The sequence below is a fragment of the Escherichia sp. MOD1-EC6098 genome, assembly GCF_002965865.1.
Lineage (GTDB): Bacteria > Pseudomonadota > Gammaproteobacteria > Enterobacterales > Enterobacteriaceae > Escherichia > Escherichia marmotae.
Map to the genome: position 1 here is coordinate 57672 of NZ_PTSN01000011.1, position 111888 is coordinate 169559.

98 protein-coding genes, 4 tRNA genes and 1 pseudogene (1 of these 103 cut by a window edge) are annotated in these 111888 nt (G+C 50.7%); 46 read left to right on the forward strand and 57 right to left on the reverse strand.

The window, feature by feature from the left end:
* Both C0K55_RS12810 and C0K55_RS12815 read left to right on the forward strand, forming a co-directional pair.
* Positions 1-43: the 3' portion of a secondary thiamine-phosphate synthase enzyme YjbQ gene (locus C0K55_RS12810; protein ID WP_000270380.1), read on the forward strand. The gene continues 374 nt to the left of window position 1, outside the view; the window shows 43 of its 417 coding nt (coding positions 375-417); its start codon lies beyond the left edge, outside the window; its stop codon occupies positions 41-43.
* Between the two features lie 3 nt (positions 44-46).
* On the forward strand, positions 47-403 hold the full coding sequence (locus tag C0K55_RS12815) for an MmcQ/YjbR family DNA-binding protein (protein ID WP_000155671.1): 357 nt from the start codon (positions 47-49) through the stop codon (positions 401-403).
* Positions 404-610: 207 nt separating this feature from the next.
* Here C0K55_RS12815 and uvrA read toward each other — a convergent pair whose 3' ends face one another.
* A complete protein-coding gene (uvrA, locus tag C0K55_RS12820) occupies positions 611-3433 on the reverse strand; it encodes an excinuclease ABC subunit UvrA (RefSeq protein WP_000357769.1) in 2823 nt (940 codons plus the stop codon).
* Positions 3434-3683: 250 nt separating this feature from the next.
* On the opposite strand from uvrA, the gene ssb1 reads away from it, so the two are divergent.
* Entirely contained in the window at positions 3684-4220 is a 537-nt protein-coding gene (gene ssb1 / locus C0K55_RS12825; protein ID WP_000168305.1) for a single-stranded DNA-binding protein SSB1, read from the forward strand.
* 97 nt (positions 4221-4317) lie between these two features.
* Here the strand turns inward: ssb1 and C0K55_RS12830 are convergent, their stop codons facing one another.
* Positions 4318-4599, reverse strand: coding sequence for a YjcB family protein (locus C0K55_RS12830; protein WP_000224316.1), 282 nt, complete (start codon positions 4597-4599; stop codon positions 4318-4320).
* A gap of 447 nt (positions 4600-5046) precedes the next feature.
* Here C0K55_RS12830 and C0K55_RS12840 point away from each other — a divergent pair, with 447 nt between their 5' ends.
* Positions 5047-6633 carry an EAL domain-containing protein gene (locus C0K55_RS12840; protein WP_016262777.1) on the forward strand — a complete coding sequence of 529 codons (1587 nt, stop codon included), beginning with the start codon at positions 5047-5049 and terminating at the stop codon, positions 6631-6633.
* A 3-nt stretch (positions 6634-6636) separates the two neighbouring features.
* On the opposite strand, the gene soxS is transcribed toward C0K55_RS12840, so the two are convergent.
* On the reverse strand, positions 6637-6960 hold the full coding sequence (gene soxS / locus C0K55_RS12845) for a superoxide response transcriptional regulator SoxS (protein ID WP_000019357.1): 324 nt from the start codon (positions 6958-6960) through the stop codon (positions 6637-6639).
* Positions 6961-7045: 85 nt separating this feature from the next.
* Between soxS and soxR the strand changes: the two genes are divergently transcribed.
* The 3 genes from soxR (at position 7046) to C0K55_RS12865 (ending at position 11204) form a co-directional block, all read left to right on the forward strand.
* Positions 7046-7510, forward strand: coding sequence for a redox-sensitive transcriptional activator SoxR (soxR, locus tag C0K55_RS12850; RefSeq protein WP_000412428.1), 465 nt, complete (start codon positions 7046-7048; stop codon positions 7508-7510).
* 544 nt (positions 7511-8054) lie between these two features.
* Entirely contained in the window at positions 8055-9404 is a 1350-nt protein-coding gene (gene ghxP / locus C0K55_RS12860) for a guanine/hypoxanthine transporter GhxP (protein WP_000106896.1), read from the forward strand.
* Between the two features lie 150 nt (positions 9405-9554).
* Positions 9555-11204, forward strand: a complete 1650-nt coding sequence (locus tag C0K55_RS12865; protein WP_000402197.1) for a Na+/H+ antiporter — start codon at positions 9555-9557, stop codon at positions 11202-11204.
* Positions 11205-11301: 97 nt separating this feature from the next.
* Here the strand turns inward: C0K55_RS12865 and actP are convergent, their stop codons facing one another.
* The 3 genes from actP to acs form a co-directional block, all read right to left on the reverse strand.
* Positions 11302-12951: a cation/acetate symporter ActP gene (actP, locus tag C0K55_RS12870; protein WP_000832601.1), complete on the reverse strand. Its 1650-nt coding sequence runs from the start codon at positions 12949-12951 to the stop codon at positions 11302-11304.
* On the reverse strand, positions 12948-13262 hold the full coding sequence (locus C0K55_RS12875; protein WP_001517575.1) for a DUF485 domain-containing protein: 315 nt from the start codon (positions 13260-13262) through the stop codon (positions 12948-12950). Before C0K55_RS12875 ends, actP begins: the two co-directional genes overlap by 4 nt.
* Before the next feature lie 424 nt (positions 13263-13686).
* Entirely contained in the window at positions 13687-15645 is a 1959-nt protein-coding gene (acs, locus tag C0K55_RS12880) for an acetate--CoA ligase (RefSeq protein WP_000078190.1), read from the reverse strand.
* 392 nt (positions 15646-16037) lie between these two features.
* Between acs and nrfA the strand changes: the two genes are divergently transcribed.
* From nrfA to gltP, 8 genes are all read left to right on the forward strand, one after another.
* The gene (gene nrfA, locus C0K55_RS12890; RefSeq protein ID WP_000196871.1) at positions 16038-17474 is read left to right on the forward strand and encodes an ammonia-forming nitrite reductase cytochrome c552 subunit; all 1437 of its coding nucleotides are present in this window, start codon (positions 16038-16040) and stop codon (positions 17472-17474) included.
* 44 nt (positions 17475-17518) lie between these two features.
* Positions 17519-18085 carry a cytochrome c nitrite reductase pentaheme subunit gene (gene nrfB, locus C0K55_RS12895; RefSeq protein WP_010377524.1) on the forward strand — a complete coding sequence of 189 codons (567 nt, stop codon included), beginning with the start codon at positions 17519-17521 and terminating at the stop codon, positions 18083-18085.
* Positions 18082-18753, forward strand: a complete 672-nt coding sequence (nrfC, locus tag C0K55_RS12900; RefSeq protein WP_000220276.1) for a cytochrome c nitrite reductase Fe-S protein — start codon at positions 18082-18084, stop codon at positions 18751-18753. Before nrfB ends, nrfC begins: the two co-directional genes overlap by 4 nt.
* Entirely contained in the window at positions 18750-19706 is a 957-nt protein-coding gene (nrfD, locus tag C0K55_RS12905) for a cytochrome c nitrite reductase subunit NrfD (RefSeq protein WP_061090602.1), read from the forward strand. Before nrfC ends, nrfD begins: the two co-directional genes overlap by 4 nt.
* 19 nt (positions 19707-19725) lie before the next feature.
* Positions 19726-21444: a heme lyase CcmF/NrfE family subunit gene (locus C0K55_RS12910; protein WP_172955686.1), complete on the forward strand. Its 1719-nt coding sequence runs from the start codon at positions 19726-19728 to the stop codon at positions 21442-21444.
* Positions 21437-21820: a heme lyase NrfEFG subunit NrfF gene (nrfF, locus tag C0K55_RS12915; protein ID WP_001037812.1), complete on the forward strand. Its 384-nt coding sequence runs from the start codon at positions 21437-21439 to the stop codon at positions 21818-21820. Before C0K55_RS12910 ends, nrfF begins: the two co-directional genes overlap by 8 nt.
* Positions 21817-22413: a heme lyase NrfEFG subunit NrfG gene (gene nrfG, locus C0K55_RS12920; protein ID WP_000812997.1), complete on the forward strand. Its 597-nt coding sequence runs from the start codon at positions 21817-21819 to the stop codon at positions 22411-22413. Before nrfF ends, nrfG begins: the two co-directional genes overlap by 4 nt.
* 342 nt (positions 22414-22755) lie before the next feature.
* The gene (gene gltP, locus C0K55_RS12930) at positions 22756-24069 is read left to right on the forward strand and encodes a glutamate/aspartate:proton symporter GltP (RefSeq protein ID WP_000789606.1); all 1314 of its coding nucleotides are present in this window, start codon (positions 22756-22758) and stop codon (positions 24067-24069) included.
* A 161-nt stretch (positions 24070-24230) separates the two neighbouring features.
* On the opposite strand, the gene yjcO is transcribed toward gltP, so the two are convergent.
* The 12 genes from yjcO to yjcS all read right to left on the reverse strand — a co-directional run bounded on the left by yjcO (position 24231) and on the right by yjcS (position 39855).
* Positions 24231-24920, reverse strand: coding sequence for a Sel1 family TPR-like repeat protein YjcO (gene yjcO, locus C0K55_RS12935; protein WP_085449492.1), 690 nt, complete (start codon positions 24918-24920; stop codon positions 24231-24233).
* Between the two features lie 110 nt (positions 24921-25030).
* On the reverse strand, positions 25031-25735 hold the full coding sequence (locus C0K55_RS12940; protein WP_038354730.1) for an ABC transporter ATP-binding protein: 705 nt from the start codon (positions 25733-25735) through the stop codon (positions 25031-25033).
* On the reverse strand, positions 25722-26558 hold the full coding sequence (locus tag C0K55_RS12945) for an ABC transporter ATP-binding protein (RefSeq protein ID WP_105266228.1): 837 nt from the start codon (positions 26556-26558) through the stop codon (positions 25722-25724). The genes C0K55_RS12940 and C0K55_RS12945 overlap by 14 nt, the downstream gene beginning before the upstream one ends.
* Entirely contained in the window at positions 26551-27384 is an 834-nt protein-coding gene (locus C0K55_RS12950; protein WP_001131973.1) for an ABC transporter permease, read from the reverse strand. The genes C0K55_RS12945 and C0K55_RS12950 overlap by 8 nt, the downstream gene beginning before the upstream one ends.
* A complete protein-coding gene (locus C0K55_RS12955) occupies positions 27384-28433 on the reverse strand; it encodes an ABC transporter permease (RefSeq protein WP_105266229.1) in 1050 nt (349 codons plus the stop codon). The genes C0K55_RS12950 and C0K55_RS12955 overlap by 1 nt, the downstream gene beginning before the upstream one ends.
* A gap of 100 nt (positions 28434-28533) precedes the next feature.
* The gene (locus tag C0K55_RS12960; RefSeq protein ID WP_000592332.1) at positions 28534-30102 is read right to left on the reverse strand and encodes an ABC transporter substrate-binding protein; all 1569 of its coding nucleotides are present in this window, start codon (positions 30100-30102) and stop codon (positions 28534-28536) included.
* A 373-nt stretch (positions 30103-30475) separates the two neighbouring features.
* Positions 30476-32623 carry a formate dehydrogenase subunit alpha gene (gene fdhF / locus C0K55_RS12965; RefSeq protein ID WP_077627668.1) on the reverse strand — a complete coding sequence of 716 codons (2148 nt, stop codon included), beginning with the start codon at positions 32621-32623 and terminating at the stop codon, positions 30476-30478.
* Positions 32624-32820: 197 nt separating this feature from the next.
* Positions 32821-34287, reverse strand: coding sequence for a multidrug efflux transporter outer membrane subunit MdtP (mdtP, locus tag C0K55_RS12970; protein ID WP_000610541.1), 1467 nt, complete (start codon positions 34285-34287; stop codon positions 32821-32823).
* Positions 34284-36335: a multidrug efflux transporter permease subunit MdtO gene (gene mdtO, locus C0K55_RS12975; protein ID WP_105266230.1), complete on the reverse strand. Its 2052-nt coding sequence runs from the start codon at positions 36333-36335 to the stop codon at positions 34284-34286. The genes mdtP and mdtO overlap by 4 nt, the downstream gene beginning before the upstream one ends.
* The gene (gene mdtN / locus C0K55_RS12980) at positions 36335-37366 is read right to left on the reverse strand and encodes a multidrug efflux transporter periplasmic adaptor subunit MdtN (protein WP_105266231.1); all 1032 of its coding nucleotides are present in this window, start codon (positions 37364-37366) and stop codon (positions 36335-36337) included. Before mdtN ends, mdtO begins: the two co-directional genes overlap by 1 nt.
* A 19-nt stretch (positions 37367-37385) precedes the next feature.
* Positions 37386-37661 carry a YtcA family lipoprotein gene (locus C0K55_RS12985; protein ID WP_001517588.1) on the reverse strand — a complete coding sequence of 92 codons (276 nt, stop codon included), beginning with the start codon at positions 37659-37661 and terminating at the stop codon, positions 37386-37388.
* A 208-nt stretch (positions 37662-37869) separates the two neighbouring features.
* Positions 37870-39855, reverse strand: a complete 1986-nt coding sequence (gene yjcS, locus C0K55_RS12995; RefSeq protein WP_105266232.1) for an alkyl sulfatase YjcS — start codon at positions 39853-39855, stop codon at positions 37870-37872.
* A 244-nt stretch (positions 39856-40099) separates the two neighbouring features.
* Here yjcS and rpiB point away from each other — a divergent pair.
* Positions 40100-40366 (forward strand): annotated as a pseudogene (gene rpiB, locus C0K55_RS13000) (bifunctional allose-6-phosphate isomerase/ribose-5-phosphate isomerase RpiB); the annotation flags it as partial.
* A gap of 68 nt (positions 40367-40434) precedes the next feature.
* On the forward strand, positions 40435-40764 hold the full coding sequence (yjdP, locus tag C0K55_RS13005) for a DDRRRQL repeat protein YjdP (RefSeq protein ID WP_105266233.1): 330 nt from the start codon (positions 40435-40437) through the stop codon (positions 40762-40764).
* Between the two features lie 160 nt (positions 40765-40924).
* Here the strand turns inward: yjdP and yjdN are convergent, their stop codons facing one another.
* From yjdN to C0K55_RS13015, 3 genes are all read right to left on the reverse strand, one after another.
* Positions 40925-41368: a VOC family metalloprotein YjdN gene (gene yjdN / locus C0K55_RS13010; RefSeq protein WP_001131293.1), complete on the reverse strand. Its 444-nt coding sequence runs from the start codon at positions 41366-41368 to the stop codon at positions 40925-40927.
* A gap of 92 nt (positions 41369-41460) precedes the next feature.
* Positions 41461-41655: a hypothetical protein gene (locus C0K55_RS27145; RefSeq protein WP_157942645.1), complete on the reverse strand. Its 195-nt coding sequence runs from the start codon at positions 41653-41655 to the stop codon at positions 41461-41463.
* Between the two features lie 6 nt (positions 41656-41661).
* Complete coding sequence (locus tag C0K55_RS13015; RefSeq protein ID WP_000056775.1) at positions 41662-41997, reverse strand: zinc ribbon domain-containing protein YjdM; 336 nt, start codon at positions 41995-41997, stop codon at positions 41662-41664.
* Between the two features lie 401 nt (positions 41998-42398).
* Between C0K55_RS13015 and crfC the strand changes: the two genes are divergently transcribed.
* The 4 genes from crfC (at position 42399) to pmrR (ending at position 47486) form a co-directional block, all read left to right on the forward strand.
* Entirely contained in the window at positions 42399-44627 is a 2229-nt protein-coding gene (gene crfC, locus C0K55_RS13025) for a clamp-binding protein CrfC (protein WP_105266915.1), read from the forward strand.
* A complete protein-coding gene (locus C0K55_RS13030; RefSeq protein WP_105266914.1) occupies positions 44624-45496 on the forward strand; it encodes a diguanylate cyclase regulator RdcB family protein in 873 nt (290 codons plus the stop codon). The genes crfC and C0K55_RS13030 overlap by 4 nt, the downstream gene beginning before the upstream one ends.
* Positions 45497-45765: 269 nt before the next feature.
* Positions 45766-47268: a glycine betaine/L-proline transporter ProP gene (gene proP, locus C0K55_RS13035; protein ID WP_001517596.1), complete on the forward strand. Its 1503-nt coding sequence runs from the start codon at positions 45766-45768 to the stop codon at positions 47266-47268.
* Between the two features lie 128 nt (positions 47269-47396).
* Positions 47397-47486, forward strand: coding sequence for an LpxT activity modulator PmrR (pmrR, locus tag C0K55_RS13040; protein WP_001517597.1), 90 nt, complete (start codon positions 47397-47399; stop codon positions 47484-47486).
* Here the strand turns inward: pmrR and pmrB are convergent.
* The 7 genes from pmrB to melR all read right to left on the reverse strand — a co-directional run bounded on the left by pmrB (position 47462) and on the right by melR (position 56916).
* Positions 47462-48562: a two-component system sensor histidine kinase PmrB gene (gene pmrB / locus C0K55_RS13045; RefSeq protein WP_001052120.1), complete on the reverse strand. Its 1101-nt coding sequence runs from the start codon at positions 48560-48562 to the stop codon at positions 47462-47464. The genes pmrR and pmrB overlap by 25 nt on opposite strands.
* Positions 48563-49231 (reverse strand): two-component system response regulator BasR, encoded by a 669-nt coding sequence (gene basR / locus C0K55_RS13050; RefSeq protein ID WP_000697920.1) that lies wholly within the window; start codon positions 49229-49231, stop codon positions 48563-48565.
* The gene (eptA, locus tag C0K55_RS13055) at positions 49228-50871 is read right to left on the reverse strand and encodes a phosphoethanolamine transferase EptA (RefSeq protein WP_001517598.1); all 1644 of its coding nucleotides are present in this window, start codon (positions 50869-50871) and stop codon (positions 49228-49230) included. Before eptA ends, basR begins: the two co-directional genes overlap by 4 nt.
* Positions 50872-50974: 103 nt before the next feature.
* Positions 50975-52312, reverse strand: coding sequence for an arginine/agmatine antiporter (adiC, locus tag C0K55_RS13060; RefSeq protein WP_000093135.1), 1338 nt, complete (start codon positions 52310-52312; stop codon positions 50975-50977).
* 136 nt (positions 52313-52448) lie between these two features.
* Positions 52449-53210, reverse strand: coding sequence for an AraC family transcriptional regulator (locus tag C0K55_RS13065; RefSeq protein ID WP_001217088.1), 762 nt, complete (start codon positions 53208-53210; stop codon positions 52449-52451).
* A 332-nt stretch (positions 53211-53542) separates the two neighbouring features.
* Complete coding sequence (gene adiA / locus C0K55_RS13070) at positions 53543-55810, reverse strand: arginine decarboxylase (protein WP_077633379.1); 2268 nt, start codon at positions 55808-55810, stop codon at positions 53543-53545.
* Positions 55811-56007: 197 nt separating this feature from the next.
* Complete coding sequence (melR, locus tag C0K55_RS13075; protein ID WP_105266544.1) at positions 56008-56916, reverse strand: transcriptional regulator MelR; 909 nt, start codon at positions 56914-56916, stop codon at positions 56008-56010.
* A 270-nt stretch (positions 56917-57186) separates the two neighbouring features.
* Between melR and melA the strand changes: the two genes are divergently transcribed.
* Both melA and melB read left to right on the forward strand, forming a co-directional pair.
* Positions 57187-58542 (forward strand): alpha-galactosidase, encoded by a 1356-nt coding sequence (gene melA / locus C0K55_RS13080; protein WP_105266545.1) that lies wholly within the window; start codon positions 57187-57189, stop codon positions 58540-58542.
* A 92-nt stretch (positions 58543-58634) separates the two neighbouring features.
* Positions 58635-60080, forward strand: a complete 1446-nt coding sequence (melB, locus tag C0K55_RS13085) for a melibiose:sodium transporter MelB (protein WP_105266546.1) — start codon at positions 58635-58637, stop codon at positions 60078-60080.
* 131 nt (positions 60081-60211) lie between these two features.
* On the opposite strand, the gene C0K55_RS13090 is transcribed toward melB, so the two are convergent.
* From C0K55_RS13090 to C0K55_RS13115, 5 genes are all read right to left on the reverse strand, one after another.
* Positions 60212-60841, reverse strand: a complete 630-nt coding sequence (locus C0K55_RS13090; protein ID WP_000621498.1) for a DUF2238 domain-containing protein — start codon at positions 60839-60841, stop codon at positions 60212-60214.
* Positions 60842-60963: 122 nt separating this feature from the next.
* Positions 60964-62610 (reverse strand): class I fumarate hydratase, encoded by a 1647-nt coding sequence (gene fumB, locus C0K55_RS13095; RefSeq protein ID WP_105266547.1) that lies wholly within the window; start codon positions 62608-62610, stop codon positions 60964-60966.
* 77 nt (positions 62611-62687) lie between these two features.
* Positions 62688-64028: an anaerobic C4-dicarboxylate transporter DcuB gene (dcuB, locus tag C0K55_RS13100; RefSeq protein ID WP_000899515.1), complete on the reverse strand. Its 1341-nt coding sequence runs from the start codon at positions 64026-64028 to the stop codon at positions 62688-62690.
* Between the two features lie 569 nt (positions 64029-64597).
* Positions 64598-65317, reverse strand: coding sequence for a two-component system response regulator DcuR (gene dcuR, locus C0K55_RS13110; RefSeq protein WP_000611294.1), 720 nt, complete (start codon positions 65315-65317; stop codon positions 64598-64600).
* Positions 65314-66945, reverse strand: a complete 1632-nt coding sequence (locus C0K55_RS13115) for a sensor histidine kinase (protein WP_105266548.1) — start codon at positions 66943-66945, stop codon at positions 65314-65316. The genes dcuR and C0K55_RS13115 overlap by 4 nt, the downstream gene beginning before the upstream one ends.
* A gap of 178 nt (positions 66946-67123) precedes the next feature.
* On the opposite strand from C0K55_RS13115, the gene yjdI reads away from it, so the two are divergent.
* From yjdI to ghoT, 4 genes are all read left to right on the forward strand, one after another.
* The gene (gene yjdI, locus C0K55_RS13120) at positions 67124-67354 is read left to right on the forward strand and encodes a 4Fe-4S mono-cluster protein YjdI (RefSeq protein ID WP_000371696.1); all 231 of its coding nucleotides are present in this window, start codon (positions 67124-67126) and stop codon (positions 67352-67354) included.
* Between the two features lie 11 nt (positions 67355-67365).
* Entirely contained in the window at positions 67366-67638 is a 273-nt protein-coding gene (locus C0K55_RS13125) for a GNAT family N-acetyltransferase (protein WP_000405652.1), read from the forward strand.
* A gap of 227 nt (positions 67639-67865) precedes the next feature.
* Positions 67866-68162 carry a type V toxin-antitoxin system endoribonuclease antitoxin GhoS gene (gene ghoS, locus C0K55_RS13130; protein WP_001517605.1) on the forward strand — a complete coding sequence of 99 codons (297 nt, stop codon included), beginning with the start codon at positions 67866-67868 and terminating at the stop codon, positions 68160-68162.
* 26 nt (positions 68163-68188) lie between these two features.
* Positions 68189-68362 (forward strand): type V toxin-antitoxin system toxin GhoT, encoded by a 174-nt coding sequence (gene ghoT / locus C0K55_RS13135; RefSeq protein WP_001173345.1) that lies wholly within the window; start codon positions 68189-68191, stop codon positions 68360-68362.
* 118 nt (positions 68363-68480) lie between these two features.
* On the opposite strand, the gene lysS is transcribed toward ghoT, so the two are convergent.
* From lysS to aspA, 11 genes are all read right to left on the reverse strand, one after another.
* The gene (gene lysS / locus C0K55_RS13140) at positions 68481-69998 is read right to left on the reverse strand and encodes a lysine--tRNA ligase (RefSeq protein ID WP_001295074.1); all 1518 of its coding nucleotides are present in this window, start codon (positions 69996-69998) and stop codon (positions 68481-68483) included.
* 236 nt (positions 69999-70234) lie between these two features.
* On the reverse strand, positions 70235-71692 hold the full coding sequence (dtpC, locus tag C0K55_RS13145; protein ID WP_001517606.1) for a dipeptide/tripeptide permease DtpC: 1458 nt from the start codon (positions 71690-71692) through the stop codon (positions 70235-70237).
* Positions 71693-71750: 58 nt separating this feature from the next.
* Positions 71751-73898, reverse strand: a complete 2148-nt coding sequence (cadA, locus tag C0K55_RS13150) for a lysine decarboxylase CadA (protein WP_001517607.1) — start codon at positions 73896-73898, stop codon at positions 71751-71753.
* 79 nt (positions 73899-73977) lie between these two features.
* Complete coding sequence (cadB, locus tag C0K55_RS13155) at positions 73978-75312, reverse strand: cadaverine/lysine antiporter (protein WP_000092898.1); 1335 nt, start codon at positions 75310-75312, stop codon at positions 73978-73980.
* 362 nt (positions 75313-75674) lie between these two features.
* Positions 75675-77213 (reverse strand): lysine decarboxylation/transport transcriptional activator CadC, encoded by a 1539-nt coding sequence (gene cadC, locus C0K55_RS13160; RefSeq protein WP_061090610.1) that lies wholly within the window; start codon positions 77211-77213, stop codon positions 75675-75677.
* Positions 77214-77815: 602 nt separating this feature from the next.
* Positions 77816-77891, reverse strand: a tRNA-Phe gene (locus tag C0K55_RS13165).
* A 106-nt stretch (positions 77892-77997) separates the two neighbouring features.
* Positions 77998-78573 (reverse strand): transcriptional regulator, encoded by a 576-nt coding sequence (locus C0K55_RS13170; protein WP_001188522.1) that lies wholly within the window; start codon positions 78571-78573, stop codon positions 77998-78000.
* Positions 78574-78608: 35 nt separating this feature from the next.
* Positions 78609-80306, reverse strand: coding sequence for a protein-disulfide reductase DsbD (dsbD, locus tag C0K55_RS13175; RefSeq protein ID WP_105266549.1), 1698 nt, complete (start codon positions 80304-80306; stop codon positions 78609-78611).
* Positions 80282-80620: a divalent cation tolerance protein CutA gene (gene cutA / locus C0K55_RS13180; protein WP_105266550.1), complete on the reverse strand. Its 339-nt coding sequence runs from the start codon at positions 80618-80620 to the stop codon at positions 80282-80284. The genes dsbD and cutA overlap by 25 nt, the downstream gene beginning before the upstream one ends.
* A 115-nt stretch (positions 80621-80735) precedes the next feature.
* Positions 80736-82037, reverse strand: a complete 1302-nt coding sequence (gene dcuA / locus C0K55_RS13185; RefSeq protein WP_000961962.1) for an anaerobic C4-dicarboxylate transporter DcuA — start codon at positions 82035-82037, stop codon at positions 80736-80738.
* Positions 82038-82154: 117 nt separating this feature from the next.
* On the reverse strand, positions 82155-83591 hold the full coding sequence (aspA, locus tag C0K55_RS13190; protein WP_001517611.1) for an aspartate ammonia-lyase: 1437 nt from the start codon (positions 83589-83591) through the stop codon (positions 82155-82157).
* Positions 83592-83927: 336 nt separating this feature from the next.
* Here aspA and C0K55_RS13195 point away from each other — a divergent pair, with 336 nt between their 5' ends.
* Positions 83928-84404, forward strand: coding sequence for an FxsA family protein (locus C0K55_RS13195; protein ID WP_105266551.1), 477 nt, complete (start codon positions 83928-83930; stop codon positions 84402-84404).
* A gap of 15 nt (positions 84405-84419) precedes the next feature.
* Here C0K55_RS13195 and yjeH read toward each other — a convergent pair whose 3' ends face one another.
* Entirely contained in the window at positions 84420-85676 is a 1257-nt protein-coding gene (gene yjeH, locus C0K55_RS13200) for an L-methionine/branched-chain amino acid transporter (RefSeq protein ID WP_105266552.1), read from the reverse strand.
* Between the two features lie 275 nt (positions 85677-85951).
* Between yjeH and C0K55_RS13205 the strand changes: the two genes are divergently transcribed.
* The 3 genes from C0K55_RS13205 to C0K55_RS13215 all read left to right on the forward strand — a co-directional run bounded on the left by C0K55_RS13205 (position 85952) and on the right by C0K55_RS13215 (position 88426).
* Positions 85952-86245 carry a co-chaperone GroES gene (locus tag C0K55_RS13205; protein WP_001026276.1) on the forward strand — a complete coding sequence of 98 codons (294 nt, stop codon included), beginning with the start codon at positions 85952-85954 and terminating at the stop codon, positions 86243-86245.
* A 43-nt stretch (positions 86246-86288) separates the two neighbouring features.
* Positions 86289-87935, forward strand: coding sequence for a chaperonin GroEL (groL, locus tag C0K55_RS13210; protein ID WP_000729132.1), 1647 nt, complete (start codon positions 86289-86291; stop codon positions 87933-87935).
* Between the two features lie 137 nt (positions 87936-88072).
* On the forward strand, positions 88073-88426 hold the full coding sequence (locus C0K55_RS13215; protein WP_000558209.1) for a DUF4156 domain-containing protein: 354 nt from the start codon (positions 88073-88075) through the stop codon (positions 88424-88426).
* A 202-nt stretch (positions 88427-88628) separates the two neighbouring features.
* Here C0K55_RS13215 and C0K55_RS13220 read toward each other — a convergent pair whose 3' ends face one another.
* Together C0K55_RS13220 and epmB are read right to left on the reverse strand one after the other, a co-directional pair.
* A complete protein-coding gene (locus C0K55_RS13220) occupies positions 88629-89498 on the reverse strand; it encodes a YjeJ family protein (RefSeq protein WP_105266553.1) in 870 nt (289 codons plus the stop codon).
* Positions 89499-89902: 404 nt separating this feature from the next.
* Complete coding sequence (epmB, locus tag C0K55_RS13225) at positions 89903-90931, reverse strand: EF-P beta-lysylation protein EpmB (RefSeq protein ID WP_016262795.1); 1029 nt, start codon at positions 90929-90931, stop codon at positions 89903-89905.
* A gap of 41 nt (positions 90932-90972) precedes the next feature.
* On the opposite strand from epmB, the gene efp reads away from it, so the two are divergent.
* The 4 genes from efp (at position 90973) to sugE (ending at position 92467) form a co-directional block, all read left to right on the forward strand.
* Entirely contained in the window at positions 90973-91539 is a 567-nt protein-coding gene (gene efp / locus C0K55_RS13230; protein ID WP_000257278.1) for an elongation factor P, read from the forward strand.
* A gap of 50 nt (positions 91540-91589) precedes the next feature.
* Complete coding sequence (ecnA, locus tag C0K55_RS13235) at positions 91590-91715, forward strand: lipoprotein antitoxin entericidin A (protein ID WP_000977753.1); 126 nt, start codon at positions 91590-91592, stop codon at positions 91713-91715.
* A gap of 111 nt (positions 91716-91826) precedes the next feature.
* Positions 91827-91973 carry a lipoprotein toxin entericidin B gene (ecnB, locus tag C0K55_RS13240; protein ID WP_000239596.1) on the forward strand — a complete coding sequence of 49 codons (147 nt, stop codon included), beginning with the start codon at positions 91827-91829 and terminating at the stop codon, positions 91971-91973.
* 176 nt (positions 91974-92149) lie between these two features.
* Positions 92150-92467, forward strand: coding sequence for a quaternary ammonium compound efflux SMR transporter SugE (sugE, locus tag C0K55_RS13245; RefSeq protein ID WP_000118465.1), 318 nt, complete (start codon positions 92150-92152; stop codon positions 92465-92467).
* On the opposite strand, the gene blc is transcribed toward sugE, so the two are convergent.
* From blc to frdA, 6 genes are all read right to left on the reverse strand, one after another.
* Entirely contained in the window at positions 92464-92997 is a 534-nt protein-coding gene (blc, locus tag C0K55_RS13250) for a lipocalin Blc (RefSeq protein ID WP_105266554.1), read from the reverse strand. The genes sugE and blc overlap by 4 nt on opposite strands.
* Positions 92998-93085: 88 nt before the next feature.
* The gene (locus C0K55_RS13255) at positions 93086-94219 is read right to left on the reverse strand and encodes a BlaEC family class C beta-lactamase (RefSeq protein WP_001517615.1); all 1134 of its coding nucleotides are present in this window, start codon (positions 94217-94219) and stop codon (positions 93086-93088) included.
* 62 nt (positions 94220-94281) lie between these two features.
* Positions 94282-94641 (reverse strand): fumarate reductase subunit FrdD, encoded by a 360-nt coding sequence (gene frdD, locus C0K55_RS13260; RefSeq protein WP_000609664.1) that lies wholly within the window; start codon positions 94639-94641, stop codon positions 94282-94284.
* A gap of 10 nt (positions 94642-94651) precedes the next feature.
* On the reverse strand, positions 94652-95047 hold the full coding sequence (frdC, locus tag C0K55_RS13265; protein ID WP_000208757.1) for a fumarate reductase subunit FrdC: 396 nt from the start codon (positions 95045-95047) through the stop codon (positions 94652-94654).
* 10 nt (positions 95048-95057) lie between these two features.
* Positions 95058-95792, reverse strand: a complete 735-nt coding sequence (gene frdB, locus C0K55_RS13270; protein ID WP_000829498.1) for a fumarate reductase iron-sulfur protein — start codon at positions 95790-95792, stop codon at positions 95058-95060.
* Positions 95785-97593: a fumarate reductase (quinol) flavoprotein subunit gene (gene frdA, locus C0K55_RS13275; protein WP_001517616.1), complete on the reverse strand. Its 1809-nt coding sequence runs from the start codon at positions 97591-97593 to the stop codon at positions 95785-95787. Before frdA ends, frdB begins: the two co-directional genes overlap by 8 nt.
* A gap of 324 nt (positions 97594-97917) precedes the next feature.
* Between frdA and epmA the strand changes: the two genes are divergently transcribed.
* The 4 genes from epmA to C0K55_RS13295 all read left to right on the forward strand — a co-directional run bounded on the left by epmA (position 97918) and on the right by C0K55_RS13295 (position 101304).
* On the forward strand, positions 97918-98895 hold the full coding sequence (gene epmA / locus C0K55_RS13280) for an elongation factor P--(R)-beta-lysine ligase (RefSeq protein WP_000004769.1): 978 nt from the start codon (positions 97918-97920) through the stop codon (positions 98893-98895).
* A gap of 217 nt (positions 98896-99112) precedes the next feature.
* The gene (gene yjeM, locus C0K55_RS13285) at positions 99113-100615 is read left to right on the forward strand and encodes a glutamate/gamma-aminobutyrate family transporter YjeM (RefSeq protein WP_105266555.1); all 1503 of its coding nucleotides are present in this window, start codon (positions 99113-99115) and stop codon (positions 100613-100615) included.
* A gap of 60 nt (positions 100616-100675) precedes the next feature.
* Positions 100676-100993, forward strand: a complete 318-nt coding sequence (gene yjeN / locus C0K55_RS13290) for a protein YjeN (RefSeq protein WP_105266556.1) — start codon at positions 100676-100678, stop codon at positions 100991-100993.
* Complete coding sequence (locus tag C0K55_RS13295) at positions 100990-101304, forward strand: YjeO family protein (protein WP_001272717.1); 315 nt, start codon at positions 100990-100992, stop codon at positions 101302-101304. Before yjeN ends, C0K55_RS13295 begins: the two co-directional genes overlap by 4 nt.
* A gap of 37 nt (positions 101305-101341) precedes the next feature.
* On the opposite strand, the gene mscM is transcribed toward C0K55_RS13295, so the two are convergent.
* From mscM to rsgA, 3 genes are all read right to left on the reverse strand, one after another.
* Positions 101342-104665, reverse strand: a complete 3324-nt coding sequence (gene mscM, locus C0K55_RS13300) for a miniconductance mechanosensitive channel MscM (protein WP_105266557.1) — start codon at positions 104663-104665, stop codon at positions 101342-101344.
* 21 nt (positions 104666-104686) lie between these two features.
* Entirely contained in the window at positions 104687-105655 is a 969-nt protein-coding gene (gene asd, locus C0K55_RS13305) for an archaetidylserine decarboxylase (protein ID WP_105266558.1), read from the reverse strand.
* Between the two features lie 96 nt (positions 105656-105751).
* Positions 105752-106804 (reverse strand): small ribosomal subunit biogenesis GTPase RsgA, encoded by a 1053-nt coding sequence (gene rsgA, locus C0K55_RS13310; RefSeq protein WP_000041983.1) that lies wholly within the window; start codon positions 106802-106804, stop codon positions 105752-105754.
* Positions 106805-106898: 94 nt separating this feature from the next.
* Here rsgA and orn point away from each other — a divergent pair, with 94 nt between their 5' ends.
* The 4 genes from orn (at position 106899) to C0K55_RS13330 (ending at position 108074) form a co-directional block, all read left to right on the forward strand.
* Positions 106899-107444 (forward strand): oligoribonuclease, encoded by a 546-nt coding sequence (gene orn, locus C0K55_RS13315; RefSeq protein WP_001517620.1) that lies wholly within the window; start codon positions 106899-106901, stop codon positions 107442-107444.
* Between the two features lie 210 nt (positions 107445-107654).
* Positions 107655-107730, forward strand: a tRNA-Gly gene (locus C0K55_RS13320).
* A 157-nt stretch (positions 107731-107887) separates the two neighbouring features.
* A tRNA-Gly gene (locus C0K55_RS13325) sits at positions 107888-107963 on the forward strand.
* A gap of 35 nt (positions 107964-107998) precedes the next feature.
* Positions 107999-108074, forward strand: a tRNA-Gly gene (locus C0K55_RS13330).
* A 269-nt stretch (positions 108075-108343) separates the two neighbouring features.
* Here C0K55_RS13330 and queG read toward each other — a convergent pair.
* On the reverse strand, positions 108344-109483 hold the full coding sequence (gene queG / locus C0K55_RS13335; RefSeq protein WP_001294210.1) for a tRNA epoxyqueuosine(34) reductase QueG: 1140 nt from the start codon (positions 109481-109483) through the stop codon (positions 108344-108346).
* Between queG and nnr the strand changes: the two genes are divergently transcribed.
* The 3 genes from nnr to C0K55_RS13350 form a co-directional block, all read left to right on the forward strand.
* Complete coding sequence (gene nnr / locus C0K55_RS13340) at positions 109482-111029, forward strand: bifunctional ADP-dependent NAD(P)H-hydrate dehydratase/NAD(P)H-hydrate epimerase (protein ID WP_072274891.1); 1548 nt, start codon at positions 109482-109484, stop codon at positions 111027-111029. The two genes, queG and nnr, sit on opposite strands and share 2 nt — an antisense overlap.
* A complete protein-coding gene (gene tsaE, locus C0K55_RS13345; protein WP_000981973.1) occupies positions 111001-111462 on the forward strand; it encodes a tRNA (adenosine(37)-N6)-threonylcarbamoyltransferase complex ATPase subunit type 1 TsaE in 462 nt (153 codons plus the stop codon). Before nnr ends, tsaE begins: the two co-directional genes overlap by 29 nt.
* Before the next feature lie 18 nt (positions 111463-111480).
* Positions 111481-111888 (forward strand): AMIN domain-containing protein (locus tag C0K55_RS13350; protein ID WP_336603109.1); only part of this gene is annotated, 408 nt, incomplete at its 3' end.

The following is a 111888-nucleotide window of genomic DNA, read 5'->3' on the forward strand; positions in this document are numbered from 1 at the left end:
CGGCGGATCGCGTCGCATCATCGCGACACTACAAGGGGAGTAAAAAATGACTATTTCGGAGTTGCTACAATATTGCATGGCAAAACCAGGCGCAGAACAGAGTGTGCATAGTGACTGGAAAGCAACGCAAATCAAAGTTGAAGATGTGCTGTTTGCGATGGTGAAAGAGGTGGAAAATCGCCCAGCGGTTTCGCTGAAAACCAGCCCGGAATTGGCGGATCTTCTGCGTCAGCAGCACAGTGATGTTCGCCCCAGCCGACATCTGAACAAAGCGCACTGGAGCACTGTTTATCTCGATGGCTCGCTGCCGGATTCGCAAATCTATTATCTGGTCGATGCGTCGTATCAGCAGGCGGTGAATTTGCTGCCGGAAGAAAAACGTAAATTGCTGGTGCAACTCTGAAAGGAAAAGACCGTTCAGCAAGCGGCCTGAGAATGATGACAAACACAAAATTGCCTGATGCGCTACGCTTATCAGGCCTACGTAATCCCTGCAATATATTGAAATTGCATGTTTTTGTAGGCCGGATAAGGCGTTCACGCCGCATCCGGCAAGAACAAAGCGCACTTTGTCAATAATCTGAGGCCGCTCAGAAAGCGGCCTTAACGATTACAGCATTGGCTTGAGGAAGCGCGCTGTATGCGATGCTTCACACTCTGCGACGGTTTCTGGCGTGCCGGAGACGAGGATCTCACCGCCGCCGCTGCCACCTTCTGGCCCCAGATCAACAATCCAGTCAGCTGTTTTGATCACGTCGAGATTGTGCTCAATCACCACAATGGTATTGCCCTGATCGCGCAGTTTATGCAGAACGTCGAGCAGTTGCTGAATATCGGCAAAGTGCAGACCGGTGGTCGGTTCATCGAGAATATACAGCGTCTGCCCGGTGCCGCGTTTTGACAATTCACGCGCCAGCTTCACACGCTGGGCCTCACCACCGGAAAGCGTGGTTGCTGACTGCCCGAGACGGATGTACGTCAGACCAACATCCATCAGCGTTTGCAGTTTACGCGCCAGTGCGGGCACAGCATCAAAGAACTCACGCGCTTCTTCGATGGTCATATCCAGCACTTCGTGGATGGTTTTACCTTTGTACTTAATCTCCAGCGTTTCGCGGTTATAACGTTTACCTTTGCACTGGTCGCACGGCACGTAAATATCCGGCAGGAAGTGCATTTCCACTTTGATTACACCATCGCCCTGACAGGCTTCGCAGCGCCCACCACGGACGTTAAAGCTGAACCGTCCAGGCGTATAACCGCGCGCACGGGATTCCGGTACGCCCGCAAACAATTCGCGTACAGGCGTAAACACGCCGGTATAGGTCGCCGGGTTGGAACGCGGAGTACGACCAATTGGGCTTTGGTCGATATCGATGACTTTGTCGAAATGCTCCAACCCCTGAATATCGCGATAGGGTGCAGGTTCAGCAATTGTTGCGCCATTCAACTGGCGTTGGGCAATCGGGAACAGCGTGTCGTTAATCAGCGTCGATTTACCAGAACCTGAAACCCCGGTGATGCAGGTAAACAGACCTACCGGCAGCGTCAGTGTCACATCTTTCAGGTTGTTGCCGCGCGCGCCTGTCAGTTTCAGCACTTTTTCCGGATCTGCGGGTACGCGTTTCTTCGGCACTTCAATTTTGCGTTTACCGCTCATGTACTGGCCGGTTAACGACTCCGGAACTGCCATAATCGCTTCCAGCGGACCTTCCGCGACCACTTCACCACCGTGTACACCTGCGCCCGGGCCAATGTCGATGACATGGTCAGCCGCGCGAATAGCGTCTTCGTCGTGCTCCACCACAATCACGGTATTACCGAGATCGCGCAGGTGGATAAGCGTACCCAGCAGGCGTTCGTTATCGCGCTGATGCAGGCCGATAGACGGTTCATCCAGCACGTACATCACGCCAACCAGCCCTGCGCCAATCTGGCTTGCCAGACGGATACGCTGGGCTTCACCGCCGGAAAGGGTTTCTGCCGAGCGGGAAAGTGTCAGGTAGTTCAGCCCGACGTTAACGAGGAATTTCAGGCGGTCGCCAATCTCTTTAAGGATTTTTTCCGCAATCTTCGCGCGTTGCCCGGCGAGTTTGAGATTGTTGAAGAACTCCATCGCATGGCCGATGCTCATGTCAGAGATGGCAGGCAGCGGTGTATTCTCAACATAAACGTGGCGTGCTTCACGGCGCAGACGCGTCCCTTCACAACTGGCGCACGGACGATTGCTGATAAACTTGGCTAACTCTTCGCGTACCGCGCTGGATTCCGTTTCTTTATAACGGCGCTCCATATTGTGCAGCACGCCTTCGAACGGATGGCGGCGGATAGACGTATCGCCACGATCGTTCATGTATTTGAATTCGATATTTTCCTTGCCAGAACCGTAAAGCACCACTTTATGCACATTCGCACTCAGGCTGCCCCACGGCGCTTCGACGTCGAACTTATAGTGGTCTGCCAGTGATTTCAGCATCTGGAAGTAATAAAAATTACGGCGATCCCAGCCGCGGATCGCGCCGCCCGCCAGCGATAGTTCCGGATTTTGGATCACTCGGTCAGGATCGAAATATTGTTGAACGCCGAGGCCGTCACAGGTCGGGCAGGCGCCCGCCGGGTTGTTGAACGAAAACAGACGCGGTTCCAGTTCGCGCATACTGTAGCCGCAAATCGGACAGGCGAAGTTGGCGGAAAAGAGCAGCTCTTCCGCTTTCGGATTGTCCATATCGGCAACCACCGCCGTACCGCCGGAAAGCTCCAGCGCCGTTTCGAATGACTCCGCCAGGCGTTGGGTAAGATCGTCACGCACTTTGAAACGATCAACTACCACTTCAATCGTGTGTTTCTTTTGCAGTTCCAGTTTCGGCGGATCGGAAAGATCGCAGACTTCGCCATCAATACGTGCGCGGATGTAACCCTGACTCGCCAGATTCTCCAGCGTTTTAGTGTGTTCGCCTTTGCGCTCTTTAATGATTGGCGCGAGTAGCATCAGACGTTTGCCTTCCGGCTGCGACAGGACGTTGTCTACCATCTGGCTGACGGTTTGCGCCGCCAGCGGGACATCGTGATCCGGGCAGCGCGGCTCACCGACGCGAGCGTACAGCAGACGCAAATAGTCGTGGATTTCGGTGATTGTCCCCACCGTGGAGCGCGGGTTGTGGGACGTCGATTTCTGTTCAATCGAGATGGCGGGTGAAAGCCCCTCGATATGGTCGACATCCGGCTTTTCCATCAGTGACAGAAACTGCCGCGCGTAGGCGGAAAGGGATTCAACGTAACGACGCTGCCCTTCGGCATATAAGGTGTCGAAAGCGAGCGAGGATTTGCCAGAACCCGAAAGCCCGGTAACGACAATCAGTTTGTCGCGGGGGATAACGAGGTTGATATTTTTGAGATTATGGGTGCGGGCGCCCCGAACTTCGATCTTATCCATTCACCTTTCCCGGATTAAACACTTTTTGCCCGGCGGCATGGCGCTACCGGCGATCACAAACGGTTAATTATGACACAAATCGACCTGAATGAATATACAGTATTGGAATGCAGAATCCGGAGTGCTGTGTAACAATGTCGGACCATGTTTGTTTCCCGGAACCGAGGTCACATCGTGGTAAAACCGCTATTGGTAATGCTACAATCGCGCGTTTACACTTATTAGACCGTTTTTTTCAGGAGACACGAACATGGCCAGCAGAGGCGTAAATAAGGTTATTCTCGTTGGTAATCTGGGCCAGGACCCGGAAGTACGCTACATGCCAAATGGTGGCGCAGTTGCCAACATTACGCTGGCTACTTCCGAATCCTGGCGTGATAAAGCGACCGGCGAGATGAAAGAGCAGACTGAATGGCACCGCGTTGTGCTGTTCGGCAAACTGGCGGAAGTGGCCAGTGAATATCTGCGTAAAGGTTCCCAGGTTTATATCGAAGGTCAGTTGCGTACCCGCAAATGGACCGACCAATCCGGTCAGGATCGCTACACCACAGAAGTCGTGGTGAACGTTGGCGGCACCATGCAGATGCTGGGTGGTCGTCAGGGTGGTGGCGCTCCGGCAGGCGGTAACATCGGGGGCGGTCAGCCGCAGGGCGGTTGGGGTCAACCTCAGCAGCCGCAGGGTGGCAATCAGTTCAGCGGCGGCGCGCAGTCTCGCCCGCAGCAGTCCGCTCCGGCAGCGCCGTCTAACGAGCCGCCGATGGATTTCGATGACGATATCCCATTCTGATTTTGTTTTAAAACAATAGATTATATTGTTTTAAGGTAGGTGATTAACGCATCTGCCAGGGATAAAAAAGAAGCCTCCATATGGAGGCTTCTGCATATCACACCAAAATCATTGGCCATTGTGGCGGTGCCTGATTTGTGGTTTCCACTATTACCGACTCAATATTGTGCCAGATTGCGGCAATATCCATCATTGTGATTCCGAGCAGTCCCATCGCGAACCAGCAGGCGGAAACAACGCCCAGACCACTACTGATCACTGCCAGCCCGATATAATCAGACCGCCGAAAACGGATGTTGAGCGTACTAGCCAGAAACATCAGTATGGCGCTAAGAAGCTGCCAGCGAAGAAGAACCACGCCCGTGGTGAGGGTAGCCATCAAACATTTCCTCAGAAAATTGCCAGACCCTGGACAGCGCGGCATTTCTCACGGGAGGCGTGGTACACTCTGGCTATCGCGGGGCTTTCAGAACACAAAAATGAAACACTTTTGCTGTTTCATAAATTTCGTGAACTATATCACAATTGGTTGTTTGTTAGCCAGATTATGCCGCGACTTTATTACTGCACTAATGATGTGGTTTATTCAGTGATGTCGAGGCAATGTACAATAAAGAAATATTGTAATTTCCTGCCTGACCTGCATTTTTCCAACAAAGCTCTTTTGATATCAGCGAGTTATTTTTATGCAAATAACGATTATAAAGGTATCAATTTCAAATCAGGCAAAAGTGCTATTTATACCGTAAGATTTATCTAACGTCGTCGGTAGTCAAGGTTTTCACCTTGCAATGACCAGGTATAACCAGGCAGGGAATTGATAGAAATGAGTCAAAGTGCACGACGCAGGATGCTGGCGTTGCCGGGCATCATCTTTGTGGTACTCCTTCCTGTTATCCTTTCACTATGGATTGCCCTCCTTTGGGCTAAAGCGGAAGTGAATAATCAACTTCGTGCTTTTGCCCGGTTAGCCCTGGAGAAATCCGAGTTGGTCATTCAGCAGGCAGATTTAGCGAGCGACGATGCAGAACGCTATCAGGGACAAATTTGCACTCCCACTCATCAACAACAAATGCTGAATATTATCCGCGGTTATCTTTATATCAACGAATTGATATATGCCCACGATAACCTTTTTTTATGTTCAACATTAATAGTTCCCGTTAACGGCTACAGGATGGCGTCAGCAAACTATAAGCGTGAACCTGATGTCTCAATCTATTATTACCGTGATACGCCTTTTTTCTCAGGTTATAAAATGACCTATATGCAGCGAGGAAACTATGTCGCGGTAATTAACCCTTTATTCTGGAGCGAGGTAATGTCTGACGATCCGACGCTGCAATGGGGGGTTTATGATACGGTGACGAAAACCTTTTTCTCTTTAAGCAAACAGGCCTCCGCAGAAAATTTTTCACCATTGATTCATCAGAGGGAAATAACCGTACAGCAGAATGGTTATTTATATGCGATAGTTCATTCAACAAAACGTCCCATTGCCGCTATCGTAGCAACCTCAAACCAGCGTATTTTTTCGCATTTTTATAATCACCTTGTATTTGCCTTGCCGGCAGGTATTTTGGGCAGCCTGGTGCTGCTTTTACTCTGGTTGCGTATAAACCAGAAGTACCAGTCTCCTGAGCGTAAATTGCAACGTGCTCTCGAAAAACGGCAACTTTGTCTCTATTACCAGCCAATTGTTGATATTAAAACGAATAAATGTATTGGCGCTGAGGCGTTGCTACGTTGGCCGGGGACTCAGGGACAAGTAATGACGCCAGCGGAGTTTATTCCACTGGCGGAACAAAAGGGGCTAATTGAGCAGGTTACCAATTATGTCATTAATAGGGTGTTTGACGATCTCGGTGCTTGGCTGGCGAAACATCCTGAACTCTCTATTTCAGTTAACTTATCCGCCTCTGATTTTCATACTTCAAGGGTGATTGCCCTAACCAATCAAAAAATCGAGCAATTTACCGTGCGTCCGCAGCAAATTAAATTTGAAGTCACTGAACATGCGTTTCTTGATGTCGCCAAAATGACGCCGATTATTCTGGCTTTCCGTCAGGCTGGTTACGAAGTGGCGATCGATGATTTTGGTATTGGCTACTCCAACTTGCATAATCTTAATTCATTGAATATCGATATCTTGAAAATCGATAAATCGTTTGTTGAGACGCTAACCACGCACAAAACCAGCCATTTGATTGCAGAACACATTATCGAACTGGCACACAGTCTGGGTCTAAAAACGATTGCAGAAGGGGTGGAAACTGAGGATCAGGTCAACTGGCTGCGCAAACGCGGCGTGCGCTATTGTCAGGGTTGGTACTTTGCAAAGGCGATGCCGCCGCAGGTTTTTATGGCATGGGCAGAGCCAGTACCCGCGCATGACGTCATGCGCGGGCAGTAAACCCTAGATCCGGTGGCGATAATCGCTGGGAGTGCGATCAAACTGCCGACGGAAAACGCGGGAAAAGGTCTGCTGTGAGACATAGCCCAGATCCATCGCGATATCAAAAATAGGGCGTTCGGTGGTGCGCAACTCAACGGCAGCCAGTAGCAGGCGGCGTTGACGAATGTAATCGCCAAGCGTCTGATGTGTCACCGTACGGAACATCCGCTGTAAATACCACTTTGAATAACCTGATTTTTTCGCCACCACATCAATGTTCAGCGGCTGGTCGATATGCTCGTCAATCCATGCGATAAGATCCTGAATAATTTTCTGATGGGACATAAATCTGCCTCTTTTCAGTGTTCAGTTCGTTAATTCATCTGTTGGGGAGTATAATTCCTCAAGTTAACTTGAGGTAAAGCGATTTATGGAAAAGAAATTACCCCGCATTAAAGCCTTGCTTACTCCGGGCGAAGTGGCGAAACGTAGTGGAGTGGCGGTATCGGCGCTGCATTTCTATGAAAGCAAAGGTTTGATTACCAGTATCCGTAACAGCGGCAATCAGCGGCGGTATAAGCGTGATGTGTTGCGATATGTCGCCATCATCAAGATTGCTCAACGTATTGGTATTCCGCTGGCGACCATTGGTGAAGCGTTTGGTGTGTTGCCCGAAGGGCATACATTAAGTGCGAAAGAGTGGAAGCAACTCTCATCACAATGGCGTGAAGAACTGGACCGGCGAATTCATACCTTAGTTGCGTTGCGTGACGAACTGGACGGCTGTATTGGTTGCGGCTGCCTTTCGCGTAGCGACTGCCCGTTGCGTAACCCAGGCGATCGCTTAGGCGAAGAAGGTACTGGTGCGCGTTTGCTGGAAGATGAACAAAACTAAAGCGCCACAAGGGCGCTTTAGTTTGTTTCCGGCCTTTGTCTTTCACTCTATCCCGCTGGTACACAGGAGGGTTTCCCCCGACGTCAACACACCTCATTCGAGCACGTGGTGGAGGTTCCGGTTGGTGTTGATACTTTAATTGTATGCCACCGCCGTTTCTTCGCCAGTGCAAAGTGATCCTTTTTAGCCGCAATATTTTTGTCATCTTGCGTGATTTTTTACCGCAAACTTTTGCTACAAGTTGCCTACAAATGCCGTAATTTTGCGCATCGACGATAACGTTTGCGCATCAGTTGCCTGGTTTTTCATCGTCAATACAAGAAAAGGGAAAAAAGCAGCAAACTTCGGTTGAAAAAGCCGCTATGATCGCCGGATAATCGTTTGCTTTTTTTTACCACCCGTTTTGTATGCGTGGAGCTAAACGTTTGCTTTTTGCGACGACCCCGATTGTCGCAAACCAGAAGCAGGAAGATAACGTTTCGCTGGCAGGGGATTGTCCGCCACGCATCTTGACGAAAAATAAACTCTCAGGGGATGTTTTCTTATGTCTACGCCATCAGCGCGTACCGGCGGTTCACTCGACGCCTGGTTTAAAATTTCACAACGTGGAAGCACTGTTCGTCAGGAAGTGGTTGCCGGGTTAACAACGTTTCTGGCGATGGTCTATTCGGTTATCGTCGTTCCGGGCATGTTGGGCAAAGCGGGCTTCCCGCCAGCGGCCGTTTTTGTTGCGACTTGTCTGGTTGCCGGGATGGGTTCTATCGCGATGGGGTTGTGGGCCAATCTACCATTGGCTATCGGCTGCGCCATCTCCCTGACTGCATTTACCGCATTCAGCCTGGTGCTGGGGCAACATATCAGTGTTCCGGTGGCGCTGGGTGCTGTGTTCCTGATGGGGGTGCTGTTTACGGTTATTTCCGCAACAGGTATCCGTAGCTGGATTTTGCGCAACTTACCGCACGGCGTGGCGCATGGCACGGGGATTGGTATCGGCCTGTTTTTGCTGCTGATTGCTGCCAACGGCGTCGGTCTGGTGATTAAAAACCCGCTTGATGGTCTGCCGGTTGCGCTGGGTGATTTCGCGACATTCCCGGTGATTATGTCGCTGGTAGGTCTGGCAGTGATCATCGGCCTGGAAAAACTGAAAGTACCGGGTGGCATTCTGCTGACCATTATCGGTATCTCGATTGTGGGCCTGATCTTCGATCCTAATGTCCATTTCTCCGGCGTTTTTGCCATGCCTTCATTGAGTGATGAGAACGGCAATTCGCTAATTGGCAGCCTGGACATTATGGGGGCACTGAACCCACTGGTCTTGCCGAGCGTGTTGGCGCTGGTGATGACGGCGGTCTTTGACGCTACAGGAACCATCCGTGCAGTTGCTGGTCAGGCGAATCTGCTGGATAAAGACGGGCAGATTATTGACGGTGGTAAAGCACTAACTACAGACTCCCTGAGTAGCGTTTTCTCCGGCCTGGTTGGCGCGGCACCGGCTGCGGTATACATCGAGTCTGCGGCGGGTACAGCGGCGGGCGGTAAAACCGGCCTGACGGCTATCACCGTTGGCGTGCTGTTCCTGCTGATTCTGTTCCTCTCTCCGCTCTCTTATCTTGTTCCGGGTTACGCAACGGCTCCGGCGCTGATGTACGTTGGCCTGCTGATGCTGAGCAACGTGGCGAAAATCGACTTTGCTGATTTTGTCGATGCAATGGCGGGTCTGGTAACGGCAGTATTCATCGTGCTGACCTGTAACATCGTAACAGGCATCATGATCGGCTTCGCGACTCTGGTGATTGGTCGTCTGGTCTCTGGCGAATGGCGTAAGCTGAACATTGGTACGGTCGTTATCGCCGTGGCGCTGGTCACCTTCTACGCGGGTGGCTGGGCTATCTAATCTTTAATAAGATTCTGAAAACGGGTAGCAATTGCTGCCCGTTTTTATTTTCTCCGTACATTGTGTGAGCTTTTGCGATATTCTGAAAAACTGAGAATCCGGGTATAAAACCTTTCTCAAATCATAAAAAACATCGCAAACAGGGAACGCATGGAAATCTTCTTCACCATACTGATAATGACCCTCGTGGTCTCGCTGTCCGGGGTGGTCACTCGTGTCATGCCCTTTCAGATCCCGCTTCCGCTTATGCAAATCGCCATTGGTGCGCTACTGGCGTGGCCGACGTTTGGTTTGCATGTGGAATTTGACCCAGAACTCTTTTTAGTCTTATTTATCCCGCCGTTGCTGTTCGCGGATGGCTGGAAAACGCCGACCCGCGAATTTCTTGAGCATGGCCGGGAGATCTTCGGTCTCGCGCTGGCGCTGGTCGTCGTCACCGTGGTCGGCATTGGCTTCCTTATTTACTGGGTGGTGCCAGGTATTCCGCTGATCCCCGCTTTTGCGCTGGCGGCGGTGCTCTCTCCGACCGATGCTGTAGCGCTCTCCGGGATTGTTGGAGAAGGGCGCATACCGAAAAAAATTATGGGCATCTTGCAGGGCGAAGCGTTGATGAATGACGCCTCCGGCCTGGTGTCGCTGAAGTTTGCCGTGGCAGTCGCGATGGGGACGATGATCTTCACCGTTGGCGGCGCGACGGTCGAATTTATGAAAGTGGCAATTGGCGGTATTCTCGCCGGTTTTGCGGTGAGCTGGCTGTATGGTCGCTCGTTGCGTTTCCTGAGTCGCTGGGGCGGTGATGAACCGGCAACGCAGATCGTACTGCTGTTCCTGCTGCCGTTCGCCTCTTATCTTATTGCCGAACATATTGGCGTTTCCGGCATCCTCGCAGCGGTTGCCGCCGGTATGACCATCACCCGCTCCGGTGTGATGCGCCGTGCGCCGCTGGCGATGCGACTGCGTGCCAACAGCACCTGGGCGATGCTGGAATTTGTCTTTAACGGTATGGTGTTCCTGCTGCTGGGCCTGCAATTGCCGGGCATTCTGGAGACGTCGCTGATGGCGGCGGAAATCGACCCCAACGTCGAAGTCTGGATGCTCTTTGTCGATATCGTGCTGATTTATGTCGCCTTAATGCTGGTTCGTTTTGGCTGGTTGTGGACGATGAAAAAGCTCAGTAACCGCTTCCTGAAGAAGAAGCCGATGGAGTTTGGTTCGTGGACCACACGAGAAATCCTGATCGCGTCTTTCGCTGGGGTGCGCGGGGCAATCACTCTGGCCGGTGTGCTCTCCATTCCTCTGCTGTTGCCGGATGGTAACGTCTTCCCGGCGCGTTATGAGCTGGTGTTCCTGGCGGCTGGCGTGATTCTCTTCTCGCTGTTTGTTGGTGTAGTGATGTTGCCTATTTTGCTGCAACACATTGAAGTCGCGGATCATTCCCAGCAGTTGAAAGAGGAACGCATTGCACGCGCGGCAACGGCTGAAGTAGCGATTGTGGCGATCCAGAAAATGGAAGAACGTCTGGCGGCGGACACCGAAGAGAACATCGATAACCAGTTGCTCACAGAGGTGAGTTCTCGTGTGATTGGTAACCTGCGTCGTCGCGCCGATGGGCGTAATGATGTTGAAAGTTCAATCCTGGAAGAAGACCTGGAACGCCGCTTCCGTCTGGCGGCACTGCGTTCTGAACGTGCTGAACTGTACCACCTGCGCGCCACGCGGGAGATCAGCAACGAAACGCTGCAAAAATTATTGCACGATCTTGATTTGCTGGAAGCGTTGTTAATTGAAGAAAATCAGTAACGCTCTGACGGCGTAAGATAGCCTGACGCAATCGGTAAAAAGGTGCAGTACATCGCACCTTTTTACCGTTGGTCAGGCGACCAGGGACAAACGGAGATTAATGCGCGCGGCCCTGCTCAACGCCAAAGCCGGTCTGGGAACGGATAAATTGCGCACGGAACAGTTCACGCTCGCGCGCGCCTTCCGCTGAATTATCGGTTGCCGAGAAGAACCAGATACCGAGGAATGCCACGGAGATGGAGAACAACGCCGGGTATTCATACGGGAAGATGGCTTTTTCGTGACCGAGGATCTGCACCCAAATCGTTGGGCCGAGGATCATCAACACTACCGCTGTAATCAGGCCTAACCAGCCGCCCAGCATCGCACCACGCGTAGTCAGTTTCGACCAGTACATGGAAAGCAGAATGATTGGGAAGTTACAGCTCGCGGCGATAGCAAACGCCAGACCCACCATGAAGGCGATGTTCTGATTCTCAAACAACACGCCGAGGATAATCGCAATCACACCCAAAATCAGCACGGTGATTTTCGATACCCGCAGCTCTTCACGTTCGGTCGCGCCTTTTTTGAAGACGTTGGCGTACAGATCGTGAGAAACCGCCGATGCGCCTGCCAGCGTCAGACCTGCAACCACCGCGAGGATGGTGGCGAAAGCAACCGCTGAAATAAAGCCGAGGAACAGGTTGCCGCCCACCGCATTGGCCAGGTGAACCGCCGCCATGTTGTTACCGCCAATAAGATGGCCCGCCGCATCTTTATATTCCGGATTTGCACCGACCAGCATGATCGCACCAAAGCCGATAATAAAGGTCAGGATATAGAAGTAACCCATAAAGCCGGTGGCGTAGAACACGCTCTTACGCGCTTCGCGAGCATCGCTAACCGTAAAGAAGCGCATCAGAATGTGCGGCAGACCTGCCGTACCAAACATCAGTCCCAGCCCCAGCGAGAGTGCGGAGATTGGATCTTTTACCAGCCCGCCCGGCTTCATGATGTCGACACCTTTCGGGTGTACTGCCATCGCTTCGCTGAACAGATTGTTGAAGCTAAAACCGACGTGCTTCATCACCATAAAGGCCATAAAGCTGGCACCGAACAGCAGCAGAACGGCTTTGATAATCTGTACCCAGGTGGTTGCTAACATGCCGCCAAACAGGACATACATCATCATCAATACGCCAACCAGAACCACGGCGATGTGATAGTTAAGGCCGAACAGCAGCTCGATCAGTTTACCCGCACCAACCATTTGGGCGATGAGATATAGCGCCACCACCACCAGAGACCCACAGGCCGAAAGAATGCGGATTGGCCCTTGTTTCAAACGGTATGAGGCGACATCCGCAAAGGTATAGCGACCCAGGTTACGCAGACGTTCGGCAATCAGAAACAGAATGATTGGCCAGCCTACCAGGAAGCCCAACGAGTAGATCAGGCCGTCATAACCGGAGGTAAACACCAGCGCGGAGATCCCCAAAAATGAGGCGGCAGACATATAGTCACCGGCTATCGCCAGACCGTTCTGGAAGCCGGTGATATTACCGCCTGCGGTGTAGTAGTCGTTACGGGAACGCACGCGTTTTGATGCCCAGTAGGTGATACCAAGCGTAAACACGACGAAAATCAGGAACATAATAATCGCCTGCCAGTTTGTTGGCTGGCGTTCTACGGCCCCGCTAATGGCATCCGCGGCGTTCGCTGCGAAAGGGAGTGTGGCGGCAAGCGCCGTCATAACTCTTTTCATGACGCTTGTACCTCATGCAGGACTTCGTTATTAAGGCGGTCGAATTCGCCGTTCGCCCGCCAGATGTAGATACCAGTGAGAACAAAGGAGATCACAATCACCCCGACGCCAACGGGAATACCGCGTGTGACGCTGGTGTTCGGATTCAGCGGAGTGCCCAGCCAGCCAGGCGCAAAGGCAATCAGTAAAATAAAGCTGATATAAACTGTCAGCATAATAATCGACAGGATGGTGGCAAACCGTTGCCGTTTTTCGACCAACTCCCTGAAATGCGCATTGTCTTCTATCCGCTGATAAATAGTGCCATTCATCACAGATTCTCCAGAGGTAATGTAGGGATTGTTTTAATTCCCGCTCCCTTGTGGGAGAGGGTTAACGCCCAGGTAACCCATAGCCTGATGCGCCTTGTCAGGCCTACAGCCGTTGCCGAATGTAGGCCGGATAAGGCGTTTACGCCGCATCCGGCAATCAACGCCAGATGCGTCGCTGTCGCGTCTTATCAGGCCTACAGCCGTTGCCGAATGTAGGCCGGATAAGGTGTTTACGCCGCATCCGGCAATCAACGCCAGATGCGTCGCTGTCGCGTCTTATCAGGCCTACAGCCGTTGCTGAATGTAGGCCGGATAAGGCGTTTACGCCGCATCCGGCAATCAACGCCAGATGCGCCGCTGTCGCGTCTTATCAGGCCTACAGCCGTTGCCGAATGTAGGCCGGATCGCATCAGGCAATTGTGGGTTACGATGGCATCGCGATAGCCTGCTTCTCTTCAAGCAGCTTCTCGACCACGCCAGGATCGGCAAGCGTCGAGGTATCGCCCAGGTTGCTGGTATCGCCCGCCGCAATTTTGCGCAAAATACGGCGCATAATTTTGCCGGAGCGGGTTTTAGGCAGGGAGTCGGTCCAGTGCAGCACGTCTGGCGTCGCCAGCGGGCCAATCTCTTTACGCACCCAGTTGCGGACTTCTGCGTACAGTTCTGGTGACGGTTCCTCCCCGTGATTAAGCGTGACGTAGGCGTAAATCGCCTGGCCTTTAATATTGTGCGGAATACCGACTACCGCGGCTTCGGCTATCTTCGGATGCGAAACCAGCGCCGATTCAATCTCCGCAGTCCCCAGACGGTGACCAGAAACGTTCAGTACATCGTCCACACGCCCGGTGATCCAGTAATAACCATCTTCATCACGACGCGCGCCGTCGCCGCTGAAATACATATTTTTGAAGGTGGAGAAATAGGTCTGTTCAAAACGTTCATGATCGCCAAACAGCGTACGCGCCTGGCCCGGCCAGGAGTCAGTCATCACCAGGCTGCCTTCGGTCGCGCCCTCCAGCGGATTGCCTTCGTTATCTACCAGTGCCGGTTGCACACCGAAGAACGGACGCGTTGCCGAACCGGCTTTCAGTTCGGTAGCGCCAGGAAGTGGGGTAATCATGAAACCGCCGGTTTCGGTCTGCCACCATGTGTCGACCACCGGGCATTTCTCGTTGCCGATCTTCTTCCAGTACCACTCCCACGCTTCCGGGTTTATTGGCTCGCCTACTGAACCGAGAATGCGCAGCGACGAACGGTCGGTGCCTTCAATCGCTTTATCGCCTTCCGCCATCAGTGCGCGAATGGCTGTTGGCGCGGTATAGAGAATATTGACCTGATGCTTATCCACCACTTGCGCCATACGGGCAGGCGTCGGCCAGTTTGGCACACCTTCAAACATCAGCGTGGTCGCGCCGCAGGCCAGCGGGCCGTACAGCAAATAACTGTGCCCGGTAACCCAGCCCACATCGGCGGTACACCAGTAGATATCACCCGGATGATAATCAAAGACGTATTTAAAGGTGAGCGCCGCGTAAACCAGATAACCGCCGGTAGTGTGCAGCACGCCTTTCGGTTTTCCGGTAGAACCGGAGGTATAAAGAATAAACAGAGGATCTTCGGCGTTGACCTCTTCCGGCTGGTGCTGATCGCTGGCTTGCTCAACCAGGTCGTGCCACCACAGGTCGCGGCCTTCCTGCCAGCCGATTTTTCCGCCAGTACGCTTCAGTACAATGACATGTTCAACGCTGGTGACATTCGGGTTTTTCAGTGCGTCATCAACGTTTTTCTTCAGCGGAATGCTGCGCCCGGCACGCACGCCTTCATCAGAGGTGATCACCAGTCGTGAGTTAGAGTCGATAATGCGCCCGGCCACCGCTTCCGGCGAGAAGCCGCCGAAAATCACCGAATGCACCGCGCCAATACGGGCGCAGGCCAGCATTGCGACCGCAGCTTCCGGCACCATTGGCATATAAATCGCCACAACATCGCCTTTTTTAATGCCCAGCCCGAGCAGGGTATTGGCGAAGCGGCAAACGTCGCGATGCAGCTCTTTATAGCTGATATGTTTGCTCTGGCTGGCGTCGTCGCCTTCCCAGATGATGGCGGTACGATTGCCATTTTCTTGTAAATGGCGATCAAGGCAGTTTGCCGCCAGATTCAGCGTGCCGTCTTCGTACCATTTAATCGAGACGTTACCCGGGGCAAAGGAGGTGTTTTTCACCTTCTGGTACGGTTTGATCCAGTCGAGAATTTTTCCCTGTTCGCCCCAAAAAGTATCTGGTGCGTTAATGGATTGTTGGTACATCGCCTCATACTGCTGAGGGTTTATCAGGCAATGGTCTGCGATGTTGGCAGGAATAGTGTGTTTGTGAATTTGACTCATGCTTTTGTTCTCCTTGTAGGATGTTAATAATATGTGGCATAAGCGTTAAATGTAGGGGTATTGGTAGTTTTGTTTAGTATTTGGGCGGCAGATCACGCAAAAGCAGAATAGTGCAAATAAACGGCAGGGTATTTTTGAAGGTCACTAACAAAAGTTGATTAATTCTTTGAGGAACATGCAGTTATGCATACCGTTGGAAACGGGAAAAATACCGACTAACTCTAAAGTGGTATTTTACATGCACTTACAATTGATTAAAGACAACATTCAGAGTGTGGTTATTTGTTACACATAGGGGCGAGCAATGTCATGACAGTGTATGTGCGGTTACTGTTATGAAAAAACAATAAAAACTGCCATTGCCTCAATGGCAAAATTTGGATGAAGCCCCTATGACAAGGATAAAAATAAACGCACGCCGTTTCTTCAGCTTGTTGGTTCCTTTTTTCTTTCTCACTTCTGTTCACGCTGAACAAACGGCCGCTCCCGCGAAACCTGTAACTGTGGAAGCGAAGAATGAAACCTTTGCCCCGCAGCATCCCGATCAATATCTCTCCTGGAAAGCCACCTCGGAACAGTCAGAGCGTGTTGACGCACTGGCGGAAGATCCACGACTGGTGATCCTGTGGGCGGGGTATCCTTTCTCGCGCGATTACAACAAACCGCGCGGTCATGCCTACGCCGTTACCGATGTGCGCGAAACCCTGCGTACCGGTGCGCCGAAAAATGCCGAAGATGGCACGATGCCAATGGCCTGCTGGAGTTGTAAAAGCCCGGACGTGGCGCGTTTGATCCAGAAAGACGGAGAAGATGGTTACTTCCACGGTAAATGGGCGCGCGGGGGCCCGGAAATCGTCAACAACCTGGGCTGCGCTGACTGCCATAACACCGCTTCGCCAGAGTTCGCCAAAGGCAAACCAGAGTTAACTCTTTCCCGTCCGTATGCGGCACGTGCGATGGAAGCCATTGGTAAGCCTTTTGAGAAAGGTGGTCGTTTTGACCAGCAGTCGATGGTCTGCGGTCAGTGCCACGTGGAGTATTACTTTGACGGTAAAGATAAAGCCGTTAAATTCCCGTGGGATAACGGCATGAAAGTCGAAAATATGGAGCAGTATTACGACAAAATTGCCTTCTCCGACTGGACCAACTCCCTGTCGAAAACGCCGATGCTGAAAGCGCAACACCCGGAATATGAAACCTGGACTGCGGGCATTCATGGCAAAAACAACGTGACCTGCATCGACTGTCACATGCCGAAAGTGCAGAACGCGGAAGGCAAACTCTACACCGACCATAAAATTGGCAATCCGTTTGATAACTTCGCCCAGACTTGTGCGAACTGTCATACCCAGGACAAAGCCACGCTGCAAAAAGTGGTCGCGGAGCGTAAACAGTCGATTAATGACCTGAAAATCAAGGTTGAGGATCAACTGGTTCACGCTCACTTCGAAGCGAAAGCGGCACTGGATGCAGGCGCTACGGAAGCCGAGATGAAGCCGATTCAGGACGACATCCGTCATGCCCAGTGGCGTTGGGATCTGGCGATCGCTTCCCACGGCATTCATATGCATGCACCGGAAGAAGGTCTGCGGATGCTCGGCACGGCGATGGATAAAGCCGCTGATGCGCGTACCAAACTGGCGCGCCTGCTGGCGACCAAAGGTATCACCCATGAAATCCAGATCCCGGATATCTCGACCAAAGAGAAAGCCCAGCAGGCAATTGGCCTGAACATGGAACAAATCAAGGCCGAGAAGCAGGACTTTATCAAAACGGTGATCCCGCAGTGGGAAGAGCAGGCACGTAAAAACGGTCTGTTAAGCCAATAACCCCGTTCCGCCTCGCAAGGGGCGGAAAACACAATGGAGTGAATATGAGCGTATTACGTTCGTTATTAACTGCCGGGGTGCTGGCGTCGGGCCTGTTGTGGAGCCTGAACGGAATTACCGCTACCCCTGCAGCGCAGGTATCTGATGATCGCTACGAAGTTACCCAGCAGCGTAACCCGGACGCCGCCTGTCTGGACTGTCATAAGCCAGACACCGAAGGTATGCATGGCAAACATGCTTCCGTTATCAACCCGAATAACAAACTGCCGGTTACCTGCACCAACTGTCACGGCCAGCCGTCGCCGCAACATCGCGAAGGGGTGAAAGATGTGATGCGCTTTAACGAGCCGATGTACAACGTTGGAGAGCAGAACAGTGTCTGTATGTCCTGTCATCTACCGGAACAGTTGCAAAAAGCATTCTGGCCGCACGATGTTCATGTCACTAAAGTGGCGTGCGCCAGTTGTCATTCCCTGCATCCACAGCAAGATACGATGCAGACGTTAAGTGACAAAGGACGGATTAAGATTTGCGTCGATTGCCACAGCGATCAGCGCACCAATCCGAACTTTAACCCGGCGTCTGTTCCGTTGCTTAAGGAGCAGCCATGACCTGGTCTCGTCGCCAGTTTCTCACCGGCGTCGGCGTGCTGGCAGCCGTCAGCGGCACCGCAGGGCGCGTGGTGGCGAAAACGTTGAATATCAATGGCGTGCGTTACGGCATGGTGCATGACGAGTCGTTATGCATCGGCTGTACCGCCTGTATGGATGCTTGTCGGGAAGTGAACAAGGTGCCGGAAGGTGTTTCGCGCCTGACGATTATTCGCAGCGAGCCGCAGGGCGAATTTCCTGATGTGAAATATCGCTTCTTCCGTAAGTCTTGCCAGCACTGTGACCATGCGCCGTGCGTTGACGTCTGCCCGACCGGTGCATCTTTTCGCGATGCCGCCAGCGGGATTGTCGATGTTAATCCGGATCTCTGCGTCGGTTGTCAGTACTGCATCGCCGCCTGTCCGTACCGCGTGCGCTTTATCCATCCGGTCACGAAGACCGCGGACAAATGCGACTTCTGCCGTAAGACCAATTTGCAGGCCGGTAAGCTGCCCGCGTGCGTTGAGGCTTGCCCGACGAAGGCGCTGACATTTGGCAATCTGGATGATCCCAACAGTGAAATTTCAAAACTGCTGCGCCAGAAAACCACTTACCGCTACAAGCTGGCGCTGGGAACCAAGCCGAAGCTGTACCGCGTGCCGTTTAAATACGGGGAGGTAAGCCAATGACTCAGGCTTCCGCATTTCATTTTGAATCGCTGGTGTGGGACTGGCCGATTGCCATCTATCTGTTTTTAGTGGGAATTTCTGCGGGGTTGGTGACGCTGGCTGTGTTGCTGCGTCGTTTCTATCCACAGGCGGGCGGTGCAGACAGTACGTTGCTGCGTACCACGCTGTTTGTCGGGCCTGGCGCGGTGATCCTCGGTTTGTTGATCCTCGTCTTCCACCTGACGAAGCCGTGGACCTTCTGGAAACTGATGTTCCACTACAGTTTTACCTCGGTGATGTCGATGGGGGTGATGCTGTTTCAGCTCTACATGGTGGTGCTGGTGCTGTGGCTGGCGAAAATCTTTGAACAAGATTTGCTTGCCCTGCAACAACGCTGGTTGCCGAAGCTGGGGATCGTGCAAAAGGTTCTGACCCTGCTGACGCCTGTTCATCGCGGGCTGGAAACGCTGATGCTGGTGCTGGCGGTGTTGCTGGGGGCTTATACCGGTTTTCTGCTGTCGGCGCTGAAATCGTATCCGTTCCTCAATAACCCGATTCTGCCGGTGCTGTTCCTGTTCTCCGGCATCTCGTCCGGTGCGGCAGTGGCGCTGATCGCCATGGCGATACGCCAGCGCAATAACCCGCATTCCACGGAAGCGCACTTTGTTCACCGTATGGAAATACCCGTTGTATGGGGTGAAATCTTCCTGCTGGTGGCGTTTTTCGTCGGTCTGGCGTTGGGCGATGACGGTAAAGTGCGGGCGCTGGTGGCAGCATTGGGCGGCGGTTTCTGGACAGGGTGGTTCTGGCTTGGCGTTGTCGGGCTGGGGCTGATTGTGCCAATGCTGCTCAAACCGTGGGTGAATCGCAGTTCCGGCATTCCCGCCGTGCTGGCGGCGTGTGGAGCCAGCCTGATCGGTGTGTTGATGCTGCGCTTTTTCATTCTCTACGCTGGGCAGTTGACGGTGGCGTAGGCCAGAAAAGAGGTGGTTTCTGGACGTATTCCTTCCTGAAGTCGGTTTTCTGGCGTTGTTGTTAAGTCTCGGGGTCAACGTGTTGACCCCGTTGACGACCTTCGTGGGTGTGCGACTGCGCTGGCCTGCTATGATGCGGCTCACCAGCATCGGCACTCTGGCACAGTTCGCGCTCCTGCTGCTTGCCTTTGGCGTACTGACGTATTGTTTTCTCACCAGCGATTTCTCGGTTATTTATGTCGCTCAACATAGCTACAGTTTGCTGTCGTGGGAACTCAAACTGGCGGCGGTGTGGGGCGGTCATGAAGGTTCGTTGATGCTTTGGGTGCTGTTGCTTTCCGCCTGGAGCGCGCTGTTTGCCTGGCATTATCGGCAGCAAACCGGGTCGCTATTTCCGCTCACGTTAGCCGTTTTATCTCTCATACTCGCCGCGCTGCTGCTGTTTGTGTTGCTGTGGTCTGATCCCTTTGTGCGCATATTCCCACCAGCAATCGAAGGCCGCGATCTCAATCCGATGCTGCAGCATCCAGGTCTTATCTTCCATCCGCCGCTGCTTTATCTCGGCTATGGCGGTTTGATGGTGGCGACGAGTGTGGCGCTGGCGAGTTTACTGCGCGGCGAGTTTGATGCAGCCAGCGCCCGTGTCTGCTGGCGATGGGCGCTGCCGGGGTGGTGTGCATTAACGGCGGGGATCATCCTCGGTTCCTGGTGGGCCTATTGCGAACTGGGTTGGGGCGGCTGGTGGTTCTGGGACCCGGTGGAAAACGCCTCCTTATTACCCTGGCTTTCTGCCACTGCGCTGCTGCACAGTTTGTCTCTGACTCGTCGGCAGGGAATTTTCCGCCACTGGTCGCTGTTGCTGGCGATAGTTACGCTGATGTTGTCGCTGCTGGGTACGTTGATTGTTCGTTCCGGCATTCTGGTTTCGGTTCATGCGTTCGCGCTGGATAACGTTCGCGCCGTGCCGCTGTTCAGCCTGTTTGCACTGATTAGCCTTGCGTCTTTGGCGCTGTATAGCTGGCGGGTGCGGGACGGTGGCTCTGCGGTGCGTTTTTCGGGGGTATCGCGGGAAATGTTAATTCTCGCAACGCTGTTACTGTTTTGCGCGGTGCTGCTGATCGTACTGGTGGGAACGCTGTATCCGATGATTTACGGCCTGCTGGGCTGGGGGCGTCTCTCCGTTGGTGCGCCGTATTTTAATCGCGCGACATTACCGTTTGGTTTGTTGATGCTGGTGGTGATTGTGCTGGCGACGTATGTCTCTGGCAAACGTGCACCGCTTCCGGCGCTGCTGGCACATTCTGGTGTGCTGTTATTTGCCGCCGGGATCGTGGTTTCCAGCATTAGCCGTCAGGAGATCAGCCTGAATTTACAGCCGGGTCAGCAGGTGACGCTGGCGGGTTACACCTTCCGTTTTGAACGCCTCGATCTGCAAGCCAAAGGCAATTACACCAGCGAAAAAGCGGTAGTGGCGCTGTTTGACCATCAGCAACGTATTGGTGAACTGACGCCGGAGCGGCGTTTTTATGAAGCGCGCCGTCAGCAAATGATGGAGCCGTCTATTTGCTGGAACGGCATCCATGACTGGTATGCAGTGATGGGGGAGAAAACCGGGCCAGATCGATATGCTTTTCGTTTGTATGTACAAAGCGGCGTGCGCTGGATCTGGGGGGGAGGGTTGTTGATGATTGCGGGTGCATTGCTAAGCGGATGGCAGGGGAGAAATCGCGATGAATAAATTGCTTCTCACGTTACTGTTGATATTTGCCTGTTTTGCACACGCCCAAGTCGTAGACACCTGGCAATTCGCCAATCTGCAACAACAGGAACAGGCGTTAAATATTGCCAGTCAGTTACGTTGCCCGCAGTGTCAGAATCAGAACTTACTGGAATCCAACGCGCCGGTGGCAGTCAGTATGCGTCATCAGGTTTACAAGATGGTGGCGGAGGGGAAAAGCAAAGCTGAGATTGTCGGCTGGATGACCGAACGCTACGGTGATTTTGTCCGCTATAACCCACCGCTGACCAGCCAGACGCTGCTCCTGTGGGCGCTGCCAGTGGTGTTGTTACTGCTGATGGCGCTGATCCTCTGGCGGGTGAGGGGGAAACGATGAAACAGCCTCAAGTGCCGGTAAAAACGCTGGTGGCGCTGGCGGTTGTGATGGCGCTGCTCTGTATCGGCGGTTATCTGTTAAGTCCGAAATGGCAGGCGGCACGTGCGGAGTATCTGCGCCAGCGCGATCCGTTACATCAGTTTGCCAGCCAGCAAACACCGGAGACACAGCTTCAGGCATTGCAGGATAAAATTCGCGCCAACCCGCAAAATAGCGAACAGTGGGCGCTGCTGGGCGAGTATTACCTGTGGCAAAACGATTACAGTAATTCGCTGCTGGCGTACCGTCAGGCGCTGCGACTGCGCGGTGAGAACGCTGAACTGTACGCGGCGCTGGCGACGGTGCTTTATTACCAGGCCAGCCAGCATATGACCGCCCAGGCTCGTGCGATGATCGACAAAGCCCTGGCGCTGGACGAAAACGAAATCACCGCCCTGATGCTGCTGGCTTCTGATGCGTTTATGCAGGCGAACTACGCGCAATCCATCGAACTATGGCAAAAAGTGATGGATCTCAACTCACCCAGGGTAAACCGGACACAGTTGGTTGAGTCGATTAATATGGCAAAACTGCTGCAGCGGCGATCGGATTAATCATCCGGAGCTGAAGATTATGTTATTGGGCTGCATAAAAATTAACCGAATGAACGCATTCAGAAAATAATCACCAATCAGTATTATTGCAAATTAAACAAATAAAAATCTTTCCATAACAAATGGTTATGCATTAATCTTGCCATAAACTCGCGTTATTATGCATTAATGCAGCGAAAAGCTCTGTTGTTAAAGGGTTGCGCAACATACCGCGCAAATGATACTGATCATAAGCGTTAAAAAAATCTACAAACCAACGCAACACAATTCATGCCCTGGCAGTATGTTACGTTCTCACGTTTTTGAACGGGAGAGCGGCGCTCCATTGAGGAAGTTATTCTGATGAAAAATATAAAATTCAGCCTGGCCTGGCAGATTCTGTTTGCTATGGTGCTGGGCATTCTCCTGGGAAGTTACCTGCACTACCATAGCGACAGCCGCGAATGGCTGGTCGTCAATTTGCTCTCTCCGGCGGGTGATATTTTTATCCACCTGATCAAAATGATTGTTGTGCCGATTGTTATCTCCACGCTGGTTGTTGGGATTGCAGGTGTTGGTGATGCTAAACAACTCGGACGAATTGGCGCGAAAACCATTATCTACTTCGAGGTGATCACCACCGTCGCTATCATTCTGGGGATCACTCTGGCGAACGTCTTCCAGCCCGGTTCCGGGGTGGATATGTCGCAGTTGGCGACTGTCGATATTTCGAAATATCAGAGCACCACGGAAGCGGTACAAAGCAGTTCCCACGGCATAATGGGCACTATTTTGTCGCTGGTGCCGACGAACATTGTGGCGTCGATGGCGAAAGGCGAAATGCTGCCGATCATCTTCTTCTCGGTGTTGTTTGGTCTGGGACTTTCCTCCCTGCCCGCGACGCATCGTGAACCGTTGGTGACCGTGTTCCGCTCCATCTCCGAAACCATGTTTAAAGTGACTCACATGGTGATGCGTTACGCGCCGATTGGTGTGTTTGCGTTGATTGCGGTGACAGTAGCTAACTTTGGTTTTTCTTCTCTGTGGCCGCTGGCGAAACTGGTGCTGCTGGTGCATTTTGCCATTCTGTTCTTTGCGCTGGTGGTGTTGGGAATTGTGGCGCGCCTGTGCGGGTTAAGCGTCTGGATCCTGATTCGTATTCTGAAAGACGAGCTGATTCTGGCGTACTCCACTGCCAGCTCTGAAAGTGTGCTGCCGCGGATTATCGAGAAGATGGAAGCCTACGGCGCACCAGCGTCAATCACCAGTTTCGTGGTGCCAACTGGTTACTCCTTTAACCTTGATGGTTCGACGCTGTATCAAAGTATTGCCGCTATCTTCATCGCCCAGTTGTATGGCATTGACTTGTCCATCTGGCAGGAAATCATTCTGGTACTGACGCTGATGGTGACCTCGAAAGGGATTGCTGGCGTGCCGGGCGTGTCGTTTGTGGTGCTGCTGGCAACGCTGGGTAGCGTGGGGATCCCGCTGGAAGGCCTGGCGTTTATTGCCGGTGTTGACCGTATCCTCGATATGGCGCGTACTGCGCTGAACGTGGTGGGTAATGCGCTGGCGGTGCTGGTAATTGCCAAGTGGGAACACAAATTTGACCGCAAAAAGGCGATGGCCTACGAGCGTGAAGTGCTGGGCAAATTTGATAAGACGGCGGATCAGTAATTGAAGATTGCCGGGAAGTTATATCCACCCGGCAATGTGTGGATGCCTGATGCGACGCTTACCGCGTCTTATCAGGCCTACGCCAGACTGCACAATAGCCTGATTTAGCGTAATTTTTGTAGGTTGGATAAGGCGTTTACGCCGCATCCGACACCCCAATTTTAGCCATTAGTTAACTTTTCAAATTCTTCACATCCGGTATCAAACCCTTCCATACAGCTCAGGTTCAACCAGTGCAGCGCCTTTTGTTTGTTCTTCTCGATAAAACCTTCTTCACCGTTTAAGAACATCATTCCCGCCCAGTACTCGGAATACCCGGTACGGGAAATGGTAGAGCTACGCTTGAAATACCAGGTTGCTTTGTCATCGTCGGCCTTGATGCCCACGCCGTTGGCGTAAATTAAGCCAAGCAGCATTTGGGCATCAGCGGCGGAGTCGTTCTCCAAATCTTCCGAGGCGTTTTCTAACAGTGAAATCGCTTTCGGATAATCCGGTTTACCTGCCTGGGTATTAACCAGAATATGTGCCAGCGTCACTTCACCTTCTTTACTGCCCGCTTGCGCCGCTTTTTCGGCAAGCACTTTTGCTTGTGGATAGTCCAGACTGACCGGATTAGTGATTTTGATCTGCGCTAACAGCGCGCAGGCATCGGCATCACCGCTGTCAGCGGCTTTCTGTGCCCAATATTCGGCTTTGCTCAAGTCGCCGGAGCTAAACCAGCTATCGGCAAGAAAATATTGTGCGCGTTTATCTCCGGCCTCTGCTGCCTTTACATACTGGCTGCCTGGCTCGGAGTCGTCCGCGTGGGCAAAGAATGTCAAAAATAACATCAAAGTGATAATTTTTTTCATTTTGATAATGAGGTTTGGTAGGGTATAGACAGTATAAAGTGTTCGGATGGACAAAAAAACAACTGTAAAAAGACCTGCAGGCAGAATGATTTAATGCGATGTAAGGATTTTTAATCCATCCGATGCTCACCTTTTTCCAGAGCGTTGCGATCGAAAAATCGCTGAATTTTCCCCCCATCCATCATTGCCGCCCGGTCAGACATGTGCGCGATGACATCTGCATCGTGGCTGACCAGCAGATAGGTCATTTGGTGCTTCCGCTTCAGTTGATTCAACAAATTAAGAATTTCCGCTTGTACCGACATATCCAGTGCTGAGGTGGGTTCATCCAGCAGAAGAAGTTGTGGCCGTAATAATAGGGCGCGAGCAATAACCACACGTTGTCGCTGACCACCGGAAAGTTGATGCGGGTAGCGGCGAGCGGCGTCGGCAGGTAAACCAACTTGTTCCAGTGCGGTATGGACGTGTTTTTCTATTTCACGTTCACCACGGATTTTGAGCGGTTCAGCCAGCGTTCGCCACAACGTATGATTGGGATGCAATGAGGCATAGGGATCCTGAAACACCATTTGCACATTGCGGCGGAGATCGCCCTGAAAACGCATGCCTGGTTTGATGGTGTGCCCAAACAGCGATACCTGGCCGCGCCAGTCGCGCTGTAATCCGGCAATTACGCGCAAAATTGTGGATTTTCCACAGCCTGATTCGCCAATTAAGCTAAATGTTTCTCCGGCATTAACCGAAAAACTGGCGGCTGAAACTGCGGTTTTCTCAGCAAAAGTAACCTGCAAGTGATTAATTTCAACAATCGTCATGGTATTTCTCCGGCGTCATCGCCGTCCTGTCCAGCGTCGGCAGCATCTGTCCGTAAGTTTGCGCACTCGGGCGGCAAGTCCACAGTGTGCGCGTGTAAGGGTGTGTTGCTGTGGGTAGCGCATCGGCGCGCATTTCATCCACCTTACTTCCCTGATACATCACCAGCACCCGATGGCAAAATTGGGCAACTAATGGCAGGTCGTGACTGATCAGCAGCATCGCCATCTGTCGTTGTTCACACAGGGTCACCAGCAGTTCCAGAATCTGATTGCGCAGGCGAACATCCAGTGCCGATGTTGGCTCATCGGCAATCAATACCCGGGGATTGTTGATGAGCGCAATTGCAATCATCACTCGCTGCCCCATCCCGCCAGAAAGTTCTCGTGGATAGCTTTGCAACACTCGCGTATTAAGGCCGACAGCCTGAATTGCGGTATTTATTTTCTCTTCTTTTTCGCGGCGACTCAGGCGTTGGTGAAGCGTAAGTGCCTCTTCCAGTTGCGCTTTCACAGTTTTCACAGGATTAAGTGCATAACGCGGATCTTGCAATACCATTGCGATATCGTTACCGCGCAGTTGTTGCCATCCACGCGCGTTAAGGGTGAGCGCATCACGACCCAGGATGTTAAGTGTGTCTGCGGTTACCATTCCGGGTTTGCGTACCAGCCCCATCAGGGCGCGGGCGGTCATGGACTTACCCGAACCTGACTCACCGACCAGCGCCAGACGCTCATTGCCTAATGTAAAACTGATATTGTTAACGACCCGGGAACCCGGATAGTCGACACAGAGATTGTTGATACTAAGGCGCGGATCAGTCATGTTGTGGCTCCAGAACATCGCGCAAGCCATCGCCCAGTAGATTAAAGGCCAGGCTGGCAATTAAGATAATTGCGCCGGGCGCGGCGGCAATCCACCATTGATCGAAAATGACCTGCATACCATCAGCGATCATGGCTCCCCATTCCGCCATTGGCGGACGAGCACCAAGACCAAGAAAACCCAGGCCAGCAGCCGCCAGAATGATGCCTGCTAAATCCAGCGCCAGGCGGACAATGGCCGATGGCAGGCACAATGGCAAAATATGACCAATAAGCAGACGCCAGCCGCGGATGCCCATCATCTCTGCAGCAGCAAGATAATCACTGTGTCGTAGACGTTGGATCTCACTGCGCGCCTGACGCGCATAAGCGGGCCAGGTGGTTAACGCCAGCGCCAGCGCGCCGTTAACCAGCCCCGGCCCCAGCATGGCAACGAAAGCAAAGGCCAGAATCAAACGCGGCATTGACATCACCACGTCAGTAAAACGCATCAGCACGCGTTCCAGCCAGCCGCCATAGTATCCGGATAAAATGCCAATCAGCAGACCGACCGGGAGTGTAATGATGGTCACCAGTGCCACCAGACCCAGCGCTGGTCGGCTGCCGTAGATTAAACGTGAAAGCAGATCTCGCCCGTAACTATCTGTTCCGAGCCAGTGCTGGCTACCCGGCGCTTGTAACCGTGCAGCCGCATCCTGCCAGTTAGGATCGTGAGGAGCCAGCCACGGCGCGAAGAGCGCAATTAGCATCAATAACAGGATAATTATCAAACCGCAGAACGCGGCGGGTGAATGACGCAAACGGCGTAAAAAGAGAAACATCGGCATCAGCGCAACCTCGGATCGGTCAGCCGGACCAGCAGGTCGGTGAGGTTATTTATCAACACAAAGCAGACGCCAATCAGCAATGTTCCCCCCATGATTGCTGTAGTGTCGCCCGCGAACAGCGCCGTGGTGAGATAGCGCCCAATGCCCGGCCATGAAAAGACAGTTTCTGTCAGTACCGCGCCTTCCAGCATCGATGTATAGGCGAGAGCGATAACGGTGAGCAAGGTGCCGTGAATGTTGGGCAAAACATGACGTAGCAAAATTGTCATCTCGCTGGCCCCTTTGGCGCGCGCCAGCAGAATATATTCTTTATTCATTTCGCCAAGACAAGCGGAACGTGTCAGGCGCGTAATACTGGCGAGTGAGAAGTACGCCAGTAATAAAACCGGCAGTATCAAATGGTTGATGGCATTGGTAAACGCCTCGCGATCGCCAGAAAGCCACGTATCAATCAGCGCAAATCCGCTGCGGGGTTCAATGGTGAATTGATAAATATCATCCAGCCGGCCCGGTCCGGCACTCCATTGCAGTCTGGCGTAAAACAGTGCCAGCATCAGCAGACCAAGCCAAAAAATGGGGACGGAATTTCCCAGCAGAGTCAGTGTCCGCACGGCGAAATCCAGCGGTGAACCGACATAACGGGCGCAAAGTACACCCGCAATAACGCCGACAACGGAGCCGACAATAAGCGCCAACGTCGCCAGTTCCAGGGTCGCCGGAAACGCCGATAGCAAGTCCTGGAGAACCGGTTGCCCGGTAGCGCTGGCAATGCCGAGATCGCCGTGAGCCAGATTCACCAGGTAATGCCAGAACTGGACGGCTAACGGTTGATCTAACCCTAACTGGTGGCGCACCTGATCATAGGTGGACTGGCTGGCGTGATCGCCAACGATTTGCAGTACCTGATCGACCGGTGAGAGGGCCGAAAGCGCAAAGGTAATCAGCAGCAGGCCGAGCAACGTCAGAGAGACGGTAAACAGTCCCTGCAAGAGCGCGAGCAGAGGGCGTTTGCCTCGCCATCTCGCGTGAGTGGAAAAAGCGGCAGACATGATCTTTCCATACAGTGAAAAATCAGCGACTGGTCTGCAGTGCGGACCAGCCCTGGTAACCGCGCCCGATAACGTTGTCGGGCGCGAGTGGCGTACAGGATTATTTGGTTACCTGATCAAACCAGACCATATCGGCATTCAATCCTTGTTGATAACCCTGCACATTATCACGCATGACAATTTGCGTTTTGCCTTGATCAATAAAGACATACGGGGAACTACGTTGCAGTTCTTGTTGCATTTTTTTATATAAATCAAGACGTTTAGCATTATCGGGTTCAGCGACTGCCGCCAGCGTTTCTTTGTTCAGTTCCGGGATTTTCCAGCTATTTAACCCGGCAACGGTGCTGGATTTGCCATCGTTATAGGCGAAAGAGCTGGCGTTGGAATGTGCGTCAAAATAATCAGGCAACCACATACGAATGGCCCCCTGATGCTGATGGGCGCGAACCCGTGAGTAAACCTGGCTCCCCGCGGCTGGCAGCAAATCCACTTTTACACCACCCTGAGCAAAGCTGGCCTGAATTGACTGCGCGATGGTAATAAATGGCGGTTTATTTTCGACATCAAGCGTGAAGTGCGGGTCTTTGATTCCAGCTTTAGCGAGGATCTCTTTTGCTTTGGCAGGATTAAAGGTGAACGGTGTCTCTTCCAGTGCTCCGGGGAAACCTACTGGCAGGAAACTTTGATGGGTAAAGTATTGTCCTTTCAGCAGATTTTGGGTGATGCCGTCGTAATCGACCAACCAGCGAGCAGCTTCCCAGAACGCAGGATTACTCATCAGCGGGTTATCCTTGTTGCCGGTATTAAAGGCCAGATAGTTCTGCTCAGCGGAGGCAATACTCATCACTTTGACGCCAGGTTTACCCTGTAATGCATCAATTTGGTCTGCCCCCAGATCGCGAGCCATATCAGCATCGCCTTGTTGGATCAGCAGGCGACGCGTTGCAGGATCGGGAACATTTTTGATGATGACGCTTTTCAGCTTCGGTGCGCCGGTCGGTGAACTGGCGTTGGCTTCCATCACGATGGCCTGATGCGGTTGGTAGGTACGCATTTTAAACGCGCCGCTGCCAGCGGAATGCATCTTCAGCCATTCATTACCAAAGTCGTTATTTTTGGCGTTTGGCGCAACCAACTTCTCGTCAACAATTGAGGCAATTGGCGTAGAGAGAATATTCAGCGCCAGCGCCGGACTGACGTCAGCACTCCACTGTACCTGGACAGTATGGTCGTCGATTTTCTTCAACTGGCTGGCGATATTTTCCGGTTGCCAGCCCAGTACATTGAGAATAAACGCACCGGACTTATTCAGCGTGACGGCACGGACATAAGAGTAAATCACATCTTCCGGGCGCACCGGATTACCGGAGGCAAATTTCGCATCGCTTTTGAGTTTTATGGTCAGCGTTTTTGCTACAGGATCAGCCTGCCAGCTTTCGGCCAGAATCGGAGTGATTTTCGCGGGATCGTTACGATCCGGCTGCACAACGCGTTGATACAGGCTTGGTACAGTCTGAATACTGGAGAGTTCATTAGCTTCTGCCGGATCCAGACTCACAATATCATCCAGTCCCTGGGCAACAACCAACGTATTCGGCGGTGTCGCGGCAAAGGCGGTGGCGGAAATTGCGCTTAATACCAGTAAAGATAATAGTTTTTTAATCATATGCTTCCCAATCCCTGAAGTTACTTTGAGGTTATCAATACGCTATCTGACGGGGCATTACTGCATAAATTGCGCCAAAATATCCCTTTAATAGAGCATGTTAGACGGTCGATGATTTCTCACCTTGCCGAAATTTTAATCATCAAATGTAAAGTATTATTACGTTAGGCCGCGATGAGAATTGAGTAAAGATAATTCTCATTTGCACTTGTGATTGGATGAGAATAACAACGGAGAGGATGTCGCTGATAACCAGGATGGACTGGTCTGACTGCGCGGGTATGTATAAAAAATCCGGAAACGGATGAGCGTTCCCGGATTGATACAAAGGCGTTGGGTAATACCGTCGCCTTTAACGTGAGTTAAAGCGGTATTACGCCAGCGCCGCTTCGCGCAGGCGAGTTTTCAACTTGTTGTACTCGTCAATCACGTACTGCTCGGCGGCGCGCTGATCGGAAATCGGCTCGACGCGCACGGCGCAGTATTTGTACTCCGGCGTTTTGGTAATCGGGCTTAAGTTTTCGGTAACCAGCTCGTTACAGGCACCAATCCACCACTGGTAGGTCATGTAAATCGCCCCTTTGTTCGGACGATCGCTGACCTGCGCGCGGGTGATAATTTTGCCTTTACGCGAGTGCACCCAAACTAGTGCCTCATCTTCAATACCCAGACGTTTTGCGTCTTCGGTATTGATTTGTGCGTAGCCAGGTTCATCAGCCAGAGCTGCCAGTGCCGCACAGTTACCGGTCATCGAACGACAGGAGTAGTGCCCAACTTCACGCACCGTTGACAGTACCATTGGATACTCGTCGGTGAGTTTGTCGATTGGCGCTACCCAGTCGCAGGTGAAGAACTGCGCCAGGCCGTTCGGGGTATCAAACTTCTCTTTAAACAGATAAGAAGTCCCCTGATCGGCATCTGAAGTATCGCGGCAAGGCCACTGAATGAAGCCCAGTTCGCCCATTTTCTCATAAGTCGCACCGTAGAAATCCGGGCACAGATGACGCAACTCGTCCCAGATCTCCTGGGTATTGTTGTAGTGCATCGGATAACCCATACGTGTGGCGATTTCACTGATAATCTGCCAGTCCGTTTTCAGATCCCACTTCGGTTCAACCGCCTTGAAGAAACGCTGGAAGCCACGGTCAGCCGCAGTATAGACACCTTCATGCTCGCCCCACGAGGTTGACGGTAAAATGACATCCGCCGCGGACGCGGTTTTGGTCATAAAGATGTCCTGAACGATGACCAGTTCCAGATCTTCAAAGGCTTTACGTACTGCCGACAGTTCCGCATCCGTTTGCAGCGGATCTTCGCCCATAATGTACGCCGCACGCACTTCGCCATGCGCTGCGCGGTGTGGCAGCTCGCTGATGCGATAGCCGGTATGAGCAGGCAGGCTTTCCACGCCCCAGGCTTTGGCGAATTTCTCGCGGTTAGCCGGATCTTTCACGTACTGGTATCCCGGATACGTATCCGGCAGCGCGCCCATATCACAGGCGCCCTGCACGTTGTTCTGACCACGAACCGGGTTAACGCCCGCATGCGGCTTACCGAGGTTACCGGTCAGCATCGCGAGGCTGGTCAGAGAACGCACGGTTTCCACGCCCTGATAGAACTGGGTAACACCCATGCCCCACAGAATGGATGCGCTTTCCGCCTGGGCATACATACGTGCCGCCTGACGAATCTCACTGGCGCTAACGCCGGTGATATCTTCAACCGACTCCGGCGTGTAGCCTTCAACGATTTTACGATACTCTTCAAAGCCTTCCGTACGGGAAGCGACGAACGCTTTGTCGTACAGATTTTCTTCAATAATGACATGGCCCATCGCATTTAACAGCGCGATGTTCGAGCCGTTTTTCAGTGCGATGTGCATGTCAGCAATGCGCGCAGTTTCAATTTTGCGCGGATCGCAGACGATAATTTTCGCCCCGTTACGTTTAGCGTTAATCACGTGATTCGCTACGATCGGGTGGGAATCCGCTGGGTTATACCCAAAGACGAACACTAAATCGGTATTATCAATTTCGTTAATGGCATTGCTCATTGCGCCGTTACCGACCGATTGGTGCAGACCTGCAACCGATGGGCCGTGTCAGACGCGAGCGCAGCAGTCAACGTTATTAGTACCAATAACGGCGCGCGCAAATTTTTGCATTACATAGTTGGTTTCGTTACCCGTACCGCGCGAGGAGCCGGTCGTCTGGATGGCATCCGGACCGTACTTCTCTTTGATGGCGCTCAGGCGCTCGGCAACGTAATTCAGTGCCTCATCCCAGGAAACAGGTTCGAGTTTGCCGCCACGCTGGCGACGGATCATGGGGGTTTTCAGGCGCGGGGTCAGGATCTGGGTATCGTTAATGAAATCCCAGCCATAATAACCCTTCAGACACAGAGTACCCTGGTTGGTTTTCCCCTGCGCTGCCTCCGCCCGGACGATTTTGCCGTTATCGACGACCAGGTTGATTTTGCAACCTGATGCGCAATATGGGCAAACCGTGACGACTTTTTTCATCGGTCTCGCTCCAGTTAATCAAATCACGCATACGCGCTCTCGACTACAGTATGCATCTTTTATGCCACCTTTTATTTGGGGACATTCCCTGATATTACGGGCGCTTTTTGTTCAAAACTCTGACGAAAAACAGGCTGTCGTCAGTTTTGACGTGACGAAACGATATGCCGCGTGACAGCCATCACGCGACGTCTGTTTTATTTCTTCTCAACGATCGGGGCAGTCTGATACCCGCCGCCCAGCGATTTCATCAACTGAATACTTTGAATCACGCGGCGACTATCCAGCATGAGTAAGGACATTTCTTCGGCAAGTACCGGCAACTGGGCTTCGGTTGCCTGTAAGCGGCTGGTTAATCCACGTCTGTAGGCGGCGTCGGCGGCGCGCTGGGTGAAGCGAGTTGCTTCTACGCGTTCTGCCTGCATCTCCCGTTCTTCATTCAGCGTTTGCAAACGCGTGCCATTGACTGCAACGTCGCGCACCGCGTTCAGTACTGACTGGTTGTAACGTTCAATCATTATGTTGCTGGCGGCGCGCGTGCCTTCGAGATTGGCATTCAGGCGTCCACCGTCAAACAGCGGCAATTTCAGACCTGGTATGAAGTTGAACTGGCGGCTGGTTTTTTTGAACAAGGTGTCCAGGTGAATGGAATCCAGTCCGAAAAACGCTTTGATATCAAAGCTCGGGTAGAACAGCGCCCGTGCGGAATCCACCTGATTTAATGACGCCTGAACATACCAGCGCATGGCTTGCAGATCCGGACGTCTGGCGAGCAACTCATAAGAGAGCGTCGCCGGAATGCCAGTCTGTACTTGCGGTAACGCCACCGGTTTGATCTCTGGCATATCGCTGGCTCCCGCGCCAATCAATGCGCGCAGGGATTCTCGCGTTTCGGTGATTTGCCCTTTGACGGCAGCAATTTGTTTATCGACCGCCAGAATCTGTGCCCGCGCGCCGTGGAAAGGCACTTGCGCTTCCAGACCATGCGTCACTTTACTCTGGTGCGCTCTCACCGCGTAATCAATCACACTGCGGGTTTGTTCTAACAGATCGAGCATCTGGTAGCTGGCCTGCATACTGTAATAAAGCTGCGCCACGCCAGTGGTCAGCGATAACTCCACCGCTGCGGTTTCTGCCAGAGCCGCGTTATGCGCGCCAATGGCGGCAGCAAGCGCTGAGCGATGCACACCCCACAAATCGAGATCCAGTCCAGCAAACAAACCTACTGTAGCTTCGGTATAGTACGGCCCGTCCATTCCCAGTGCGGGCGCATCCATCGCATAAGGGCTTAAAAAGCCGTTTGCCGAAACGCGCTGGCGGTTAAGCATCCCTAACGCCGCAACCTGTAATTGTGAACCGGCATCTAACAAATCAGCTTGCGACTGCGTTTTTTCCTCCCGCAATTTCGCTTCAGCGAGGGTGTGCGAACCGCTTAACGTCCGTTGGATCAGCGCATCCAGTTGTGGATCATGAAACTGTTTCCACCACTGTGCTTGTGGCCAACCGGAACTGGCCAGATGGATATCATCGGCAAGTTTGATTTGCTCTGGTTCAAGTTGTTGATGAGGGGCTGAATCCTTACGCACCAACGCACAACCGGAAATCAGCGTCGCGCTGCCGAGAATGCTGCACAACAACAAGCGTGAAAGTTGACGATTGATCATTGAGTGGCTCCTTGTGCCTGTTCCGTGGCGGGCGTTAATGCCGGGGCAGTCCAGTCTGGCAAGTGGGCGATGAGCTGACAGACGTGTTGCTCCTGTTTTAATAAGGTGGGCAGGATGGCCTGCGAGGCAGGTGTCTCTTCAAGCGCTATCACTGGCGAATGGCTGATTGTGGTTGCCAGACCTGTGGAGTATTTCTCCAGCGCCTCAGCAAACTGGCTTGCCCTGTCCGGCTGGAGCGCGTGATCCAGTGCCTGCGCCGAGTTCCAGGTAGCGTCCCAGGCGTGAAGAAGGTCACGGCTCTGGCGAATCACTGTTTGCGAACGTTCAACCAACAAAGCACGCTCTGAGCTATCTAGTTGACGCTCCAGCGCCACACGTTGACACATCTCTTCACAGGCATTAATCGCTGCATGCAGACCAATACGAATTTGTATATAGGTACGCAGCGTTGTAGCTTCCTGCTGGCGAGGAATACGCATCAGTTTGCTTAACATACCCAGCGCGCCAGCCAGTTTTTGCGGTAGTGTGCGCGCTTCGCTTTCAGGCCAGACAAAGGTGTAAATCACTGCCGATACCGCAGTGCCGATAAGAATACCGATGGCGCGATCGCGTATTTCCACCAGGTCATACACCGGACCAAAAACGTTTTCGAGTGTGGCGAGCGCGAAGGTCACCACCATCTGCGTTCCGATATAAGAAGAACGTTCAGAGCTGGTGGCAACCCACGCCCCCAACAGGAAAATCGGTGCCAGCACAAACAGCAATTCGACAATATTGTCCAGCCAGGGGATGACTAAAATGGTCATTAGCAGCGCCAGAATTGCCCCACAAAAAGCCCCGCCAAAACGCAACGCCATCTTCTGGTACGATGAACCAACATTTGGGTTAGCGACGATCACGCAGGTCAACATACAGGTGTGAATGCCTTCCCAGTCCACGCCGCTATAGAAGGTGTAACAGATTAAACAGGCCTGCAGCGTTTTCACTGCATAGCGCATATAGTCCGGATTGGTAAAGGCATCGGGTACAAATGAAGGTGGTTTGGCGGCGGGTGTCGGCGGCGTATGCGGGTCCATCTGACCAAGCTGTAACAGCGTCTGGCAGATATTCTCCAGGTTACATTCCCGCGCCGCCATTGCTTCCTCTTCACTTAACCGCCAGTTGCTTTTCCAGCATTGACCTTGTGCAATAGCATGTTGCAGTTTGTTGATTTCCAGGGCTAGTTTTTGCCGGAACTCAATGATTGCCAGCGAGTCAGCAAACGCGGTGGGATCGTAGCGATTCAGCGTCGAGTAAATGTAGGTTACCGTTGCCACGCAGCTTTGCCACCATGCGCTATGGGTTCGCCAGTCGGCGTCATCCGCGAGGCAAAAGACACTGAGTTTTTGCAGCGCCAGCGCCTCTCTTTCAATCCGCGTTTCAGGTAGTGGCGTGAGGCTTTCTGTCATGTGGCTTACCGCTTCATCAAGTCGGTCATTAAGTGCCTGATGCATTTGCGTGATGGCGCGGCTGGGAAACCACAACACGCCGATTAACGTCATCAATAACGTCGGGTAGAGGCCGACAACAATACACCACAGCGTTAAGCGCACGACGACTTCCGGATAATCGAGCATGGCGGGGAAGGTTTGCCCGTAAATGGCGACGATAGCGACGGCAAAAAAGACCAGCCCCAGCCGATGGGTGCGCATCAAAAACATACAGCCCATCAGGATCGGCCCGGCGATGATCAGTCTGATCAACGGTTCGCTGTAAGACCATTTGTAGATCAAAAACAGGCTGCCGATCTCCAGCACTGTGGCGACCACAAACAGGAACGCCACAAATTTGGTGTAAAACGCGTTCGACTGAATACCGTAAAACAGCACTGCCAGTGATAACGCCACGAAGGGGATCTCGAAGGTCATCGAGATTAGCACTACCAACAGGCAGCCTACCCAGAGCTGCACGGTCTGCGGCACGCGACCTGGCCGTTGCTCGCTTAGCTCTTCATGAAAGAACGCCAGCAGCCTGACCACCGGTAATGGCAGGGAGTTGAGGGCGCTCATTATTGCGGCTCAAGATTAGCGACTGCCGATGCGCCGATACGGAACATTTCCGGGTCAGGTTTATCGACCATGATTTTGACCGGAAAACGCTGGGCAACGCGGACCCAGTTAATAGAACGAGACACTTTCGGCAGACCGCCAAGCACCAGACCACCGTCATCCGGCAACACACCGTAGCCAATGGAATCCACTTTACCTTCGAAGATTTTGCCGCTGTCGCTCATCAGGCGAATTGTCGCAGGCGTACCGGCATGAATGTTTTTCAGATCGGTTTCGCGGAAGTTGGCGATCACGTACCAGTGACGGGTGTCGATTAGCGTGAAAATAGGATGCATCGCGGAGGCAAATTGCCCAACCGAGGTTTTGAGGGAAATCACCCGACCATCGAACGGTGCGCGAACGGTGGCCATTTCCAGATGCAGTTTGGTTAGGGCAATATCCGCTTCGATCGCCGCGCGTTGCGCGACCAGTGCATCGACGCCGCTAACGGCGCTGGCGGCTGACTGTGCCTGCAACAATACAGCATTAAGATCGGCTTCTGCCGCACGCTGTGCGGTTCTCGCGCGGTCTACATCTTCCGCAGAGACAAAACCTTCCTTCAGTAGCGGCTCGGTACGGCGTAATGTATCGTTGGCCTGTTTGGCAGCGGCGCGAGCTTTTTCTACCGTGGCGTTAACCGAGTCAGCACCGAACTGTTGGGCATTAACGCTACGCTGAGTGAGCATAATTTGCTTATCCAGCGCGGCGAGGGAAGCTTCGGCTTTCGCCAGATTAGCTTCGTACGGGCGCGGGTCGATGCGAAACAGTAAATCACCTTGTTTAACTGCCTGGTTGTCGGTGACTGCCAGTTCTACAATGCGACCGCTGACTTCCGGTACTACATCAATGGTATCGGCTGACGCGTAAGCGTCGTTAGTTGATGGCGCACTGTCGACGCGCCAGATAACAAAAACAGCGGCAACCAGTGCCAGCGCAACCACCAGCAGGGCAGGGAATTTACTGCGAGGAGCTTTTTTCGGCGTACTTTCCATGAGCGCATCTCAAAATAGATTAGAAAAATGCCAGCCAGAACAGCATGGCGTAGAGAGCAAAAAGGGCGGTATAAATAATTCCGACAAATGCCAGATTGATATTTGCCCGCTGAATAATTCGCCTTGTGATGAGAGTCACAATAAGGCTGGCAATAACGCAGAAAAACCAGCCGGGATAATAAGCGCCGATTACCGGGATCGCCGGAGATAATGAGCATCCCGAAACCATGAAGACGGGAATTATCCAGGTTGCTTTTTTGAGTTGCATCACCATGCGAGAGAGAACTGTTGGCATAATAAATACATCCTGTCTGCTGCGAACAATATCTGTAGTGAATGTCAATATCCATTGAAGGCGTCAGTATGGCTATTTTCTTGTGGAATAAAAATAGCTTTATTCAGCCACCGCATTCATAACTTATTTATTTTATGTATTAGTTAATGATTTATATTTTTGATATAAATGCTTTCGGGAGCTTAATTGCCCCCGAAAGTGAGTGGAATTAATTTGGGGTAACGATATTCACCCACAAATCAAAATTATCCAGACAGGCAATAATTTCTTCCAGTTTCGCACCATTGCCAATAATTTTGGCTTTCTTCGCTTTTACCAGCTCTGCCATTTTCGCCTGTCCGGTCAGCACCGCGTGCAGATCTTCACGGCTGATGTAGAAAGCGGCGTTGGCTTCAGGCTGCAGCGTTTTACGGTAGTTAAGCACGCTATCGTTCAGCGTCAGGTTGAGGTTATCGCCGTTACTCATATTGAAGTTCAGGCTGATATTTTTGCCAGCGGCTTTTTCGCTATCGAGGCGCACGGACATTAAGTCGAACAGCATTTCGACTGACATCCCGCGAATGGTGTCCGGGGAACCGGTGGTGCCGTGGCTGAACTTATGTACTCCTTCGCGCAGCTCTTTCGCACCAGTCAGGTAGAAACCGCGCCAGGTGGCGGACTCGGCCTGATAACCAAGCTGTTCAAAGTTTTTGGCTTGCAGATTTTTCGCTACCTGGTCACCCGGATTGGCGGCAATCACCTGTTTCAGTAATTCTGCCGACCAGCGGTAATCCCCTTGCTTATTCGCTTCCTGTGCCAGGTTGATCACGCGCGCGGAACCGCCCAGCGCCTGTACATAACGCTTGCCCATCTCCACCTGACCATATGGATGCAGGTTAGCCGGATTGCCATCGTAGTAGCCAAGATAGAAGTTATACACCGCGCGGGCGTTATGGCTAACAGAGCCATAGTAGCCGCGGCTGGCCCAGTTGTTGGCAAGTGCTGGCGGCAACTTAATCATGTCTCCGATTTCATTCATGGTGTAGCCCTGGTTTGCCAGGTGCAGGGTCTGATCGTGAATGTACTTGATGGTATCGCGATATTTACCAATATAATCATTGATATGCTTATTGCCCCAGACTGGCCAGGTGTGTGGCATAAACAGTACTTCCGCTTCGTTACCCCACATATCCAGCGTTTCGTTCAGGTACTCGGTCCACTTGCTGGTGTCGCGGGTTTTCGCGCCGCGCAGGGTGTAGAAGTTGTGCAGGGTGTGAGTGGCGTTCTCGGCGGTGCACAGCGCTTTCAGGGCCGGAATATAGAAATGCATTTCCGCGGGTGCTTCGCTGCCTGGGGTCATCAGGAAGTCAAACTCCAGACCATCGATAATCATCTTCTCGCCAGTTCTGACAATTGTTTTGGTTGGCGCAATAATGCTCGGGTCGCCGGTCGCCAGCGTGACACCGAGGCCATTACCCACGTTGCCCTGTGCGTTGTGCGGCAGTAACAGGCCGTAAGAGTAAAGGGCTCGGCGGCTCATGATGTTACCCGCCAGCACGTTTTCGCTGATAGCTTCGTCCATAAAGCCTGCCGGAGCGATTACCTGAACTTTCCCTGATTTAACATCAGCTTCAGTGATAATGCCTTTCACTCCGCCATAATGGTCGGCGTGGCTGTGGGTGTAGATAACGGCAACAATTGGTTTTTGCGGACGATGCTGGAAGTAAAGGTCAAGTGCGGCTTTCGCGGCTGGCGGCGTCACCAGTGGGTCGATAACAATAATCCCTTTCTCGCCTTCAACGAACGTAATGTTAGAGATGTCCTGACCGCGCACTTGATACATTTTATCGGTGACTTTAAACAGGCCAGAAATGCCGTTGATCTGCGACTGACGCCACAGACTGGGATTTACGGTTTCCGGTGCGGCGGCATTAATATCAAATTTGTAATCATCTGCCCGATAATAAACTTTTCCGTTAGCATCACGCAGAATACCTTCATCCAGTAGCGGGGCGATAAATCCACGCTGGGCATCGTCAAAATCCTGACGATCGCTAAACGGCAATGATTTGGCGTAGTTCTGGTTAATTTGCTGAGTATATTGGCTGGCAGCCTGAGCTTCTTCTTTCGCGTAAGCGGTATTTACCATCATGCCGCTGGCGGCGGTTAATGCAATAACAATCCTGCTCAAACGGAATAACCGTGAGTTATTCATATAAATCTCCATTTATCATTTGTGTTGTAAATATATGACCCATACAAAATACGTCATTTGAAACTGGCGTTATCATAATTGGGAAGCTTCGACTTTAATAAGGGTAAGTGTGAGCAGAACACGCTATTTTATTAGGCATTAGTGCTGAAGAAGGAAGACAGCGATAGTTTTATTTTTTCTATAAATAATACGAAACGGTTTATTCTTTAATTATATATATTAACGGTAATATCGTTAGCATAGCGGGATTTTGATTTGTGGTACAGGTGTCGGCATTTCGATAGCGGCGAACAAGTTTGCCGGAGTTCGTGCGGTCGTCTGTAGCGAACCTTATTCCGCGCAACTCTCGCGGCAACATAACGACACCAACGTGCTGGCTTTTGGTTCACGAGTGGTTGGCCTCGAACTGGCGAAAATGATTGTGGATGCATGGCTGGGGGCGCAGTACGAAGGCGGTCGTCATCAACAGCGTGTGGAGGCGATTATGGCAATAGAGCAGCGGAGGAATTGAGATTCATCCACTGTTTGCATGGATGAGTAATGACTAATGTGGATAGAGTCTCTTTCTGAGGTTAGTTAATGAAACGCTATCCGCTGTTATTTTTATTTACCCTGCTCACGCTGACCGCTGTTCCGGCTCATGCCGATATTATCGATGACACCATTGGCAATATTCAGCAGGCGATTAACGACGCTTATAATCCTGACCGTGGACGCGATTATGAAGATTCGCGTGAGGACGGTTGGCAGCGTGAAGTGAGCGACGATCGTCGCAGACAATATGATGATCGCCACCGCCAGTTTGAAGATCGCCGCAGGCAACTGGATGATCGCCAGCGCCAGCTTGATCAGGAGCGTCGGCAACTGGAAGATGAAGAACGGAGAATGGAAGATGAGTATGGGCGTTAGTCGGATCGTTTTTGCCTGATTGCTGGTTAACCCCGGTTCCAGTTTATCCGCAACGATCGCCTTCAGAAGCGTAACTCACTCCTCGACTCTGTGTATAACAAAGTCACTTGTGACAAGAACGTCTGTTCACATCGCGGGAGGACGAGCCTCCCGGTGGGGCTTATTTTGTGGGCTGTTGTTTAACAACATTAATCATCCACGGCACTCCATATTTATCGGTGACTTTGCCGAAGCCATGCGCCCAGAAGGTTTCCTGCCAGTCCATTTCGATTTTTCCATTGGCGGCAAGGTTGTCAAACCAGCGTTTCCCTTCTTCGACCTGTTGCGAATCGAGCACCAGCGTAAAGCCGGAGTAGCTGGCTTTTCCTGACGGTATGGCATCGCTCATCATGATATCGCTACCGGCAATGCGCACGTTAGCATGGGCGATGGCAGTATCCGGGAATTGCATTCCTGATGGGCAGCCTTCGGCGCTTTCCTGTGCGGGTTTCGGCATTTCTCCGAAGCTGATTTTATACAGCAGTTCCGCGTCCAACGTGCGTTGATAATAGGCTATTGCGTCGGCACAGTTACCGGCAAAAGAGATGTAGGGACTTAACGGCATGATGGTGACCTCAGTGAAGAGAAGTCAGTTAAGTGTAGTTTGAATTTTGTACAGATGAAGAGTAGGCCTGATAAGACGCGGTAAGCGTCGCATCAGGCATTTGGCACCATTGCCGGATGCGGCGTAAACGCCTTATCCGGCCTACGGATAGCATTTGGCACCATTGCCGGATGCGGTGTAAACGCCTTATCCGGCCTACGGATAGCGCGGGAATTCCCCGGCCTGATACGATGTGCAAGCGTCGCATCAGGCATTGGCACCGTTGCCGGATGCTTCGCACCCGGCAATCGAAATCAGTTCTTTTTCACAAACTCAGATTTCAGTTTCATCGGGCCAAAACCATCGATTTTGCAATCGATGTTATGGTCACCTTCAACCAGGCGGATGTTTTTCACTTTGGTGCCGATCTTCAGCATCGAAGAGCTACCTTTTACCTTCAGGTCTTTAATGATGGTAACGCTGTCGCCGTCAGCCAGCAGGTTGCCGTTAGCATCTTTAACGATCAGCTCGTCGCTTTCCTGTGCAGGTTCAGCGTCGTTCCATTCGTAGGCGCATTCCGGGCAGATGTACATGCCGTTATCTTCGTAAGTGTATTCGGAGTTGCATTTCGGGCAGTTTGGTAATGACATGTGGATTTCCTCAAAGTCAGCAGGGCAAAAGCGCCAAAAAACGGCAGATTGCCGAAAAAGGCCGCAATTATACACAAAATCCCTGAGTTTGTCGGGGGTACTGCTGATTTTAGACGACAAACGTTTTCATTTGAAAGACAACGCAAAAAGAAAATAATCTTTTTGCCTCCATTTATTATTTAAGTTAAGGTTAACTCTCTTCTTGTTCTTTTTTTAATTCAATTATTATTTCTATCTTTCTGACATTTTAAATGTATCGGAAGAGGCTTATTCATTCGGATAAAAATACTATATTAATTATAAGAGTTATTTACTGCTGTAATTATAAAATCCGAAAGTAGAACTAAAAAACAATCTGGCTAAATAAAAGTAATAAAATTTGCTTTAAGGAAGAATTTTCCATGTACACACAGACAATATATGAGTTAAGTCAGGAGGCTGAACGCCTGTTACAGCTTTCCCGACAACAGTTGCAGTTACTGGAAAAAATGCCTCTCTCTGTACCCGGAGAAGATACACCACCACTGACTTTGCCCTGGGGGCAGCATAATATCGACGAGCGTCATGCCATGTTGAGTAATGAGCTGCGTAAAATCTCCCGTCTGGAAATGGTGCTGGCGATTGTTGGCACCATGAAAGCAGGGAAATCAACCACCATTAACGCTATTGTTGGCACTGAAGTTCTTCCTAATCGCAACCGTCCTATGACTGCGCTACCGACGCTTATTCGCCATGCTCCGGGGCAAAAAGAACCGGTGTTGCATTTTTCGCATGTCGCGCCAATCGACCGTTTAATCCAACAATTACAACAGCGCTTGCGTGATTTCGATATTAAACATCTGACCGATCTGCTGGAAATAGATAAAGATATGCGCGCACTTATGCAGCGGATCGAAAATGGCATCGCTTTCGAAAAATATTATCTTGGTGCCCAGCCTATTTTTCATTGCCTGAAAAGTTTGAATGATTTGGTGCGTCTGGCGAAGGCGCTGGACGTCGATTTTCCCTTTTCTGCTTATGCCGCCATTGAGCATATTCCAGTGATTGAAGTGGAGTTTGTCCATCTGGCGGGGCTGGAGAGTTATCCCGGGCAGTTAACGTTACTGGATACTCCCGGGCCAAATGAAGCCGGGCAACCGCATCTGCAAGAAATGCTTAACGAGCAACTGGCGCGCGCCTCCGCAGTGCTGGCGGTACTGGATTATACGCAACTGAAGTCAATCTCCGATGAGGAGGTTCGTGAGGCGGTTTTAGCGGTGGGGAAATCAGTACCGCTGTATGTACTGGTCAATAAGTTCGATCAGCAGGATCGGAACAGTGACGATGCCGAACAGGTGAGGGCGCTGATTTCCGGGACGCTGATGAAAGGTTGCGTTACGCCTGGGCAGATATTTCCGGTGTCGTCGATGTGGGGCTATCTGGCGAATCGGGCACGCCATGAGTTAGTCAACAACGGTAAATTACCAGCACCGGAGCAACAACGCTGGGTGGAGGATTTTGCCCATGCGGCGCTGGGCAGGCGCTGGTGTAACGCCGATCTGGCGGATATCGACCATATTCGTCATGCTGCCGATCAACTGTGGGACGATTCGCTATTCGCCCAACCGGTTCAGGCGTTACTCCATGCCGCCTACGCTAACGCGTCGTTATATGCTCTGCGATCTGCATCGCATAAGTTGTTGAATTACGCCCTGCAGGCGCGGGAATATCTGGATTTTCGCGCACACGGGCTGAACGTCGCCTGCGAACAATTGCGGCAAAATATCCGCCAGGTTGAAGAAAATATGCAGCTATTGCAGCTCAATCAGGTGCAGGTGAGTGGCGAGATTAAACATGAAATCAAGGTGGCCCTGACGTCAGCCACCGACTTTCTGTGTCAGCAGCAAAATGAGGTGAATGCCCGGTTAGCTGCGCTGTTTCAACATGATTCGTGGCCGTTAAGTGAGATCCGCACCCGCTGCGAGACGTTGTTACAGACGGCACAAACCAAAATCAGCCGTGACTTCACGCTGCGTTTTACTGAACTGGAATCAACCCTTTGCCGGGTGTTAACCGATATTATTCGTCCCATTGAGCAACGGGTTAAAACGGAATTGAGTGAGTCCGGGTTTCGTCCTGGATTTCATTTTCCTGCTTTTCACAGCGCAGCTCCCCACTTCAATACTCGTCAGTTGTTCAGCAATGCAATATCTCGCCAGGAAAAAACGGATGAGCAGATCACCCGTTTTGGCATTGTGCGTGAGACTTTCTCGCGCTGGCTGAATCAGCCCGACTGGGGGCGGAGTAGTGAGAAATCTCCGCCGGAGGCTATTGATTACAGCGCGCTACAACGAATGTTAACCGCGGAAGTCGACCTTTATTGCCAACAAATGGCTAAAGCTTTGGCGGTTCAGGTCGATGATTCTGTCACGGCAGACATGAGCACTTTTTTTGCTGATTTCGCTTTATGCTTGACGGAATTACAGACGCGTTTACGCGAAAGCCTGGCTCTGCGTCAACAAAATGAATCTGTAGTTAAGATGATGCAGCAGCAATTGCAGCAGACTGTGATGACTCACGGCTGGATTTATACGGACTCTCAGTTGTTACGCGATGATATTCAAACACTTTTCACGGCAGAACGATATTGACTAAGACGTTACTGGACGGCCCCGGTCGCGTGCTGGAGTCGGTTTATCCCCGCTTTTTAGTGGATCTGGCGCAGGGCAATGACGCCCGCTATCCACAAGCCCATCAGCAGCAGTTTCGCGAACGGCTGATGCTGGAGATCCTTGCTCGCACACAGCTTCAGATGTGGGCGAACGCAGGAATGTTAAATGCGCCGCTTAGCCTGCGCCTGACATTGGTGGAAAAACTGGCGGCGATGCTTGATCCCGCTCATCTGGCGCTGACGCAGGTCGCGCAACATCTGGCACTATTGCAAAAAATGGATCACCGCCCACAATCTGCTTTTCCGAAACTTCCGCAGCAAATTGCCGCGTTGTATGAGTGGTTTTCCAGCCGTTGTTGCTGGAAGGAAAAAGCGTTAATGCAACGAGGATTACTGGTGCAGGCGGGCGAGCAGAGCGCGCAAGTTTTTACCCGCTGGCGTGCTGGTGCGTATAACGCCTGGTCGTTGCCTGGGCGTTGTTTCATTGTTCTGGAAGAGTTGCGCTGGGGGGCGTTTGGTGATGCCTGCCGTCTGGGAAGCCCGCAAGCGGCGGTGTTGTTGCTTGACGATTTGCGCGTGAAAGCGACGCAATATCTGGCCGAAAGTATCAACGCAGCACCGACTACTCGTCATTATTACCCTCAGTGGTTTACCTCTCCCACTACCCCGACTGGCGGAGATTATGCTGACTTTTTAAGCTGGCTGGGCAAGTGGTCCGATGCCGATAAACAGCCCGTTTGCTGGTCAGTAACCCAACGCTGGCAAACTGTCGCGCTGGGGATGCCACGGCTCTGCTCAGCACAGCGTCTGGCGGGGGCGATGGTAGAGGAAATCTTCACTGTAAATTAAGTGTAAATAATCGGTTACACCAATGAGTGTTAAACGAAATCCATGTGTGAAGTTGATCACAAATTTAAACGCTGGTAGGGTAAAAAGGTCATTAACTGCCCAATTCAGGCGTCAACAGGTTTGGTTGTACAGTTCTTAATCAGAACGTGTAAATAAACCCGCTACGCTTGTTACAGAGATTGCACCCTGCAATTCCCGCTCCCCTTTTGCGGGCGCCATGTCGATTTGCCTGACGTGTGCGGAAATGGGCTTACTCTGCGAGGAAAGCTATGCTGAAAAGGAAAAAAGTAAAACCGATAACCCTTCGTGATGTCACTATTATTGATGACGGTAAACTGCGAAAAGCCATTACTGCAGCATCGCTGGGTAATGCAATGGAATGGTTTGATTTTGGTGTTTATGGTTTTGTTGCTTACGCATTAGGTAAAGTCTTTTTCCCTGGGGCTGATCCCAGCGTGCAGATGGTTGCTGCACTTGCCACCTTCTCCGTTCCCTTTCTGATTCGACCGCTTGGCGGGCTCTTCTTTGGTATGTTGGGCGATAAATATGGTCGCCAGAAGATCCTCGCTATCACCATTGTGATTATGTCGATCAGTACATTCTGTATTGGATTGATACCGTCCTATGCCTCGATTGGTATTTGGGCACCGGTTCTGCTGTTGATTTGTAAGATGGCGCAAGGTTTCTCGGTCGGCGGCGAATATACCGGAGCATCGATATTTGTTGCGGAATACTCTCCTGACCGCAAACGTGGCTTTATGGGTAGCTGGCTGGATTTCGGTTCTATTGCCGGGTTTGTTCTGGGCGCGGGTGTGGTGGTGTTAATTTCTACCATCGTCGGTGAAGAGAACTTCCTCGACTGGGGCTGGCGTATTCCGTTCTTTATCGCTCTGCCGTTAGGGATTATCGGACTTTATCTACGTCATGCTTTAGAAGAGACACCAGCGTTCCAGCAACATGTTGAGAAACTGGAACAGGGCGACCGCGAAGGTTTGCAGGATGGCCCGAAAATCTCGTTTAAAGAGATTGCCACGAAGCACTGGCGCAGCCTGTTGACGTGTATTGGTCTGGTGATAGCCACTAACGTGACTTACTACATGCTGCTGACCTATATGCCAAGTTATTTGTCGCATAACCTGCATTACTCCGAAGATCACGGGGTGCTGATTATTATCGCCATTATGATCGGGATGTTGTTTGTGCAGCCGGTAATGGGCCTGCTGAGTGACCGTTTTGGCCGTCGCCCGTTTGTGATCCTCGGTAGTGTTGCGCTGTTTGCACTGGCGATCCCGGCGTTTATTCTGATTAACAGTAATATCATCGGTCTGATTTTTGCCGGACTGTTGATGCTGGCAGTGATCCTCAACTGTTTTACGGGCGTTATGGCCTCAACGCTGCCAGCGATGTTCCCGACGCATATCCGTTACAGCGCGCTGGCGGCGGCATTTAATATTTCGGTGCTGATTGCCGGTCTGACGCCAACGCTGGCGGCATGGTTGGTAGAAAGTTCGCAGGATCTGATGATGCCAGCGTATTACCTGATGGTAGTGGCGGTGATTGGTTTGATTACCGGCGTGACCATGAAAGAGACGGCGAATCGTCCGTTGAAAGGCGCGACACCGGCGGCGTCAGATTTGCAGGAAGCGAAGGAAATTCTCGTTGAGCATTACGATAATATCGAGCAAAAAATCGAAGATATTGACCACGAGATTGCCGATTTGCAGGCGAAACGCACTCGCCTGGTACAGCAACATCCGCGAATTGATGAGTAACCTGAAATAGATTACCTGATGCGACGCTGTCGCGTCTTATCAGGCCCCCAATCGGTCTGGCCCGACTCTTAAGGTTCACTTAATCTCTGGCGTGCATACTCTCCTCCAGTTCAATGGAGGAGAGTGCAATGAAAAACCGTATTTATGAAAGTTTAACTACCGTGTTTAGCGTGCTGGTAGTAAGCAGCTTTCTTTATATTTGGTTTGCCACGTATTGATCTTTCTTCAGCCGTATCCAGGCGCGCGTGCCGGAAGTCTCTTCCCGGTTTTGCAGGAAAAACTGCCCGTGATGCAACTGCGTGATGCGGCTGACAATACTTAATCCCAGACCAATTCCGCCATAACGGCTGTCCATCCGTACAAACGCTTTGCTCAACTCTCCGCATTTACTCTCATCAATACCAGGCCCTTCATCTTCAACTGCCATTACCGCACCGCCATCTTCTTGCAGTTTAATCATAATGTTGCTGCCTTCGGGACTATAGCGATGGGCGTTTTCTACCAGGTTACGCAACAACATGCGTAGTAGAGTGGCGTCGCCCTGGACAGTGATGTCGGCGGCGCTTTCTGGCAACAGCAAGGTTTGCTGACGCTGGTCGAGCATGGTGCTGAGTTCGTCATAGGAGGGCAGGATCACATCATCCAGCAACTTTACATGCTGGTAATTACCCGAAGAGAATGACTGTCCGGCGCGCGCCAGTTGTAACAACTGGGAGACGCTGGCCATCATCTGATCGAGCCGCGCGACTAACGGCGCTACGTCAATGTTGTGCGTTTTCGCCATTAACTCCAGATGCAAACGTACCCCTGCCAGCGGCGTTCGTAGTTCGTGAGCGACGTCAGCGGTAAACAGCCGTTCGTTATCCAGCGTGCTGGTCAGGCGACTGACCAGATCGTTCAATGCAGAAACTACCGCTTCGATTTCGAGGGTGGCACTGTGAATAGCAATAGGTGTCAGGTTGTCGGCGGTACGCGCTTCCAGCTCTTTTTGCAGTTCCGCCAGTGGGCGGGTGATGCGAAGTACCGCCTGATAGCAGATAAACAGCGTCAGACTGACCATAAACACGCCAGGAACAATCAGACTGGCGACCGCCTCACGGATTTCACGCATGATGTGGCGATCGTTGTTGCGATTGTCGCGCAGCGCCTGCTCAAATAGCTGAATCTGCTCGGTGCTTTCATGCCATAGCCAGAAAACGCTGATCAGCTCAAATACCAGCAGAATTGCCCCAATGGTCAATATCAGCCGTTGACGCAGCGATATTGGTCGACGTAGAAAACGCATCAGGTTCAATTAGTTTTCCTCATTAGCGACCAGCATATAGCCAAAGCCGCGCACGGTGCGGATACGGGCTTTGCCCACTTTGTCGCGCAAGTTATGGATATGCACTTCCAGGGTATTCGTTGAGGGTTCGTTGTCCCAGTTGTAAATGTCGTTGTAGAGAATTTCCCGATGCACCGGACTACCCGCCTTGAGCATCAGGCGCGACAGCAGGGCATATTCTTTTGGTGTCAGGATCAGCTCTTCACCGCCCATCCATACCTGACGGCGACCCATATTCAGCGTCAGGTTGCCAACCTTCAGCTCGCTTTCGCCCTGATTATTATGGCGTCGCAGCAGGGCGCGGATGCGGGCGTGCAACTCTTCCAGCGCGAAAGGCTTCACCAGATAGTCGTCGGCACCGACATCCAGCCCGGCGATTTTGTCGGTAAGCGTGTCGCGGGCGGTGAGGATCAGTACCGGCAGGGTGTATTTTTTCTGCCGGATACGAGCGAGAAAATGCAGTCCATCTTCGTCGGGTAAACCTAAATCCAGCACCACCAGGCTGTAATGACCGGCTTCCAGGCTTTGTTCCGCCATCCGCGCGGTCGTGACGCCATCACACGCGTAGCCTTCAGTTTGTGCCGCCAGAATCAATCCCTGCAATAACAGTGTATCGTCTTCAACAATTAGAATTTTCATTCAGTCGTTCTCCTGCATGCCTGCAGAATATCATCCGCGGCTTGATAATACTTCGTCTCGACGCCGGTTAATCCCAACAGGGTTGAGAATAAATTGTCCTGTGAATAGTGCTGCGTTTGTGCTTGTTTTTGCAGGCAGCTTTGATCAACCTGATACCGTTTTTGATAATCCTCCGACAACCACAGCAGCATCGGAACCTGCTTTTGGCTATCCGGGGCGATGCTATAAGGCAAGCCGTGTAGATAGATGCCATTTTCACCTAACGATTCACCGTGGTCAGAAAGATAAATCAGGCTGGTGGTAAATTTATCCTGATGTTCTTTCAGCAGATTAATCGCTTTATCAACAATATAGTCGACGTAGAGCAACGTATTGTCGTAAGTATTGACCAGTTGCTCTTTGGAACAGGTCTGGATCTCGTTGGTGTCGCAGGTGGGAGTAAATTTCCTGAACTGCGGTGGATAGCGGTTGTAATAGGTCGGGCCGTGGCTGCCGATGGTGTGTAAGACAATCACCCCATCGCCTTGCAGATTATTGATGTACTCCTCCAGCCCGTGGAACAGCACTTCGTCATAGCATTCGCCGTTGATGCACTGACCGGGTAAGTTCAGGGCAGTGACGTTCTGATGAGGCACGCGGTCACATGCGCCTTTGCAGCCGCCATCGTTGTCATTCCATAGTACGTTGATGCCTGCCCGCTGAATGATATCCAGCACGCCTTCCTGGTGTTGTGCCAGCTCTTCTTTGTAATGCTCGCGCGGCATATCTGAGAACATGCACGGTACGGAGACAGCCGTTGCTGTGCCGCAAGACGCAGTATTAGGAAAATAGATCACGTTATCTTTCGCCAGTCGCGGGTTGGTTTCACGCGGGTAGCCATTGAGTGAGAAATTCTCCGCCCGCGAGGTTTCCCCGACGATCAAAATGGTCAGGTTTTTCCGGTTTCCTTTTTGCATTAACGGGTTGCGGTGTGCGTCCTCACCAATGCGTACCAGTGGCAGATTTGCCAGTCGCTGGTGGGAATACCATGACCAACTGGCAACAATGCTGTTGGAGGGGCTTAAAGATTTCACCAGCTCTTTGTTGTTGCGAAACAGCGAGGCGTAGTCTTTATAAAAAAGCACGGCAACCAGCACAATCAGCAGTACAGATATCAGGATACTGGCTCCACGGAAAAGAACACTGCGCAGGCGCGAGGCAGCAGGTTTGATTTTTATCCAGCAGGCAATCAGCGCAGCAAGTACGCCGCTTAACCCTAGCGTTAGTAACATGCGTGGCGTCATCAACGCATAACTTTCCGCCGGTGTGGTATCAATGATATTGGCAATCATCGAACGGTCGATGACGATGCCATAAGTCATGATGAAATATTGCGCAGATGCGCCAACGAGAATAAACAGACAGGCTAGTGGTCGATTAAGCCATAAGAAAGAGCCTAGTGTCAGAACAATATTAATCACGCTGAACGCGACGACTGGCATCGACAAGAAAACCAGCACGTTATGCAGCGAATCCAGCGGTAACGCCTGTAACACCTGTTTAAAAAAGGCAATGTTCAGGCAGATAGCAATATAAAAAGAGGCCAGCAATAGCCAGGCGAGTAAATTCAAAGAGGGTCTTTTTAAAAGGCGCTTTAACATCACGGTGTTTCCATCGAACAAAGTGCGCATATGCTCGCAAAGCAAAGTTAAGCCAACCTTAAGTTCTTAAGGTTGGCTTTTATGTTTGCTGGATTAAGGAGGCTTAATCTTTGCTAATGGGTGGATCTAAAGGATACGGGTTTTTATGCAGCCGGTTGTAGTTCAGCGTGTACATAGCGGTGATCACCATCAGAGTGACAAATGACCACATGACTTCTTGTGCACCAGAACCAACCACCGCCCAGATGCAATAAAGGAAGGCGATAGTTGTGATGACCAGATACGCCGGACGCGCTTTGCCAAAGTGACCGTGGCCTAAAAGCAGTAAAGCTGCACAGGTATAAAGATAAGGCACCAGGGTAAAGATAACCGATACGGAAGAGACCAGACCGAACTCTTTGGTTGCGTTTGGTGAGATGCTGCTGAACTGGAAGATAGTCATCAGGATACCAACGATAATCAACCCGGCTACCGGTGTGCCTGCTTTGTTGACGCGGGCAAAAATCGGTGGGAACAAACCGTCATCGGCAGCGGCTTTCGCCGTTTGTCCAGCCAGTAACGTCCAGCCGCCGAGCGAACCCAGGCAACCAGCCGCCGCACAGAAGGAGACAATGGCTCCTGCGGTATCACCCAGCGCCATCCGTGCAGCATCACCGAATGGCGAGGCGGAAACGCGCAGTGCGGCATTCGGGATCATCCCCATAATTGCCGTGGTCGAGAGCACATAGCAGACGGCAGCAATCAGTACCCCACCAATGGTGGCAATAGGGACGTTGCGTTTCGGGTTTTTCACTACACCCGCTGCAACAGAAGCACTTTCTACCCCGATAAATGACCACAGCGTTACGTTTAAGGTGCTTTGAATTGCGCCGAAAGTGCCCAGACCGCTAACGTTCCAGGCCGCCATATAGGTTTCTCCGTGGAACCAGAACCAGCCGAATACGGCAATCCCGACGATGGGGATCAGCGCCAGTACAGTGGCGATGGCCTGCACGCGGGTAATCATTTTCGGCCCGACGATATTAAGCAGAACGAAGATCCACAGCACCACAACACAGGTGATAGTTAATACCAACGGATCTTTCAGTACCGGGAAGAAATAGCTCAGGTAGCCGACGCCAATGACCACCATAGCAATATTGCCGATCCAGCAGGCCAGCCAGTAGAGAACGTTAGTTTGATACCCGAGGAAAGGACCAAAACAGCGGCGCGCGTAGGCATATGAACCGCCAGGGCTGGGATCGAGGAACGACATTTTGGCGTAAACCATCGATAAAGCCAAAGCACCGATAATTGTCACCAGCCAACCATATATAGCAATCCCCCCCGTCGAGGCCAGATTTGCAGGTAACAGAAAAACACCTGACCCCATAATATTCCCCGACACCATCAGGGTGACGGGGATTAAGCCCACTTTGTGAGCATCAGCATCCGAAGACATAATAAAACTCCTGCGAAGGCGAGCTTCGTGACAATAAATTACGTCATATCATACGCCTGCATTCGCGTGTTGAATTATCGTCGGCTGGCTTATCGCTGATGCTGTTATTAATATATCTCTTCGTTAAGGTTATAAATCAGGCGATAGAACGTTCTCTATGCTGGCTAACATAATGGAGTGGGGTCATGCCATAGAAATCTTTAAATACAGAAATAAAGTAAGACGTACTGTTGTAGCCACAGGACTGTGACACCTGTGAGATATTTTTACCATCCATCATTAATTCATTTACGGCATAACGCATCCGGCAGGTGGTTATTATTTGGCTATAACTGGTGTTTTCGCTTTTCAGCTTTTTCTTTAACAAACTTGGGCTAAGGCATAAACAACTGGCTACCATACTAAGATTCCAGTCTTTATGGATATCGCTTTCAATGATTTGATAAACGCTGTCGCTAACACAATTACGTAACATATGCATTAGCAGTGAAAGGAATTTTTTACTGTCGAGAAAACGAGATAGTACAGTGAATAATAATGCACGTGTTCGTTCCTTTTCCGACTCTGTTTCAGCGGGCATTATGCTGTGTTGCGCTGCGACGCGAAACACCTCTGGTGTCAGGCATGACAGGGAAATAAAAGGCGTGGCGCTACGCTGCCAGACCGGTATTTTCGAGAGATCTTTATTCAGAAAACGGAGATAATCTTTGATGATGTCGAGGCTAATATACGCAACCAAAGTGTTATTCAGAGAGGAGACGTCGATAATATTGTTTTCACAACTTAATAACGTTATATGGTTAGCTTTCAAACTTATAGGTTCTTTCCCATTCACTCTTAGCCAGACATCTTTTTCAGTTAATAAAACTATACAAGGTTGGTTGCTGCAAATCCTCATACATGTACTCCTGAAATGCAAAGAAAATAGTGGATCTCGCCAACATAGAGATACCGGGGACTGGTTATATAATTGTATGACGAATCAAAACATGCATAAAAATAACGTGTTTTGCTAATATTATAAATTTTTATAGTAATTTCTCATGTACAAAAATTTTTACAGAGTGAAGAAGTGTAAATAACAAACAAAAAAAGCGCGGGGTGGGACCGCGCAAAAAGTATGACATTTTTGTTTGCAGCAATTTTTATGAAAACGTTGCCATACTCAAAAGGCCTCAGGCCAGGCGGCGTAATGTTATTTAAACAATTACGCCTTCAGCGGAATAGTGGTTACGCTTTCACACACATTACGTGGTAAATACCGTCAATAATTTCGGTGCCTTCCGTTTCGTGTTCAAAACCAGGGAAATGATGATCCCAGGATTGCAGTGAGCGTAAATAGCTTACTTGTGGGCTGTTTTTATCGCCAAAGTTTTCACCGGAAAGCAGCATTGGGATCCCGGGCGGATATGGGATGACTGAGTTCGCCGCAATACGTCCCGGCAGGTTTTCAATGGATACCAGTTCAACGTTGTTATCGACAATTGCGTTGTATGCTTCGCGCGGAGTGATTTCTGCCACCGGCAGGCCGGAATAGGCTTCGTTCAATCGTGCGCCAGGATTGTTTTCTTTCAGCCAGGCAAACATTTTGTCGCCCAGATCGTGAATGCCCATGTTCGCATAAGTGTCAGGATATTGTTCAACAAGTTCCGGCATTACCTGAGCCAGCGGGGTGTTAGCGTCGTAGTGGCGTTTGAAGGAACAGAGGGTGTTAGCCAGCGTTCCCCATTTCCCACGGGTTACGCCCATTGAGAACAGGAACATAATCTGGAAGTCGGTGGTACGGGTGGGTACAATGCCGTGGCGACCCAGCCATGCGGTAACCAGTGCTGCCGGAACACCGGTTTCTTCCAGTTCACCGTCTTCACCCATCCCCGGAGCGAGGATGCTGACTTTAATCGGGTCAAGCATACTCCAGTTATCCGGAATATCTTTGAAGCCGTGCCAGCTTTCGCCCGGATGCATTACCCAGCAGTCCTGAACGGTGGTCAGCAGTTTGTGCGGTGCGTCGGCAAAGTCATAGGTTTTGCCGGTTTCCGGATCGGTAACCACTTCTTTATTCCACGGCTTAAAGAACCAACTACCTTCGTCAGCAAACTCTTTATACAACCGTGCCATTGCCTGGCGGAAATCGACCGCTTCGTCGATCACTTCCTGAGTCAGCGACAGGCCGCTGTTGCCGTCCATCATTGATACAGCCACATCGTTTGACGCGCAGATGGCATATAGCGGGGAAGTGGTGGCATGCATCATGTATGCCTGATTAAAGCGGGAGAAGTTAATCGCGCCGCGGCCTTCACGTACATGAATATAAGACGCCTGCGACAGTGCATTCAGCAGTTTATGAGTGGAGTGAGTGGCGAAAACGGTAGGACCGCTGTGATCACCCGGCTCACCGCGCATCGCGTAGTGATCGGCATAGATCGGATTAAAACGTGCGTAACCGTACCAGGCTTCGTCGAAGTGCAGACGATCGGCGGTTTTTTCCAGCAGATCCTGCGCGTCTTTGGCGTTATAGCATACGCCGTCATAGGTGCAGTTGGTTACCACGCAGTAAGAGGGTTTTTGCCCGACTTTGTCTTTGGTCAGCGGGCTTTCGCTGATTTTCTTCTGCAAGGTTTCAGGCTGCATTTCCTGCGGATAGATTGGCCCGATAATGCCGTAGCGGTTGCGGCTTGGCACCATGTATACCGGTTTCGCGCCAGTCAGCATTAAACCTTGTTCGATGGATTTGTGGCAGTTACGGTCAACAACAACCACGTCGTTATCTGTCATGCAGGCTTGCATGATGGTGCGGTTAGACCCTGAAGTGCCGACGACGACGGACCAGGAGTGGTCGGCACCAAATACGCGCGCGGCATATTTTTCGCTTTCGCCAAATGCGCCAGTATGGTCAAGTAAAGAACCGAGGGAAGTTCGTTCGATGCCCATGTCGGTGCGGAACAGGTTTTCACCATAGTAGTCATGGTAGAAACGTCCGGCGGGGGTTTTAGTGAAGCCAACACCGCCCTGGTGACCTGGCGCGGCCCAGGAGTACTCATGGATGTCGCTATATTTCATCAGCGCGCTGAACAGTGGCGGCAATAGCTGTTGGCGGTAGCGGGACATCGCTGCGATGGCGCGTCCGGCGATAAAGTCAGCGGTATCTTCCAGAATCCAGGCGAATTCATCGACAAGCTCCAGCAGATCGCGATCCAGCGCGGCGATTGATTTTTCCCGGTCGCCTAACAGGAATACCGGCACATTTTGCTGACGCTCATGAAGCTTACCGATCAATTCTCTGACATTTTGGTGTTCGTCCGGATGCTCCATTTGATAACTGAACATCAGACAATCAATGGCTTCATTTGAAGAGAGAATGGCAAAGCCATCATCAAAGGAGGTGGATTTAATCACGGTAACATTTTGTTGGCTCAAGGCATTTGCCAGACGCTCAACGGCGCTACCGACCCAGGTGTCCTGATGTAGAAACTCGCTTTCAACAATTAATACTTTCATCATTGCTTACCCGGTTGTGAAGGAATCTTCGCTGCGGGCAAGTATCTTCCGGGCATTTCAGGCTGTAAAGTGATTGAAAAACAAGCGTTTTTAAAATTTTTATATTATAAACAAAAGTTTAAATTAATTTTTTAATTAATTTTCAATGTTTATTATCGACAGCTAAATTATTTTTTTGGCTGATACTGATATCGTTTTTAGCCGGGAAGCATCTGGCGGCGTTGTTGGCTAAGTTTTCGGTATTGTTGCGGCGACATGCCGACATATTTGCCGAACGTGCTGTAAAAACGACTACTCGAACGAAAGCCTGCCGTCAGTGCAATATCGAGAATACTTTTATCGGTATCGCTCAGTAATGCGCGAACGTGGTTGATGCGCATCGTAGTAATGTACTGTTTCATCGTCAACTGCATGACCCGCTGAAATATCCCCATTGCATAATTGGCATTAAGTTTGACGTGCTCGGCCACATCGTTGATGGTCAGCGCCTGATCATAGTTATCCGCAATAAAGCCCAGCATCTGGCTGACATAAAACTGCGCATGGCGCGAGACGCTATTTTTGTGCGTGCGCGAAGTTTTATTGACCAGAATAGGCTCCCAGCCGGAGAGGCTAAATCGCTTGAGCATCAGGCCAATTTCATCAATGGCGAGCTGGCGGATTTGCTCGTTTGGGTTGTTCAACTCCTGCTGCCAGCGGCGTACTTCAAACGGACTAAGTTGCTGTGCCACCAGTGATTTAATCACCATGCCGTGAGTCACATGGTTTATAAGGTCTTTATCCAGTGGCCAGGAGAGAAACAAATGCATTGGCAGATTAAAAATTGCCATGCTCTTGCAGGTTCCGGTATCGGTTAGCTGGTGCGGCGTACAGGCCCAGAACAGCGTGATATGGCCTTGATTGATACTTACGTGTTCATTGTTGATCAGGTATTCCACATCGCCATCGAAAGGCACATTTACCTCAACCTGACCGTGCCAGTGGCTGGAGGTCATGACATGCGGCGCGCGAAATTCAATTTCCATCCGCTGATATTCCGAGTATAGCGACAGCGGGCTGCGGCTCTGCTTTTCATCACTGCTGCACATAAATGTGTCTGTATTCATCGATAGCCCTCTTTCCTGGATTATCAGAATCATGGCAGAAGTTGGCAGGGGTGACTGCGAATGACGACACAAAACGTAAAGAGAGAGGAATGGACAGGGCTTTATAAGGGCTAATTACTCTGTTTTTTAGGCAATTTATTCCCGAAAACTCAGATTTACTGCTAAGCAACCCAGGATCTGAGTTTTTGGGAATGCTCAACGGGGAAGCCGGAGGTTTTCTGCGAAATCGCCTGCCATGATGAAATCATTCAAGCAAGCCAGGAGACCTGAATGATGTCTGCACCCAAAATTACTTTTATCGGCGCTGGTTCGACGATTTTCGTTAAAAATATTCTTGGTGATGTGTTTCATCGCGAGGCGCTGAAAACGGCGCATATTGCCCTGATGGATATCGATCCCACCCGCCTGGAAGAGTCGCACATTGTGGTGCGTAAGCTGATGGATTCAGCAGGAGCCAGCGGCAAAATTACCTGTCATACCCAACAGAAAGAAGCCTTACAGGATGCCGATTTCGTGGTGGTGGCATTTCAGATTGGCGGTTATGAACCCTGTACGGTCACCGATTTTGAGGTTTGTAAGCGTCACGGTCTGGAACAAACTATTGCCGACACGTTGGGGCCGGGCGGCATTATGCGCGCGCTGCGTACCATTCCGCATCTGTGGCAGATTTGTGAGGACATGACGGAAGTGTGCCCCGACGCCACCATGCTGAACTACGTTAACCCGATGGCGATGAATACCTGGGCAATGTATGCCCGCTATCCGCATATCAAACAGGTAGGGTTGTGCCATTCGGTGCAGGGAACGGCGGAAGAACTGGCGCGCGATCTCAATATCGATCCCGCTACACTGCGTTATCGTTGTGCAGGTATCAACCATATGGCGTTCTACCTGGAGCTGGAGCGCAAAACCGCAGACGGCAGTTACGTGAGTCTCTATCCGGAACTGCTGGCAGCCTATGATGCGGGCCAGGCACCGAAGCCGAATATTCATGGTAATCCCCGCTGCCAGAATATTGTGCGCTATGAAATGTTCAAAAAGCTGGGCTACTTCGTCACGGAATCATCAGAACACTTTGCTGAATATACGCCGTGGTTTATTAAGCCAGGCCGTGAGGATTTGATTGAACGTTATAAAGTGCCGCTGGATGAGTACCCGAAACGCTGCGTTGAGCAACTGGCGAACTGGCATAAAGAGCTGGAGGAGTATAAGAATGCGTCCCGGATTGATATTAAACCGTCGCGGGAATATGCCAGCACAATCATGAACGCTATCTGGACCGGTGAACCGAGTGTGATTTATGGCAACGTTCGTAACGATGGCCTGATTGATAACCTGCCGCAAGGATGTTGCGTGGAAGTCGCCTGTCTGGTTGATGCTAATGGCATTCAGCCGACTAAAGTCGGTACGCTACCTTCGCATCTGGCAGCACTGATGCAAACCAATATCAACGTACAAACGCTGCTGACGGAAGCGATTCTCACGGAAAATCGTGACCGTGTTTACCACGCCGCGATGATGGATCCGCACACCGCCGCTGTGCTGAGCATTGACGAAATTTATGCTCTTGTTGACGACCTGATTACCGCCCACGGCAACTGGCTACCCGGCTGGTTGCACCGCTAATACGCTACTGCGCCGGGGTATGTCTTCCGGCGCACACCTCTGACGATACCAATAACAGAAGGCGGGCGTTGGTAACAGCGACCCGATACCCTATGAGCATTTCAATGACGACAAAACTCAGTTATGGATTTGGAGCGTTCGGGAAGGATTTTGCGATCGGCATTGTGTATATGTACCTGATGTATTACTACACCGATGTTGTCGGGCTGTCGGTTGGTTTGATTGGTACTTTGTTTCTGGTGGCGAGGATCTGGGATGCTATTAACGATCCGATTATGGGGTGGATTGTAAATGCTACGCGATCGCGATGGGGTAAGTTTAAGCCCTGGATCCTGATCGGTACGTTGGCTAACTCTGTAATCTTATTTCTTCTCTTTAGCGCGCATCTGTTTGAAGGTACTACTCAGATTGTCTTTGTTTGCGTGACCTACATTCTTTGGGGCATGACTTACACCATCATGGATATTCCCTTCTGGTCACTGGTTCCAACCATAACCCTCGATAAACGTGAGCGAGAACAACTGGTTCCTTATCCGCGCTTTTTTGCCAGTCTGGCGGGTTTTGTTACGGCAGGCGTGACGCTGCCATTTGTTAATTATGTCGGCGGCGGCGATCGGGGATTTGGCTTTCAGATGTTCACACTGGTGCTGATTGCGTTTTTTATTGTGTCGACCATCATCACTCTGCGTAATGTGCATGAAGTCTTTTCGTCAGATAATCAATCGTCTGTCGGAGAAAAACACCTGACACTAAAAGCCATCATTGCGCTTATTTATAAAAACGATCAGCTTTCCTGCCTGTTGGGAATGGCTCTTGCTTATAATATTGCCAGCAACATTATCACCGGCTTTGCTATCTATTATTTCTCGTATGTTATCGGTGATGCGGATCTGTTTCCCTATTACCTGTCGTATGCGGGAGCAGCTAACCTGGTGACGTTAGTGTTCTTCCCGCGTTTAGTTAAATCATTATCCCGACGTATTTTATGGGCCGGAGCCTCTATTCTTCCGGTATTAAGCTGTGGTGTTCTTCTGTTGATGGCATTAGTGGGCTATCACAACGTCGCTCTTATTGTGATAGCCGGTATTTTGCTGAATGTGGGGACGGCGCTGTTCTGGGTATTACAGGTCATCATGGTGGCAGATACCGTTGACTACGGTGAATATAAATTGCACATCCGCTGTGAGAGCATTGCTTATTCCGTGCAGACGATGGTGGTGAAGGGCGGTTCGGCATTCGCGGCTTTTTTCATTGCAGTTGTGTTGGGGATGATTGGCTATGTCCCGAATGTTGAACAGTCTACGCAAGCCATATTAGGTATGCAGTTTATTATGATTGCTCTACCTGCTCTGTTCTTCATGGTCACGCTGATTCTCTACTTCCGTTTCTATCGCCTCAATGGCGACACGCTGCGCAGGATCCAGATCCATCTGCTGGATAAATATCGTAAAGTGCCCCCCGTACCTGTTCATGCTGATATTCCGGTCGGTGCAGTGAGCGATGTGAAAAGCCTGACGGACGTTGGCAATAGCGAATGAAAACATTGCCTGATGCGACGCTGGCGCGTCTTATCAGGCCTACAATAAGAAATGTAATTGATTGAATTTGCACATTTTGTGGGCAAAATAAGGCGTTTACGCCGCATCCGGCATAAACAAAACGCAGGTTGTCATCCGGTTATCAAGCCATAGCGCCGTAACTGGTGGCAGTGAAAGCGAGCGAGGAATATCACCGCGGTTAATGCGCCCAGCAGCGCACAGAACATATCGGATTGCGTATCCCACTGGTCGCCCTGGGTGCCGAGAAAATCATCCGCGCCCTGGCCCATCGCCAACGCTGCCCACCACTCAACCAATTCATACATTGCGCTTATCGCCAGCGCCACGCAGCAGACCAGAAACGCTACCATTTTACGTCCGCGCACGTACATCCCACGCACAAGGATCTCTCGCGCCACCAGTGCAGGCACCAGCCCCTGAAAAAAGTGCCCCAGCTTGTCATACGGATTACGACTCAGCCCCAGCCATTCCTGCACTTCAAAACCGATGGGAACTTTTGCGTAGGTATACTGACCGCCAACCATCAGGATGATGGCGTGAAAGAAAATCAGCGTATAGAGCAAGGGCGTTAATGGATAACGTCTGGCGGTGGCAAGCAGCAACGGTACGACAATAATCACTGGCGTCACTTCCATCAACCAGGTCAGTTTGTCATGAGCCGAAATGCCGGTGTAAATCAGGATGAATGTTAGCGCCAACGCGCCAGTGTTAAGAATTAACGGCTTGAGTGTGCGGATCATGGTGAGTTCGCAAGTCAGGGAAAATACTGACTATTCACCAGTAAGCGTGAAATTACAATCGCAAAAGAGGTGGCCCGGGGGGATCACCTGGCAGTATACCGCCAGGCGCCGGGCCGAAGATGTTACTTAGTGCAGTTCGCGCACTGTTGATTGACGATCTGCTGGAAGAAGTCGTTGCCCTTGTCATCGACCAGGATAAACGCCGGGAAATCTTCCACTTCGATTTTCCAGATAGCTTCCATACCCAGCTCCGGATAGGCAACACATTCCAGATGCTTAATGCTCTGCTGTGCCAGCACTGCCGCCGGGCCGCCAATGCTGCCGAGGTAGAAGCCGCCGTGTTTATGACAAGCGTCGGTGACCTGCTGACTGCGGTTACCTTTCGCCAGCATGATCATGCTGCCGCCGTGGGATTGCAGCAGATCCACATAGGAGTCCATACGTCCTGCGGTAGTTGGGCCAAGTGAACCGGAAGGATAACCAGCAGGCGTTTTGGCCGGACCTGCGTAGTAGATCGGGTGATCTTTGATGTACTGCGGCAGTTCTTTACCGGCGTCGATCAGTTCTTTCAGCTTAGCGTGCGCAATATCGCGACCAACGATAATCGTGCCGGTGAGCGACAAACGGGTGGAAACCGGATACTGCGAAAGCTGGGCGAGGATCTCTTTCATCGGACGGTTAAGGTCGACTTTCACCGCTTCGCCTTCACCTGCCTGACGTAGCTCTTCCGGAATGTACTGGCCTGGGTTGTGCTCCAGTTTTTCTATCCAGATACCTTCGCGGTTGATTTTTGCTTTGATGTTACGGTCAGCGGAGCAGGAGACGCCCATACCTACCGGGCAGGATGCGCCGTGACGCGGCAGACGGATCACGCGGATGTCGTGGGCGAAGTATTTACCGCCAAACTGCGCGCCGAGGCCGAGCTTCTGGGCCTCTTCCAGTAGTTCCTGTTCAAGCTGGACATCGCGGAATGCCTGACCGTGTTCGTTCCCTTCCGTCGGCAGTTCATCGTAATAGTGAGCACTTGCTAACTTAACGGTTTTCAGGTTGGTTTCAGCGGAAGTTCCACCAATCACAAATGCGATATGGTACGGCGGGCAGGCTGCGGTGCCGAGGGTGCGCATTTTCTCAACGAGGAAGTTTTTCAGTTTGCCGGGGGTTAGCAGGGCTTTCGTTTCCTGGTAGAGATACGTTTTGTTGGCAGAGCCGCCACCTTTGGCAACGCAGAGGAATTTGTACTCGTCGCCATCTACCGCGTACAGGTCGATTTGCGCAGGCAGGTTAGTGCCGGTGTTAACCTCTTTGTACATATCCAGCGGCGCGTTCTGTGAATAGCGCAGGTTATCTTCGATATAGGTGTTATAGACACCTTTTGACAGGGCTTCTTCATCACCGCCGCCGGTCCATACGCGCTGACCTTTTTTACCGACAATGATCGCGGTGCCGGTATCCTGGCAGGTCGGCAGCACGCCTTTGGCAGCGATTTCAGAGTTTCTCAAGAATTGCAGCGCCACATACTTATCGTTTTCGCTGGCTTCTGGGTCGTTAAGAATAGACGCAACCTGTTTCTGGTGGGCCGGACGGAGCATGAAAGATGCGTCGTGGAAGGCTTGCTGCGCCAGCAGGGTCAGGGCTTCTGGTTCCACTTTCAGAATGGTTTCACCGTCAAATTCGGCAACGCTGACGTAATCGGAGGTGAGCAGATAATATTCGGTATTGTCTTTCCCCATCGGGAAAGGTGCCTGGTAGATAAATGGTTTGTTTGACATAGCTTCCAGCCTGTAACTCTGTATTTGTTATACGAAAATGGCGTGCCGCACAGCGACGGGCAGCACGCATAGTGCAATTACAAGAACCCGTACATCGCGGCGAAGATCCAGCCAAAGACGCAGGATACGCTCACGCCAATCAACCCTGGCAGAATGAAGCTGTGGTTGATGACGAAGCGACCGATGTGGGTGGTTCCGGAACGGTCAAACTGAATCGCTGCCAGGTCGCTAGGATAGGTCGGCAGGATGTAATAACCGTAGCAAGCCGGTGCTGAAGCCACGATGTATGCCGGGTCAACGCCGATCGCCAGTGCAACCGGAACAATGGCTGCCAGCGCTGCGGCCTGGGAGTTCACAAACTTGGAGACCAGCAACAGAACAATGGCATAAGCCCACGGATACTCTTTCACCATTTCGCCCAGTACGCCCTGAATTTCAGACATATGCGCACCGAACATGGTTTCCGCCATCCACGCGATACCGTACACCGCCACGATGGCGATCATACCGGAACGGAAGACTTCGTTTTTTGAGATAGACGCGGGATTGGTTTTGGTCAGGATAATAATCAGCGCCCCGGTCAGCAGCATAAACATCTGAATAACCAGTACCATTGATAGCGGTTTGCCACCAAAAGATGGACGCAGGTCTGAATCAGCACCGAGAAGCGCGACCACGGCGATTGCCCCGAGGAAGATCCACATTGCCAGCCAGTTGCTTTTCGGCAGTTTTTTATCCAGCAGCGTAGCGGTATCACCGTAAACATACTCTCGGTTTTCCGGTACAGAGATGAATTTCTGGAATTCTTCGTCTTTATCCAGATCTTTACCGCGGAACCAACTGAAGATACCGATCGCCAGGATTCCTAACAAGGTAGATGGGATGGTGATAGCGAGCAGGTCAAGGAATTCAAGATGACGACCGTCAAAGGTGACGTTACCCAGCATTGCGACGAGTGATACTACCGCAACGGACACCGGACTGGCGATAATTCCCATTTGCGCGCCGATAGAACTCGCCGCCATCGGGCGTTCCGGGCGAATGTTGTTCTTAATGGCGACGTCATAGATGATCGGTAGAATGGTGTAGACCACGTGGCCAGTACCGCAAAGAATGGTCAGTATACAGGTGACAAACGGCGCGACAATGGAGACATATTTCGGGTTGCGGCGCAGCAGTTTTTCGGCAATTTGCAGCATGACGTCAAGGCCGCCAGAGGCTTGCAAGGTCGCAGATGCCGCCACCACCGCGATGATGACCAGCATTACATCAACGGGGGGTTTACCCGGCTGAAGGTGGAAGACGAAGACCAGAATGACCAGGCCGATACCGCCTAATAACCCCAGCGCGATACCGCCCTTTCTGGCACCATAAAACAGACATATCAGTATTATGATAAGTTGGATAGTAAATAACATGTGTGAACCCTCGCGATAATCCCATTTAAATTCTTGTCGAATAGATCACAGTCACGTTCTGTTTTGGATGAACTGTTTTCAGAGCCTGACTAAATATCCGTTTGGTCGTTACTGGCTTGAGTAAATACTTCACAGTAAATATTGGCTGATTAAAACAGCAGAAAATTTATGCACTGTGATAAGTGACTTTTTCAGAGAGAAATACTCTCTGGCGATGGGTTTATCGTTTATGTTTTGCAGATGTTAATGACTTGTTTGTTTGCTATCTTGTTGATATTTATCAGTCTGTTTTTGTTCTACAGGAAGATGTCATTAAGTTTATAGATTATTCTGATCTACCTATTTGTGGGTAAAAATACACATAATGCAGGTAACATAATAGTTAATTAACTTTTGTTAGCGTTTTGAAATTAAAAACTCTATTTATCCGAAAGGATATTAATTTGCTGGACTGAAGAAGGGAAATTATATTTGATCTGGCACAAGTTTTACTGATAGGGGATGTAACTTGTGCCAGTGCTGGTTTGCGTTACTACAATAATTGTTACTTCCAGATAACGAATAACGCTTTATTGACAATATTGCTTCAGTAATGAGTAATGCTCTGCCTGAATACGGTAACGATAAACCGGACGACCAGTGACACCATAATGGATGCTGGTAACTAAGATGTGGCAATTCACCAGCCAGATCAAATATTTACGGCACGAAACGCGTGAGATGTTAACCTCGTTGGCCAACTCGTCGGTTGAAAACTCATAGTCCTGATGAGCGTCAATCCATTGGCACAGCGTGCGTAAAGTCTGTGGCGTTAAGCCTTTCGGCAGACGACGCGTATCCTGTTCGTTGGATGAACTGCCATGAATTAGCTGGTCCAGTTCCGCCTGGTCGTAATACTGCTGCTTCTCCAGCGCCATTTTTTTTTGTCGCCAGCCGGTGAGTGCCTCTTCAAAACGTGATGCCTGGAAGGGTTTAATCAGGTAATCAACGACGCCGTAATGTAGTGAATCTTTAATAGTTGCGGCATCGGCAGCGGAAGAGATGACAATCACATCGCTTTTGCAGTGAGCGTTGTGCAGGGCGGGCAGTAAATCGAGTCCATTCTCTTTTTGCATATAGATATCGAGTAATATCAGGTCGATGGAGGTGTCGCTGTTGAAGATAATCTCTTTGGCTTTCTCAAGCGTAGAGGCAGTGCCGCAGCACTGAAAGCCCGGTATCTGTGCGACATAGCGGCGATTTAGTTCCGCTACCATTGCGTCGTCATCGATAATTAATACATTAATCATTTGCTCGACCTCTCCCCATCCCAGGGTAATTGGACAAAAAATTGTGTGAAAATTCCGGGTTCTGATTCCACGGCAATGCTGCCGCCGAGATTTTCAACCTGTTGTTTGACAAGTGCCAGACCGATGCCTCGTTCGCTTCCTTTTGTCGAGACACCTTTGTCAAAAATGTGATCGATTTTATCGGGGGGAATCCCCGGCCCATCATCGTTAATTTCACAGTGCAGCAAGCCGTGACGGTAGTGTAACGTGACGCTGATTTCGCCACCAGGTTGCGGCCCTAATGCCTCCAGCGCGTTTTCTATCAGGTTTCCCAGCGTGGTAATTAGCGTCGCGACCTGATCTTCACTACCACTGTCTGGCAACTGGCTTTCACTGTTTAAAATCAGCGTATGGCCTAAATCGGTCGCACGGTTAATCTTGCTGATTAAAAAACCAGCGATAACCGGAGATTTGATCTTACCCAGCAGAGAGCCAATCTCTTCCTGATAGTTGTTGGCTGTTTTGAGAATGTAATCTTCCAACTGCTTATAACTCTTCAGATGCAATAATCCGAGAATCACGTGCAATTTGTTCATAAATTCGTGGGATCGTTCACGAAGGGCATCGGCATAGTTGACCAGACCGTCCAACCGTTGCATCAGCTTACGAACTTCTGTTTTGTCTCTGAAGGTAGAGATGGCTCCGATGATAATGCCATTACTGCGCACCGGAACGGTGTTGATCAGTAAGAGTCTGTCTTTAACGGTCACCTCTTCATCTCGTCGCGGCGTGCCGTCGCGTAACACTTCCGAGACATCAACTACCTGCGACCATGCCTGACTAAGTGTCGATAACTTTTCGTCATCCTGCGATTTGTGGTAGTTGAGCAGTTCTTGCGCGGCATCATTAATTAGTGTGACTTCGCCACGAGCGTCCACGGCAACGACGCCTTCCTTGATCGATTGCAGCATTGCCTGGCGTTGCTCAAACAGAGTAGAGATTTCGTAGGGTTCCAGGCCGAACAGGATGCGCTTAAGTACTTTGACCAGTATCCAGGTGCCCAGACCGCCAACCAGCACACCGAATAAAATTGACCAGATAATGCTCCAGCGGCTGTCATTGATCTGCTGTGTTACACGGCTTAACTCCAGACCAATCGCCACCACGCCGATCTGTTTATGATTTTCGTCGTAGACAGGGGTAAATACGCGTAAGGCTTGTGCCAGAAAACCGTGATTAATAGCAACATTTTCCTCGCCGTTCAAAGCTTTAAGGATGTCATCACCTTTAAATGGCTGACCAATTCGCGGGGCTTCAGGGTGTGAGTAGCGAAGACTTTGCATATCGGTAATGACAATAAACAGCAGATCGTTCCGTTTGCGTACATCTTCAGCGATGGCCTGGATACCGCTCTCCTGCGGTGTTTTTTGTAAGCCCCGGCGGATTTCCGGCGAGTCAGCAAGGGTTCGCGCCACAGCCAGCGCCTTGTTGGCTAGTCCGTCACGCGTCATATCGCTGATCTGCGAGAAGTAAATCAGATGCACTACCAGCAACACCGAGAACAGCACTGCGCTGACCATTAAGATCACCGTGGTACTGAGTTTCATCGGACGTTTGCGTAACATGTGGCAGGGCAGTGAATGTCTCATCAGCTTCCTTGTATGACAAATTTCCTAAGCATTATCCCTGATGATGCGGGTAATTCAAAGGGAGTAAGGGGGATTGGCTATTTGGAGCAGAGGAGCTGGTCATTGAAACTGCCAGTGTCGTCTGGCGATTCGGGAGCTATGCTTATAGCGAAAACCATACTTTTGATGGGGGAAGGTCATGGATCAAGCTCTACTGGATGATGGTTATCGCTGCTATACCGGCGAAAAGATAGATGTCTGGTTCAACACCGCGATGTGTCAGCATTCCGGCAACTGCGTACGTGGCAACGGCAAGTTATTTAATCTCAAACGTAAGCCGTGGATTATGCCGGATGAAGTTGACGTCGCTACCGTAGTGAACGTTATTGATACGTGCCCAAGTGGCGCACTGAAATACCGTCATAAATAAGCGAGGGAAAAATGGAAATACGTGAGGGCCATAATAATTTTTATATTAATGATGCGCAGGGAAAGCAAATAGCAGAAATTGTCTTTGTGCCAACCGGAGAAAATTTAGCCATTATCGAACATACCGATGTTGATGAAAGTTTGAAAGGGCAGGGGATTGGTAAACAACTGGTGGCAAAAGTCGTGGAAAAAATGCGCCGGGAGAAACGAAAAATTATCCCGCTGTGTCCGTTTGCGAAACACGAATTTGATAAAACGCGTGAGTATGATGATATTCGTAACTGATGGGAGAGTGTGGAGTAATGATATTTTCATGTTCTGCGTAACGTCATTCAGGAGAGTATCTGAAGGGTAGGGGGATGCACAAATAATGGTCAGAGAGAGCGTTTTTTTGTCCCAAATCATCCCCTCTATTGAGCAAAAAAAAAAGAATATCTCCTATATGAGAATCATCAATCGGGGTTAATAAACTTTGCATCCCCAGGGCGTATAATATTGATAGGAGTCATTTTATGGAAGGTATAAACAGGTTCAAAACTTACGTTGTTTCTTTTGATTATCCATCATCTTATTACTCAGTTTTCTTAAGGTTAAGGTCGTTAATGTATGATATGGATTTCTCCTCTATAGTTGCTGATGAATATGGAATACCACGACAATTGAATGAGAATGCTTTCGCAATAACGACATCATTAGCCGCAAGTGAAATTGAAGATTTAATCAGGCTCAAATGCTTAGACTTACCAGATATTGATTTTGACCTCAACATTATGATAGTCGATGACTATTTCCGTCAGTTCTACAAATAGATGGGAAGGATAAGAAGATATTCAAAATGGCACTATTCTCTAAAATATTAATTTTTTATGTGATTGGTGTGAACATATCCTTTGTCATTATCTGGTTTCTCTCACATGAGAAAACACATATTCGTTTACTTAGTGCATTCCTGGTAGGAATAACCTGGCCAATGAGCCTGCCCGTGGCATTACTTTTTTCTCTCTTTTAGGAGCTGTGGTTGAGTGGACCCGCTGGTTATCTTGAAACGAAGCGTCTCTCCTCAAAGCTGGACTTGCGGAACGACGAACGAAGCAGTCATCAGGCTGCTTCGTTCATTAAAGTAAAACTTATTTCTGTGGGCGCATAGCCGGGAAGAGAATAACGTCGCGGATAGTATGACTGTTAGTAAACAGCATAATCATTCGGTCGATACCAATACCTAAACCAGCGGTTGGCGGCAGACCATATTCCAGCGCAGTAACGTAATCTTCATCGTAGAACATGGCTTCGTCGTCACCTGCAGCTTTAGCGTTAACCTGCTCCTGGAAACGTTCTGCCTGATCTTCTGCGTCGTTTAATTCGCTAAAACCATTACCGATTTCACGACCACCGATGAAGAATTCAAAACGGTCGGTGATTTCCGGGTTAACATCATTACGGCGCGCCAGCGGCGACACTTCCGCCGGATACTCAGTAATAAAGGTTGGCTGAATCAGATGTGCTTCTGCCACTTCATCAAAGATTTCGGTGACAATACGTCCCAGCCCCCAGCTTTTCTCTACCGTAATACCGATAGATTCGGCTAATGCTTTAGCGGCATCAAAATTATCCAGGTCTGCCATATCGGTTTCTGGACGATATTTTTTGATTGCTTCGCGCATGGTGAGTTTTTCAAACGGTTTGCCAAAATCAAACACATGCTCACCATAAGTGACTTTAGTTGTACCCAGTACCTCTTGTGCCAGGGTGCGGAACAGTGACTCCGTCAGTTCAATCAAATCGTGGTAATCCGCATACGCCATGTAGAGCTCCATCATCGTGAACTCAGGATTATGACGAACAGAAATACCTTCATTACGGAAGTTACGGTTGATTTCGAATACTCGTTCAAAACCACCTACAACCAGGCGTTTCAGATACAACTCTGGCGCAATACGCAGGTACATATCCAAATCAAGAGCATTGTGATGGGTAATAAACGGGCGAGCAGATGCCCCACCAGGAATTACCTGCATCATCGGGGTTTCTACTTCCATAAACCCACGAGCGACCATGAACTGGCGGATAGCGGCCAGAATTTTTGAACGAACAACAAAAGTTTGACGGGATTTATCGTTAGCGATCAGGTCCAGATAACGTTGACGATAACGGACTTCCTGGTCCTGTAAGCCATGAAATTTATCTGGCAAGGGACGCAGTGCCTTAGTCAGCAGGCGTAACTCAGTACAGTGAATGGAAAGCTCGCCAGTTTGTGTCTTAAACAGCGTACCGCGTGCGCCGATAATGTCACCCAAATCCCATTTTTTAAACTGGTCGTTATAAACACCTTCTGGCAGGCTATCTCGCGCAACGTACAGTTGAATACGGCCACCTACATCCTGCAACGTTACAAAGGAGGCTTTCCCCATGATGCGACGGGTCATCATTCGGCCAGCAACCGAGACTTCAATGTTTAAGGATTCCAGTTCCTGGTTATCCTTCGCATCAAATTCCTCGTGCAACTGGTCAGAGGTATGGTCGCGGCGAAAATCATTGGGAAACGCTACACCTTGCTGACGCAGTGCTGCCAGTTTTTCGCGACGATTTCTCAGTTCATCATTAAAATCAATAGCCTCATTGGCTCCCCGTGTTTCTTGTTCAGACATTTTGGTTCCTCTAAATCCAGCTTTCAATTTAGCGTAGATAAAGAGACAGATCGGTACACTGTATTATCTGCCTCGACTATTAATAACTCAGTTTATCTTATCGAAACCAACGCTCACCTCAAGTTGATATCACTAATAAATAATCATAAAAATAGTTTAAATATCTTATTAATCTTGATTTGCTAGTGTGATTAACTAAAAGTCAATTGATTCATAACCAATTGTTTTTACGGCAGTTAATCGTTGCTTTCCTGTATCATATTGGTCGGCGTGCTAAACAGAAATCGGGTAGCAAAGGCCAATACCACGATGATCGCGACACAAGCCAACGTCCACTCTCCCATCTGGGAAAAGAATCGCTGGTAAGCTGCAATTGCCATACCGCTAATTTGCGACTCTGTCGTCTGTTGTGCCACTACGCCTGCCAGCCAGTTGGCGACCGCGCCTGTTGCCAGCATATAAATACCGGTTAATACGCCAGACATTTTCAGGCGCGTGATTTGCGCAATTGCCACCGGATCAATAAAGAGTTCGGCAAAGCCCATTAGCGCCAACCCGGATATCATCACGCCCATTGACGCTTGACCGCCAGCCGCTGCATGTCGGGCATCAAATGCCAGCAACATAAAGCCACAAGCCATCAGCAGTAAGCCAAAGGCAAACTTCAGCCAGACGCGCAATGTTGAGTTGCCGCGGCTTTCTGGCGACGCCAGCCAGGCAAGTACAACCCCAGCGAGCATCACCGCAATTGCATTCACCGACTGGAATAGCGCAGTAGGTACTTCAATATTGAATGCCTGACGATTCACAAAGCGATCGATAAACAAGCTGATGGTACTGCCGCCCTGTTGTGCCAGTACCCAGAACAACGTCCCGACAAACATCAACAATACAATTTGCCAAAGAGCACGGCGGTGTTCGGGGAATTTGATCATCATGCGGGCAATGATTTGTGCAGCAATAAGGCAAACGATCGCCAGCAAATATCCGGACCAGTCGTTTTCCAGCAATAGGGTAAAAAATACCGGGGCTAAACAGAGCATCACCACCAACCAACTCCATACCGGCAAGGCAAACTTCACGCGAGTGAGTGCTTTTTTATCCATACCTCGCGTGGATTGGAAATGACGATGACCACTCAGGAATATCAACAAACCGATAAACATGCCGCCGCCCGCAAGGGCAAAGCCAACATGCCAACCATACCACTGTGCAGCCAGGCCACAGGCGATGGGGGCGGCGATAGAACCGATATTGCCCGCGGCATATAGCAGCGAAAAACCACCATCACGTCGATGATCGTCCGCGTCATAGAGCTCGCCAAGTAAACAGCTAATGTTTGATTTGAATAAACCGTAACCACAAATAATGATTGCCAGCGCCAGATACAGGCTAAAGGTTGAATTTGTATCAATGCCCAGTACCACATGGCCAAGGGTCATTAACAGCGCGCCGGCAATTACTGCAGTGCGGTTGCCGAGCAGGCGGTCGGCAAGCCAGCCGCCGAGAATAGGGGTAACATAAACCAGAGATGCATATGCGCTGAACAGGCTGATGGCATGGTTATCATCAAAACCAAGCTGATGGGTGAGATAGAGAATGAGTAAGGCACGCATGCCGTAAAAACTGAAGTACTCCCAGATCTGGATCGCCACGATATAGTATATCGCGCGCGGCTGTGAGGGTGTTTTCATGTGTTCTCCTTATGAGCAAAAAAGGGAAGTGGCAAGCCACTTCCCTTGTACGAGCTAATTATTTTTTGTTTTCTTCTTTCAATACCTTAACGGTATAGCGGCCATCAGCCTGACGGTATGCACCGTGAATGTCGGTTTCAAAGCCCGGATAGTGAGCGCCGATTTCACACAGCATCTGCAGGAACTCCAGAACCGGACGGCTTTCTTCGGTGATCATTTCACCCGGCATTACCAGAGGAACTCCCGGCGGATACGGAAGGATCATATTGGCGTTAATACGACCTACCATTTCGTCGAGGTAAACTTCTTCGGTCATACCGTGCAGCTCTTTCTGGAACGCAGCATACGGAGTCATTACCATCGTCGGCAGAACTTCAAATGCGCGATACATCAGATCCGGCAGATTGTGGTGAACAATCAATTTGTGGATATTCTGCGCCAGTTCCTGAATACGCATGTTTTCATAGAATTCAGGATCTTCACGATACAGAGACGGCAGCATGTTTTTCACACGCAGGTTCAGGTCGAACGCACGTTTGAAGTCAGTCAGAGCACGCAGCAGGCTCAGTGCTTTGGTCTTATCGATACCGATGCTGAACAGGAACAGCAGGTTATACGGACCGGTCTTCTCAACAACGATGCCATGTTCGTCGAGGTATTTCGCCACGATGCTGGCCGGAATACCGAACTCGCTCATGGTGCCGTCTTTTTCCATCCCCGGAGTCAGCAGGGTGACTTTGATCGGGTCAAGATACATGTGTTCATTATCGATGTTTTTGAAGCCGTGCCAGGTGCTGTCAGAACGCAGCGGCCAGCATTCAGTGGTATCGATATGATCCGGCTGCCATACATCAAAGAACCAGCCATCAGATTCCGTTCTCAGGCGTTTGATCTCTTTACGGAACTTGATCGCACGTTCAATGGAACCGTTGATCAGACGCTTACCGGCATTACCTTTCATCATCGCCGCAGCGGTTTCAGTGGAGGCCACGATACCGTAGTGCGGTGAGGTGGTGGTGTGCATCATGTAGGCTTCGTTAAAGGTTTCTTCGTTTACATCACCTTTAACGTGGATCATGGAAGCCTGAGAGAATGCCGCCAGCAGTTTGTGAGTGGACTGGGTTTCATAAATCACTTTCCCTTCTACACGGCCACCGCTCATACCACATTTACCTTCGTAAATTGGAGAGAAGTTGGTGTAAGGCACCCATGCGGAGTCAAAGTGGATGGATTTTACATCCAGTGTTTTCTTGATGAAGTCGGTGTTGTACAGCAGACCATCATAGGTAGAGTTAGTAATTACGGCATGTACCGGCCAGGTTGCGTTTGGTGTTTCTTTAACGCGCTTAGCAATGGTAGCGTGCTGGAATTCACTCTGTGGGATACCACCAAGAATACCGTAAGCGTTACGGGTCGGGCGGAAATAGATTGGTGTAACATCGCTCATCATCATCAGATGGGTCAGCGATTTGTGGCAGTTACGGTCAATCAGAATGGTGCTGCCTGCCGGAGCCGAGTACATACCGACAATTTTGTTGGCAGTGGAAGTACCGTTAGTCACCATGTAGCTGCGGTCTGCGTTAAATACGCGGGCGATATACTGTTCTGCTTCTTTGTGTGGACCGCTGTGATCCAGCAGAGAACCCAGTTCAGATACTGAAATGGAAATATCAGATTTCATGGTGTTCGGACCAAAGAAATCATAGAACAGGCTACCTACCGGGCTTTTCTGGAATGCAGTACCGCCCATGTGACCAGGAGTACAGAAAGTATATTTACCTTCACGAACATATTTAAACAGTGCTTTGGTCAGCGGAGGCAGAATAGTGTTGATATATTCGTCAGTGGTCTGCTTGATCTTGTTAGCAATATCATCAGCAGCACCCAGCGCATATTCAAAGAAGCTAATCTGTAAACGCAGATCGTTCAGGCTTACATCGAGAGTGGAATACGTATTAGCGAACGCGTACAACGGCAGGTTCTCGTTCATTTTGCTAATTTCTTCGCACAGCTCGAGATTATATTTATCCCAGTCAAAAATAACACCGCACAGACGCGCATTGTTTTCGATCAATTTTAATAAGTCGTCACGGTCGTTCGGGTAAACAATCTGGAAGTTCAGACGTTCAAGCGCGCGATGAAGTTCACGGATGGGTTCTTCTTTAAAATAAACCCCCATGTGATTCAATATTGCAATAACGTTCATAGTCATATCTCCAGGTAAAGAAGGCCCCTCCCAACACATGGGACAAAATGAAAGGAGGAGCCTCGGAAAATACTTTTAATTAATGTGCGTTAGATGCAGTGTGGTTATCCATTGAGTGGCTCTGGCGCTCGTGCATTTTGCGAGCGTAGAACATCAGGATAATCAGGCTGACGATGAAGGTTCCTGCCAGCTCGAAGGAGCTTGCACCCATCAGAGCGATGAAGCAGAACACGCAACCCAGTACAGAGCAGATCAGGCTGACAAAGTTGCGGATGTTAACGCCTTCAAAACGAATCAGGTCAACGCAAGAGTAGAAGTACGGCAGCATAGTCAGCAGTACTGCGATACCGGTCAGTTCACCAAACAGGTCAGATGCTTTACCACCGGCAGAGTTCATCAGGGTGATCAGGATCATCAGGGCAGTCATTTTCACAGCAGCCAGCAGCAGACCTTTTTTCGGAATACCGTTGCTGTCGACTTCGCCATAAACTTTCGGGAAGTTACCGTCGTTAGCGGCACGCACACCTGCCTGGCCTACCAGCATCATCCAGGAACCCAGAGACGTCAGGCATGCAAAGGCGGTGAATGCAGAAACCAGCGGCGCAGCCCAGTTACCCAGGATAGTAGAAGCACTGATTGCAAACGGAGCACCGGAAGCTGCCATTACAGAAGACGGATACATACCGGAAAGCACTTGAGTTGCAGCAATATAAACAATACCTGCTAAACCAGTACCCAGCATGGTTGCCAGTGGAACGGTACGTTTCGGGTTTTTAACCATACCCGTACTTACCGCTGCGGATTCCACACCCACAAAGGCCCACAGGCAGAGCAGAATACTTTTAATGATCGCATGGCCATCAGTGGTATTAGCAGTGTTCCAGTTAGCTGCATAAGTTGCAGTATCAAACCAATGCCAGCCAACAATAGCAGTCATAACTACAGGAATAAGAACCAGCACCAGACCAATAGTGGTTAAACGGCTTACCCAAGTACCGCCGAGCATATTTACAAAGGTAAATATCCAGACGATAGCAATACAGGCGATACCCGCCGGGACAGGATCATTTAATACCGGGAAGAAGGTGGAAAGATAAGATACAGCGGTAATACCAATCGCCAGGTTACCAATCCAGTTAGCATGGTAATAAAGAACACCTGTCTGAAAACCAAATGCAGGAGAAATTTCTCCGGCATAAGCAATTGGGCCACCTTGTTGCGGGTTTTTTGTTGCCAGTCGGGCATATACATAAGCCAACGACATTGCACCAATAATAGAGATAATCCAACCCCAGATAGCAATACCACCGATACTTGCAAGGTTCGCAGGTAATAATGCAATACCGCTCCCCATCATATTACCGGCAACAACACCGGTACAGGCAAATAGCCCGATCTTCTTGGCAGAACTCATGCTCTTCTCCTAATTTCATTTTTGAATTTGGAGTCCGGGTCATGATGCGTAACTATTTACTGACCAGACCAAACTGGCGACAAGATTACTCAAAAAAAAAGATTAATCCTAAAGATTAGGTGAAATAATACAAAAGTTTATGTAAGTGAGAATTTGAGCTCTCCATTAACAGATAAGAATCGCAAGTTGATATCATGAAAAGATAAACATTTAATGTTTACAATGGGTTATGTACATATTTGTGGTTAAAATTATGTAATAAAAATTATGCGACAAATAAAATGCCGAACATATTACACCAATAAAAACACACAAAAATTCAACATCCAGTATTCCCGTGCATGAATCAACGCGGGAGTCACTTATTCTGAAGCGAGAAATTTGTCGAGATAAGGAACAACATAAGGAACAGAAGTCTGGAATATACCATTTTCAATCCAGTAAAGGGTGTTTGTACCAGGACGTAAATTAAAGGCTGTGAGATATGCATCAGCAGCTTCACGGTTCATCCCCTTCATTTCGTAAACTTTGCCAAGCAACACATAGTTTAGCCAGGACATTTCAAGATCAATTCCAGTATTTATCGCCTGATACGACTCCTCTATTTTTCCATTTTCCAGAGCACTGACAGCTTTTATTTGATAGAAAATGGCTAGATTATTCATGCCCGGCATTGTAGCAATGTTATCAATTTCTGTATTCAGTGCTGCTAATTGTTTTTCATCTAAAGGGTGCTGAGAATGACGTACTATATCAACTAATGCTTTTTCTGCTCTCGCATAGATAAATTCAGGAGATGATTCAATAATCTCACCTAATAATTCACTGGCACGGTTCAATGATTTTTCATCACCATGCATTAAATAATCATGCGCTTGATAAAAATTAGTTAATAAAGCACCTCGATGAGGCAATATTTGTTGGAACATCTCCTGCATTCGTTGTGGCCACGGTTGATTCAATGCCTTTGATAAACTCTCAAGTAAATCATTTTGAATTGCCAACTGGTTACCGTTAGTGATGACATAACGTTTATCCAGCATGGTTGAACCATCTGCATTGTCTACCAATTTCACCGACATAAAGCACTGCTGAGCGCGGTATTGGCGTTGATTAACAAATGCAATAGATAACGTTTTACCAGAGCTGCTCGGTTCATCAATGTTGTAGTTAATTTTGTCATGCACCATAAAGGTGGAGAAGGTATTAAGTGACGTAGCCACCAAATCGCCCACACCTATCGCGTAAGAGCGCTGATACGGAGAAGTCCAATTGTTACAACTGTTATTCACCATATTAATGTCAATATCGCGTGGATTGAGCAAAATACGCGATTTACTCAAAGGAAGACGCGTTTCCAGGCTGGAGAATGCCACGAGTACGACACAGATACCTAACGACAACAGGAAAAAAAACCATACCCAAAAGGCAGTTAATCGTTTGCATCTAACTGGGGGATGTTCAGGTGGCTTTGGGGGGTATTGGATATCTGGACTGTGGATGGGGGGATCTGTGTCAGGAGCCGCCTCTGGTATAGGAGGAGACGAAGATAACATCATTTCCTCCCCTTCCTCTTCGCTGCACCATATAACCGGAACCATTAATTTATAACCGCGCTTCGGTACAGTAGCGATATAGACAGGACTATCTTCATCATTATCTTTTAATGACTTACGCAGTTCTGAGATACTCTGTGTTACAACGTGATTGGTGACGATACTCCTCTTCCACACATTATCGATAAGTTCATCTCTACTAAGTACTTCACCACTATGTTGAGCAAAGAAAACCAGAAGATCGATTAATCGTGGCTCCAGGGTTAGTTGACGCCCGTTGCGACTTATTTGGTTTATGGACGGAGTAACAAGCCATTCGCCAACGCGAACTACAGGTTGTTGCATAATAGAAACTCACTCGAAAAGGGACTGGCCCAATGATAATTGCCATAACCTATTTTTACCATCTATTGATGAATGTCTTTACATATTATTGGTGAATAGAATACGTTATTCTTACCAGCCATAAACTTCTTGATTACATAGCCTTACGAAAGAACTTTAATGAGAACCAGAAGTAATTTGCCTTACCATCAAAATTCATCATCTTTGCCAAAGAAAAATGTTCAGAAAATAATTCCCGGAAAATGGCCCGAAGCGCTTACTATTTTAATGGATTGTTAGTCTTTGCATGAGCAAACGGACTGATACATTTTTCTTTGTTCGCATTCAGAATCTCATCAGTCGGCGTTCTGTTTATGGATGCATTACGCTCCTGATGACGTCATTTGACGTTCAACAGCATTACGGGGCCGCGCGACATTTCGCGTCAGTCAGTGCTATAGCTTAGGGACAAATTTTCTCGAACCGGGATATACCCGCAAAATGCTGGTGATGTGGGGGAGAATCGGGTTGAGTTCGGCAGAATTGATTTGGAGGCAGAACGCTTAAATTGTGGCGTCCTGAAACGAAAAACGGACCTCCGTGGAGGTCCGTTTATATGAATTTGGTGCCCGGACTCGGAATCGAACCAAGGACACGGGGATTTTCAATCCCCTGCTCTACCGACTGAGCTATCCGGGCAACGGGGCGCATTAAACCGTAATCTGCACATCTCGTCAACCTAATTTCAGTAAAAACGATTCAATTGCTTAAGTTTGCGGCAAATCGCTTGTTTTCTGTATTTCTGTCAGGTCAGTGCCCCGCCCTGACGGCAGCGGGCGAAGCGCAGGATATCTTCCGCCAGTCGGTGTGCGGTGTCGACATCCGCCTGGCTGCGATTCACCAGCATGCGACTTAAACACCCTTCCAGCACCAGTTCCATCTGCTTTGCCACCATTGCCGGGTCGTCAACTTCCAGGGTGGTTAACAGTTCGTGGGTGAAATCATACGCCGCGCTTTTTTGCTGATCGGCCAGTTGATGGATAGGGTGGTCGGGATCGGGATAAAACGTGCAGGCAGCGATAAACAGACAGCCCGGATAGCGGTTGTTTTTAACGCATTCTGATAATGCCTGATAACGCGCCAGCAGCTTTTGTTCAGCAGACTGCGTTTCATCCAGCATCAGTTGACGACGCCAGACATCTATCTGTTGGCTAAGATAGCGCAGCGCATCGTAGAGGATGGCCTCTTTGTCTGGCCAGAAACGCTGGAGCGCTTCCAACGGATAATCCACTCGTTCAGCAACCATCTCCAGCGTAGTGTTAGCAATCCCTTGTAACTCTAATAATTTCAGGGCTTCTCCCAGTACATCTTCACGTTGCACGCTATTTTCCTCCGTCTTTCCCACTGAAGTGTCGTTCACGGTTGGCGATCGCGCAAATGTGCGCTGAAGGTTTCTGCATCCATAAAGCCCGTGACTCGTGCTTGTGGATGCTCCTGACCTTGTCCGTCAAAAAACAGAATCGTCGGTAGGCCAAGGACATTTAGATGTTTTAACAGCGCCACATCTTGTGCGTCGTTGGCAGTGACGTTGGCCTGAAGTAATACCGTGTCTGCTAACGCTTTTTGCACCTGCGGGTCACTGAAGGTGTTTTTTTCGAACTCTTTACAGGCGACGCACCAGTCGGCATAGAGATCTAGCATTACCGGTTTGCCTTTGGCTGCAACGAGCGCCTGATTTAACTCATCTACTGTTTTGATTTTTTTAAAGTTGAGATGGGTCTGAGATTGTGCCGTGCTCGTCGCGCCAAACGCCCAATCCTGGAGTGGGCGCACGCTTACCAGCGCGGCTGCCAGCAGGATAATTTGTACCATGCGCATCCAGCCGCGTTTGGCTTGTAAGCTGGTGACAAACGCCCAGCCAAAGAACGCGACGCCAAGCGCCGACCACAAGCGTAATCCCCAGGCATCGCCAATCACCCGCTCCAGCAGGAAGACCGGCAGCGCCAGGATTACAAAACCAAACGCGGTTTTGACCTGTTCCATCCACGGACCGCTTTTCGGCAGCAGACGGTTGCCGAAGACAGTAATGAGTATCAGCGGAAGTCCCATGCCCAGCGCATAGAGATAAAGTGTACCGCCGCCCAGCCACATGTTCCCGCTTTGGGCGATATACAGCAGAATCGCGCTAAGTGGCGCGGTAGTGCATGGTGAACAGATCAATCCGGCAATTGCGCCCATAACAAACACACCGCCAGGCGAGCCGCCTTGCTGGCGATTACTCATCAGCGTGAGGCGTGTTTGTAGGGAAGAGGGAAGTTGCAGGGTAAACAAGCCAAACATCGACATCGCCAGCAAGGTAAAGACGATCGCGAGGCCGATAAGCACGTAAGGATGCTGTAGCGCCGCCTGGAACTGTAATCCCGCGGCGGCAACCACCAGACCCAGTGCCGTGTAAGTCAGCGCCATCCCCTGAACATAAATAAAGGTCAGCAGCAATGCTCTGGCGGTGGATAGCCGCTGTTTACCGCCCAGTACGATGCCGGAAATCAGCGGGTACATCGGCAGCACGCATGGTGTGAAGGCGATGCCGATACCGATCAACAGCGCCCAGAGTGCAGAAAAGGGCAGTTGCGCGGCGGGTTGCTCTTGCTGCGGAACTGGCGCAGGTTGTGGCGCCGCGTTGTTGGTGAGCACTTCGCTTAACGGCACTATTTTAGTTTCTGGCGGATAACAGAAACCGGCGTCGGCGCATCCCTGGTAAGTAATCGTCAACGTCGCACCAGCACCCGCCTGATTGATGGTAACGGGAAGCGTCAGCCGCCCACGGTAAATCTCGCTTTTGCCGTAAAACTCATCTTCATGCCAGACACCTGACGGCAGTTGCACGTCGGCAATCTTCGCCTGTTCAGGCGTAATACGGATCTGTTTACGGTAGAGGTAATAACCGTCTTTGATCTGCCAGCTCAGATTAAGGTCATGCTGGTTTTGCTGAAAATCAAAAGCAAAGGCTTGATCCGCGGGGACAAATTGGGAACGTCCAGGCGCGTCGAATAATCCGGCAAAAACGGAAGTGCTGCAAAATAGCAGGATCAGCGTAAAGATGCGTTGAGCCATGAGAGGTAATCTGTGTCTCCATGTGTAACAGGTAAAACCAGAAGTTCAGGTGTTTGATAAGGATGATGAGCCTTCAGGCATTCCAGCAGTGCCTGCTGGTGAGCTTTATCGGTTTTTAAGATCATCTGTACTTCATATTCCTGTTCCAGCTTACCCTCCCAGTAATAGAGAGAGGTTGCACCGGGGATCAGGGTTGCGCAGGCCGCCAGTTTTTCTGCCAGCGCTTTGGCAGCCAGATCCTGGGCTGTCGCTTCATCCGGCGCGGTACACAGCACCACGACAGACGCGGTATTCGAACCTTTTTCATCAAGCATAAACACCTCGCTAGAACAGATGGAACCGCAAGAGAGAGGTCACTATACAACGGACGAGGGAAGGATGTTAGTCGGTGGGAAAGAAAGCGGGGCGTGAACGCCCCGCGATTTGTCATTACAGCATCACACTGCCCAGCAGGAAGCCGAAGCAAACGGCCAGGGCAACACCCAGAGTACCCGGGATGAAGAACGGATGGTTGAAGACGAATTTACCGATACGAGTTGTACCCGTGTCATCCATCTGTACCGCAGCAACCAGCGTCGGGTAGGTCGGCAGAATGAACAGGCCAGACACGGCTGCGAAAGAAGCAACAGCGGTCAGCGGAGAAACGTTCAGCGCCAGAGCCATCGGCATCAGTGCTTTTGCGGTTGCAGCCTGAGAGTACAGCAGAGCAGAAGCAAAGAAGAAGATGACAGCCAGCAGCCACGGATGACCCTGAATCACTTCACCAGCGGTATCTTTGATCCAGTCGATGTTGTTGGAAACGAAAGTATCGCCCAGCCATGCAACACCCAGGATACAAATACAGGCGCTCATACCTGCTTTGAAGGTGCTGGAGTTGAGGATGTTGTCGGTATCCACTTTGCAAAGAATAGTGGTCAGGGTTGCAACACTCAGCATGATAATCAGGATGGCGTTAGTGGTGTTCATCAGCGGTTTCTCAACCAGACCCATGCTCGGGCTGTTGATGATCGCATAGATAACCACGCCGACTACGCCCAGCAGGAACAGCCAGACGGACGCTTTCGCGCCTTGTTTGATTTCAATCTGCTTCTCACCGCGCAGTTCAACTAAACCTTCTTCCAGACGCTTGCGATAAATCGGATCGTCAGACAGCCTGGAGTTGAACAGCATGGTGACCAGGAAGGACATCACCAGAACCGCCAGCAAGGTGGACGGGATGACCACGGAGAGCAAATGGAGGTAGCTGATGCCATGACCTTCCATTACGGAAGACATGTAAACCACTGCCGCAGAGATTGGCGATGCGGTGATCGCAATCTGCGCGGAAACTACCGCAGTAGACAGTGGACGGCAAGGTTTAACGCCTTGTTCCTTCGCTACTTCAGCGATAACTGGCAGCGTTGCCAGAGAGATGTTGCCAGTGCCCGCAAAGATGGTCAGGAAATAGGTCACGATCGGTGCGAGGATCGTGATGTATTTCGGGTTACGGCGCAGCAGCTTTTCTGTCTGGTGAACCAGATAGTCCAGACCGCCAGCAACCTGCATGGCAGAAATAGCAGCGATAACCGCCATGATAATGGAAATTACATCGAACGGAATGTTACCAGGCTTGACGCCGATAGCGGCAAGAACCAGCACCCCCAATCCACCTGCAAAACCAATACCAATTCCCCCTAATCTGGCGCCCAAAAAGATCGCCAGCAAAACGATGATGAGTTCTACAACTAGCATATTAGCCTTCCTTGTTTTTTAACAAGTTGATATCAGGTTGTTGTTTTTAAGTTACTGCTCACAAGAAAAAAGGCACGCCATCTGACGTGCCTCTTTTATTTGTACTACCCTGTACGATTACTGTTCGCTTTCATCAGTATAGCGTTTTGCTTTGTAAGCCGGATGCATCAGGTTCTGTACGGAGAAAATATCGTCTAGTTCCGCTTCAGTCAACAGACCGCGCTCCAGAACGACTTCGCGCACGCTCTTACCTGTTTCGGCACAGATTTTACCCACGATGTCACCGTTGTGGTGACCGATGAACGGGTTCAGGTAAGTGACGATACCGATAGAGTTGTAAACGTAACCTTCGCACACTTCTTTGTTAGCAGTGATGCCGTTAATGCATTTTTCCAGCAGGTTGTAGCAAGCATTGGTCAGAATGTGAACGGATTCAAACATCGCCTGGCCAATGACCGGCTCCATAACGTTCAACTGAAGCTGACCTGCTTCTGCTGCCATGGTAACAGTGGTGTCGTTACCGATGACTTTGAAGCATACCTGGTTAACTACTTCCGGAACTACCGGGTTTACTTTTGCTGGCATGATAGAAGAGCCTGCCTGCAGTTCCGGCAGGTTGATCTCATTCAGGCCGGCACGTGGGCCAGAAGAGAGCAAGCGCAGGTCGTTACAGATTTTGGACATCTTCACAGCCAGGCGTTTCAGCGCGCCGTGAACCATAACGTAAGCGCCGCAGTCAGAGGTCGCTTCGATGAGGTCTTCAGCCGGAACGCATGGGAAGCCAGTGACTTCAGCCAGTTTTTTCACTGCCAGCGGAGAGTACTCTTTCGGCGTGTTCAGGCCAGTACCGATGGCAGTTGCGCCAAGGTTAACTTCCAGCAGCAGTTCAGAGGTACGTTGGATGTTTTTCACTTCCTCTTTCAGCAGGATGCTGAAAGCGCGGAATTCCTGACCAAGGGTCATTGGTACTGCGTCCTGCAGTTGGGTGCGACCCATTTTCAGGATGTCCTGGAATTCGACAGCTTTACGCTCAAAACCTTCGCGCAGTTGGTTAATAGCATCTACCAGTTTAATCAGGGAAGAGTAAACTGCGATGCGGAAACCGGTCGGGTAGGCGTCGTTGGTGGACTGACATTTGTTAACATGGTCGTTCGGATTCAGGTACTGATATTCACCTTTCTGGTGTCCCATCAGTTCCAGACCGATATTGGCCAGCACTTCGTTGGTGTTCATGTTTACGGAAGTACCTGCGCCGCCCTGGTAGACGTCTACCGGGAACTGATCCATGCATTTTCCGTTATTCAGGACTTCATCACATGCAGCAATGATTGCATTCGCTACACTTTTAGGAATGGTTTGCAGCTCTTTGTTTGCCATAGCTGCGGCTTTTTTAACCATTACCATACCGCGAACAAATTCAGGAATATCGCTGATTTTGTTGTTGCTGATATAGAAGTTTTCAATCGCTCTCAGAGTGTGAACACCATAGTAGGCATCAGCTGGAACTTCCCTGGTACCCAACAGATCTTCTTCGATACGAATGTTGTTTGACATGTGAACCTTCTTTTTCAAGCTGCCAATGATTTGCTTTAAACACACAGAATATATGTGGTTTCGAATGTTTTTCGACCGACGATTATCCCCTGCATCAGTCGAATACTCGGGATCATATGTTGCTTGAGGATTTCTACCGTAATCTGGATCACTTTAAGTGTCGGTTTTTACCCCTTAATTATTAATTTGTGAAATAGATCACCGCTTTGGGATTACTACCAAAAATAGTTGCGCAAACGTCTTGAAATTTTGCTAATGACCACAATATAAGCTGAACGCGATTCGCAAACCATTCAGGCGGCCGGATTTAACCGGTTGCTATTACAGGAGAAACCTTTGCGCTGGTTACCTTTTATTGCCATTTTCCTTTATGTCTATATTGAGATTTCAATCTTTATTCAGGTTGCCCACGTATTGGGGGTATTACTCACTCTTGTGTTGGTTATATTCACGTCAGTTATTGGTATGTCGCTGGTACGTAACCAGGGATTTAATAATTTTGTGCTGATGCAACAAAAAATGGCGGCGGGAGAAAATCCGGCGGCGGAAATGATTAAAAGTGTTTCGTTGATCATTGCCGGTTTGCTGCTTTTATTACCGGGCTTTTTCACCGATTTCCTCGGTCTTCTTCTTTTATTGCCACCAGTGCAGAAACATCTGACCGTGAAGTTGATGCCGCATTTGCGTTTTTCCCGTATGCCGGGCGGTGGATTTAGTGCCGGAGCCGGTGGCGGCAATACTTTTGATGGTGAATATCAGCGTAAGGATGACAACCGCGATCGCCTTGATCATAAAGACGATCGTCAGGATTAATGTTGAAACGCCGGATTATGTGGTTATGCCATTTTCCGGCGTTTTTCGTTTCGGCAGGAACAACCACAGCCCCGCCAGCATGATCAATGCATACACGCTTTTCCAGCCGACCATCGCCAGCAACAGGATGCATAGCAGTCCGCCAATCACCGCCAGTAGCCGATAACGTCCCTTCAATAATTTACAGCCAGCCAGCATGCACAGCAGATAGATCATAATAAAGATGCCGTTGGCATAAATGATGAGTGCGTCCAGATTGATCTCTAAAGTGTGAATCACCAACGTGCTCACCACGCAACAGCCGAGCACTGCATTGAGGGCATTGTTCGGGATATGGCGAGAAGAGAGGCGCGCCAGGTAGTGGTTGGGTTTATCTTGCGCCTGCGACCAGACCAGGCGGGCGAAACTCTGTATATAAATGTTGAGGCTGGCAAAGCAGGCCAGATAGCCAATCACGCAGGCAATCCACAGCGCCCCTACACCGAACAGTTGCACCACAATTTCCGGAAGCGATGCTGCTGCCGCCATTTTTTCACCGTAGGCGTCGAAGTGTAAGACGACAACCGTACACCCCCAGTAGACTAAACCTGCCAGCACCAGACCAATCATCAGAGCGCGGGGGAAATCACGCTCCGGATTTTTAAATTCTGAGGCAAGGTGAGCAAACGCCTCCAGACCGACAAAGCACCAGAACATTACCGATAACGCAGCAAATAGCCCGGAAAGTTCGATATCACCTGGCGCATGGAAGGGGATATTCGCAGGTTTAATATCGGCTGCCCACCAGACGGCGACAATCAGCGCGACGATAAGTCCGGCAATAACCGTTTGTAGATTCGCACTGGAACTGGCACCGCGAGTACCGATATACCACACCAGCGCCAGCGTACCGAGTTCAGCCATCAACAGTTGCCAGCCATACCAGCCAAACATCGCCTGGCCGAATCCGGCGGCAATTTGCAGCGCAGCGGGCAAGCCAACGGGAATAACTGATAAAAATAACCAGCCTGTGACTCGCTCAAGCCGCGAACCGAACGCCATGCCGACAAAATGCGCCACACCGCCCGCGCTGGGGTAGTGGCGACCCAGAATCGCAAACACGATCGCAATCGGGAAAACTAAGATTATCAGAACAGGCCAGGCCCACAGGCTATTATTGCCTGCCACCAGGGCGGCTAAGGCAGGAACGGCAAACACGCCGGTGCCTAACAATGAAGTCGATAACAGGCCGATGCCCTGGGCCAGCCCCAGTTCTTGTTTGAGTCCACTCATGGGTTGATGTCCGATTGCGCCCAAATTTTGGGCAACTGCGCAGGTTTTTGATGGTAGCACAATCAGATTCGCTTATGACGACGATGTCGAAATTGCGATGAAACGTGAGGTGAATCAGGATTTTTACCCGATTTTGTGCTGATCAGAATTTTTTTTCATTTTCCCCCTTGAAGGGGAGAGGCCTCATCCCCATTTCTCTGGTCACCAGCCGGGAAACCACGTAAGGTCCGGCGTCACCCATAACAGATACGGACTTTCTCAAAGGAGAGTTATCAATGAATATTCGTCCATTGCATGATCGCGTGATCGTCAAGCGTAAAGAAGTTGAAACTAAATCTGCTGGCGGCATCGTTCTGACCGGCTCTGCAGCGGCTAAATCTACCCGTGGCGAAGTGCTGGCTGTAGGCAATGGCCGTATCCTTGAAAATGGCGAAGTGAAGCCGCTGGACGTGAAAGTTGGCGACATCGTTATTTTCAACGATGGCTACGGTGTGAAATCTGAGAAGATCGACAATGAAGAAGTGTTGATCATGTCCGAAAGCGACATTCTGGCAATTGTTGAAGCGTAATCCGCGCACGACACTGAACATACGAATTTAAGGAATAAAGATAATGGCAGCTAAAGACGTAAAATTCGGTAACGACGCTCGTGTGAAAATGCTGCGCGGCGTAAACGTACTGGCAGATGCAGTGAAAGTTACCCTCGGTCCGAAAGGCCGTAACGTAGTTCTGGATAAATCTTTCGGTGCACCGACCATCACCAAAGATGGTGTTTCCGTTGCTCGTGAAATCGAACTGGAAGACAAGTTCGAAAATATGGGTGCGCAGATGGTGAAAGAAGTTGCCTCTAAAGCGAATGACACTGCAGGCGACGGTACTACCACCGCAACCGTACTGGCTCAGGCCATCATCACTGAAGGTCTGAAAGCTGTTGCTGCGGGCATGAACCCGATGGACCTGAAGCGTGGTATCGACAAAGCTGTTACCGCTGCAGTTGAAGAACTGAAAGCGCTGTCTGTACCGTGCTCTGACTCTAAAGCTATTGCTCAGGTTGGTACTATCTCCGCTAACTCCGACGAAACCGTAGGTAAACTGATCGCTGAAGCGATGGACAAAGTCGGTAAAGAAGGCGTTATCACCGTTGAGGACGGTACTGGTCTGCAGGACGAACTGGACGTGGTTGAAGGTATGCAGTTCGACCGTGGCTACCTGTCTCCTTACTTCATCAACAAGCCGGAAACTGGCGCAGTAGAACTGGAAAGCCCGTTCATCCTGCTGGCTGATAAGAAAATCTCCAACATCCGCGAAATGCTGCCAGTTCTGGAAGCTGTTGCAAAAGCAGGCAAACCGCTGCTGATCATCGCTGAAGATGTTGAAGGTGAAGCTCTGGCAACTCTGGTTGTTAACACCATGCGCGGCATCGTGAAAGTGGCTGCGGTTAAAGCACCGGGCTTCGGTGATCGTCGTAAAGCAATGCTCCAGGATATCGCTACTCTGACCGGTGGTACTGTAATCTCTGAAGAGATTGGTATGGAACTGGAAAAAGCAACCCTGGAAGACCTGGGCCAGGCTAAACGTGTTGTGATCAACAAAGACACCACCACCATCATCGATGGCGTGGGTGAAGAAGCTGCAATCCAGGGCCGTGTTGCTCAGATCCGTCAGCAGATTGAAGAAGCAACTTCTGACTACGACCGTGAAAAACTGCAGGAGCGCGTAGCGAAACTGGCAGGCGGCGTTGCAGTTATCAAAGTGGGTGCTGCTACCGAAGTTGAAATGAAAGAGAAAAAAGCACGCGTTGAAGACGCCCTGCACGCGACCCGTGCTGCGGTAGAAGAAGGCGTGGTTGCTGGTGGTGGTGTTGCGCTGATCCGCGTAGCGTCTAAACTGGCTGACCTGCGTGGTCAGAACGAAGAGCAGAACGTGGGTATCAAAGTTGCACTGCGTGCAATGGAAGCTCCGCTGCGTCAGATCGTACTGAACTGCGGTGAAGAGCCGTCAGTTGTTGCTAACACTGTTAAAGCTGGCGACGGCAACTACGGCTACAACGCTGCAACCGAAGAATACGGCAACATGATCGACATGGGTATCCTGGATCCAACCAAAGTAACTCGTTCTGCTCTGCAGTACGCAGCTTCTGTGGCTGGCCTGATGATCACCACCGAGTGCATGGTTACCGACCTGCCGAAAAACGATGCGGCTGACTTAGGCGCTGCTGGCGGTATGGGCGGCATGGGTGGCATGGGCGGCATGATGTAATTGCCCTGCACCTCGCAGAAATAAAGAAACCCTCAGGCAGAAATGTCTGGGGGTTTTTCTTTTAGTCATCTTTCTAGTATAAGATTCAAACACGGACGACGCGAGGGGCGTCCAGCTCATTGATTATGGGGAATAACATGCACGTAAAATACTTAGCAGGGATTGTCGGTGCCGCGCTACTGATGGCGGGTTGTAGCTCCAGTAACGAATTGAGTGCTGCCGGTCAGAGTGTTCGCATTGTGGACGAGCAACCAGGCGCAGAGTGCCAACTTATTGGTACTGCGACAGGTAAGCAAAGTAACTGGCTTTCCGGACAACACGGCGAAGAAGGCGGTTCTATGCGTGGTGCGGCAAACGATCTGCGCAATCAGGCTGCCGCAATGGGCGGTAACGTGATTTATGGTATTAGCAGCCCGTCGCAGGGGATGTTGTCCAGCTTCGTTCCGACTGATAGCCAGATTATCGGCCAGGTTTATAAGTGCCCGAACTGATGTGATTCCGAGGCTGGGTGACAAACGTATAATTGCCTGATGCGCTTCGCTTATCAGGCCTACATCAGGCATTGCAACTGATTGAATGCTTGAGAATTTATAGGCCGGATAAGGCGTTTACGCCGCATCCGGCATGATCAACGATCACGTTATCAGTCATTTCAGGCTGGATGGCTCCAGCCTCGCATTAGCAAAGATGGGATTATTTCGCTTGTGGCGCGGTTTTGCTGATGGACTGAACGCGTAGGTGATGCAGTACGCGTAAGCATTGATCCTGGGTCAGCGGTTGGGCGTTATTTGCCGCTACGGTGCGAACGTAGACCTGACACGGCACTCCAGCGAGCTTTTTCAGTCGAGGGCTGAAATCAAGCATCCGGCGGGTGATGGCCTCCACTTCTTTACCTGCTGTCGCTTCACGTGTTTTCACCACTGCACCGCTAAATTGTTCTTTGCCACTTTCATCTTTAAAGCGATAAAGCACCGCCAGATAATGGCTAAACAAGTTTTGTTTCCATTCTGGCTGTGAATAGGTGTCATATTCCAGATTACCATTATCCTGGCAGTCGACGTCATATAATGGCAGGAAATCTAACAGCGATGTAATACGTAATGCCAGTTCACGCATTTCCGCATTATTAATTGCGTGAATGATTGCTCGCGCCAGCATTTCAATTTGCAGTTCATTGACAACTAATTCAGATTTGCTGCCGTCATGCAGAGTTAATAGGAATGTGAGATTTTCACCCTGATTATCGGTAAGTGCCAGTGTATTTACACGGCGATTAATATCAGCATTTTTAAGTTCTTCAATCTGAATTTGAGGAATATTTTCTGCCATCTTTTTCATGGCCTTATCGCGCGCTTGCTCATACTGAAGACGGTGATCAGCCTCCAGTTTATGCTTTTGATGCAGACGGCTTTCCAGCGCTATCAGCAGGTCGCGCAGTTCCATCACAGACATGAAGAACAACGATTCTTTATTGCGAGGCTCTTTTATTTTCAGTGCCAGTGCAATGAAGTTATTACTCTTGCGAATAACACCAGTGTTAACACCCTTGATGCTTATGGCCATGTAGGTTCTCCCTAACCATTTCTCAATAAAATAAATAATATTAATTTATAAGCCAGATAAATGGGCTTGGTAGTAATAGTTGTTAAAATAACATAAATAGCGGCGCTCGCTCTATATAAACAGAAAAGAAAGGTTAATTATTGATATCAGCTATATAAATAATAAAAATAGCAAAGCATATGAATAATTAATGGTTATGCAACGGAAAAGATTAAACTTCCCTATTTAATGGCAGGTCGCTGTACGCGTGTTCGTTGCTCTTGCCGGATGCGACGTAAACGCCTTATCAGGCCTACAGTTCATTGAAAATTCAATCAGTTGCAATGCATCATGTAGGCCTGATAAGCGCAGCACATCAGGCAATTTCACATTTATCATCAGCTTCAACTTCCCTGTTGAATCAGTTATTGCTGACGTAGCTGCAAATCCAGCGGTGTTTTGCTGGGTTCTCCGCCTATCTCACGCGCCAGTTTTGGCACCAGATATCCCGACACCAGCGTCAGCAACTCACGCATAATCTGCCGTGCTTCATCATCGCTCACCATGAAATGCGCCGCGCCCTGCACTTTATCGAGCACATGCAGGTAATAGGGCATCACGCCCGCGTCAAACAACGCATTACTCAGGTTTGCCAGCGTTTGCGCGTTGTCGTTCACGCCACGTAACAGAACACTCTGGTTAAGCAGGGTGACGCCCACGCGTTTTAACTTAGCCATCGCCTGACGGAATGTTTCATCCACTTCATTGGCATGGTTGATGTGATTCACCAGCAGGATTTGCAGCGTAGAACGGGCAAAGCGTTCAACCAGCGCCTCAGTGATGCGCGCCGGGATCACAATCGGCAGACGGCTGTGAATACGCAGACGTTTGATGTGCGGGATGGCTTCCAGTTGCGTGAGCAACCAGTCCAGTTCGCGATCTTTCGCCATCAGCGGATCACCGCCGGAGAAAATGATCTCGTCCAGTTCTGGATGTGCGGCAACATACTCAAGTGCAGTCTGCCAGTTACGCTTGTTGCCCTGATTTTCGGCATACGGGAAGTGGCGACGGAAGCAATAGCGACAATTTACCGCACAGCCACCTTTCACCAACAGTAATGCCCGGTTGTGGTATTTATGCAACAAACCAGGCACCACGCTGTGCTGTTCTTCCAGCGGGTCGGTGGAAAAACCGGGTGCAGTGATATACTCATCTTGCGAGGTAAGTACCTGACGCAAAAGTGGATCGTCAGGATTGCCTTTTTCCATGCGATCGATAAATGAGCGGGGCACGCGCAGGGCAAACAGCTTTTTGGCGCTGCGTCCGGCCAACAGTTTTTCGTCCGCGTCTATATTCAAAAGACGCAGAAGTTCATCAGGATCGGTCACAACATCGGCAAGTTGCGCTAACCAATCTTCTCTGGATGGGGTGTTTAGGGTTACAATATGCGCCATTTTGTGGCTTAGCTACCAATTAACAAATTTCAGAGGGCCTTATGGCAACGTACTATAGCAACGATTTTCGTGCTGGTCTTAAAATCATGTTGGACGGCGAACCTTACGCGGTTGAAGCAAGTGAATTTGTGAAGCCGGGTAAAGGCCAGGCATTTGCTCGCGTTAAACTGCGTCGTCTGCTGACCGGTACTCGTGTAGAAAAAACCTTTAAATCTACGGATTCCGCTGAAGGCGCTGATGTTGTCGATATGAACCTGACTTACCTGTACAACGATGGTGAGTTCTGGCACTTCATGAACAACGAAACCTTCGAACAACTGTCTGCTGATGCAAAAGCAATTGGCGACAACGCGAAATGGCTGCTGGATCAGGCAGAGTGCATCGTGACTCTGTGGAACGGCCAGCCGATTTCCGTTACTCCGCCGAACTTCGTTGAACTGGAAATCGTTGATACCGATCCAGGTCTGAAAGGTGATACCGCAGGTACTGGCGGCAAACCAGCTACCCTGTCCACTGGCGCTGTGGTTAAAGTTCCGCTGTTCGTACAGATTGGCGAAGTTATCAAAGTGGATACCCGCTCTGGTGAATACGTATCTCGCGTGAAGTAATACGGTTGTGGTGCGGCCTGCTGGCTGCACCATCACTTTTCAGGTCAGAGATGATGAAACGCCTTATCCTTCTTGTTTTGCTTGCCAGTACGCTGCTCACGGGCTGTAACACCGCTCGCGGTTTCGGTGAAGATATCAAACATCTCGGCAATTCCATTTCCCGCGCTGCCAGCTAATTTCCTCTTCACTTCCGAAAAATCATCAGATTCCCGTCATTTTTGGTGATGTTGTCTATTATTAATTTGCTATAGGCAAACACAAATAACATTACCTAAAAGGAAGATATTATGGTGAAGAAGACAATTGCAGCGATCTTTTCTGTTCTGGTGCTTTCAACAGTATTAACTGCCTGCAACACCACGCGTGGCGTTGGTGAAGACATCTCTGATGGCGGTAACGCGATTTCTGGCGCAGCGACGAAAGCGCAGCAATAAGCAATAACGGTACGACAGGTTTGTCGTGCCGTTTGTTTTTCCCGGCGGTAATCACTGCTGTAACCGTTGAAATTTCCTCTTAAATCGGCAAAATACTTCTTTCACTATCAGCTTTGCGGGACGACCCGCAAACGCATCGTTTCACCGGGGACGGCCCCATTTCTCCGGAGTATTATATGTCCTGGATTATCCTGTTTATTGCTGGTTTGCTGGAAGTCGTCTGGGCGGTAGGCCTGAAATACACCCACGGTTTTAGTCGTCTGACGCCAAGCGTAATTACCGTGACGGCGATGATTGTCAGTATGGCGTTGCTCGCCTGGGCAATGAAATCGCTACCGGTAGGTACAGCTTATGCTGTCTGGACGGGGATTGGCGCGGTCGGGGCGGCGATCACCGGTATTGTGCTGCTCGGTGAGTCTGCTAGTCCGATGCGCCTGGCGAGTCTGGCGTTAATCGTACTGGGGATAGTTGGTCTGAAACTCAGCACCCATTAACTGCCGGGTTGCTGTACCCAGATAAACTTACTGACATCAAATCCTTCCCGGGTTGCGACCGCCAGCATCTCCTGTTTAACTTCGCTAGAAATAGTTGGCGTGTGGGAGAGTATCCACAGGTAGTCGCGATCCGGGCCGCAAACCAGCGCGTGGCGATACTCCCGGTCGAGCGCAATGACGTTATAGCCGCCATAGAAAGGGCCAAAGAATGACACTTTCAGCGCTGCGCGATGCGGATCTCCGGTAAAGTACGCTTTCCCTTCGCTCTGTTGCCACATCTCCCTGTCCGGATTATAGCCTTTGTTGATGACATTCAATCCACCATCATCCCGCAGGCTATATGTCGCGGTGACTTTCTCCAGTCCGCGTTCAAAGCGGTGATCAAAACGGGCAATCTCATACCAGGTGCCAAGATAGCGCTTAGCGTCGAAATTATTCACTACGGTCACGCCACGCGGCGGCGTAGGTGAACTACAGGCAACGACAAGAAATGCCGCTGTCGCTGCGGCAACAAGAGGGAGCAGGCGCATAGATGTTTCCTTACTGGTTTTTTTCTAAGTGTAGATGACAGCAAGGAAAAGCGGAGAAAAGGCCCGTAAATTCGGGCCATCTTCGTTGTTATTGCAAAGCGTTGAGGATCTGCCAGGCGGCGGCGACTCTCACCGGGTTTGGATAGTTTTTGTTAGCCAGCATCACAATACCCAACTCTTTTTCTGGGATAAATGCGACATAGCTACCAAATCCGCCGGTCGCCCCTGTTTTATGTACCCATGATGCGCGCACAGCAGGAGCAGGGGGCGTAATCGCTTTTACTGGTCGTGCTGCCAGTGCAATTTTATTGTCGCTGCCATTAATGATGCTGTCAGGATTTACCGGCCAGTCCAGCATTTCCCAGCCCAGGCCTTGATACATATCGCCAATTTTCCAGTAGCGAGATTGCGCCAGTTGGATACCTTGCTGAAGTGTTTTGTCATTGATATTACGAGGATCTATATTGCTTTGTAGCCAGCGGGCCATGTCTTCAATCGTCGATTTCACACCGTAAGCTTCAGCATCTAACGCCCCTGGCGAAACATGCACCGCTTTACCTTCGCGATATCCCCAGGCGTAATTCTTTTCTTCTGCAGGCGGCACATTAATCCACGTATGGGTGAGTTTGAGTGGCTGGAAGACACGGGTATCCATTGCCTGTTCAAAGCTCAAACCAGACGGCTTCACAGCTAGCGAGCCGAATAAACCGATACTGGAGTTGGCATACAGACGTTGTGTTCCTGGTGTCCAGTCAGGCTGCCAGTTTTGATAGAAGCGCAGCAAGTCGCTTGAGGATTTAACGTCATCCGGCACTTGCAATGGCAGGCCGCCAGCGGTGTAGGTTGCGAGATGTAATAGCGTGATCCCGTTCCACTGTTTAGCGGTAAGTTCAGGCCAGTATTTTGTGACGGGATCGCTTAGATTTATTTCCCCTCGAGCAATAGCGTCGCCACCAAGTACGCCCGTAAATGTTTTGCTGACCGAGCCTAACTCAAACAACGTTTGCTGCGTGACGGGCTGCTTTTTATCTACGTCCGCATAGCCCCAGGTAAAGTAATAAGGTTTGCCCTGGTAAATCACTGCAACGGCCATGCCCGGGATTTTTTGTTGTTCTATAAGCGGAGTCATTGTGCGATGCACAATATCGTTGAGCTGTTGGGGGGCGGCAAGTGCGGAGCAAGAGGCGGTAATCAGTAAGGCGCAGAGCGTCATTTTGAGCATAAGGTCTGGTTCCCATACAAAACGGCCCGCCATAGGCGGGCCGGATTTACATTGGCGATGCGTTAGATTGTAACGACACCAATCAGCGTGACAACTGTCAGGATAGCAGCCAGACCGTAGAAAACCCATTTGCCCGCAGGCACGTGGATTTTCAGATCGTGCATCGCGTGGTGCATACGGTGTAAACCACACCACAGCGGCAGAACGATCATCAGGAACAGGAATACGCGACCAATGAAGCTCTGCGCGAACGCCAGAACGCGTTCGTAGCTCAGAGCATCACCCGGAAACAGTCCCAGCGGTAGCATAATGCCGACCAGCAGGATCATTACCGGTGCAATGATTGCGCTCCACATACCACCGGCCCCGAAAAGGCCCCAGAATACCGGTTCGTCAGAACGCTTTGGATTTGGATTAATCATCTCAGGCTCCTTACCAGTACAGGGCTACAAACAGGATTACGATGGTGGCAACCACGGTTACCGCCCAGAGACTTTTGATAATTGGCTCTGGTCCCATTTTTTCGTCTTTTACAATGATATTGGCCGCTTTCGGTGCCAGTTCAAACCAGGTTTTGGTGTGCAGCAGAGCTGCCGCCAGAGTGATCAGGTTAATGATCACGATAACCGGGTTTTGTAAAAAGTCGACGAATCCCGCCCAGGCTTCCGGGCCATTTTTCAGGGCAAACAGCCCGAAAATCAGTTCAATGCTGAACCACACAGCCGGAACCGCCGTGCCTTCGCGCAGCATGTAAAAGCGATAAAACGGCAATTTTTTCCACCAGGTGGACGTCATTGGCCGTACATACGGTTTACGTTTAGTCGTCATGTTGCACTCCTTAGCGTGGTTTCAGGGTCGCGATAAGAAAGTCTTTCGAACTTTCTACTTTGCCCTGCTGAATGGCCGCAGCCGGATCGACGTGTTTCGGGCAGACTTCGGAGCAGTAGCCCACGAAAGTACAGCTCCATACGCCGTTCTGGCTGTTCAACTGCGCCATACGCTCCTTCTTACCGTGGTCGCGGCTATCTTCGTTATAACGATGCGCCAGCGTAATGGCAGCCGGACCGATGAACTCTGGGTTCAGGCCAAACTGCGGGCACGCGGCGTAGCACAGACCACAGTTGATGCAACCGGAGAACTGATGATACTTCGCCATCTGCGCCGGGGTCTGGATGTTAGTACCCTGATCCGCGGTGCGGGAGTTGCCAATGATGTATGGTTTGATCGCTTCCAGACTTTCGATGAAGTGGGTCATATCGACGACCAGATCGCGTTCGATCGGGAAGTTAGCTAGCGCTTCAACCTTCATACCGTCGGTGTAGTCACGCAGGAAGGTTTTACATGCCAGCTTCGGCACGTTGTTGACCATCATGCCGCAGGAACCACAAATCGCCATACGGCAGGACCAGCGGTAGCTCAGATCCGGTGCCAGGTTGTCTTTGATATAGCCCAGCGCATCCAGTAATGAGGTGGTTGCGTCATAAGGCACTTCATAAAATGCGCTATGCGGTGCGGTATCGACTTCCGGGTTATAGCGCACCACCTCGATTTTCAGGTTCTTCATCTCAGCCATTCGCCTTCTCCTTCTTATTGGCTGCTTCCGCCTTATCGGCTGCATCCGCTTCGCCACCGTAAACGCGTTTAGCTGGCGGCAGCGTAGTAATCTTCACGTCGCTGTACTCCAGGCGAGTAGTGCCATCAGCATCGCGGAAGGCGAGGGTGTGTTTGAGGAAGTTGACGTCGTCACGCTCGGTGCAACCTTCGTCCAGACGCTGGTGCGCGCCGCGAGACTCTTTACGCGCCATTGCGGAGTGCGCCATACATTCGGCAACGTTCAGACCGTGGCCCAGCTCGATGGTGTAGAGCAGGTCGGTGTTGAACACGCTGGAGGTGTCGGTGATGCGCACGCGCTTGAAGCGTTCTTGCAGCTCCGCCAGTTTGTCGATGGTTTTCTGCATCAGTTCCGGCGTACGGTAGATACCGCAGCCTTCTTCCATGGCCATGCCCATTTCGTCGCGGATCTTCGCCCAGTTTTCGCCGCCGTCCTGGTTAACCAGATCTTTCAGACGCTGTTCAACGGCAGTAGCCTGTGCATTGATTGCCGCATCGTTGCCATTACCAGCGGTAGATGCGCGCTCCATAGCTTGCTCACCGGCCAGACGACCGAAGACCACCAGTTCTGCCAGTGAGTTGGATCCCAGACGGTTTGCACCGTGCAGACCTACAGAGGAACATTCACCGACGGCGAACAGACCCTTAATACGGGTTTCGCAGTTCTGATCGGTTTCGATACCGCCCATGGTGTAGTGCGCGGTCGGACGTACCGGAATCGGTTCTTTAACCGGATCGACGCCAACGTATGCTTTTGCCAGTTCGCAGATAAACGGCAGACGTTCGTGCAGTTTTTTCTCACCCAGGTGACGCAGGTCGAGGTATACCACATCGCCGCGTGGTGTGGAGATGGTGTTGCCTTTACGCCATTCGTGCCAGAAGGCCTGAGAAACTTTGTCGCGCGGACCCAGTTCCATATATTTGTTTTTCGGCTCGCCCAGCGGAGTTTCCGGGCCCATGCCGTAATCTTGCAGATAACGGTAGCCATTTTTGTTGACCAGAATACCGCCTTCACCGCGGCAACCTTCGGTCATCAGGATACCGGAACCCGGCAGACCGGTCGGGTGATATTGAACGAATTCCATGTCACGCAGCGGAACGCCGTGGCTCAGTGCCATGCCCATACCGTCGCCAGTAACAATGCCGCCGTTGGTGTTGTAGCGATATACGCGACCCGCGCCGCCGGTAGCCATAACCACCGCATTAGCACGGATTTGCACCAGCGTACCTTCCATCATGTTCATTGCCACCAGGCCGCGAACGTGACCATCATCGACCAGAATATCCAGCACGAAGTGTTCATCAAAACGCTGGATCTGCGGGAATTGCAGAGAGGTCTGGAACAGCGTGTGCAGCATATGGAAGCCTGTCTTATCGGCGGCGAACCAGGTACGCTCGATTTTCATACCGCCGAAGCGACGTACGTTGACGCTACCATCCGGGCGACGGCTCCATGGGCATCCCCACAGTTCCAGTTGAGTCATTTCAGTTGGGCAGTGGTGGACGAAATAATCCACGACATCCTGCTCACACAACCAGTCGCCACCCGCTACTGTATCGTGAAAGTGATATTCGAAGCTGTCATGATCCTGCGCGACAGCGGCGGAGCCCCCTTCTGCGGCAACGGTATGGCTGCGCATCGGGTATACTTTTGAGATTAGTGCGATTTTTGCATTTGGATTTGCCTGCGCGGCAGCAATTGCAGCACGTAATCCCGCGCCACCGGCACCTACAATGGCAAGATCGGCTTGAAAGGTTTGCACGACATTCCTCCAGATTGTTTTTATCCCGCAGCACCGTACTTCAGGGTAAGTGTCTGAAAGCTACGGTCTGCGAACGCTATTCCACTGCTCCTTTATAGGTACAACAGTATAGTCTGATGGATAAGTCTGAAATTTGACGAGATCGATTTTTTTAGCGTGCCGGGAGGCTAAATTATCACTGAAGATGATTAATTTAATTACTAAACCATCATATTGCGGTTTTTTTAGTCACTGCCCACCGTTGATTGATTTCTGCGTAAAATTTGTCTCGCCGTCGCGTTGCGAGTAGACTTCGTGCCCTTGTCAAAAACTGGAGATTTTACTATGAGCGAAACGGCATCCTGGCAGCCGAGCGCATCCATTCCTAACTTATTAAAACGCGCGGCGATTATGGCGGAGATCCGTCGTTTCTTTGCCGATCGTGGAGTGCTGGAGGTGGAGACGCCTTGTATGAGCCAGGCGACGGTAACCGATATTCATTTGGTCCCGTTTGAGACACGTTTCGTAGGCCCCGGGCACTCGCAGGGGATGAATCTCTGGTTAATGACCAGCCCGGAATACCACATGAAACGCCTGCTGGTTGCCGGTTGTGGTCCGGTATTCCAGTTGTGCCGCAGCTTCCGTAATGAAGAGATGGGACGTTATCACAACCCTGAGTTCACTATGCTGGAGTGGTATCGACCGCATTATGATATGTATCGGTTGATGAATGAGGTGGACGACCTCTTGCAACAGGTGCTGGACTGCCCGGCGGCAGAAAGCCTTTCTTATCAACAAGCTTTCTTGCGTTATCTGGAAATAGACCCGCTTTCTGCTGACAAAACGCAACTGCGAGAAGTCGCGGCGAAACTGGACTTGAGTAACGTTGCAGACACCGAAGAAGACCGCGACACGTTGCTGCAACTGCTGTTTACCTTTGGCGTGGAACCGAACATTGGTAAAGAAAAACCAACGTTTGTGTACCATTTCCCGGCCAGCCAGGCATCACTGGCACAAATCAGTACGGAAGATCATCGGGTCGCGGAACGCTTCGAGGTCTACTACAAAGGTATTGAGCTGGCGAATGGTTTCCATGAATTGACGGACGCTCGTGAACAGCAACAACGCTTTGAGCAGGATAACCGTAAACGTGCGGCGCGTGGTTTACCACAACATCCTATCGACCAGAACCTGATTGACGCCCTGGAAGTTGGTATGCCTGACTGTTCCGGCGTGGCGTTAGGTGTTGACCGCCTGGTGATGCTGGCATTGGGCGCTGAGACACTGGCGGAAGTCATTGCCTTTAGTGTCGACCGGGCATAATTCTGAAAAGCTAGCTCAATCGCAACACAGAATGGCGTAGCTGACGCCATTCTGTAGCAGATGTTTTCATTTTCCCGCTAAAGCGCACAATTTAAGACTGGATGTTTGCTATCATCCAGGTATCAATTCTGTATTAGTTTTATTGTTGCCTGCCAATCGGTGGGTAGTGCAGTTAATTGGCGCGTTTAATATATGCGCTGAAATGAAGGATGATTCCATGCCTCACACGATAAAAAAGATGAGTCTAATTGGGCTCATATTGATGATCTTTACTTCAGTATTCGGTTTTGCGAATAGCCCATCGGCTTATTATTTAATGGGTTATAGTGCGATTCCATTTTATATATTTTCTGCATTATTATTCTTTATTCCATTCGCCTTAATGATGGCTGAAATGGGGGCGGCCTATCGCAAAGAAGAGGGCGGTATCTATTCCTGGATGAATAATAGCGTTGGGCCACGTTTTGCTTTCATCGGCACCTTTATGTGGTTTTCCTCTTATATCATCTGGATGGTGAGTACTTCCGCTAAAGTTTGGGTGCCGTTCTCAACATTCCTCTATGGTAGCGACATGACTCAGCACTGGAGTATTGCCGGGCTGGGGCCTACGCAGGTTGTTGGTCTGTTGGCTGTCGCATGGATGGTTCTGGTTACCGTCGTCGCCTCAAAAGGGATTAATAAAATAGCCCGTATTACTGCGGTAGGTGGTATAGCAGTAATGTGTCTTAATTTAGTATTACTGTTAGTGAGCGTTGCTATTTTGTTATTAAATGGTGGTCATTTCGCACAGGATATTAATTTTGTGGTATCTCCAAATCCGGGATATCAGTCCGGTCTGGCGATGTTATCTTTTGTCGTATTTGCTATTTTCGCTTACGGTGGAATTGAAGCTGTTGGCGGTCTGGTTGATAAAACGGAAAATCCTGAAAAGAATTTTGCTAAAGGTATTGTTTTTGCCGCTATTGTTATTTCGATTGGTTATTCCCTGGCAATATTCTTATGGGGCGTCAGCACTAACTGGCAGCAGGTATTAAGTAATGGTTCGGTTAACCTTGGCAATATTACTTATGTACTGATGAAGAGCCTTGGGATGACGCTGGGTAATGCACTGCATTTGTCGCCCGAAGCATCATTGTCGCTGGGGGTATGGTTTGCGCGTATTACCGGACTTTCGATGTTCCTCGCTTACACGGGGGCGTTCTTTACGCTTTGCTACTCGCCGTTGAAAGCAATCATCCAGGGGACGCCGAAAGCATTGTGGCCGGAACCAATGACGCGTCTGAACGCGATGGGAATGCCGTCTATTGCGATGTGGATGCAGTGCGGGTTGGTTACTGTCTTCATCCTGCTGGTTTCGTTTGGCGGCGGCACCGCATCGGCGTTCTTTAACAAGCTGACGCTGATGGCGAATGTCTCCATGACCATTCCGTATCTGTTCCTTGCCCTGGCATTCCCGTTCTTTAAAGCGCGTCAGGATCTCGACAGACCGTTTGTTATTTTCAAAACGCACATGTCAGCAATGATTGCCACAGTGGTTGTCGTATTGGTGGTGACGTTTGCTAACGTCTTTACCATCATCCAGCCAGTAGTCGAAGCCGGAGACTGGGATAGCACATTGTGGATGATTGGCGGCCCAGTCTTCTTCTCGCTGTTAGCAATGGCGATTTACCAGAACTATTGCGGCCGCATGGCGAATAAGCCTGAGTTAACCGTAGATTGATTGTATGCAATAACAACTCATCGCCAGCCCGGCGATGAGTTGTCTGAAAAGGAAGATGTCATGGATGGCACGGGTCGGGGCCCGCTGATAACCGAAGATCAAGTCAGAGCACTGCAATTTTCTGCTGGGGATGTAGCGGAAATAGAGCAGACTATTCTCTCTTTTTTCGATGCCTGCCACACCCGTAAAATAGCGATGGTGGTCGGCAATACCATTAATACCCTCAAAGAGCGAGACCGGAATCGGTGGCGAAACCTGTCGGATATTTATTGCGCTTACCTTATCAGGTTCCTGGTTTTTCGTGGCGAATTGGTCGGATACGGTGATTTGTTCAGAATGCGTTTTAGCGAAATGAAACTGTCGGTTGAAACGTCATGAGTGCACATCAGTTTATTTTATGCTGCATTTGGTTCTTCGTATCTGTTCTCTGGATTCTGATACTGTCCACGCTGGACAAAGAATGGATGATTGATGGACGCGGGATTAACAACATCTGCGATGTGTTGGAGCATCTGGAAAATGACGATACTCGCGATGTCGGTGTGATAATGACGTTGCCGCTGTTTTTCCCTTTTCTTTGGTTCACGCAGTGGCGAAAAAAACGCGGCTGGTTTATGTACGCCACCGCACTGGCGATCTTCGGCTACTGGCTATGGCAGTTTTTCCTGCGCTATCAGTTTTGTTGGTGATTGAAACTGCCAGAGTCGCCTCCGGCAGTTTCTCACGTTACAAGCTTCCTGCCTGACGCCCTTTACCCGCAGACGTTAATGTTCTGCCCGTTTGTTTACCGTTAAGACTTTCCAGACGCATCTGGAACGGCGGGAATGGCATATCGATACCGTGGGCGTGGAAGCCCGCCAGAATTAACTGGTGGATCTCGTGGCGCAGCGGCATACGGTGACCCATTTCCGCGGCGTAAATACGCAACTCGAAAATCTGAATCCCCTGTTGTAGATCGACCAGGAAGACTTCCGGTGCCGGGTTGTCGATGACCAACGAGCAGCGACGCGCTGCGGTTAGCAAGATTTCCGTCACTTCTTCACTGTTGGCATCGGCAGGAGCCGGAATCGTCAACACCACGCGCGTGACCGAGTCAGAAAGCGACCAGTTGATAAACTGCTCAGTAATGAACGCTTTGTTCGGCACAATAATCTCTTTGCGATCCCAGTCGCTGATAGTGGTGGCGCGGGTGTTAATTTTCGTCACACTGCCAGTAAGATCGCGAATTGTCACCGTATCGCCAATGCGAATCGGTTTTTCGAACAGGATAATCAGACCAGAGATAAAGTTGGCGAAAATCTCCTGCAAACCAAAACCGAGACCAACACCGAGTGCAGCGACCAGCCACTGCAATTTCGACCACTCAATACCAATCATCGAGAAGCCGACCAGCCCGCCAATCAGCATCAGCAGATATTTGGTGATGGTGGTGATGGCGTAACCTGTACCTGGCGTTAAATCAAGGTGCTGCAAAATCGCCAGTTCCAGCAGCGCGGGCAGGTTGCGCACTAGTTGCGTGGTGATGATAAACACCAGAATGGCAATCAGCACTGCACCGAGAGTAATCGGTTCCAGACTTTCCACGCCCTGCACTGTGGAGGTGACATCCCACAGCGAAATATTTTCGAGGAAGCCAAAAGCGGAATGAATTTCTGACCACAGCACGATGACTGAAAGAAGGGCGATCAGCATCAGGATTGAACGCACCAGCCGCAAGGATTGTGCACTGATAGCATCGAGATCGACTTCGCTTTCATCCACTTCAATCGCCCCTTCCGGGCTACTGTGATGATGCGCTTCTTCTTCGCCACGCGCGCGTTGTGCCAGCATTTCAGCACGGCGATGCTTCGCCCGGTCAAACGCCAACCTGCGGCGTTGGATCAGCATCCAGCGGCGGATAACGTGATAAATCACCAGTAACAGGAACCAGATGGCGACCGATGTTTCCAGCCTTGCCAGCAGAGCCTGCGCTGTTGCCAGATAACCCACGGCTGCGGCGAGAATAGCGACCAGTGGCGCGCCAATCATCATGTTCCACAGCATATGGTTGGCAATGTTGTCACCACTGCCTTCTTTGTTAAGATACAGCGGGATCCCGGCTTTTTTCAGGCTGAGCGTGACCACTGCCAGTGCACCGCAAATGAGGATAAAGCAAAGACGTCCCAGTGAGCCGGAAAACTCGCGGTCGTCGAGATTATCAAACATCATCAGCGCCATAATCAGTGGCACGATAAGCCCAATGCTCATCAGGTAGTAGCGCATACCACGGGAAACACGTTCGCGCGGCCAGCCGAAATGGGCGATAAACAAGCCGTTCGGGCGAGCAAAGGTGGCGCAAATCATCACCACCCACAGCAGTGGCACGGTGGCCGTTACACCATCGCCAATTGCTACCGCCAGCGGATAAGGCCACGCCTCGCGCAAGCCGTAACCCAGCGTCATCCACAGCACTGGTAGTGGCGAAGCGACGAGGATCGACCAGAAAAGCGTCCGTAACGTCAGCCAGAAATGATCCTGAGTGACTTTGCCGACTTTAGCCGCCGAACGTTCAAGAAAACGGGTGAAATAGCGGCGCGAGTAAATGCTGCAACCGACCAGAATCAACGCGCCAAACAGCGGTAAAATAGTCTCTTTGCTGGTCAGCATCATCATGGTGGCTTTACCTAACTGACTGAAGGTGTCCAGCGAGATCAGACGACGCAGATCCTGGGCGATTTCCAACGGCCAGGCGATGGTCATCGGGCGCACATCAGAGGTCCAGAACAGATAGCGGTGTGTCGCTTCGTTGACCTCTTTCAGCGCATCTTCCAGTTGCCCGTTGGAAACTTTCAGCTTGGTTAGCTCAAGCAGTAGCGTGTCGCCGCCCTGGAGTAATGAGTTAAGCAACTCGCGCTGAGTACGCAATTGAGCTTCGAGTATCCGGTTTTGCTCGGCAGTCAGCGGCTGGCCGTCGGCCTGAAGGATCTGTCGCAGTTGTGGCTGTTTATTGAGGAGATCTTCATAATGCAACCGTTGCACGCGCAACTGAGCCATCTCGGTATCAAGCTGTTGCGGTTTCGGCATTTCCGGCAGGCGTGCCACCTGCGCCCGCAGTGCTTCACCGAGCAAGTTTGATGAACCCAGCCATTGCGACTGTTCACGCAGCGTATTCAGTGCCTGCCGGACTTGCAACGTCTGGCTGGCAGCCTGACGCTGCTGTGAGGCGACGAGATCCATCCGCTGCGCTTGTTGATTCAACGCCGCCGATAGTTCACGGTTAATTTTGAATTGAGCAACGATATCTTCCGGCAAATCGGCACTGCTTTCTGCCAGTAATTCAGTGCTTTCCAGCGCCCGCTCTGCCTCAAGCTGGCGTTGGCTGTTCAACTGGTTGCGCAGGGCCTGCAAATACGTATCCAGTTGCTGACTCTCTTTTTCTGCCAGTGCCGAGCGCAGACGAGCCAGTTCCTGACGGTTATTGGCAGAAAGTTGCGCCAGCTCGAGTTCATCGACCAATGATTTCAAACGTGCGGAGTCGGCCTGCAACGCGAAATTTTGTGCCTGATTAAGCGGACTATTTCCCGTGAGTGTCCCCAGTCGGCGCTCAATTTCATTCAACTGGCGGCGGGCGTCAGTTTGCTGTTGTGGTAATTGATTAAGCGAATCCGCAATCTCGCGGGCGCGTTCCTGCTCTTGCTGGGCCTGACGGCTTTTATCCAGCAACTGACTGCTGACCTGGAGTATTTCCTGATTCAGCGCGTCGGTAGACATCCCCGGCGACACGCTGCGCGGCTCATCACGCATATTGTTTAACTGTGCGCGCAGAGTAGCGGAGAGTTTCGGGTAGTTATCAATGACTTCTTGATATTGCTTGATGCGCTCAAGGGAACCTTTACGTTCCTCAAGCGCATTTAAGGCAGACTGGAGCGCCTCTACGACTTCCGGCTGCGCGGGTTTCGCCGCTTTTGCCTGCTCCAGTTCCTGGGTGATTTGTTTACTATCGGGGGCCGTCGCGGCGTACGCCCCCCAACTGAGGCACCAGGCCATCAGAAAAGTGATAATCAGGCGCACGTCAGCGTTTCCTTTGATGGATTAGACCTGGTCTTTTTTGTCGTCAACCAATGGGCTGGCGTCGTGTTCTGCCTCGATCTCTTCAGCAGGAAGCGGGGCCGGTTCAGTTTCTGGCGTAACAAAGGTTTCGGTAGATACAGCCAGCGGCTGACCAATCTTAGTGACAGAAAGGCTTGCCAGTTGCTCAACCAGATTCACTTTACCCGGCGCAAACAGGTTGATAACAGTAGATCCGAGTTTAAAGCGCCCCATTTCCTGGCCTTTCAGTAGCGCCACAGAATCGTCGTTTTCCCCGGCAGGCCAGGTCCAGCGTTTGATGATGCCTTCGCGCGGTGGCGTAATGGTGCCTGCCCAGACAGTTTCAATGCTACCAACAATCGTCGCACCGACCAGAATCTGTGCCATCGGGCCGAATTCGGTATCGAAGAGACAGATTACGCGTTCGTTACGGGCAAACAGATTTGGCACGTTCTGGGCTGTGAGATGATTCACCGAGAAGAGATCGCCCGGCACGTAGATCATCTCACGCAGGATACCGTTGCACGGCATATGTACGCGGTGGTAGTCACGCGGGGAGAGGTAAGTGGTCACAAACGTACCGTTGCGGAAGAGATCCGCCATCAGGTAGTTACCCGCCAGCAGGGCTTCAAGACTGTAGTTGTGGCCTTTGGCTTGCAGGATTTTATCTTCTTCGATTTTACCTAACTGGCTGATAACACCATCGGCAGGCATGACCAGAACATTCGGGTCGGTATCGACCGGGCGCACATCGTCACGCAGCGGACGGACAAAAAATTCGTTAAAGGTACGGTAGCTGGCGGTGTCCGGTTTCTGCGCCTCTTTCATGTCGACCTTGTAGTATTTAACGAACAGATCGATAACCAGTTTTGTCAGCCATCCTGCCCGCTTGCTTGCACCCCAACCCGCCAGGCGAGTAAGCCATAGTTTCGGCAGAATATACTGTAGCGAAAGTTTGAATGAATTTAACAAGGTAGCCTCCAGGCCATTGTTTTGTCGTTCCTGATCCGGCGTACATGCCGGATCCTGAAAAAAAGGGGACGATTCTAACGACGGTTAGCTTAATTGTCAGTCATCCGTATCAGAAAAGTTTTTACGCGTTTTTACCTGCGCCATGCTTTCCAGAATACGGTGATAGTTTTCGAAACGAGTTTCCGCGATTTTCCCATCTTCAACCGCTTCACGGATAGCGCAGCCCGGATCGGTATCGTGTTTGCAATCGCGATACTTACACAGGCCTAAGTAATCATGAAATTCGACAAAGCCTTGAGTGATTTGTTCCGGTGCCAGGTGCCAGAGACCAAATTCACGCACGCCAGGGGAATCAATCACATCACCGCCGTGCGGGAAGTGATACAGCCGTGCGGCGGTGGTGGTGTGCTGACCCAGACCAGAGTTGTCCGAAACATCGTTGGTCAGGATCTCTTTTTGCAGCCCCAGCAACGCGTTCAGCAGACTGGATTTACCGACGCCAGACTGCCCGGCAAAGATGCTGATCCGCCCGGTCAACGCCTCTTCCAGCGGTTTCAGGCCATCCTGAGTATGGCTGGAAACCATTAATACGCGATAACCAATGTTGCGGTAAATATCCATCTGCTCGTTGACAAATGCCATACCGTCATCGTCCAGCAGGTCGATCTTGTTGAGCACAATAATCGGCTCAATCTGCAAGGTTTCGCAGGCCACCAGGTAACGGTCGATAATATTGAGCGACAGCTCCGGCAAAATGGCGGAGACAATGACGATCTGGTCGATGTTGGCGGCAATGGGCTTCACGCCGTCGTAAAAATCCGGGCGCGTCAACACCGAGGTGCGCTCATGCACCGCTTCAACGATCCCTTTGACATTAATACCTTCCGCCGCCGGTTTGCCCGGACGCCAGACAACGCGATCGCCAGTCACCAGCGAACGGATAGTGCGGCGAATATTGCAGCGGTGAACTTCGCCATCGGCGGATTCCACATCAGCATGCATGCCAAAACGGCTGATGACGATACCTTCATCAGGCTCGCCAAACAGATTGTCGTCGTAGTCGGGCTTCTCCTTAGACGTTTTAAGACGACGCTGGTGATTGGCGTTCACACGGCGCTGCTGGCCTTTGGAGAGTTTATTTTTACTCAATCGTACTGACTCCTGGTCGCCCCTGATGGGCAAAACATCTATGATACACGCAATTGCGAATCAATATAGTCACTGTGAATGGGTGGAAAATAGCATGAGTGCCAATGAAAACAACCTGATTTGGATCGATCTTGAGATGACCGGTCTGGATCCCGAGCGCGATCGCATTATTGAGATTGCCACGCTGGTGACCGATGCCAACCTGAATATTCTGGCAGAAGGGCCGACCATTGCAGTACACCAGTCTGATGAACAGTTAGCGTTGATGGATGACTGGAACGTGCGCACTCATACCGCCAGTGGGCTGGTGGAGCGTGTGAAGGCGAGCACGATGGGCGATCGGGAAGCGGAACTGGCGACGCTCGAGTTCTTAAAACAGTGGGTGCCAGCAGGAAAATCACCGATCTGCGGTAACAGTATTGGTCAGGATCGTCGCTTCCTGTTCAAATACATGCCGGAACTGGAGTCGTACTTCCACTACCGCTATCTCGATGTCAGCACGCTGAAAGAGCTGGCGCGCCGTTGGAAGCCGGAAATTCTTGATGGTTTTACCAAACAGGGGACGCATCAGGCGATGGATGATATCCGTGAATCGGTGGCGGAACTGGCTTACTACCGCGAGCACTTCATCAAGATGTAAAATTTTTCCTGGTCACGTAACCGCCGAAATCCACTTGCGGCGGCGTGATTTTGACGCTAAATTGAACGTCTTGCCGATAATTTCAGCACTTGAGATAAAAACTCAAAAAAATTTTTTTAGGGGGGTTGCAGAGGGAAAGATTTCTCGTATAATGCGCCTCCCGTAACGACGCAGAAATGCGAAATTACGAAAGCAAAAATTAAGTAGTACGCGGGAATAGCTCAGTTGGTAGAGCACGACCTTGCCAAGGTCGGGGTCGCGAGTTCGAGTCTCGTTTCCCGCTCCAAAATTTGAAAAGTGCTGAAAGGCACAGACCACCCAATCGCAGTATTTCGAATTGCGACAAGGCGGCAACTGAACGAATCCTTCGGAGCTTACAAAAGTAAGTGACTAAGGTGAGTGAAGGCAGCCAAGGCAGTAGCGATTTGAAAGACGAAGATTAAGCGGGAATAGCTCAGTTGGTAGAGCACGACCTTGCCAAGGTCGGGGTCGCGAGTTCGAGTCTCGTTTCCCGCTCCAAAATTTGAAAGTGCTATAAAGCACAGACCACCCAAGCGGGAATAGCTCAGTTGGTAGAGCACGACCTTGCCAAGGTCGGGGTCGCGAGTTCGAGTCTCGTTTCCCGCTCCAAATTCTCCTCTCAATAAAATATCCACAGCGACGCGATGCGTTATTGCTGGTTTTTGTTATCTCTGACAAACTCTTGTAAACAGAGTTATCCACAGTGTCGGGCTGTAATCTTAATTTCAGGAAAACTTCGCACGGTGAATAGTAATTTTTTAACGTGTTGATATTTAAGTTGAAAAATAAGGTTTTGATTTGTCGTATTGATCACTTGACGATTTTTTCTGGCTTGAATTGCAATGTGTTTTTAATTTTATTCACAAGCTGTGGATGAATCAGGCGTCACGTGGTAAGCCTTTTTCTATCACGCGAACCAGACGCTGTTTTTTCGGTAGTTGCACCTCGACCACGCAGGCATTTCGTCGCTCGATTTGCTGCGCAATCGCCCACTCTATGTGTTCATCGAGAAGTGGGTGTTCACCTTTCCGACTGTTCAGTGCCGCCAGAATCGCTTCATCCCAGGGCGCATTTCCTAGTGCTACGGCGATATTTCGCAGCCAGCGTAAGTGACCAATCCGCCTAATCGCTGATCCTTCCGTGACTTTTAAAAACTTCTCTTCGCTCCAGGCAAAAAGCTCAATGAGCTCCGGCGCATGTAACGGTTTACGCGGGCTGAAATCATCTTCAGTTGTCAGTTGTGAATAGCGATTCCACGGGCAGATAAGCTGACAATCATCGCAACCGTAAATACGGTTTCCCATTAATGGCCGTAGTTCTTCCGGGATTGCTCCTTCCAGTTCAATGGTGAGATAAGAGATACAGCGGCGAGCATCGACGGTATATGGTTCCACGATGGCTCCGGTCGGGCAAATCGTCATGCAGGCAACGCATTTACCACATCCTTCCTCAACCGGTTGATCCACAGGTAGCGGAATATCAACCAGCAGTTCGCCTAAAAAGAAGAACGAACCAGCTTCGCGATTAAGAATAAGTGAGTGCTTACCTGTCCAGCCAAGACCTGCTTTTTCAGCTAACGGACGCTCAAGAATAGGCGCAGAGTCGACAAACGGTCTAAAATTCAGCGAAACACAATGTTGCTGAATCATCTCGCCCAGCTTTTTGAGTCGGTTGCGCAGAAGTTTGTGATAGTCACGGCCCAGCGCATAACGGCTAACATAGCCGAGTTTGGGATTTTTCAGCGTGCTGGCAAATGCGGCGTTGGCAGGAAGATAATTCATCCGCACGCTGATCACGCGCAGTGTACCGGGCAATAACTCGTGGGGGCGGGCGCGCAGCATACCGTGACGCGCCATCCAGTCCATTTCGCCATGGTATTGTTTGTCCAGCCATGCTTGCAGTTTTGGCTCGGACTCGCTGAGATCGGTATCGGTAATACCTACTTGCTGAAAGCCCAGTTCCAGCCCCCACTGTTTAATTTTTTGCGCTAACTGATTGAGATCGAGGGGCTCTGACATGACGGACCATACAATGAAGAAAAACCCCGTAAGTATACCACACACCGTCTGGCACGCCGACGATATCCGCCGTGGCGAACGCGAGGCGGCGGATGCGCTGGGGCTAACGCTCTATGAACTGATGCTTCGTGCGGGGGAAGCCGTGTTTCAGGTGTGTCGTACCGCTTATCCTGACGCCCGTCATTGGCTGGTGCTGTGCGGTCATGGCAATAACGGTGGCGATGGGTATGTGGTCGCGCGGCGGGCAAAAGCCATCGGCATTGAGGTCACGCTGCTGGCCCAGGAGAGCGACAAACCGTTGCCAGAAGAGGCCGCACAAGCGCGCGATGCATGGTTAAACGCGGGAGGCGAGATTCATGCTTCGAATATTGTCTGGCCTGAGTCGGTGGATCTGATAGTTGATGCGCTGCTCGGCACCGGATTGCAGCAAGCGCCCCGTGAACCCATCAGTAAATTAATCGATCATGCCAATACTCATCCTGCGCCGATTGTGGCAGTTGATATTCCTTCCGGCCTGTTAGCACAAACCGGAGCCACGCCAGGTGCGGTGATCAACGCCTCTCACACCGTGACCTTTATTGCCCTGAAACCAGGCTTGCTAACCGGGAAAGCGCGGGATGTAACCGGGGATCTGCATTTTGACTCGCTGGGGCTGGATAGGTGGCTGGCAACTCAGGAGGCGAAAATTCAGCGCTTTTCCGCATCGCAACTTTCTCACTGGCTGAAACCGCGTCGCCCGACATCACATAAAGGCGATCACGGGCGACTGGTGATTATCGGTGGCGATCACGGCACGGCGGGCGCGATCCGTATGGCGGGCGAAGCGGCGCTGCGTGCTGGTGCTGGTTTGGTCAGAGTGCTGACGCGCAGTGAAAACATTGCGCCGTTGCTGACCGCGCGCCCGGAATTGATGGTATACGAACTGACTGCGGAATCCTTAGCTGATAGCCTGGAATGGGCCGATGTGGTGGTGATTGGCCCTGGTCTGGGTCAGCAAGAGTGGGGGAAAAAAGCCCTACAAAAAGTCGAGAATTTTCGCAAACCGATGTTGTGGGATGCCGATGCATTGAACCTGCTGGCAATCAATCCCGATAAGCGTCACAATCGCGTGATCACGCCGCATCCTGGCGAGGCTGCACGGTTGTTGGGCTGTTCCGTGGCTGAAATTGAAAGTGACCGCTTACATTACGCACAACGTCTGGTACAACGTTATGGTGGTGTAGCGGTGCTGAAAGGTGCCGGAACCGTGGTCGCTGCACATCCTGATGCGTTAGGTATTGTTGACGCCGGAAATGCAGGTATGGCCAGTGGCGGCATGGGCGATGTGCTCTCTGGTATTATTGGCGCATTGTTAGGGCAGAAACTGACGCCGTATGATGCTGCCTGTGCCGGTTGTGTTGCGCACGGTGCGGCGGCCGATGTGCTGGCAGCGCGTTTTGGTACGCGCGGGATGCTGGCAACCGATCTCTTTTCCACGCTACAGCGTATTGTTAACCCGGAAGTGACTGATAAAAACCATGATGAATCGAGTAATTCCGCTCCCTGACGAGCAGGCAACATTAGACCTGGGCGAACGGGTAGCTAAAGCCTGCGATGGCGCTACCGTAATCTATCTGTATGGCGATTTAGGGGCAGGTAAAACCACCTTCAGCCGGGGTTTTTTACAAGCTCTGGGCCATCAGGGTAATGTCAAAAGCCCCACCTATACGCTGGTCGAACCCTATACGCTCGACAAATTAATGGTTTATCACTTTGATTTGTACCGCCTTGCCGATCCCGAGGAGCTGGAGTTTATGGGGATCCGCGATTATTTTGCCCACGATGCCATCTGCCTGGTGGAATGGCCACAACAAGGTACAGGTGTTCTTCCTGACCCGGATGTCGAAATACACATTGATTATCAGGCACAAGGCCGTGAGGCGCGCGTGAGTGCTGTTTCCTCTGCGGGTGAATTGTTGCTGGCGCGTTTAGCCGGTTAACCTTTAAAAGGTGGCGGGATGATGTATCGCATCAAAAATTGGTTGGTGGCGGCATTGGTGCTGTTGTGCGCACAGGCTGGTGCCGCTACGCTCTCTGATATTCAGGTTTCTAATGGCAGTGAGCAGGCGCGGATAACGTTGAGTTTTATTGGCGATCCTGATTATGCCTTTAGCCATCAAAGCAAACGCACTGTGGCGCTGGATATTAAACAAACCGGTGTAATTCAGGGGCTACCGTTGTTGTTCAGTGGCAATAATTTGGTAAAAGCTATTCGCTCTGGCACGCCAAAAGATGCGCAAACGCTGCGGTTGGTGGTCGATCTTACCGAAAACGGTAAAACCGAAGCGGTGAAGCGGCAGAATGGTAGCAATTACACAGTCGTCTTTACGATTAACGCCGATGCACCGCCACCACCCCCTCCACCA

Excerpts from the sequence above, each read along its gene's own strand:
- fumB (WP_105266547.1), bottom strand. The coding sequence starts at position 62,610 with ATGTCAAACAAACCATTTATCTACCAGGCACCTTTCCCGATGGGGAAA.
- ghoT (WP_001173345.1), top strand. The coding sequence starts at position 68,189 with ATGGCACTATTCTCTAAAATATTAATTTTTTATGTGATTGGTGTGAAC.
- ghxP (WP_000106896.1), top strand. The coding sequence starts at position 8,055 with ATGTCTACGCCATCAGCGCGTACCGGCGGTTCACTCGACGCCTGGTTT.
- crfC (WP_105266915.1), top strand. The coding sequence starts at position 42,399 with ATGTACACACAGACAATATATGAGTTAAGTCAGGAGGCTGAACGCCTG.
- cadC (WP_061090610.1), bottom strand. The coding sequence starts at position 77,213 with ATGCAACAACCTGTAGTTCGCGTTGGCGAATGGCTTGTTACTCCGTCC.
- ecnA (WP_000977753.1), top strand. The coding sequence starts at position 91,590 with ATGATGAAACGCCTTATCCTTCTTGTTTTGCTTGCCAGTACGCTGCTC.
- mdtO (WP_105266230.1), bottom strand. The coding sequence starts at position 36,335 with ATGAGCGCCCTCAACTCCCTGCCATTACCGGTGGTCAGGCTGCTGGCG.
- C0K55_RS13220 (WP_105266553.1), bottom strand. The coding sequence starts at position 89,498 with ATGGCCATAAGCATCAAGGGTGTTAACACTGGTGTTATTCGCAAGAGT.
- mdtN (WP_105266231.1), bottom strand. The coding sequence starts at position 37,366 with ATGGAAAGTACGCCGAAAAAAGCTCCTCGCAGTAAATTCCCTGCCCTG.
- frdB (WP_000829498.1), bottom strand. The coding sequence starts at position 95,792 with ATGGCTGAGATGAAGAACCTGAAAATCGAGGTGGTGCGCTATAACCCG.
- ghoS (WP_001517605.1), top strand. The coding sequence starts at position 67,866 with ATGGAAGGTATAAACAGGTTCAAAACTTACGTTGTTTCTTTTGATTAT.
- C0K55_RS13065 (WP_001217088.1), bottom strand. The coding sequence starts at position 53,210 with ATGAGGATTTGCAGCAACCAACCTTGTATAGTTTTATTAACTGAAAAA.
- yjeM (WP_105266555.1), top strand. The coding sequence starts at position 99,113 with ATGCCTCACACGATAAAAAAGATGAGTCTAATTGGGCTCATATTGATG.
- cadB (WP_000092898.1), bottom strand. The coding sequence starts at position 75,312 with ATGAGTTCTGCCAAGAAGATCGGGCTATTTGCCTGTACCGGTGTTGTT.
- melB (WP_105266546.1), top strand. The coding sequence starts at position 58,635 with ATGAGCATTTCAATGACGACAAAACTCAGTTATGGATTTGGAGCGTTC.
- orn (WP_001517620.1), top strand. The coding sequence starts at position 106,899 with ATGAGTGCCAATGAAAACAACCTGATTTGGATCGATCTTGAGATGACC.
- proP (WP_001517596.1), top strand. The coding sequence starts at position 45,766 with ATGCTGAAAAGGAAAAAAGTAAAACCGATAACCCTTCGTGATGTCACT.
- adiC (WP_000093135.1), bottom strand. The coding sequence starts at position 52,312 with ATGTCTTCGGATGCTGATGCTCACAAAGTGGGCTTAATCCCCGTCACC.
- melR (WP_105266544.1), bottom strand. The coding sequence starts at position 56,916 with ATGAATACAGACACATTTATGTGCAGCAGTGATGAAAAGCAGAGCCGC.
- efp (WP_000257278.1), top strand. The coding sequence starts at position 90,973 with ATGGCAACGTACTATAGCAACGATTTTCGTGCTGGTCTTAAAATCATG.
- C0K55_RS12955 (WP_105266229.1), bottom strand. The coding sequence starts at position 28,433 with ATGTCTGCCGCTTTTTCCACTCACGCGAGATGGCGAGGCAAACGCCCT.
- cadA (WP_001517607.1), bottom strand. The coding sequence starts at position 73,898 with ATGAACGTTATTGCAATATTGAATCACATGGGGGTTTATTTTAAAGAA.
- C0K55_RS12875 (WP_001517575.1), bottom strand. The coding sequence starts at position 13,262 with ATGAATGGCACTATTTATCAGCGGATAGAAGACAATGCGCATTTCAGG.
- melA (WP_105266545.1), top strand. The coding sequence starts at position 57,187 with ATGATGTCTGCACCCAAAATTACTTTTATCGGCGCTGGTTCGACGATT.
- sugE (WP_000118465.1), top strand. The coding sequence starts at position 92,150 with ATGTCCTGGATTATCCTGTTTATTGCTGGTTTGCTGGAAGTCGTCTGG.
- nrfB (WP_010377524.1), top strand. The coding sequence starts at position 17,519 with ATGAGCGTATTACGTTCGTTATTAACTGCCGGGGTGCTGGCGTCGGGC.
- yjeN (WP_105266556.1), top strand. The coding sequence starts at position 100,676 with ATGGATGGCACGGGTCGGGGCCCGCTGATAACCGAAGATCAAGTCAGA.
- pmrR (WP_001517597.1), top strand. The coding sequence starts at position 47,397 with ATGAAAAACCGTATTTATGAAAGTTTAACTACCGTGTTTAGCGTGCTG.
- yjeH (WP_105266552.1), bottom strand. The coding sequence starts at position 85,676 with ATGAGTGGACTCAAACAAGAACTGGGGCTGGCCCAGGGCATCGGCCTG.
- C0K55_RS13295 (WP_001272717.1), top strand. The coding sequence starts at position 100,990 with ATGAGTGCACATCAGTTTATTTTATGCTGCATTTGGTTCTTCGTATCT.
- C0K55_RS12945 (WP_105266228.1), bottom strand. The coding sequence starts at position 26,558 with ATGACTGATCCGCGCCTTAGTATCAACAATCTCTGTGTCGACTATCCG.
- uvrA (WP_000357769.1), bottom strand. The coding sequence starts at position 3,433 with ATGGATAAGATCGAAGTTCGGGGCGCCCGCACCCATAATCTCAAAAAT.
- C0K55_RS13125 (WP_000405652.1), top strand. The coding sequence starts at position 67,366 with ATGGAAATACGTGAGGGCCATAATAATTTTTATATTAATGATGCGCAG.
- dsbD (WP_105266549.1), bottom strand. The coding sequence starts at position 80,306 with ATGGCTCAACGCATCTTTACGCTGATCCTGCTATTTTGCAGCACTTCC.
- mdtP (WP_000610541.1), bottom strand. The coding sequence starts at position 34,287 with ATGATCAATCGTCAACTTTCACGCTTGTTGTTGTGCAGCATTCTCGGC.
- yjcO (WP_085449492.1), bottom strand. The coding sequence starts at position 24,920 with ATGAAAAAAATTATCACTTTGATGTTATTTTTGACATTCTTTGCCCAC.
- soxS (WP_000019357.1), bottom strand. The coding sequence starts at position 6,960 with ATGTCCCATCAGAAAATTATTCAGGATCTTATCGCATGGATTGACGAG.
- C0K55_RS12940 (WP_038354730.1), bottom strand. The coding sequence starts at position 25,735 with ATGACGATTGTTGAAATTAATCACTTGCAGGTTACTTTTGCTGAGAAA.
- frdD (WP_000609664.1), bottom strand. The coding sequence starts at position 94,641 with ATGATTAATCCAAATCCAAAGCGTTCTGACGAACCGGTATTCTGGGGC.
- nrfF (WP_001037812.1), top strand. The coding sequence starts at position 21,437 with ATGAATAAATTGCTTCTCACGTTACTGTTGATATTTGCCTGTTTTGCA.
- dcuB (WP_000899515.1), bottom strand. The coding sequence starts at position 64,028 with ATGTTATTTACTATCCAACTTATCATAATACTGATATGTCTGTTTTAT.
- queG (WP_001294210.1), bottom strand. The coding sequence starts at position 109,483 with ATGTCAGAGCCCCTCGATCTCAATCAGTTAGCGCAAAAAATTAAACAG.
- C0K55_RS13090 (WP_000621498.1), bottom strand. The coding sequence starts at position 60,841 with ATGATCCGCACACTCAAGCCGTTAATTCTTAACACTGGCGCGTTGGCG.
- C0K55_RS12840 (WP_016262777.1), top strand. The coding sequence starts at position 5,047 with ATGAGTCAAAGTGCACGACGCAGGATGCTGGCGTTGCCGGGCATCATC.
- frdC (WP_000208757.1), bottom strand. The coding sequence starts at position 95,047 with ATGACGACTAAACGTAAACCGTATGTACGGCCAATGACGTCCACCTGG.
- C0K55_RS12950 (WP_001131973.1), bottom strand. The coding sequence starts at position 27,384 with ATGCCGATGTTTCTCTTTTTACGCCGTTTGCGTCATTCACCCGCCGCG.
- yjdP (WP_105266233.1), top strand. The coding sequence starts at position 40,435 with ATGAAACGCTATCCGCTGTTATTTTTATTTACCCTGCTCACGCTGACC.
- C0K55_RS12960 (WP_000592332.1), bottom strand. The coding sequence starts at position 30,102 with ATGATTAAAAAACTATTATCTTTACTGGTATTAAGCGCAATTTCCGCC.
- dcuA (WP_000961962.1), bottom strand. The coding sequence starts at position 82,037 with ATGCTAGTTGTAGAACTCATCATCGTTTTGCTGGCGATCTTTTTGGGC.
- nrfD (WP_061090602.1), top strand. The coding sequence starts at position 18,750 with ATGACTCAGGCTTCCGCATTTCATTTTGAATCGCTGGTGTGGGACTGG.
- dtpC (WP_001517606.1), bottom strand. The coding sequence starts at position 71,692 with ATGAAAACACCCTCACAGCCGCGCGCGATATACTATATCGTGGCGATC.
- eptA (WP_001517598.1), bottom strand. The coding sequence starts at position 50,871 with ATGTTAAAGCGCCTTTTAAAAAGACCCTCTTTGAATTTACTCGCCTGG.
- nrfA (WP_000196871.1), top strand. The coding sequence starts at position 16,038 with ATGACAAGGATAAAAATAAACGCACGCCGTTTCTTCAGCTTGTTGGTT.
- ecnB (WP_000239596.1), top strand. The coding sequence starts at position 91,827 with ATGGTGAAGAAGACAATTGCAGCGATCTTTTCTGTTCTGGTGCTTTCA.
- groL (WP_000729132.1), top strand. The coding sequence starts at position 86,289 with ATGGCAGCTAAAGACGTAAAATTCGGTAACGACGCTCGTGTGAAAATG.
- nrfG (WP_000812997.1), top strand. The coding sequence starts at position 21,817 with ATGAAACAGCCTCAAGTGCCGGTAAAAACGCTGGTGGCGCTGGCGGTT.
- yjcS (WP_105266232.1), bottom strand. The coding sequence starts at position 39,855 with ATGAATAACTCACGGTTATTCCGTTTGAGCAGGATTGTTATTGCATTA.
- C0K55_RS12830 (WP_000224316.1), bottom strand. The coding sequence starts at position 4,599 with ATGGCTACCCTCACCACGGGCGTGGTTCTTCTTCGCTGGCAGCTTCTT.
- nrfC (WP_000220276.1), top strand. The coding sequence starts at position 18,082 with ATGACCTGGTCTCGTCGCCAGTTTCTCACCGGCGTCGGCGTGCTGGCA.
- aspA (WP_001517611.1), bottom strand. The coding sequence starts at position 83,591 with ATGTCAAACAACATTCGTATCGAAGAAGATCTGTTGGGTACCAGGGAA.
- epmB (WP_016262795.1), bottom strand. The coding sequence starts at position 90,931 with ATGGCGCATATTGTAACCCTAAACACCCCATCCAGAGAAGATTGGTTA.
- epmA (WP_000004769.1), top strand. The coding sequence starts at position 97,918 with ATGAGCGAAACGGCATCCTGGCAGCCGAGCGCATCCATTCCTAACTTA.
- yjdI (WP_000371696.1), top strand. The coding sequence starts at position 67,124 with ATGGATCAAGCTCTACTGGATGATGGTTATCGCTGCTATACCGGCGAA.
- tsaE (WP_000981973.1), top strand. The coding sequence starts at position 111,001 with ATGATGAATCGAGTAATTCCGCTCCCTGACGAGCAGGCAACATTAGAC.
- C0K55_RS12865 (WP_000402197.1), top strand. The coding sequence starts at position 9,555 with ATGGAAATCTTCTTCACCATACTGATAATGACCCTCGTGGTCTCGCTG.
- adiA (WP_077633379.1), bottom strand. The coding sequence starts at position 55,810 with ATGAAAGTATTAATTGTTGAAAGCGAGTTTCTACATCAGGACACCTGG.
- C0K55_RS13215 (WP_000558209.1), top strand. The coding sequence starts at position 88,073 with ATGCACGTAAAATACTTAGCAGGGATTGTCGGTGCCGCGCTACTGATG.
- ssb1 (WP_000168305.1), top strand. The coding sequence starts at position 3,684 with ATGGCCAGCAGAGGCGTAAATAAGGTTATTCTCGTTGGTAATCTGGGC.
- cutA (WP_105266550.1), bottom strand. The coding sequence starts at position 80,620 with ATGCTTGATGAAAAAGGTTCGAATACCGCGTCTGTCGTGGTGCTGTGT.
- C0K55_RS13115 (WP_105266548.1), bottom strand. The coding sequence starts at position 66,945 with ATGAGACATTCACTGCCCTGCCACATGTTACGCAAACGTCCGATGAAA.
- C0K55_RS13255 (WP_001517615.1), bottom strand. The coding sequence starts at position 94,219 with ATGCTCAAAATGACGCTCTGCGCCTTACTGATTACCGCCTCTTGCTCC.
- soxR (WP_000412428.1), top strand. The coding sequence starts at position 7,046 with ATGGAAAAGAAATTACCCCGCATTAAAGCCTTGCTTACTCCGGGCGAA.
- nnr (WP_072274891.1), top strand. The coding sequence starts at position 109,482 with ATGACGGACCATACAATGAAGAAAAACCCCGTAAGTATACCACACACC.
- lysS (WP_001295074.1), bottom strand. The coding sequence starts at position 69,998 with ATGTCTGAACAAGAAACACGGGGAGCCAATGAGGCTATTGATTTTAAT.
- actP (WP_000832601.1), bottom strand. The coding sequence starts at position 12,951 with ATGAAAAGAGTTATGACGGCGCTTGCCGCCACACTCCCTTTCGCAGCG.
- basR (WP_000697920.1), bottom strand. The coding sequence starts at position 49,231 with ATGAAAATTCTAATTGTTGAAGACGATACACTGTTATTGCAGGGATTG.
- gltP (WP_000789606.1), top strand. The coding sequence starts at position 22,756 with ATGAAAAATATAAAATTCAGCCTGGCCTGGCAGATTCTGTTTGCTATG.
- yjdN (WP_001131293.1), bottom strand. The coding sequence starts at position 41,368 with ATGCCGTTAAGTCCCTACATCTCTTTTGCCGGTAACTGTGCCGACGCA.
- dcuR (WP_000611294.1), bottom strand. The coding sequence starts at position 65,317 with ATGATTAATGTATTAATTATCGATGACGACGCAATGGTAGCGGAACTA.
- C0K55_RS13015 (WP_000056775.1), bottom strand. The coding sequence starts at position 41,997 with ATGTCATTACCAAACTGCCCGAAATGCAACTCCGAATACACTTACGAA.
- C0K55_RS13205 (WP_001026276.1), top strand. The coding sequence starts at position 85,952 with ATGAATATTCGTCCATTGCATGATCGCGTGATCGTCAAGCGTAAAGAA.
- C0K55_RS12815 (WP_000155671.1), top strand. The coding sequence starts at position 47 with ATGACTATTTCGGAGTTGCTACAATATTGCATGGCAAAACCAGGCGCA.
- C0K55_RS12985 (WP_001517588.1), bottom strand. The coding sequence starts at position 37,661 with ATGCCAACAGTTCTCTCTCGCATGGTGATGCAACTCAAAAAAGCAACC.
- blc (WP_105266554.1), bottom strand. The coding sequence starts at position 92,997 with ATGCGCCTGCTCCCTCTTGTTGCCGCAGCGACAGCGGCATTTCTTGTC.
- acs (WP_000078190.1), bottom strand. The coding sequence starts at position 15,645 with ATGAGTCAAATTCACAAACACACTATTCCTGCCAACATCGCAGACCAT.